94 protein-coding genes, 1 pseudogene and 2 riboswitches (1 of these 97 running past the window's edge) are annotated in these 115,343 nt (G+C 41.5%); of the genes and pseudogenes, 46 read left to right on the top strand and 49 right to left on the bottom strand.

Going from position 1 to position 115,343, the window contains the following annotated elements; genetic code table 11:
- The 4 genes from G3R48_RS11215 to G3R48_RS11200 form a co-directional block, all read right to left on the bottom strand.
- Positions 1-1,638, bottom strand: the 5' portion of a protein-coding gene (locus G3R48_RS11215; RefSeq protein WP_153664119.1) for a hypothetical protein. It extends 1,845 nt beyond the left edge of the window; only the first 1,638 of its 3,483 coding nucleotides appear in the window; its start codon is at positions 1,636-1,638; the stop codon falls past the left edge of the window.
- A 524-nt stretch (positions 1,639-2,162) separates the two neighbouring features.
- Entirely contained in the window at positions 2,163-3,617 is a 1,455-nt protein-coding gene (locus G3R48_RS11210) for a DEAD/DEAH box helicase (RefSeq protein WP_153664117.1), read from the bottom strand.
- A gap of 304 nt (positions 3,618-3,921) precedes the next feature.
- Complete coding sequence (locus tag G3R48_RS11205; protein ID WP_153664115.1) at positions 3,922-4,869, bottom strand: DUF4339 domain-containing protein; 948 nt, start codon at positions 4,867-4,869, stop codon at positions 3,922-3,924.
- Between the two features lie 67 nt (positions 4,870-4,936).
- On the bottom strand, positions 4,937-5,362 hold the full coding sequence (locus G3R48_RS11200; protein ID WP_153664113.1) for a DUF4339 domain-containing protein: 426 nt from the start codon (positions 5,360-5,362) through the stop codon (positions 4,937-4,939).
- 662 nt (positions 5,363-6,024) lie between these two features.
- Here G3R48_RS11200 and G3R48_RS11195 point away from each other — a divergent pair.
- The gene (locus G3R48_RS11195) at positions 6,025-7,143 is read left to right on the top strand and encodes an efflux RND transporter periplasmic adaptor subunit (protein ID WP_153664111.1); all 1,119 of its coding nucleotides are present in this window, start codon (positions 6,025-6,027) and stop codon (positions 7,141-7,143) included.
- Positions 7,143-10,259 (top strand): multidrug efflux RND transporter permease subunit, encoded by a 3,117-nt coding sequence (locus G3R48_RS11190; protein WP_153664109.1) that lies wholly within the window; start codon positions 7,143-7,145, stop codon positions 10,257-10,259. Before G3R48_RS11195 ends, G3R48_RS11190 begins: the two co-directional genes overlap by 1 nt.
- Before the next feature lie 202 nt (positions 10,260-10,461).
- On the opposite strand, the gene G3R48_RS11185 is transcribed toward G3R48_RS11190, so the two are convergent.
- Positions 10,462-12,318 carry a monovalent cation:proton antiporter-2 (CPA2) family protein gene (locus G3R48_RS11185; protein WP_153664107.1) on the bottom strand — a complete coding sequence of 619 codons (1,857 nt, stop codon included), beginning with the start codon at positions 12,316-12,318 and terminating at the stop codon, positions 10,462-10,464.
- A gap of 403 nt (positions 12,319-12,721) precedes the next feature.
- Here G3R48_RS11185 and G3R48_RS11180 point away from each other — a divergent pair, with 403 nt between their 5' ends.
- Entirely contained in the window at positions 12,722-13,108 is a 387-nt protein-coding gene (locus G3R48_RS11180; RefSeq protein WP_212593316.1) for a hypothetical protein, read from the top strand.
- 264 nt (positions 13,109-13,372) lie between these two features.
- Here the strand turns inward: G3R48_RS11180 and G3R48_RS11175 are convergent, their stop codons facing one another.
- Together G3R48_RS11175 and G3R48_RS11170 are read right to left on the bottom strand one after the other, a co-directional pair.
- Complete coding sequence (locus tag G3R48_RS11175; protein WP_153664105.1) at positions 13,373-14,170, bottom strand: DUF2057 family protein; 798 nt, start codon at positions 14,168-14,170, stop codon at positions 13,373-13,375.
- Positions 14,171-14,306: 136 nt separating this feature from the next.
- Positions 14,307-15,146, bottom strand: coding sequence for a pseudouridine synthase family protein (locus G3R48_RS11170; protein ID WP_153664103.1), 840 nt, complete (start codon positions 15,144-15,146; stop codon positions 14,307-14,309).
- Positions 15,147-15,372: 226 nt separating this feature from the next.
- Here G3R48_RS11170 and lgt point away from each other — a divergent pair, with 226 nt between their 5' ends.
- Complete coding sequence (lgt, locus tag G3R48_RS11165; RefSeq protein ID WP_153664101.1) at positions 15,373-16,158, top strand: prolipoprotein diacylglyceryl transferase; 786 nt, start codon at positions 15,373-15,375, stop codon at positions 16,156-16,158.
- A 159-nt stretch (positions 16,159-16,317) separates the two neighbouring features.
- On the opposite strand, the gene G3R48_RS11160 is transcribed toward lgt, so the two are convergent.
- The 6 genes from G3R48_RS11160 to G3R48_RS11135 all read right to left on the bottom strand — a co-directional run bounded on the left by G3R48_RS11160 (position 16,318) and on the right by G3R48_RS11135 (position 22,183).
- Complete coding sequence (locus G3R48_RS11160) at positions 16,318-17,091, bottom strand: SIMPL domain-containing protein (RefSeq protein ID WP_153664099.1); 774 nt, start codon at positions 17,089-17,091, stop codon at positions 16,318-16,320.
- Positions 17,092-17,283: 192 nt separating this feature from the next.
- Positions 17,284-19,011, bottom strand: a complete 1,728-nt coding sequence (locus G3R48_RS11155; protein WP_194823878.1) for a tetratricopeptide repeat-containing diguanylate cyclase — start codon at positions 19,009-19,011, stop codon at positions 17,284-17,286.
- A 21-nt stretch (positions 19,012-19,032) separates the two neighbouring features.
- Entirely contained in the window at positions 19,033-19,302 is a 270-nt protein-coding gene (locus G3R48_RS11150; protein ID WP_153664095.1) for a hypothetical protein, read from the bottom strand.
- A gap of 62 nt (positions 19,303-19,364) precedes the next feature.
- Positions 19,365-20,162, bottom strand: a complete 798-nt coding sequence (locus G3R48_RS11145) for an SAM-dependent methyltransferase (protein WP_153664093.1) — start codon at positions 20,160-20,162, stop codon at positions 19,365-19,367.
- A gap of 45 nt (positions 20,163-20,207) precedes the next feature.
- Entirely contained in the window at positions 20,208-20,765 is a 558-nt protein-coding gene (locus G3R48_RS11140) for a GNAT family N-acetyltransferase (protein WP_153664091.1), read from the bottom strand.
- Positions 20,762-22,183 (bottom strand): pepsin-like aspartic protease, encoded by a 1,422-nt coding sequence (locus tag G3R48_RS11135; protein WP_194823877.1) that lies wholly within the window; start codon positions 22,181-22,183, stop codon positions 20,762-20,764. Before G3R48_RS11135 ends, G3R48_RS11140 begins: the two co-directional genes overlap by 4 nt.
- 329 nt (positions 22,184-22,512) lie before the next feature.
- Between G3R48_RS11135 and G3R48_RS11130 the strand changes: the two genes are divergently transcribed.
- From G3R48_RS11130 to G3R48_RS11105, 6 genes are all read left to right on the top strand, one after another.
- The gene (locus tag G3R48_RS11130) at positions 22,513-23,073 is read left to right on the top strand and encodes a phosphoribosyltransferase (RefSeq protein ID WP_153664087.1); all 561 of its coding nucleotides are present in this window, start codon (positions 22,513-22,515) and stop codon (positions 23,071-23,073) included.
- A gap of 108 nt (positions 23,074-23,181) precedes the next feature.
- The gene (locus tag G3R48_RS11125) at positions 23,182-25,095 is read left to right on the top strand and encodes a peptidase U32 family protein (protein WP_153664085.1); all 1,914 of its coding nucleotides are present in this window, start codon (positions 23,182-23,184) and stop codon (positions 25,093-25,095) included.
- A gap of 116 nt (positions 25,096-25,211) precedes the next feature.
- Positions 25,212-25,508: a DUF3622 domain-containing protein gene (locus G3R48_RS11120; protein WP_153664083.1), complete on the top strand. Its 297-nt coding sequence runs from the start codon at positions 25,212-25,214 to the stop codon at positions 25,506-25,508.
- A 133-nt stretch (positions 25,509-25,641) separates the two neighbouring features.
- A complete protein-coding gene (locus G3R48_RS11115) occupies positions 25,642-26,310 on the top strand; it encodes a hypothetical protein (protein WP_153664081.1) in 669 nt (222 codons plus the stop codon).
- A 129-nt stretch (positions 26,311-26,439) separates the two neighbouring features.
- Positions 26,440-26,631: riboswitch (cobalamin riboswitch) on the top strand.
- Positions 26,632-26,753: 122 nt separating this feature from the next.
- Positions 26,754-28,718: a TonB-dependent receptor gene (locus tag G3R48_RS11110; protein WP_153664079.1), complete on the top strand. Its 1,965-nt coding sequence runs from the start codon at positions 26,754-26,756 to the stop codon at positions 28,716-28,718.
- Positions 28,719-28,861: 143 nt separating this feature from the next.
- The gene (locus G3R48_RS11105) at positions 28,862-29,602 is read left to right on the top strand and encodes an HDOD domain-containing protein (RefSeq protein ID WP_153664077.1); all 741 of its coding nucleotides are present in this window, start codon (positions 28,862-28,864) and stop codon (positions 29,600-29,602) included.
- Here the strand turns inward: G3R48_RS11105 and G3R48_RS11100 are convergent.
- Positions 29,585-30,487 (bottom strand): LysR family transcriptional regulator, encoded by a 903-nt coding sequence (locus G3R48_RS11100; RefSeq protein ID WP_153664075.1) that lies wholly within the window; start codon positions 30,485-30,487, stop codon positions 29,585-29,587. The two genes, G3R48_RS11105 and G3R48_RS11100, sit on opposite strands and share 18 nt — an antisense overlap.
- Positions 30,488-31,092: 605 nt before the next feature.
- Between G3R48_RS11100 and G3R48_RS17420 the strand changes: the two genes are divergently transcribed.
- From G3R48_RS17420 to G3R48_RS11090, 3 genes are all read left to right on the top strand, one after another.
- Positions 31,093-31,170 (top strand): hypothetical protein, encoded by a 78-nt coding sequence (locus G3R48_RS17420; RefSeq protein WP_380713777.1) that lies wholly within the window; start codon positions 31,093-31,095, stop codon positions 31,168-31,170.
- Positions 31,170-31,424 (top strand): hypothetical protein, encoded by a 255-nt coding sequence (locus G3R48_RS11095; RefSeq protein ID WP_153664073.1) that lies wholly within the window; start codon positions 31,170-31,172, stop codon positions 31,422-31,424. The genes G3R48_RS17420 and G3R48_RS11095 overlap by 1 nt, the downstream gene beginning before the upstream one ends.
- A 362-nt stretch (positions 31,425-31,786) precedes the next feature.
- On the top strand, positions 31,787-32,086 hold the full coding sequence (locus tag G3R48_RS11090; RefSeq protein ID WP_153664071.1) for a hypothetical protein: 300 nt from the start codon (positions 31,787-31,789) through the stop codon (positions 32,084-32,086).
- Between the two features lie 217 nt (positions 32,087-32,303).
- Here the strand turns inward: G3R48_RS11090 and queG are convergent, their stop codons facing one another.
- Together queG and G3R48_RS11080 are read right to left on the bottom strand one after the other, a co-directional pair.
- The gene (queG, locus tag G3R48_RS11085) at positions 32,304-33,503 is read right to left on the bottom strand and encodes a tRNA epoxyqueuosine(34) reductase QueG (protein WP_153664069.1); all 1,200 of its coding nucleotides are present in this window, start codon (positions 33,501-33,503) and stop codon (positions 32,304-32,306) included.
- A 123-nt stretch (positions 33,504-33,626) separates the two neighbouring features.
- Entirely contained in the window at positions 33,627-35,543 is a 1,917-nt protein-coding gene (locus tag G3R48_RS11080) for a tetratricopeptide repeat-containing diguanylate cyclase (protein ID WP_153664067.1), read from the bottom strand.
- A gap of 405 nt (positions 35,544-35,948) precedes the next feature.
- Between G3R48_RS11080 and G3R48_RS11075 the strand changes: the two genes are divergently transcribed.
- Positions 35,949-36,437, top strand: a complete 489-nt coding sequence (locus G3R48_RS11075; protein WP_228497447.1) for a phosphatase PAP2 family protein — start codon at positions 35,949-35,951, stop codon at positions 36,435-36,437.
- 15 nt (positions 36,438-36,452) lie between these two features.
- Complete coding sequence (locus tag G3R48_RS11070) at positions 36,453-36,884, top strand: DUF3069 domain-containing protein (protein ID WP_153664065.1); 432 nt, start codon at positions 36,453-36,455, stop codon at positions 36,882-36,884.
- A 99-nt stretch (positions 36,885-36,983) separates the two neighbouring features.
- On the opposite strand, the gene G3R48_RS11065 is transcribed toward G3R48_RS11070, so the two are convergent.
- Positions 36,984-38,672 carry an NAD-dependent malic enzyme gene (locus tag G3R48_RS11065; protein WP_153664064.1) on the bottom strand — a complete coding sequence of 563 codons (1,689 nt, stop codon included), beginning with the start codon at positions 38,670-38,672 and terminating at the stop codon, positions 36,984-36,986.
- A gap of 226 nt (positions 38,673-38,898) precedes the next feature.
- A complete protein-coding gene (locus G3R48_RS11060) occupies positions 38,899-39,363 on the bottom strand; it encodes a YehS family protein (protein ID WP_153664062.1) in 465 nt (154 codons plus the stop codon).
- Positions 39,364-39,868: 505 nt separating this feature from the next.
- Here G3R48_RS11060 and G3R48_RS11055 point away from each other — a divergent pair.
- Entirely contained in the window at positions 39,869-40,513 is a 645-nt protein-coding gene (locus G3R48_RS11055) for a glutathione S-transferase family protein (protein ID WP_153664060.1), read from the top strand.
- Positions 40,514-40,665: 152 nt separating this feature from the next.
- Here the strand turns inward: G3R48_RS11055 and G3R48_RS11050 are convergent, their stop codons facing one another.
- The 4 genes from G3R48_RS11050 to G3R48_RS11035 all read right to left on the bottom strand — a co-directional run bounded on the left by G3R48_RS11050 (position 40,666) and on the right by G3R48_RS11035 (position 44,779).
- Positions 40,666-41,166, bottom strand: a complete 501-nt coding sequence (locus tag G3R48_RS11050) for a DUF4447 family protein (protein ID WP_153664058.1) — start codon at positions 41,164-41,166, stop codon at positions 40,666-40,668.
- Between the two features lie 44 nt (positions 41,167-41,210).
- Positions 41,211-41,612 carry an SMI1/KNR4 family protein gene (locus tag G3R48_RS11045; protein WP_153664056.1) on the bottom strand — a complete coding sequence of 134 codons (402 nt, stop codon included), beginning with the start codon at positions 41,610-41,612 and terminating at the stop codon, positions 41,211-41,213.
- A 125-nt stretch (positions 41,613-41,737) separates the two neighbouring features.
- Positions 41,738-42,523: a nucleotidyltransferase family protein gene (locus tag G3R48_RS11040; RefSeq protein WP_153664054.1), complete on the bottom strand. Its 786-nt coding sequence runs from the start codon at positions 42,521-42,523 to the stop codon at positions 41,738-41,740.
- A gap of 165 nt (positions 42,524-42,688) precedes the next feature.
- Positions 42,689-44,779 (bottom strand): M13 family metallopeptidase, encoded by a 2,091-nt coding sequence (locus G3R48_RS11035; RefSeq protein ID WP_153664052.1) that lies wholly within the window; start codon positions 44,777-44,779, stop codon positions 42,689-42,691.
- Positions 44,780-45,066: 287 nt separating this feature from the next.
- On the opposite strand from G3R48_RS11035, the gene rsuA reads away from it, so the two are divergent.
- Positions 45,067-45,762, top strand: a complete 696-nt coding sequence (rsuA, locus tag G3R48_RS11030; RefSeq protein ID WP_212593315.1) for a 16S rRNA pseudouridine(516) synthase RsuA — start codon at positions 45,067-45,069, stop codon at positions 45,760-45,762.
- Positions 45,763-45,987: 225 nt separating this feature from the next.
- On the opposite strand, the gene G3R48_RS11025 is transcribed toward rsuA, so the two are convergent.
- From G3R48_RS11025 to G3R48_RS11015, 3 genes are read right to left on the bottom strand one after another with little or no spacing between them, the layout of a single operon-like run.
- Positions 45,988-46,956 carry a DUF4097 family beta strand repeat-containing protein gene (locus tag G3R48_RS11025; RefSeq protein WP_153664048.1) on the bottom strand — a complete coding sequence of 323 codons (969 nt, stop codon included), beginning with the start codon at positions 46,954-46,956 and terminating at the stop codon, positions 45,988-45,990.
- The gene (locus G3R48_RS11020; RefSeq protein WP_153664046.1) at positions 46,953-47,531 is read right to left on the bottom strand and encodes an anti-sigma factor; all 579 of its coding nucleotides are present in this window, start codon (positions 47,529-47,531) and stop codon (positions 46,953-46,955) included. Before G3R48_RS11020 ends, G3R48_RS11025 begins: the two co-directional genes overlap by 4 nt.
- Positions 47,528-48,085, bottom strand: coding sequence for an RNA polymerase sigma factor (locus tag G3R48_RS11015; protein ID WP_153664044.1), 558 nt, complete (start codon positions 48,083-48,085; stop codon positions 47,528-47,530). Before G3R48_RS11015 ends, G3R48_RS11020 begins: the two co-directional genes overlap by 4 nt.
- Positions 48,086-48,368: 283 nt before the next feature.
- On the opposite strand from G3R48_RS11015, the gene G3R48_RS11010 reads away from it, so the two are divergent.
- Positions 48,369-50,231: a methyl-accepting chemotaxis protein gene (locus G3R48_RS11010; protein ID WP_153664042.1), complete on the top strand. Its 1,863-nt coding sequence runs from the start codon at positions 48,369-48,371 to the stop codon at positions 50,229-50,231.
- 87 nt (positions 50,232-50,318) lie between these two features.
- Here G3R48_RS11010 and rpiA read toward each other — a convergent pair whose 3' ends face one another.
- Positions 50,319-50,981 (bottom strand): ribose-5-phosphate isomerase RpiA, encoded by a 663-nt coding sequence (gene rpiA, locus G3R48_RS11005; protein ID WP_153664040.1) that lies wholly within the window; start codon positions 50,979-50,981, stop codon positions 50,319-50,321.
- A gap of 268 nt (positions 50,982-51,249) precedes the next feature.
- Here rpiA and pbpG point away from each other — a divergent pair, with 268 nt between their 5' ends.
- Positions 51,250-52,113 carry a D-alanyl-D-alanine endopeptidase gene (gene pbpG, locus G3R48_RS11000; RefSeq protein WP_246504629.1) on the top strand — a complete coding sequence of 288 codons (864 nt, stop codon included), beginning with the start codon at positions 51,250-51,252 and terminating at the stop codon, positions 52,111-52,113.
- Between the two features lie 133 nt (positions 52,114-52,246).
- Here the strand turns inward: pbpG and G3R48_RS10995 are convergent, their stop codons facing one another.
- Entirely contained in the window at positions 52,247-52,912 is a 666-nt protein-coding gene (locus G3R48_RS10995; protein WP_153664036.1) for a cold-shock protein, read from the bottom strand.
- Between the two features lie 598 nt (positions 52,913-53,510).
- Between G3R48_RS10995 and G3R48_RS10990 the strand changes: the two genes are divergently transcribed.
- Positions 53,511-54,524 carry a cytochrome-c peroxidase gene (locus tag G3R48_RS10990; protein ID WP_153664034.1) on the top strand — a complete coding sequence of 338 codons (1,014 nt, stop codon included), beginning with the start codon at positions 53,511-53,513 and terminating at the stop codon, positions 54,522-54,524.
- Between the two features lie 202 nt (positions 54,525-54,726).
- Here the strand turns inward: G3R48_RS10990 and G3R48_RS10985 are convergent, their stop codons facing one another.
- From G3R48_RS10985 to metH, 4 genes are all read right to left on the bottom strand, one after another.
- On the bottom strand, positions 54,727-55,314 hold the full coding sequence (locus tag G3R48_RS10985) for a NapC/NirT family cytochrome c (RefSeq protein ID WP_153664032.1): 588 nt from the start codon (positions 55,312-55,314) through the stop codon (positions 54,727-54,729).
- 462 nt (positions 55,315-55,776) lie between these two features.
- Positions 55,777-56,664, bottom strand: a complete 888-nt coding sequence (locus G3R48_RS10980; RefSeq protein ID WP_153664030.1) for a TolB family protein — start codon at positions 56,662-56,664, stop codon at positions 55,777-55,779.
- 512 nt (positions 56,665-57,176) lie between these two features.
- Positions 57,177-57,488: a hypothetical protein gene (locus G3R48_RS10975; protein ID WP_153664028.1), complete on the bottom strand. Its 312-nt coding sequence runs from the start codon at positions 57,486-57,488 to the stop codon at positions 57,177-57,179.
- A 369-nt stretch (positions 57,489-57,857) separates the two neighbouring features.
- Complete coding sequence (gene metH, locus G3R48_RS10970) at positions 57,858-61,574, bottom strand: methionine synthase (protein WP_153664026.1); 3,717 nt, start codon at positions 61,572-61,574, stop codon at positions 57,858-57,860.
- Positions 61,575-61,885: 311 nt separating this feature from the next.
- Here metH and G3R48_RS10965 point away from each other — a divergent pair, with 311 nt between their 5' ends.
- The 8 genes from G3R48_RS10965 (at position 61,886) to G3R48_RS10930 (ending at position 70,212) form a co-directional block, all read left to right on the top strand.
- Positions 61,886-62,707: a histidine phosphatase family protein gene (locus G3R48_RS10965; protein WP_153664024.1), complete on the top strand. Its 822-nt coding sequence runs from the start codon at positions 61,886-61,888 to the stop codon at positions 62,705-62,707.
- A gap of 22 nt (positions 62,708-62,729) precedes the next feature.
- Positions 62,730-62,868: riboswitch (cobalamin riboswitch) on the top strand.
- Positions 62,869-62,903: 35 nt separating this feature from the next.
- On the top strand, positions 62,904-63,854 hold the full coding sequence (locus tag G3R48_RS10960) for an ABC transporter ATP-binding protein (RefSeq protein WP_153664022.1): 951 nt from the start codon (positions 62,904-62,906) through the stop codon (positions 63,852-63,854).
- Positions 63,855-64,913, top strand: a complete 1,059-nt coding sequence (locus G3R48_RS10955; protein WP_153664019.1) for a FecCD family ABC transporter permease — start codon at positions 63,855-63,857, stop codon at positions 64,911-64,913. It abuts the gene before it with no gap.
- 57 nt (positions 64,914-64,970) lie between these two features.
- Positions 64,971-66,020, top strand: a complete 1,050-nt coding sequence (cobT, locus tag G3R48_RS10950; protein WP_153664017.1) for a nicotinate-nucleotide--dimethylbenzimidazole phosphoribosyltransferase — start codon at positions 64,971-64,973, stop codon at positions 66,018-66,020.
- Positions 66,021-66,111: 91 nt separating this feature from the next.
- A complete protein-coding gene (locus tag G3R48_RS10945; RefSeq protein ID WP_228497421.1) occupies positions 66,112-66,897 on the top strand; it encodes an adenosylcobinamide-GDP ribazoletransferase in 786 nt (261 codons plus the stop codon).
- Complete coding sequence (cobU, locus tag G3R48_RS10940; RefSeq protein ID WP_153664015.1) at positions 66,897-67,535, top strand: bifunctional adenosylcobinamide kinase/adenosylcobinamide-phosphate guanylyltransferase; 639 nt, start codon at positions 66,897-66,899, stop codon at positions 67,533-67,535. The genes G3R48_RS10945 and cobU overlap by 1 nt, the downstream gene beginning before the upstream one ends.
- A 128-nt stretch (positions 67,536-67,663) precedes the next feature.
- Positions 67,664-68,326 (top strand): cob(I)yrinic acid a,c-diamide adenosyltransferase, encoded by a 663-nt coding sequence (gene cobO / locus G3R48_RS10935; RefSeq protein WP_153664013.1) that lies wholly within the window; start codon positions 67,664-67,666, stop codon positions 68,324-68,326.
- Between the two features lie 596 nt (positions 68,327-68,922).
- The gene (locus G3R48_RS10930) at positions 68,923-70,212 is read left to right on the top strand and encodes an NAD(P)/FAD-dependent oxidoreductase (RefSeq protein ID WP_153664011.1); all 1,290 of its coding nucleotides are present in this window, start codon (positions 68,923-68,925) and stop codon (positions 70,210-70,212) included.
- A 144-nt stretch (positions 70,213-70,356) separates the two neighbouring features.
- Here the strand turns inward: G3R48_RS10930 and G3R48_RS10925 are convergent, their stop codons facing one another.
- Together G3R48_RS10925 and G3R48_RS10920 are read right to left on the bottom strand one after the other, a co-directional pair.
- Complete coding sequence (locus G3R48_RS10925) at positions 70,357-71,940, bottom strand: DHA2 family efflux MFS transporter permease subunit (RefSeq protein WP_153664009.1); 1,584 nt, start codon at positions 71,938-71,940, stop codon at positions 70,357-70,359.
- A complete protein-coding gene (locus G3R48_RS10920; RefSeq protein ID WP_153664007.1) occupies positions 71,940-73,004 on the bottom strand; it encodes an HlyD family secretion protein in 1,065 nt (354 codons plus the stop codon). The genes G3R48_RS10925 and G3R48_RS10920 overlap by 1 nt, the downstream gene beginning before the upstream one ends.
- A 111-nt stretch (positions 73,005-73,115) precedes the next feature.
- Here G3R48_RS10920 and G3R48_RS10915 point away from each other — a divergent pair, with 111 nt between their 5' ends.
- From G3R48_RS10915 to ybaK, 3 genes are all read left to right on the top strand, one after another.
- Complete coding sequence (locus G3R48_RS10915; protein ID WP_153664005.1) at positions 73,116-74,063, top strand: LysR family transcriptional regulator; 948 nt, start codon at positions 73,116-73,118, stop codon at positions 74,061-74,063.
- Positions 74,064-74,084: 21 nt separating this feature from the next.
- Positions 74,085-74,597 carry a GNAT family N-acetyltransferase gene (locus G3R48_RS10910; protein WP_153664003.1) on the top strand — a complete coding sequence of 171 codons (513 nt, stop codon included), beginning with the start codon at positions 74,085-74,087 and terminating at the stop codon, positions 74,595-74,597.
- Between the two features lie 81 nt (positions 74,598-74,678).
- Positions 74,679-75,149: a Cys-tRNA(Pro) deacylase gene (gene ybaK, locus G3R48_RS10905; RefSeq protein WP_153664002.1), complete on the top strand. Its 471-nt coding sequence runs from the start codon at positions 74,679-74,681 to the stop codon at positions 75,147-75,149.
- Between the two features lie 15 nt (positions 75,150-75,164).
- Here the strand turns inward: ybaK and G3R48_RS10900 are convergent, their stop codons facing one another.
- Positions 75,165-76,856, bottom strand: a complete 1,692-nt coding sequence (locus G3R48_RS10900) for an RluA family pseudouridine synthase (RefSeq protein WP_153664000.1) — start codon at positions 76,854-76,856, stop codon at positions 75,165-75,167.
- A 306-nt stretch (positions 76,857-77,162) separates the two neighbouring features.
- On the opposite strand from G3R48_RS10900, the gene G3R48_RS10895 reads away from it, so the two are divergent.
- On the top strand, positions 77,163-77,882 hold the full coding sequence (locus tag G3R48_RS10895; protein ID WP_153663998.1) for an SDR family oxidoreductase: 720 nt from the start codon (positions 77,163-77,165) through the stop codon (positions 77,880-77,882).
- A 222-nt stretch (positions 77,883-78,104) separates the two neighbouring features.
- Here G3R48_RS10895 and G3R48_RS10890 read toward each other — a convergent pair whose 3' ends face one another.
- The 4 genes from G3R48_RS10890 to G3R48_RS10875 form a co-directional block, all read right to left on the bottom strand.
- The gene (locus G3R48_RS10890) at positions 78,105-79,013 is read right to left on the bottom strand and encodes a LysR family transcriptional regulator (RefSeq protein ID WP_153663996.1); all 909 of its coding nucleotides are present in this window, start codon (positions 79,011-79,013) and stop codon (positions 78,105-78,107) included.
- A gap of 46 nt (positions 79,014-79,059) precedes the next feature.
- On the bottom strand, positions 79,060-79,446 hold the full coding sequence (locus G3R48_RS10885; RefSeq protein ID WP_153663994.1) for a VOC family protein: 387 nt from the start codon (positions 79,444-79,446) through the stop codon (positions 79,060-79,062).
- 107 nt (positions 79,447-79,553) lie between these two features.
- On the bottom strand, positions 79,554-80,903 hold the full coding sequence (locus G3R48_RS10880; RefSeq protein ID WP_153663992.1) for an ABC1 kinase family protein: 1,350 nt from the start codon (positions 80,901-80,903) through the stop codon (positions 79,554-79,556).
- A gap of 63 nt (positions 80,904-80,966) precedes the next feature.
- The gene (locus G3R48_RS10875; RefSeq protein WP_153663990.1) at positions 80,967-81,509 is read right to left on the bottom strand and encodes an isochorismatase family protein; all 543 of its coding nucleotides are present in this window, start codon (positions 81,507-81,509) and stop codon (positions 80,967-80,969) included.
- Between the two features lie 187 nt (positions 81,510-81,696).
- Between G3R48_RS10875 and G3R48_RS10870 the strand changes: the two genes are divergently transcribed.
- Together G3R48_RS10870 and G3R48_RS10865 are read left to right on the top strand one after the other, a co-directional pair.
- Positions 81,697-82,734 (top strand): DUF2235 domain-containing protein, encoded by a 1,038-nt coding sequence (locus G3R48_RS10870; protein ID WP_153663988.1) that lies wholly within the window; start codon positions 81,697-81,699, stop codon positions 82,732-82,734.
- A gap of 153 nt (positions 82,735-82,887) precedes the next feature.
- Positions 82,888-83,682, top strand: a complete 795-nt coding sequence (locus G3R48_RS10865; RefSeq protein WP_153664427.1) for a cobalamin-binding protein — start codon at positions 82,888-82,890, stop codon at positions 83,680-83,682.
- Positions 83,683-83,761: 79 nt separating this feature from the next.
- Here the strand turns inward: G3R48_RS10865 and G3R48_RS10860 are convergent, their stop codons facing one another.
- Positions 83,762-85,210 carry a hypothetical protein gene (locus G3R48_RS10860; RefSeq protein ID WP_153663986.1) on the bottom strand — a complete coding sequence of 483 codons (1,449 nt, stop codon included), beginning with the start codon at positions 85,208-85,210 and terminating at the stop codon, positions 83,762-83,764.
- 604 nt (positions 85,211-85,814) lie between these two features.
- A complete protein-coding gene (locus G3R48_RS10855; RefSeq protein WP_153663984.1) occupies positions 85,815-86,714 on the bottom strand; it encodes an MbnB/TglH/ChrH family RiPP precursor modification enzyme in 900 nt (299 codons plus the stop codon).
- A 510-nt stretch (positions 86,715-87,224) separates the two neighbouring features.
- Here G3R48_RS10855 and G3R48_RS10850 point away from each other — a divergent pair.
- Entirely contained in the window at positions 87,225-87,608 is a 384-nt protein-coding gene (locus G3R48_RS10850) for an MAPEG family protein (protein WP_153663982.1), read from the top strand.
- Between the two features lie 95 nt (positions 87,609-87,703).
- Here the strand turns inward: G3R48_RS10850 and G3R48_RS17385 are convergent, their stop codons facing one another.
- Together G3R48_RS17385 and glnD are read right to left on the bottom strand one after the other, a co-directional pair.
- On the bottom strand, positions 87,704-88,207 hold the full coding sequence (locus G3R48_RS17385; RefSeq protein WP_212593314.1) for a YcxB family protein: 504 nt from the start codon (positions 88,205-88,207) through the stop codon (positions 87,704-87,706).
- Positions 88,208-88,581: 374 nt separating this feature from the next.
- The gene (glnD, locus tag G3R48_RS10840; protein ID WP_153663980.1) at positions 88,582-91,245 is read right to left on the bottom strand and encodes a [protein-PII] uridylyltransferase; all 2,664 of its coding nucleotides are present in this window, start codon (positions 91,243-91,245) and stop codon (positions 88,582-88,584) included.
- 172 nt (positions 91,246-91,417) lie between these two features.
- On the opposite strand from glnD, the gene G3R48_RS10835 reads away from it, so the two are divergent.
- Together G3R48_RS10835 and G3R48_RS10830 are read left to right on the top strand one after the other, a co-directional pair.
- Complete coding sequence (locus G3R48_RS10835) at positions 91,418-92,134, top strand: 16S rRNA pseudouridine(516) synthase (protein WP_212593318.1); 717 nt, start codon at positions 91,418-91,420, stop codon at positions 92,132-92,134.
- A 121-nt stretch (positions 92,135-92,255) separates the two neighbouring features.
- Complete coding sequence (locus tag G3R48_RS10830) at positions 92,256-95,525, top strand: S41 family peptidase (RefSeq protein WP_153663976.1); 3,270 nt, start codon at positions 92,256-92,258, stop codon at positions 95,523-95,525.
- A 97-nt stretch (positions 95,526-95,622) separates the two neighbouring features.
- On the opposite strand, the gene G3R48_RS10825 is transcribed toward G3R48_RS10830, so the two are convergent.
- The gene (locus G3R48_RS10825; RefSeq protein ID WP_153663974.1) at positions 95,623-96,060 is read right to left on the bottom strand and encodes an OsmC family protein; all 438 of its coding nucleotides are present in this window, start codon (positions 96,058-96,060) and stop codon (positions 95,623-95,625) included.
- A gap of 417 nt (positions 96,061-96,477) precedes the next feature.
- Here G3R48_RS10825 and G3R48_RS10820 point away from each other — a divergent pair, with 417 nt between their 5' ends.
- The 3 genes from G3R48_RS10820 (at position 96,478) to hpf (ending at position 104,705) form a co-directional block, all read left to right on the top strand.
- Complete coding sequence (locus G3R48_RS10820; protein WP_153663972.1) at positions 96,478-99,444, top strand: TonB-dependent receptor; 2,967 nt, start codon at positions 96,478-96,480, stop codon at positions 99,442-99,444.
- Between the two features lie 83 nt (positions 99,445-99,527).
- Positions 99,528-103,892 (top strand): pullulanase-type alpha-1,6-glucosidase, encoded by a 4,365-nt coding sequence (gene pulA / locus G3R48_RS10815; protein WP_153663970.1) that lies wholly within the window; start codon positions 99,528-99,530, stop codon positions 103,890-103,892.
- Positions 103,893-104,345: 453 nt separating this feature from the next.
- Positions 104,346-104,705: a ribosome hibernation-promoting factor, HPF/YfiA family gene (gene hpf / locus G3R48_RS10810; protein ID WP_153663968.1), complete on the top strand. Its 360-nt coding sequence runs from the start codon at positions 104,346-104,348 to the stop codon at positions 104,703-104,705.
- Positions 104,706-104,804: 99 nt separating this feature from the next.
- Here hpf and G3R48_RS10805 read toward each other — a convergent pair whose 3' ends face one another.
- Positions 104,805-105,527 carry a YebC/PmpR family DNA-binding transcriptional regulator gene (locus tag G3R48_RS10805; protein WP_153663966.1) on the bottom strand — a complete coding sequence of 241 codons (723 nt, stop codon included), beginning with the start codon at positions 105,525-105,527 and terminating at the stop codon, positions 104,805-104,807.
- Between the two features lie 633 nt (positions 105,528-106,160).
- Here G3R48_RS10805 and G3R48_RS10800 point away from each other — a divergent pair.
- Positions 106,161-106,424: a TIGR02922 family protein gene (locus tag G3R48_RS10800; RefSeq protein ID WP_153663964.1), complete on the top strand. Its 264-nt coding sequence runs from the start codon at positions 106,161-106,163 to the stop codon at positions 106,422-106,424.
- Between the two features lie 210 nt (positions 106,425-106,634).
- Here G3R48_RS10800 and G3R48_RS10795 read toward each other — a convergent pair whose 3' ends face one another.
- Positions 106,635-107,216, bottom strand: a complete 582-nt coding sequence (locus G3R48_RS10795) for a TetR/AcrR family transcriptional regulator (protein WP_153663962.1) — start codon at positions 107,214-107,216, stop codon at positions 106,635-106,637.
- Between the two features lie 148 nt (positions 107,217-107,364).
- Between G3R48_RS10795 and G3R48_RS10790 the strand changes: the two genes are divergently transcribed.
- The gene (locus tag G3R48_RS10790; protein WP_153663960.1) at positions 107,365-108,405 is read left to right on the top strand and encodes an alkene reductase; all 1,041 of its coding nucleotides are present in this window, start codon (positions 107,365-107,367) and stop codon (positions 108,403-108,405) included.
- 265 nt (positions 108,406-108,670) lie between these two features.
- The gene (locus G3R48_RS10785) at positions 108,671-109,012 is read left to right on the top strand and encodes a zinc ribbon domain-containing protein YjdM (RefSeq protein WP_153663958.1); all 342 of its coding nucleotides are present in this window, start codon (positions 108,671-108,673) and stop codon (positions 109,010-109,012) included.
- A gap of 332 nt (positions 109,013-109,344) precedes the next feature.
- Here the strand turns inward: G3R48_RS10785 and G3R48_RS10780 are convergent, their stop codons facing one another.
- Both G3R48_RS10780 and G3R48_RS10775 read right to left on the bottom strand, forming a co-directional pair.
- Positions 109,345-110,013: an NAD(P)H-dependent oxidoreductase gene (locus tag G3R48_RS10780; protein ID WP_153663956.1), complete on the bottom strand. Its 669-nt coding sequence runs from the start codon at positions 110,011-110,013 to the stop codon at positions 109,345-109,347.
- Entirely contained in the window at positions 110,013-110,960 is a 948-nt protein-coding gene (locus G3R48_RS10775; protein WP_153663954.1) for an ankyrin repeat domain-containing protein, read from the bottom strand. Before G3R48_RS10775 ends, G3R48_RS10780 begins: the two co-directional genes overlap by 1 nt.
- A gap of 102 nt (positions 110,961-111,062) precedes the next feature.
- Here G3R48_RS10775 and G3R48_RS10770 point away from each other — a divergent pair, with 102 nt between their 5' ends.
- Positions 111,063-111,965: a LysR family transcriptional regulator gene (locus tag G3R48_RS10770; protein ID WP_153663952.1), complete on the top strand. Its 903-nt coding sequence runs from the start codon at positions 111,063-111,065 to the stop codon at positions 111,963-111,965.
- Between the two features lie 356 nt (positions 111,966-112,321).
- Here the strand turns inward: G3R48_RS10770 and G3R48_RS10765 are convergent, their stop codons facing one another.
- Entirely contained in the window at positions 112,322-112,615 is a 294-nt protein-coding gene (locus G3R48_RS10765; protein ID WP_153663950.1) for a hypothetical protein, read from the bottom strand.
- 212 nt (positions 112,616-112,827) lie between these two features.
- On the opposite strand from G3R48_RS10765, the gene G3R48_RS10760 reads away from it, so the two are divergent.
- Positions 112,828-113,142: an NIPSNAP family protein gene (locus G3R48_RS10760; RefSeq protein WP_153663948.1), complete on the top strand. Its 315-nt coding sequence runs from the start codon at positions 112,828-112,830 to the stop codon at positions 113,140-113,142.
- 95 nt (positions 113,143-113,237) lie between these two features.
- Here G3R48_RS10760 and G3R48_RS10755 read toward each other — a convergent pair whose 3' ends face one another.
- Entirely contained in the window at positions 113,238-114,236 is a 999-nt protein-coding gene (locus G3R48_RS10755; RefSeq protein WP_153663946.1) for an acyltransferase family protein, read from the bottom strand.
- Between the two features lie 909 nt (positions 114,237-115,145).
- On the opposite strand from G3R48_RS10755, the pseudogene G3R48_RS10750 reads away from it, so the two are divergent.
- Positions 115,146-115,343, top strand: a pseudogene (locus tag G3R48_RS10750) (IS110 family transposase); the annotation flags it as partial.

Here is a 115,343-nt window from a genome sequence, read left to right as displayed (position 1 = left end):
ATCTGTTAGCTCTGTTAGTGCCGTTAGCTCAGTTGTTTCGGTCGTAATGGGTGCTTGAGAATCGGCTAAATCGAGCGTTGCTGCAGGTTGTACTTCATTGAGGCCTGAAGTGTTGTCAGCAAGGTTATCGGCCGTCTCGATTAGTTTAATAGCTGTTTTTGTTTGTTCGTTAAGCGCTGTTGTTACCACTTTTGTTGTGTTGTCGGGGGCTGTATTGATCCATTGATTGAATGAAGCCACTAATTGATCAAATAGGCTGGGCTCGGAGGTTAGCGTATTATCAATGCGTTTTTGATCGTTTACTTGCTGCTTATTGGCAATTTGATCATCCTCAGCGGTTTGAGGTGTATTTTTTGCTAAAAACACCCTGTTATCCATATTGTTAATGGTATTAACATCTGTATTCGCGTCCACAGCAATATGCGCTTCTGAAGAATCAGCGGCCAGTTGCAGTGTCGATTCTGTTGCCGATATGTCGGTTTCGGTGGTTAATTCGTTTGCCTTGTCAGTGAGAACCTCTAAAGAGGCATCAGTTGTATTTTCAACTGTATTTTCAGCGGCTATTTGCGCACTATTATTTGCTGTGACTTTGGTTTTGTCAGTATTAACTGAAGTGTCGACATTGTTTGAGTTATCTGCATTAACAGCCAAATCGTCGCGATGAATATTTGATAAATTTTCCACATTGTTTTCAATTTTGCTTATTGCTTCAGGCTCAATATTTTTAGCAATAATGCTGTTGGTCGTTGCTTGTTGTAACTGATTGTCGGTCACGATTATTGCTGGTGTATCAGCCGGATTTGCTGCAATAGTGACTGATTCGACTGAATTTTCTACTAGAGTCGTTGCTATATTAGCCATCGGTAATTCTTGTGTCTGGTCATCAAATTTAACCACATCACGAGCGTTGTTACTTGCCATATCACTGGCTTTAACTTGGTTTACGGTTGAATTTAACGCGAATGTGTCTGGATTGATTTTGGCGACATCAGAATCTAGTCGACTGCCTGTTTGTGAGGAGGTCATAAGTTCATTGGCATTGTTTGGCTGTGCAATCTCAAGATTGTGGGCAAGTGTTGGTTCATGATTGTTGGTGTTAGTTGCTGGTGGCGTGTTTGAGATATTTGCTGCAGTAGATGAAATGACTGCAGTCGCTTGATTTGAGGGCGTCGACGTCGCTATTAATTCTGATATGTAACTTACCGCTCCATTTAAGTGGCCAGTTGCAGTATCAAGCATACCTGAGTAGTCAACTTTAGCGATACGAGTGAATAAAGACGGCTGTTTTTGATCGCTTGCTTGTTCATCAGATAAAAAGACGACTTTGATAAAAACACTGATGACTAATACGGCTGAAATATTAATTAGCCATTCATTGATACCGCGCTCTTTGGATTTTTGTTTTTTCTTTACCGTCGGTCTGACAATGTTTTTGTGTTTAGCGATAACATTGCGAGCGATTTCTTCAATTTCTTGTCGATCAATACTGGTGATTTCGTCGAGCGCTTCAACGTAATCTAATGGGAGATCAATATTTTCGGGGTGTTTATTACCATGACGCAACGCATCAATTTCTAATACTTTATTTTTAATTTCTTCAACAATGTTGTTTTGTTGATTTGAACTGGTGGCATTCATTGCGGTTCTTCCTGCAAATGTTGTCGACTGCTGAGGCGATGAACTAACTTTTCGGGTTTATCGTCTTAGGAAACAGCACTGCAAAGACTGAACAGGGTTATCATTTTATTCTTCCTTAAATAATCATTGTTTGATGACTGCTCATTATATGACTACGCCATGTTGCATCGAGTTACATAGGCGCGAAACATCATTATTTGTGATGGTTTTTATGAACGCATACTGGGCAAATGTCAGTTCACTCATAACCTATTTTTTGCAGAAATTTCATCAATAAAACAAATGATTTTAGTGTCTTTTTTCCCTACTACTGGTCACAAGATACCTTATGTTCACGCTGTTTATCAAACATTTTTTAACATTTTGTTATCATTTGTTTCGATGGGCGCTTTTGCAAATAAGTAAAGTCTAATTTAAACGCAAACGACTGATGTTTTGATGGCGGTTAGCGATGATGTTGGCGGGAGGGAATCGCAACCACTACCCAAATTATTATGTGTTGTGGTTGCTTTAGGGGGGGAGAGTTAGTTGTTACTTTTGTCCCATGGATTAAAGCTACCACTGCCATTAGGGACAGTTTGCGTAGCGGTATTATTTTTAGCGTTGGATTCAGTATGGTTTTTATTTGAATGTGTTTTTGTTGATTTATTTATGTAAGAGTCTGTTTTGAAAGAATTATTAGTGAATTTTTCTGGTAAACCTTTTTTGTTATTATTAATTTTATTAACCTTGTGGTCTTTAGCTCCACGGCTTTTGGCTAATTCGGTAGGTCGTTGTTGAGATGATTTTCTACTGGTTGCTGGTTTGCTTTTAGGTACAAAGTTTAAGTCTGAAACCGGCAGGGCTTTTTTAGGCTCAAACCCTTCAACTATACGGCGCTCAATAATTTGTTTTAAACGACGTTCAATTGCGCAGAAGTTTTTAAAGTCATCTTTTGATAGCAATGAAACTGCTTGCCCTGTTGCACCTGCTCGACCAGTACGCCCAATACGGTGAATATATTCATCTGCAGGGTACGGTAAATCGTAATTTATCACTAGGGGTAAGTCGTCAATATCAATACCACGAGCAACAACGCCTGTGCCGACAATAAATTGTATTTTGTCGGCTTTAAAGTCGGCTAAAACCTGCTCTCGTACTTCTTGGCTGCGACCGCTATGGAAGCTTTGCGCAATAATGCCGCGTTTTTCTAATTGGGTAACTAATTTGGCTGCCCCATGTTTAGTTTCAATAAAAATTAGCGCTTTTTGCCACTGATGTTGCTGAATTAATTGGCTTAATAATGCTGATTTTTTGTCTTTATCGACAGGAATTGCCCATTGTTCAATTTGCGGTTTCGCATTCTCATCATGAACTAATGAAATTTGCACTGGCTTATGAATGGTGGTTTTAGCAAGTGCGCGAACTGGATTTGACAACGTTGCTGAGAACAACATGTTTTGGCGCTGTTCAGGCAGACGTTCAATAATGCGGTTAATGTCATCAACAAACCCCATGTCGAGCATGCGATCCGCTTCATCTAGTACTAATACTTCAAGCTCATCAAATCTGACTGCGCGCTGAGTATACATGTCTAATAAACGCCCTGGTGTTGCAACCAAGACATGTATACCATCTAACATTTTTTGCTTTTGTTGTTTGCTATCAACGCCACCATACATAGCCAGTGTATTAATCTGGAGATGTTGGCTGTAGGCAATAATATTCTTTTCTACCTGCAATACTAACTCGCGAGTGGGCGCAATAATTAAGGCTTTAACTCGCTTTGGTCTCACGGGCTGTTGTTCAATAACGCGCTCTAGTATTGGCAAAACAAAGCTGGCTGTTTTACCGGTACCCGTTTGTGCTGCTGCAATTAGGTTTTTCCCCGCTAATGCCACTGGGATTGCTTTAGTTTGAATAGGCGTGGGCGCTTGGTAGCCTAAGTCGGTTAATGCTTGAGTGATAGGGGCACTTAACCCTAAATGTGCAAATGGCATGGAGGTGTCTCAGATTGTGTTGATGACAAAGCATGAGTTTATGTTAATAAATGTATGCTAAAAATGTGTGTAATCAAGTTGCTGTTAGTAAAAGGGGAGCGTGTATTAACGCTTCACCTTTAAAGCGTGGCGCAATAATAACATTAAATGATATTGCTTGCTTGTTGGGGCTGGCGTTATCTGTTGTTGGTGACAGACGATATCTGAGCAGGTTAAGTGGTTAACTGTGCTTGATGCTAATCGCTGAGCAATAAAAAAGGTTAATCAAATGATTAACCTTTAGATTGTCACTCAGTGATTAAGATTAACGTCTTCTTCTACTGCGACGTCTCATGCGGTTTTCTTTTTCAGCTTCAGTTTCTTCTTCACCGATTAACTGAGGTTCTTCAACATCAGCAGTATGAGTTTTGTCTTTGCCAGTCGTCAACGTGGTGACATTGCTTGCGACTTGGCTATCCGACTTTTTTGCATCACCTTTAAATACTGACTTGAGGATCCCTGTCATACCTGTTTTGGTTTCTGTGGGCTGTTGCTTTTGCGTTAATTCTTCAGTGAATTCAATTTTATCGACGCTAGGCTTCGTCTCTTTTTTAGGCGACTGTGCTACGGGGTCTAAACTGGCCGTTGCATCCTTAGGTTTTACTCGCACGGCAACATTATCAACCGCAGCTGTTCGCGGTTTTATCTCTGCAACATTGTCATGTAAGTCGGCAATATTAGCCGCTGCAGGTGAAATTGATTGGCTTGCGAGTGTTTCCGCTTCACGTTGTGCGACACGTTTTTCAAACTCATTAACCACGTCATGTACTTCAGCCTTGGCAATGCTAAGTGCATTCACTAATTCGTCAAACGTCACATGGTAACTATCATGTTTTTGTTCAAAAGGACGAATATTACCTTTGACTTCATCGGTTAAGTTGTTGGTGAGGCGTTTGTATATATTAATCTCTTGCTCAAGTTCGTAAAGATAGGTTTTGGTGAACTTAACCACATCTTCCATCGCTTCCATCTTGGTGAACAACTCTTGTTTCTTAGTGGCAAAGCCGTCAATCATTGATTGTGGTATTTGAGCCGGTGGCGTAATTGCTGGGACAAGTGCTGAAAATTCAGCAATTGAACCAACAGGCTTCCAGTGCGTAAAAGAAGGATTCCAGCCATAGCAATCAGGTGCAGTTTGCACTAATGCCATTGCTTCTGTTTCTGAAATGGGACCGGTGACATCGCCATTTTGTGATATAAACCATTTAGTCATAATTATGATTCTTTATTTGGGGTTAATCAGTATGTGTTAAGCCTTACAGGGTAAATTGCATCATCGGCTAGTTATCAGAAACACCAGCTAGATTCTTTTGCAATGCGGCATACTGCTCATTAACACTTCGAAGCGTAGTTTTAACTTGTTCGTTCAAATTCTGAGTTGTGGTTTTACAGCGACTTGAGTCTCTATCAAGGTCATTAAGCGAACCATGTATAACCTGTAATGTGCTTTCGATTCTATTTAATGCAGAATTGAGTTCTTGTTCTTTAGCCAGCATGCTCTCGATCAGTTCTTGAGGAACTTCAATTGGTGGTGGCGGTGGGGATGCAATCATGTCGAATTCTTCAACATCGCAAATTGGGATCCAGTGTGCATAAGATGGGTGCCATGCGTAGGTATCTGGATTCGCTTTGATAAACTTATTTGACGCTGCTAGTCCTAGCGGCCCAGTTACCTCACCATTATTTGAGAAATACCACTCTTTCATAGTTTCACTCTTATCCTTAATAGTGTTAACAAGAATTATTTATACAATTCATAATGTTATGGTGCAGCCAATTTGGATAAACAGGGTACATAAAAGGCTGTTTTGATAGGTAATCTAATAGCACCGAAACATTTTTGTTACATTAACTTAATTTTGTTCACATCGCTACCATTGAACGGCATTCAATTGAATTTATTTTAGTGGTGATTCATGTCCCTGACTGCAGAGGTTGATCTCGTCACGATCGCAGCGATCTGTTTTTGAAATTTAAGGACTAAAAACAGTATTTTGATATTGGCGCTAATCATACAAATAATTCTTGAGGCTATTCACTTTAATGCATTTATTGTTAGCGCTGTTATTACCAATACTTAGTGTATGTATGGGAAAATATGAGTGTTAATTACGGTGATCGTTATGAGTCTTAACACAGTTTTTTCATCGCTGGCGGCGGGCTAAAAAACGGGGTTGTGATCATTTTTTTACGCGGGTTTATTTTGTATTGATACAAGGTGAAGTTTTGTGGGGGAGATGTTGACTGCTTGGTGTGATTTTTACTTGTTCAAATGATATTTCACTTGCTTTACTTAGCTTTACTTATTAAAGCCATTTAAATCATTAAAATGAATAATATTACCGTTTCAGGCGATTGGATAGGATTTATGAAAAAGTGGCATGTTATTTTTATCTCATTAAGTATGGTCAGTTTCACTTTATTTGTCGGCAATGCTGTTGCTCGTGATCCTCACGCCCCTACTGGCTCAACAACAAGCGCTGTTCCTGTTGTTACGAGTGTGGTGCAAGAAGAAGAGTTGGCTCAATCCATTTCTCTAATTGGCAATTTACAAGCGGAACGCTCAGTTTACATATCTTCACAAGTTGCAGGGAAAATCAGCCAAATAGATATTGGTGAGAATCATCAAGTCGCTGCAGGCGACACGCTAGTGGTGTTAGAGCACGGTAAATCTAAAGCTGCTGTAGCGGAAGCGAAAGCTTATCTTGCTGATCAAAAACGTATTTTAAATGAGTATCTTAAGCTCAGTAATCAAAATGCAATTACCCAAACTGAAATTGCCGCCCAACAAGCCAGTGTTGATATGGGCAAAGCACGTTTAGCTGCTGCGCAGTCAGAACTTGATTATCACACGTTAAAAGCGCCTTTTAGTGGCACTGCAGGCTTAATTGATTTTAGCCTAGGTAAAATGATTACTGCTGGAAGTGATTTATTAGCGTTTGATGATTTATCGTCAATGCGTTTGGATTTGCAAGTACCTGAAAAATATTTGTCGCAATTATCAACTGGGATGACCGTTTCTGCTCAAACTCATGCTTGGTCAAACACGACTTTCATAGGAAAAATTATTGCCATTGATACTCGTATTAATCAAGACACGTTAAATTTACGCGTCAGAGTGCAATTTGATAACCCTAAGCAACACTTGAAACCGGGAATGATGATGTCAGCTAAGTTGACCTTTCCAGCTACTTCCCAGGCGGTTATTCCTGTGCAAGCGATTGAGTATTCAGGTACTAAACGTTTTGTGTATCTTGTTGATGACCGTCATGTAGTAAAGCGTACCCAAGTGACACTTGGTGCACGAGTTGATAATGAAGTGCTGATTACTCAGGGGGTCAACGCTGGCGATCTTGTTGTTGTGCAAGGCTTAGTTAATATGCGTGATGGCTTAAATGTCAACGTTGTCCCAAGTGATGACCAACCAAGTGTGGATGTAGCCAGTAAAGGTAATGTGTCTGAAAATATGCCTGTGGAGAAAAGCTAATGTGGCTGTCTGATGTCTCGGTTAAACGCCCTGTTGTCGCCATTGTTTTAAGTTTATTACTGACTGTTTTTGGCTTAGTGTCATTATCTAAATTGTCTATTCGTGAAATGCCAGATGTTGAAAGTCCCGTGGTGACGGTTATGACAACCTATCCAGGTGCTTCGGCTTCGATTATGGAAAGCCAAGTTACCACGACTTTAGAAGACCAATTGACTGGCATTAGTGGCATTGACGATATTACTTCGGTAACACGTAATGGTATGTCTCGGGTAACGATAACTTTCTTATTGGGTTGGAATTTAACCGAGGGAGTCAGTGATGTGCGCGATGCGGTTTCAAGGGCGCAGCGCAGATTACCTGATGAAGCCAATGACCCTATTGTATCTAAAGATAACGGGTCAGGTTCTCCATCAATTTATGTCAATTTGAGTTCATCTGAAATGGATAGAACTCAGCTAACCGACTATTCAAAAAGGGTACTTGAAGATAAGTTTAACCTGATTTCTGGTGTCAGCTCTGTATCTATCATGGGCGGCTTAAATAAAGTGATGTATGTGCAGCTTAAACCTGAGCTGATGGCCGGTAGAAACGTCACGGCCAATGACATTGTAGCGGCATTAAAAAAAGAAAACCTTGAAACACCCGGTGGCGAAGTACGTAACGACACGACGGTGATGGCGGTACGAACTGCGCGTTTATATAATCACCCTGAAGATTTTGACTACCTTGTTGTGCGCACCACTGATGATGGCAAACCGGTATATTTAAAAGATGTCGCGAAAGTGTTTATTGGCGCGAAAAATGAAAACTCTACCTTTAAAAGTGATGGTGTTGTTAACCTTAGTTTAGGCATTGTAGCGCAGTCTGATGCCAACCCGCTTGATGTGGCAAAATTGATTCATCAACAAGTTGATAATATGCAGCAGTTCTTGCCAAAAGGAACGGCCTTAGTCGTTGATTATGACTCAACAGTTTTCATTTCTCATTCTATTAAAGAGGTTTATAACACCTTATTAATTACTGCGGCGTTAGTGATTTTAGTGCTGTATATTTTTATTGGACAGGTGCGAGCCACACTGATCCCTGCGGTAACGGTGCCGGTGTCGCTTATTGCTGCATTCATTGCAGCCAATAGTCTTGGCTTTTCAGTGAATTTATTAACATTAATGGCATTAATTTTAGCTATTGGCTTAGTGGTCGATGATGCCATTGTGGTCGTTGAGAATATTTTCCATCATATTGAAAAAGGTGAACCACCTATTTTGGCGGCTTATAAAGGCACCAGAGAGGTAGGCTTTGCGGTAATGGCAACGACTGCTGTGTTAGTCATGGTGTTTTTACCTATTTCATTTATGGATGGAATGGTCGGATTATTATTTACTGAATTCTCTGTCATGTTAGCGGTTTCGGTATTATTTTCCTCACTGGTGGCGCTGACCTTAACACCTGTTCTTGGCAGTAAGATATTAAAAAACAATGTTAAACCGAATCGATTTAATCGCTTTATTGACACGGTGTTTAATCGATTGGAGGTGTATTATCGTCGTGGTGTTGCCCGAGCGTTAAGGTTTAAATATGTGGCACCATTGGTGATATTAGCTTGTATTGTTGGCAGTGGTTGGTTGTTAAAACAGGTGCCGTCACAATTAGCGCCGCAAGAAGATCGTGGGGTTATTTTTGCCTTTGTAAAAGGCGCTGAAGGCACCAGTTACAATCGCATGAGCAAAAATATGGATCTTGTTCAAGCGCGCTTGATGCCGTTACTTGGTAATGGGGTTATTCGCTCATTTAGCACTCAAGCCCCCGCTTTTGGTGGTAGAGCAGGCGATCAAACTGGTTTTGTTATTATTCAATTAGAGAATTGGAAGTCACGTGATAAAAATGCCCAGCAAGCATTGAATATGGTGGCTAAGGCGTTACATGGTTTACCTGATGTTAAAGTCCGTCCTATGCTCCCAGGTTTTAGAGGCCATTCAAGTGAGCCCGTGCAATTTGTGCTAGGCGGCTCTAATTACAAAGAATTATTTAAATGGGCGCAAGTGCTTCAACAAGCCGCTGATGCCAGCCCTATTTTAGATGGTGCAGATTTGAACTATGCCGAAACAACACCTGAATTGCTGGTAACGGTTGATAGGCAAAGGGCGGCAGAGCTTGGTGTGAGCGTAGCAGATGTGTCTGACACCCTAGAGATTATGCTGGGAGGTCGCACTGAAACCACTTACATTGACCGTGGCAAAGAATATGATGTTTACCTTCGCGGCAATGAAGACAGCTTTAATAGTGTTAGTGATTTAAGCCAAATTTATTTGCGTACAAGCAAAGGAAAATTGATCACCCTAGACAGTATTACCCATGTTGAAGAAGTTGCTTCGGCGCATCGATTAAGCCATGTTGATAAACAAAAATCGATCACTTTGAGTGCCAATTTAGGTGAAGGTTATACCTTAGGTGAGGCGCTCGATTTTCTTGACCAGCAAGCTATCGACAAACTCCCTAAAGATATCAATATTGCCTATACAGGTGAATCGAAGCAATTTAAAGAAAACCAAAGCAGTGTATTTATGGTATTTGGTTTAGCGCTATTGATTGCTTATTTAGTGTTAGCGGCTCAATTTGAAAGTTTTATTAATCCGTTGGTGGTGATGTTTACTGTTCCAATGGGAGTTTTTGGTGGCTTCTTCGGTTTATATTTAACTGGGCAAGGTTTCAATATTTATAGCCAAATTGGCACCATTATGTTGATAGGTATGGTGACTAAAAATGGTATTTTGATTGTCGAATTTGCTAACCAATTACGAGATAAAGGGGTGGCGTTAGAGCAGGCGATTGTCGATGCGTCAGCAAGACGTTTACGGCCTATTTTAATGACTACATTTACGACGTTATTTGGGGCGATGCCACTTATTTTATCTACAGGGGCAGGTTCAGAAAGTCGGATTGCGGTGGGAACGGTCGTGTTTTTCGGTATGGCATTTGCCACGGTTGTCACCTTATTTGTTATCCCTGCAATGTATCGCTTGTTATCGGCGGCAACGCATTCGCCAGGTTATGTTGAGAAGCAATTAACTCAAGCAATAGAAGCGCAGCAACGCCAACTGGATGAGGCGAAAACATAAACGCGTTTTCACAAAATGGCTTTTAAAAGGGCAAGTGAACACAGTTCACTTGCCCTTTTTTAGGTGTTTTTATAACACTAAATTGAAGTTAGCTTTGAAACCATTTGTAGCTAATGGGTTAACTCTTTGACTATCGTCTTCAGTCTTTATGGTTAATTGTGAGCAAATGTTTCTTAATAATAATAGATGAGTGCTCGTTTGATTAACCATGATAATGGCTGGCATCTTGGCAATCTTCACCGTTGCAGGTATTAAGTTTATTTTGTTCTTTATTGTCTTGATCAAGTACCTGTTTTAAATCTTCAAGGCGTTGTTTAATTGCCACACCATAACTGTGATCATCTCCCCATACATCTGCCAAAATAGCCAAAGACTCATTGTCATGTTCAGCAAATAACTTACCTGCACGTTCAGCTTGCTCACTGGTGTTGCCCAGTAACGTCAGCGCTTGGATACCAAGGCTTAATGCGGAGTCGAATGTTTCACGTTTAAATGCTGTTACTCCAAGATTGATGAGCTTATAGGCGTGACGACGGTCAACGGCACGGGCTACGATGGTCAGGTTAGGGTAGTACTTTTGGGCAATATGAATGATATCTAGAATTTTATCTGGATCGTCAATGGCAATGACCAACATTTGGGCTTGGCTTGCACCTGCCGCTTCAAGTAGATCATGACGAGCGGCATCGCCATAAAATACCGGATTACCAAAACGACGTAATAATTCAATTTGGCTTGGGCTGTGGTCCAAAATAGAAAGGTGATAACCTTGTGATTGCATAAAGCGGCCGATGATTTGTCCGAATCGTCCATAGCCTGCCACAATGACATTTTTAGTCGCTTCTATTTCATGCGGGCTATCAAATTCGGCTTTTGTTTCAGTTTTGCGGTCGATGACTTTTTCGTAGGCCGTTAACAAGATAGGGGCAAGTAACATAGAAATGGCCACAACTAAGGTCATTAAGCTATTTTGTTCTGGCGATAGGATATGCATTGCAGAGGTCAATGATAATAAAACAAAAGCGAACTCCCCCCCTTGCGCAAGTGCGAGAGTAAATAACCATTTTTGACGAGCGCGCATGTTAAATAGCTGAGCTAAACTAAACAGTACCAAGGCTTTAATGATAATTAAGCCAAGCACTAAGCCAAGCACTAATAACAATTTATCCATTAATAATGGGAAGTCGACCGACGCCCCCACTGTCATAAAAAACAACCCTAACAATAAACCTTTAAAAGGTTCAATATCAGCTTCTAGTTCATGTCTAAATTCGCTTTCTGCCAAGACAACACCTGCGAGGAATGTACCTAAAGCGGGAGATAACCCTACCTTTTGCATTACCACTGCAATGGCAATGACTAAGAATAACGCCACAACGGTGAAGAGCTCACGCAATTGAGTTTCAGCAATAAAACGAAATAATGGCGCACTGATGTATTTACCGACAAAGTAAATACCTGAAATGGCTGTTAACGAAATAATGGCTTGTATGTAAGCGGGGAAGTGGGCAACCAAACTGGCACTGTGGTTATGGCTTGAGGCCGATATATCAACAAAAGCCAGTAACGGCATTAGCGCTAAAATAGGGATGACGGCGATATCTTGAAATAACAACACCGAAAAACTATTTTGTCCGGCTTCTTGTTTTATCCAGCCTTTTTCAGTGAGTGTTTGCAACACGATTGCTGTGGATGACAGCGATAACATTAAGCCAATAGCAAGTGCAGTTTGCCATTTTAGTTCGAATAAAAATAACCCAATAGCGAAGCATATTATGCTGGTTAATGCGACTTGTAATCCACCTAATCCAATAATGGAATGACGTAGTTTCCATAACCGTGAGGGTTGCAATTCTAGTCCCACCAAAAATAGCATCATGACCACGCCAAACTCGGCAAAATGCATGATGTCAGTTTGATCGCCGACTAGGCCAAGTAAAAAAGGGCCGATGAGTATACCTGCTAATAAATAACCTAATACTGAACCTAGGCCTAATCGCTTTGCTAATGGCACGGCAATTAACGCCGCTGCGAGGTAAATGACCGCCATTTCTAACATAATGTTCCCTTATTTAAGTGCGTACATGTGAGGTGAATGGAGGTAAATGCCACAAAGAGTCAACCTGTAACAGGACGTTACCTTTTTCAGGCATTGATTTTCAAGTTAATTTTGGCTTAATGACTCACTTGTTAAATAATAATCTAAGACAGGTTTTTTGCATGGTTGGATTGAAAAGTATTAGCTGGGTTAGACGTTGCTATTTTCATCGCTCAGGAACACTCACTGAGTGCTGCTTTTTAATTACTGAAAAAGTTAACGAGACCCACTCAAAAGTGCAGATAAACAGGCGTCAAACACTGCCATGCAAATTGAATTGTTTAACGACACAAGTTTGTGATGGATAACAGTATTTAACTGCAATTCAGGTTACACTGTTTTTTTGTCTTTTTAGGGTATCACTGTGCTGACCAAACTTTTAATTACGATATTGGTGATAGTTGGAGCGATGACGTATTTACGTCATGGGCGTAAAAAACAGCAACAGGTAACAACCAAGTATGAATTAGCTAATGAAGGTCGCTTTTCTGGGGCTAAATTGAGCATTTACTGTTTAATTTTATTGTCGTTATCGGCGACGGTGGCTTATTGGGGCTGGGGTTGGTATCAAGACAATATTATCGTTAATGTTACAATAACCTCGCCACTTGAACAAAAGACCCAAACTTATCAAGTTCGAAAAAAAGACATTGAGATGCAGCGTATTACAACGGTTGATGGTGTCCAAATTAGATTATCGAATCAAGAGCGAATTACGATTACACCGCTGGCAGAAATTGACAACAAATAAGCGTTCAGTTTCTTTACTATAGGCCGTTTATCCAATCATTAACGGCCTTTAAAAGCAGGCTTACTGCTTCATTTTAATCCTTGTGCTTGGTTTTTGTCGCTACTTTTAAACCGCTGTCTAACGACAATAGGTTTCCAATAAAGCCGCTATCAAAGTAAACCTATCTATTGTCTGCTACAGCGTTTGAAATCCGGTTAGTTATTACCTAGCAATGATGCGTTAACCCAATATTTGCTGTTGTATTGCCTGCATGAAAAATATTAGCTAGTTAATTTGTTGTTTAAATGTCGCCTTGGTTTCTCGGTTTGCCTGATTGTACCAATAATTGAGCATGTGAAGAATTTCAGCCTGATCTTGAGCGGTGGTTTTAATGTTAGGTGTCGGCGTAGGCTGTTTCCCTGGTGGAGTGATAACTGACATCCCAACGACAGGCGAGATGAGTCTTGATGATGTGGCTGCTCCTGCTACGTTAGCATTGGTTGTCCCTGTGTGTGTTTGAGGCATAGCTTGATTGGTTGGCATGTTGTTCATCGCCATACTCGCAAAATCAAGTACGGCTGCGGCATGATTACTGCGGTTAAATGTTGCTATTTCAGCATCAAAATCACGGCCTATTTGAAAACCGTTTTTACTTAATTGATGACTCTTGAGGGCAAGGTTATTACCTTGATCATCTTTTAGGGTTATTTGGGGCGCTTGATTAAATTGTTTTTGGGTTTTGGACGAGCGCACGTGAGCAACGCTTAATTGATATTGGCCGGCATGAGCTGGCGTAAAAGTCGCGATCAGTAAATTAGAGGTAAATTGCGATCGATTGCCGCGCTCGTTATAAGAGGTATTCAGTCGAAAGGCGAGCTGTATCGGTTTAAGTGTGTTGGCACTAAAGCGCACTGAAACCGATTGCGGTTCATCAGTTAATTTGCCATTTACGGCAATCATTTCAATATTATTAGGGTAATTCACGGTCACGTTTTCAGCAGCCGATGCCAATGACGACAATAGTGTTAGTGGTAACAATAAATAAGTTAACGCATCAATCAATGACTGTTTAACGTTTGGCATAATCAATCTCTCAGGTAAATGTTTTAAAAATCATTGCTATGACAAAATATAACAGCAAAGCGGAGTAATTTATTTATTATTTAGCTTCTGCTGATTGATATTCGTTACCGCCATCTTAGTTAAGCCTCAGGTGGCATTATTCAAAACTGGGTTGTAAATGTTGGGGTAACTCAAATACTTTTACGCTGTGAGTTAATGGGCAAGTAAATTCAAAATAACAACTAGTGAGTTTTAAGTTGGGGCTTTGCTCATCGGCTTTGCCATGTAATCTATCTCCCACCACACTGTAGCCTAAACTTGCCATATGGATACGTATTTGATGTTTACGGCCGCTTTCTATTTTTACTGAAACTAATGATTGATTTAACTGGGCTTGATACTCAATAAGTGTGGCATGTGACAACGCGGGTTTGTTATCGACATCAGTATTTATGCTCACGGTACCTGTTGGAAACTTGCCGTGAACGATCACTTGGTAATACTTAGTTAAGTTTCGCGTTTCAAACATATTGGCGATAGCGCGAGTGGCATTTTTGGTATGGCCAATCAACATCAATCCCGTTGCCGCTCTATCAAGACGATGAATTAAATAAGCGCTGCGCTGAGGTTGACAATTAAGTGCGACATAGCGGTCGATGGTCGTGTGGTCACTCCATTTTGATCCTTGGCTTCGCATGCCATAAGGTTTGTACCACAAGCTGTATTCACCTTCGTCAAATAACATTTCAGCAGGTGTTACGGCTTCATCTAAGACTTGTTGGTTGTAGTACAGGTCAAGTTCATTGCCTATTTTTAAGGCTTTTTTTGCACGACGTAAACGTAAGGTTTGCTTACCTTGTGTGAGCCAAACCGCGCCTTTTTGCATGGCTATTTTGATTTTTTGTTTTGATAAACCCGTTTCTTGCGCCAATAAGGTTACGGCATCAACGTCGATGCTAGTCACTTTAATGTGGCATTGTATTTTTTCAAAGCTCATGGGTATTTGTTTTTAATCCACTGAATTAGGTTTGGCAGGTGTAGGGTCATCTTAATTGCTTTGCCCGCAGGCAATAATTTTACGCTATTTCCTGGCTAATGGGGGCGTCATTATGGCTTTTTTGTCGTTAAATGATGATTGTGGAAGCGTTTCAAATAATGTTAACTCGAATTATGGCGCATAACTGGATATGATTGCTGCGATTACGTTTTTTGGAGATACCCTTTTGGAACATTTTGTGTGGAATTTTGACCCGATCTTATTCAGTTTAGGTCCGGTTATGGTGCATTGGTACGGTGTGCTTTTTGCCACAGCCATTAGCTGTGGTTTTTTAGTGATGAAGCATATTTATAAGCGTGAAGGTTTACCGGTTGAATCGTTAGATGATTTATTAATGTATTGTGTGGTTGGCATTATAGTTGGTGCACGGTTAGCGCATTGCTTTTTCTATGATCCTGAGTTTTACCTCAGTCATCCGCTTAAAATTCTATACATATGGGAGGGGGGATTAGCCAGTCATGGCGGTGGTTTAGGTGCGATTTTAGCGCTGTTTTATTACCACACAAAGACCAAATTAGCATTTTTATTCTTGTTGGATAGATTAGCAATAGCTACAGCCATTTTTGGCTTTTTTGTGCGGATTGCTAACTTTGCTAACTCAGAAATTCTGGGGAATCCGACGGATAAACCATGGGGGATTGTGTTTGCGCGTGTCGATAATATTGCCCGTCATCCCGCACAGCTTTATGAAGCGATGGCTTACCTGATTAGCTTTGTGGTCTTGTATGCGATTTATCGCAATACACAATTAAAACAAAAACATGGTGGTATATTTGGTTTATTCTTATTGTTTATCTTTAGTGCGCGTTGGGCTATTGAGTCAGTTAAGGTGAGTCAAACAGCCTACCATGAGCAGTTTATTACGACCGGTCAGGCATTGAGTATTCCGTTTTTGATTGTTGGCGTGATACTGTTTATTAAAGCGCTATTACCTACTAAAACCGCTAAATAGTTTGCTTTTAGTAAAACGTCGCTATTGCGAGCAGATGCTTTATTTTTATGAATAGATACGACTAAAAGTAGAAAGTAGAAAGTAGAAAGCCACGGTAAAGTGGCTTTTTTATTGCCGTAAAAGCTGTGCTTATTTAGGCATTAGTCAATGTGGCTAGGTTTATTTCAGACGAAAAGTCACATCAACGTTGTCAGTTATTGTGACATCATGCTGTTGATAACTTTGACTAATACTATCTTCTAATGCCATGGCTCTCATTTGTTGGCGTACAGGGTGTACTTGATGGTCTTGGTAGCGAATTCTCCACACACCTTGTATTTCTGTGTTAAAACCTTCGGCTAAATCTTTGGCTTTTTGCTGCGCATCTTTAATGGCACGTTGACGAGCTTGCTGCTTAATTTTTACAGCCTGGCTGGTTTGATATTCAATATAGTTAATGCGATTGATACCGTTGATAATGGCATTATCAAGGATGTCATTGAGTTGCGATAATTGACGAACAGTGACACTGACTTGACGAGTAGCTTGGTATCCGACAAGGGTTCTAGGCTGATTTTTTTGCCTGTCATACTGTGGTTGCAGGGTTAAATTAGCCGTATGAATGTCGGCCATATTTATTTTTGCTTGGGTATTTTTTGCTTGAGGTGACTTGGGGGCAGAGCGTTTATCTGCTGAGGTTTTGGCCTGAGTCAGTTTGTTGATTAAACTTGCTACCGCGTTATCGGATAACGTTTTTGCTTGTTGCGCAGTCTTTGCATCACTGATAACGGCTACGTTGATGATAGCCATATCCGCATGGGTAACAATTTTACTGTAACCACGGGTCTCAAGATGTGCAAAACTAGGCACGACAGCATGGACTGGATTAAGCATTAATGCGCACAATAAACACAAGTTAACGCTAAAACTGAAATAACCAATAGTACGTGACATATATTCTCCTACATAAAATTAAGGTGTTTACATAATGGCATTGCTGCCTTGCCCTTGTGACTGACGATGACCTGACTCATTTATGCATCAACATGATGTATTGCAAAGTAAGTTCAGCCTTTTGCCAAATGGGATAAATTATCTAAACAAGTTAACTAACGCAGGTATAAACGGCATGTATTTGAAAAGGAGTTATTTAAATAAACACACCCTATTGCGACCTGAGGTTTTTGCGTCATACATCGCACTGTCTGCATCGGCAATGAGTTTTTCTAAAGAGTGCCCTGAGGTGGTAAAGTCACTGACACCAAAACTGCCACTAATGGTAAATTCAAATCCTGTATCTGCAGTATTAATTTGATTTAATTGGTGTCGATATTCTTCTGCAATAACCAATGCATCTGCTTTACTGCAATTAGGCAAAAATACGCAAAACTCCTCTCCCCCAATACGTGCAAGAATATCCACGGTTCTGACTATTGGTTTACAGGTATTGGCCACATTTTTGAGAACCCAATCACCGGTTTTATGACCATAGGTGTCGTTAATGGATTTGAATTTGTCTAAATCAAATAAAATACAGCTGCCAGGATGCTGACTTTTAATGCATTTATTGATGGCGCGATTGGCTTCTTGAGTAAAATGACGACGGTTAAATAACCCTGTTAATCCATCATTTTGCGCAAGGTGACGTAATTTAGTTTGGGTGGTTTTACTGCGGTAAATAAATGCGGATAGTAAGGTAATACATACAATCAATAAGGTGATAAACAGCTGATTATTTTCAGCTTCAACTTTATCGAATTTTTGTTTTAACAGCAGGAGATTATTTTGTTGGCTTAACCATTCAATATGGCTACGTTGTTCAGAAGCACGGTGCTGGGCTAACTGGAAAGCTAAATGCTTGGCTTTTATGCCATTTAAATAGGCTTTGTCTGCTTCGGCATATTGCTTGAAATACGATAGTGCCGCGCTCATGTCATTATTTTTTTCTGCAATCAGGTATAACACTTTGTTTGCTATGACCGAGGGTTCAGAACTCCCAAGCGATTGGGTAAATTTAATGGCATTTAAGGCGTAGTTTTGGGCTTGCTGAGTTTGATTTAAGCTAAAATGGGCTTGGGCGAGTAAACTATAAAAGTAAGCAATATAAGGAGGATATTTAGTGGCTTCGACCAAGGATTGCTGTGAAGACAGTAAGGTTATTGCATCAGCGTAATGCGTATTATTAATGAATATGTTCGCTTTCGTGGTGTAAACCCCAGCAAGGACGACGGATTCATTCATTTCTTTACATAGGGCAATGGCGTTATCAAATATTGCATCTGATATCGTGAGTTCATTTAGGCGAAATTTAGCTTCAATTTCTAAATATTTCCCCATACATTGCTCACGACTTTTAGACACATCGGCCTGTAATTTTTTTGCATAGTTCAGTCCTAATGTGTATTGGCCAATTTGATTATAAAACACGGCTGAAATTAGCATACTCATGTGCTTAAATTCAGTTTGATTTATCTGTGGTAATAATTGCTGGCTAATTAATAAGTGTTTTAAGCCCTCATTCCAATTTTTGGCAATAGCAAAAATGTTCACCAGTGAAAGGTGGGTTCGAAATCTGATGCTGGCGGAGTGCTGCTGATTAGCGAGAATGGCATTATATACGTCAACGGCTTGTTTAAAATCACCAATAAATGACAATTTATAAGCATAAAGGTATTGGTAATAAGCCTTTTGCTCTAGGGTTAGTTCGGTTTTTTTTTGCGCTAATTTAGTCAATAAATTGTGAAATTCTGATGGATCGCTACTGCGAATATTGTCAGCTTGAGTCAGTAACTTATCGATATAATCGGCATTTAAATTGAAAGGTAAAAAAGCGGTAAAGATAAAAATAGATATCATTGATATGAGTTTTTTCATTTTTATCTTTACCCTTATCATTTATGCACTAAGTTGTATTTGTGGTGTCTCTGACTCAGGCGTTTTGTCTTGATTTTCATCCGGCTTGTCGTCTTCTGCAGGCACCATAATGCATACCACATCAGGGCAAATATCGAGTTGTTTTTCTAAGGCGTGCACATCTTGCTGCAGAAGTGCCGCTTTTAGTTCGGTTGTAATCTGCGCTTGATTGACCGCGGTTGTGAGTTCAGCTTGGTTTTGCAGCTGTGAATCTTGCCCCATACGGGCAAGTAATTGAATGATATTTGACATATTTTCTCCTTAAATATAATTGCAAATCCAACATATAATTTGCAAATGTCGTTAAGCTATAATTAGCTTGTGTGGTTGAGTAAACTTTTTTCTAATGAGGCTAACCGTTCCAGCATGAGCGTGTTCTTTTGCATGCTTTGACAAGGCGGGACGACGAGGGTTGTGTGTTGGAACATGTCGGTTTCAGCCAATGCGTCTAAGGCAACATACTGTTGGCGGACACGGTCAATCGGCAGTACCGCAGCTTCATATAAAATAACCTGGTGAGTGGCTGGGTAGGTTTCAAGTAACAGTTCTACTAACAGTTGCCTGTGAGCTTGAGTGGTTTCAAAACGCGCTAAGGATTTGTCTCCTGCAATGCCAACTTGCCATAAGATTAAATAAGCTGAAGGGTCTATAACGCGTTGATAAAACATAAATTGACTGGCTTCATAATGCTGACAGCCAACTTTACCTGGGTCGATACCTAAATCAGCAAACAGGCAATCTTCGGCGGATATCCCTGGTAGCATTTGTGCACTAAAGCCTTCTTTTTTCGCTGTTTCAATTGCCACATGTGGTGCCTTAGCAAAGACGCCAGGATGGCCATAAAACGCGCCGACGACTTTTTTTCCTAATCTCACTTGTTCCAACATGGCATCGACCATTTGTTGGTAAGTTGTATTGCGTGATTTACCTTGTTGATAAAAGGGCTGTAAGCTACGAACGTCTGGGTGCATTTCTTCTAACCACACTCCAACGATAGCATTGGATACGCCACTAAATACCACATCAGCATTTTCAATGTAACTTTGACTGATGGGGCTTATATGAGCGCCTAATGTCATCCCAAGCCCTACGCAAACTAAACTTCCCTTCATTACGTGATACCTGTGTAAATGATTGTTATTGTTTTTTACGTTAATTTAACAGTTGTTGTTGGTTTTGGGCAGCGGAAATTGCCAATTTTCAGCTTCAACATAACAAGTGGTCGTTTTTTGTACTTTTGGGGCGTGTTTATCCTGAGTTTCGTTAGATTCAATAATAAAATTGAGCCGCTTAGTGATGCGCTTGGTTGCGAGATTGGTTGAGTCAAAATCGGCATAAATACGCGAAAATCCAAGAAGCTTAAATCCGACTGACATTAACGCGACGGTGGCATTGATGGCATGGCTTTTTCCATTAGCATGTTGTAATAACATTAAGCCAATATCGGCGAACTGAGCGTGTGGTTTTCTCATGCCTAAACTTTGTAACCCTATGGCGTCGCCATTGTGTTTTATTACCCACATCCAATAGGGGGTCGCTTGATCGACCGTTTTGTTAAGCGCAAGGTTAAATGCCGCATTTATTTGCTGCTTTGAAAAGGGCTGACAAATTTTTCGCATGGTTTTTGGGTTGCTGTAAAGCATGCTAAATAGCTCAAACTCCCCCTGGCTGATTAAATGCATCGATAAGGTTTCGCTGGTAAAATTGACGTTCATATTGGCGTGGTCGAATTGTGTTGTGGTGGTTTTTGTTCTGCAAAGCGAATCACCCCAGAACCGTGCTCTTCTCGGTCAAAAATCACATAATAATTATTCAATAAAGGTAAGCCGACTAAGGTTTGATTAGCCCAGTTAGCCAGCTTCCCAATGATTTTAAAGCAGGCTTTTCCTTTAATGGGGCTATTAAGTTGCCAGTAATCATGTGGTTTACAGATGAGCGTCATCGGCTGTGGGTCGTGAGGGTCATGATGATGACCGTCAAGATGATCATTGTGTGGGGTGCCATCACACTCGGCATGTCCTGCAAATACAAATTCAATATCTGGCCATAAACTTAAGTCGAGCTTATCCATGTCAATGCCAACGTCTTGAGCGTCGAGATCGCTAAATGGGTCAATAAGTGCGATAAAATCTTGGGGTGGCGTGATAGAAGCGGAAGATTGGCTTAGTTGCTTTTGGGCTAATTGCGCCAGGTTTTGTTTGAGACCATTAAATAATACGTCGGTTAACATAATGCCGCTGACACCGGTATCAACAATGCCATTGGTTAAAAAATGCTGATATTCAGGCTTTAGAGGGGCCGCTTGTATGAGTTCAAAGCCTGCGACTTTAATTCCTAACAATGTGACATTGTAATGAACCTCATGTTCGACCTTTATATGTTGAAACTCGCCTTGATATAAATGCGTTTGTTCTTTACCCCCCCCTAAGATTAACCAACCTTGGTTTAATGGATCAGCGGCTAATACTGCTTTGGTTGGTTGCTCAGTTGCCATATGAATGCTGCTTCGTTGCGAATAAAATGCAAATTTATTAGCACATAAACCTTGGGTTTCTAGTTCGGTAAAGTAAGGCAAGATGTCTTGCTCTGGATGGTCTTTTAAAAAAGCTTTGAAGCGGGCAAGATCGTGGCTGCTAAAGGGTGTTTGTCCATCGCCATGGTGAACACTACCAGCATCAGAAAAAGGCCAAGGGAATGTTTTTGCTGGGGTAATACGGTGTTCAATAAGGTATTTTTCAAGATCATAACTGGGATTGAGTTGATGGTAAGCCAGCCCTAAAATGCCATTTGCGCCGCCAAACGTTTCACGTTGTTCAAGTGATGACACGACAGCGACAGGGCATTGTTCTAAAGTGATGGCAAAAGCCGTGTTACCGATGGTGACATCGGTATGGACGACTGGACCATCCCAACCACCAATGCCATAGCGAATTTCTTGAGCAAAGGTCGTGGCGGTGAGAGATTGATCTTGCTCGGGGTGATAAGCTAATTGTCCTACAACTAAGGTACTGCTGCCGCTGTCTACGATTAAATTGACTTTTGCCTTCTCACTGCCAATTTCCAATGTGACCGTATAACCCCCTTTGGCATGTATATTAAGAAGCGGGAGTGCTAACGGGTGAGCTTGTGCCATGATATCCATTCCATGTTGTTATTATTATTGAGTGCAGACTCGTTATTATCATTAAAAAGTTGTAGTGATTAATCGCTACTTTAGTCATCGCTAACGTTCAAAGCTAATCTACACTAAGAGAGTGATAAAGGGTGAGCTTTTACCTCAATTCACCGGAAAGTATTAATTACTCAGGCTAAGTCAGCGTAAAACAAATTAATTAGGCCATTAGAGGTATAAGATAAAATGATAATAACGTCTAATTTTTTATTGTTTTTTTGACCTATATCTGCAGTAAACCACAACATTTTAATATAGAATCTGCCGCACAAAATTTAGGGGGTATACCAATGTCAGAGAAACACTATATTAGCGCTCAAGAGTTACTTGAAGATTCATTCAGGTTAGCCTCTCAGGTTTACGAAAGTGGATTTAGACCACAGTTTATTGTTGGTATCTGGCGTGGTGGTGCTCCAATTGGTATTGCAGTACAAGAATTTTTTGATTTTAAAAAAGTTGAAACTGACCATATAGCTGTTCGAACATCTTCTTACTATGGCATTGATCAGCAAGATAAAAACATCAAAGTTCACGGCCTTCATTACATTATTGAAAATGCCAATGCCAATGACGGACTGTTAATCGTAGATGACGTGTTTGATTCAGGTCGTAGTGTTGACGCGCTTATTGCTAAACTGACTAAATTTATGCGCTTAAACGTACCCACCGATATACGTATCGCTTGCCCTTATTACAAACCGAACAATACCAAGGTGACATTGAAGCCTGACTATTACATTCATGAGTCAGATGATTGGTTAGTGTTCCCACATGAAGTGTCGGGTTTGAACCCTGAAGAGATTGCTAACGGAAAGTCTGACTTTAAGAATATTCAAGAATTATTCATCTAATCGAGTATTTTTAACTCAACTTTGTTAAAATTACCTTATCGGTTGAAGTGCGCCAACAATATACTGTTGGCGCACTTTTTTATCTTATTGAATAAATGAAACTACTCTATGGCTGCTGTCGATATTTTTAACCCCGTTGCATCTAAAAAGCGTCAATTAGAATTATTAGCGCCTGCTAAAAATGCTGACTTTGGCATTGAAGCTATTCGCCATGGTGCTGATGCTGTCTATATTGGCGGCCCTGCTTTTGGGGCGCGTCATAATGCAGGCAACAGTGTCGAAGATATTGCCCGCTTAGCAAGCTTTGCCCATACCTACCATGCACAAGTATTCGTGGCGTTAAACACCATTTTAATGGACCACGAAATTGAAGCTGCACAAGCCTTAATTTGGGATTTATATCATGGCGGTGTTGATGCGTTAATTATTCAAGACATGGGTATCTTGCAACTGGATTTACCGCCTATTGCGTTACATGCCAGCACCCAAATGGATAACCGCACGCCTGAAAAGTCTGTGTTTTTAGAACAAGTGGGTTTTTCTCAGGTAGTATTGGCGCGTGAATTAAACTTACCGCAAATTAAAGATATCGCCCAAAGCACACAAATGAAGCTGGAATATTTTATTCATGGTGCCTTGTGTGTCAGTTACAGCGGCTTGTGTAACTTAAGCCATGCGTTTTCTAATCGTAGCGCTAATCGTGGTGAGTGTTCACAAATGTGCCGTTTACCTTGTAATCTCTCGACTCGAGAAGGCGAGGTCTTAGCCCAGAACCAGCATTTGTTATCCCTTAAAGATAATAACCAAACCAATAATTTAGAAGCATTAATTGATGCTGGTGTGAGCTCCTTTAAGATAGAAGGGCGCTTAAAAGACATTAGTTACGTGAAGAATGTGACTGCGCATTATCGCCAGCAACTTGATGCTATTATCGATAGCAGAGAAGACCTAGAGTCTATGTCGCATGGGCGTTGTGAATTTAATTTCACTCCCGATCCTGACAAGAGCTTTAACCGTGGTAAAACTGATTATTTTGTTACTGAGCGTACCCAAACCATTGAGCATTTTAGTTCGCCAAAGTTTATTGGTGAAAAAATTGGCCGAATTAAACGTATGGGTAAAGATTTTATTGAAATAGACACGCGTGAAAGTGGCAAAGATATCGTATTCAATAACGGTGACGGTTTATGTTATTTCGTTGAGCATTTCGAGTCGCAGCGGCTATCGGATGACAAAATTTCAGGTTTACGTATCAACCGTGCTGATGGCAATGTGTTGTACTTTACCGAATTGCCCAAAGACTTAACCGTTGGGGTGATGATGTTCCGTAACTTTGACCATAAGTTTGAACTTACCCTTAATAAGCCTTCTGCAAAGCGCAACGTGCTGGTGGATATTGAACTGGCTGACTCAAGCGCGGGCTTGATGTTAACCGTAAAAGATTGCCATGGTTTTGCTGCAAGCGTTGAACTAGAGTGCGATAAGGTTGCTGCAAACGATCAAGCTAAAGCCGCTGCTAATTTAAAGAAACAATTAGCTAAATTAGGCACAACAGATTACGTGGCGAATAACGTCAATATTCAAACCGAGCAAGTGTGGTTTTTACCCGCATCACAAGTGAATGAATTGCGTCGTGATGCTATTGAAAAATTATCACTAATTCGATTTGAAGGCTATCAACGGCCTGCGCGTTGGGCACACGATAGCGAAGCACGTTTTCCACAAAAATCATTGAGCTTTTTATCAAACGTGGCTAATGAACAAGCACGTGATTTTTATCAGCAACATGGGGTGATTCAAATAGAAGACACCTATGAAAAAAACAACGTGTTGCATGATGCTCCATTAATGGTAACTAAGCACTGCCTGCGTTATAGCTTTAATTTGTGCCCTAAAGAAGTGGAAGGTATTAAAGCTGAACCTATGCATTTAGACATTGGCAAAGACAAACTGAAGTTAGTTTTTGACTGCCAAAAGTGCGAAATGATGATCGTAGGTTCAAATCAATTAGTTAAGTCTTAATATTTATTTAAAGCGTTAAGACCCGTTATTTAGCTTATCAATGGTGTTGATAAGCTTTATTTTTTGTGTGAATACACAACTCAGTATGCCTGTTGGCAAGTAGTAGGAAAGATCAAATGAGCAAAAGTAAAAAATATGATTTTCGTGTTGTGAAACTAGAATCAACATGGAAAACAGAAATTACCCGTAAAATGACAGCGACCAAAACCGTAGTATCTAAAAGTCATGATGGTTTTGCCACTGAAGCAGAAGCAAAAGCATGGGGCGAAGAAGCATTATCTGGCTTTTTAGCAAAACAAGTTGAACGTAATCAACGTAAAACGGCTAAGCATTTAAAAGCGAAATCGTTAGCAGATGCGATTGCGGCTGAAGCGATGACGGACGAGCTTGATGAAGACGATTTAGCAGGCTAACGTTAATATTACGCTATATTACATTAGCGCTAGATTTAAAGATTTGTTTATTTGTAATATTTTCAGTAGGGTATATTGATTAAATCATCTTCAACGGTGGTTAAGTTACAAATCGCACACAGGGACGCAGCAAATGAAAACATGGGTAGCTTATGCCGTTATCGGGGGACTTATGACATTAAGTACTTCTTTTTGTGTGAGCGCCAATGATAAAAAACCTGCGTATTCCCTGCCTGATGTCAACGACGTTGATGGTATTCAACAAGTTGAAATGCCTAAAAATGTTCAACAACTTACCCGGTTTGCAAAACAGTTTGGTTTCCTTCCTCCGCCAAGCTGGCGTCTGGCCTTTCATGAAATTCTAGGTGATATGTTCATGGCTGAATTTATTCCCGGCAACGAATCTTTAAATGATTGGAGCGGCATGGTGTGCATGCAAGGTTTTAAAGGCTTAGCAAATGACATTAATCCTGAACGGTTTCTCGATACCATGGCCGATAAGTACCGTGAGCATTGTGAAGGTGAAATTATTTATCAAAAACTGGGATCGTCTAAATTAGATGACTTAAATGCAGTGCATGGCATTCTAGGCTGTACTGTAATGCCAAATATTCATCATGCCACCCCTTTTGCAAATGAAGCGTTTACCAGCAAGCTTAAAGGCGAAATTGGTTACTTCACCGTAGTGAGTGGATCTGAAGATATGTATCTTATTCATAAATCACAACGTACGGACACATTCTCAATTGAAAATGCGCCATTAACGGCTGAAAATTATCAACAATTTATGCTGCAAGATTAACTCTGACATCCCTTCTGTCATCCTTAAATCGCCTTTGTTACCGCGATGTTTTTATTGTTAAATTAGTGCTTCCTAAATATCCATCTCTGTATATAATATCGCCTGTTATATTTCTCTGGATAGAGAAATAATAAGTCAATCTTTTGTGGTGCTGATAACTGATAAGTTATTGGATAATCGGGAAAATAGTGCAAAGCTGTTACTGCCCCCGCAACGGTGAATGGTAAAAGTTTAAGGCGTGCATATGACGTTAATCTTAAACTTGTTTGAGCATGCTCATGTAACCTAAGTCCGGAGACCGGCCCTAAAGATGATTTCGATGATTTCGATGATTTCGGTGGGCAGATCTCGAAGTGTAATATGCCTAAATAGACTTAAATTAGTTATTTTTGTGTATATTACGGCGCTCCTGCCCCATTTTTCCTTTTAGGAGTTAAAGGTAAATGGGTACTAAATTAACGTTAACAGCAGTTGCCATTACTGCTGTGTTCAGTTTCACCTCCGCTCATGTGGGCGCACAAACACCTGTCACTCAATCGGCAACGGATGAGACCATGGAAAATATAGTGGTCATTGGCCGTAGCGAAACCACACCAATGAACATGGCCGCTAATGTCACCGTAATTGATTCAGCTGAAATTCAATTAAGCGGGGCGACAAACGTCACTAACTTATTGCGTAATCGCAGCGGGATTCAAGTGGCTGACAATGGCTCGGGGGCAACCTTTTCAATGCGTGGTTTTAGTGCTTCTGGTGCGAGTAATAACACCTTGATCATGGTTGATGGGCGTCGATTAAATAACATTGATATCGCCGCGCCCAGTATCGACTCTGTACCGTTAAATCAAGTTGAACGAATTGAAATCCTCTCTGGGTCTGCAGGGGTGATATATGGCGATCAAGCGGTAGGCGGGGTGATTAATATCATCACCAAAGCGCCTAACGGTAGCGGCGGTGGGTTACAGCTGTCAGGTGGCAGCTTTAATACTTATGAAGTTAAAGGTGATATTGCAGGAGAGATCTCAGCTAATTGGCGTTACTTTTTAGCTGGTAGTCATCTTAAGTCAGATAATTATCGTCAAAATAATGAAAATAAAACTGGCTCAATTTTAGGGCGTATTCAATACAAAGATGACGCACAAGACTTTTTTGTTGAGTCGAACTATTTTGATGATTATCGCCAAGTGCCAGGGGCATTAACACAAAGCGAATATCAGCTTGATCCTCGTTTGTCTAACAACACCTCAATTAATGACTCGCATCAGATGACGACATCTGTGCGCTCAGGTTATCAAAGACAACTTAGTCAGCAATGGGCTGTAAATGTCGAAGCAAGTTATACCGACACGCTTAGTACTGCCAATATTTTTGGTCCGAGTACCAATGAACGCAGTCAGTTTAGCTTTTTACCGAAAGCCATTGGTAAATATGTTCTAGACCATGGTGAGATGACATTGATCGGCGGCGTTGACTTGCTAATCGGAAAAGCAGATTTTGATTCAGCTTATACCGTTAGAAACAACACTCAAACAATGACAAGTGCATTTGTGCAAGCAACTGTGCCACTTACAGCGCAATTATCTTATGTCGTCGGTGGTCGCTATAGCGATGTGAGCGATGATTTAACCGACAGAACCTTATATCCAACAGGAGTAACGCTAGACAATGACGCTCATGCATTTGAATTAGGGCTAAATTTTAGACCTAACCGGCATCAGCGTTTTTATATCCGCGCAGATGATAATTTTCGATTCGCTAAAATCGATGAGCAAGCCTTTACCCCAATAACTACGTTTGGCTTAGACCCACAGACCGGGCGCTCTTATGAAGCAGGATGGGACTGGACAACTAGCGCTCAAACCTTAAGCCTTAATGTGTATCGTTTAGACTTAGAAGATGAAATTGTTTATGACGGTAGCCGCACCGACGGCCCAACAGGTAGCGGTGCCAACATTAATGCCGATGCTTCAAAACGTTATGGAGTGAGTGGGCAATATAAGCTTAATTTTGCTAAAGACTGGTTGCTTGGCGTTGAATATAACTACATTGATGCTGAGTTTACTGAAGGTGAAAATCAAGGCAATGCGTTGTCATGGGTAGCAGAGCACTCAGGGCGTAGTTTTCTCAGTTATGATTTGAATGATAATTGGCAATTTTTTGCTGAAGGAGTCTATACCGCGGAGCGTTATATGGAAGGCGATAATGGCAATGTGGGTGAAAAACTATCAAGTTATCTATTAACTCATCTTTCGATAAATTTTCAACAACATAATTGGCAAGCAAGTTTACGTGTCGACAATCTTACCGATAAAAAATATGTTGCAGCAGGTTATTTTTCTGTTTGGGGCAGTGGCTTTTATGCTGGGACAGGGCGTGAGGTTCGGTTAACTGCAGGATATCGTTTCTAAGTTATACTATTTGTTGTTCATCGATTACCAAGCCAACATAAATTTGTTGGCTTTTTTATTTTCTTTGTACAGAATGCTTGACCTAGTATCAGGTTAGTCGCTAAATTCGGTTGCAATATAAAGTTACAAGGTGCTCAGCAAATATGACGACACTCGAGCAAGATGTTTATGATCAAGTCCGCGCAATTATTTCTAATGAAGAACAGGTGCTTGGTCGCAGAGATATACTCACACCATTAAAAAAAGCCCTAATTAATGAAGCTGATATTCGTATTGTTATTGATACGGTTTCAGCAGATCCTGCGCTAGCAGCGCACTTGTTAATTAGAGCCAATACCGCGCAAGCAGCTGGTGTTGTGCAATCAAAAAACCGCAGTGTTAAAGATGCGCTAATTCGCTTAGGGCAAGTGAATATCTATCGTTATGCATTTGCATTTTATTTAAAAGAACGCCTTGACTCACTTGATGAGCCTTACCGTAAATTAGTGCACGGTTACTGGCAGTTAACTGAAGATATTGCCGTATCATCGTTAGAGGTGTTAAGGCAGGAAGAAGATGCAGGCAACAAATTAGCGATCGATGCTGATGAAGTTCAAACATTAGCGTTATTTAGTGTGTTTGGTCAGGTCATTACCTTAACGGCATTTGCTTACTTAAACGCAGACGCAGAACCCCCATTGTCACTACGAATTGTGAAAGCCATTATCGATAAACAACAGCAAATTTTATCTGTTGAGGCATTTGAATCATTAGGTCTAGATGAAGAGTTGCGTAGTGAATTTATGATTGCTCATAACCTTGCGCAAACACAAAACCCCAATTCGGCTGGGCTAGTGTTACGCAAAGTATTGTCTAAACGTGGTTTATTAATTAACCCGTTGTAATTTAATACCTTCTTGGGCAACGAGTTCAAACCATTTATTAATAAGGTTGGTATTTGTGGCATTACGTCGGTAAGCACCAAATAGCGGCCTTGTGAGTCCTTCATTACCTAATTTCAATGCTTTTAGGCTCATGCCTTGTCCTTCATTAATCGACCAATTCGGCAATGTTGTCACTCCGTCATTACAAGCAACCCGTTGCAATAACATTGGCGTTAACTCACATTGTTTTTGCACCCCATGCTCTACCCCCGCAGGTTCAAGAAAGTGCTTATACAAATCTAATTTAGTGATGGCAACGGGATAACTGATAATCGGTTGTTGGGCTAATTGAGCTGGGTAAACGACAGACTGAGAAGCTAACTCATGTTCAGTAGATACCAATAGTTTCACTTCAAAGTCGAATAAGTGTTGATATGCGATGGTGTGCCCTGGAACAGGATCTGAGCTCAACACAATGTCTAACTCACCTGTTTCTAATGCGTTTAAAGAGTCAAATGCATAACGGCTTGAAATATCAATCTGTGCTTGTGGTTCAATTAATTTGAATTTTTCAATAACAGGCATTAACCATTTAAAGCAACTATGGCATTCAATGCCGAGCTTAAACTGTTGGGTTTCACCTTCTAAGCCACGTTTTAAATCAGACTCAGTCTCAATGACTTTTGGTAAAATTTCTTCAGCGAGGTTCAGTAGCCGAGCACCTTCATGCGTGAACGCCAGTGGTTTACTCTTACGCACGAAAATAGCTGAGTTTATTCGGGTTTCAAGTTCTTTAATTTGATGCGACAAAGCTGATTGTGTCACGAAACGTTTCTTTGCCGCTCCAGCTAAACTGCCGCTCTCTTTTAGCGCCATTAAAGTACGAAGGTGTCTTAGCTCTATCATATTATCTCCACATGAATTTTGTTCACGTCACCATTGAAATCAAGTCGATTGATGAGGTTAAGACTATCACAACAAACTTCTAGACGTCCAGACGCCTGCGTTGCTTTTTTACATAAAAGTAACATGTAATAATTGTTAAGGGCGTATTTAGTATGAAAGTTACAACATTAGGCTCTCTATGAATGGGTCATCAACGGGAATTAACACTTGCTTTAGAGCAATATTGGCGTGGTGAAATTAATCAAAACTAATGTCAATAAGTGGCTTTAGCATTAAAACCCTCATTGGCCATGGGAAGTTGGTGCAGCAATTGACTCAGTTGCAGTGGATGACTTTGCTTATTACGATGACGTGCTAACAAAAGTAAGTGAGCTTAGCTGAGCGTGACTTTACGCGTTCACAAACATTTGAGCTAAGATAACTCACGCAGCAACAAGCGTTAAACTTGCCGCCATGACCAATAATCAGTGATTTTTGCAAATGCCATCCATTAGATGGGGACATAATCGTTGGCGCAAGGGGGAAATTGAACAAGCGCAATACCAAACCCAATTAAAAAGGTGATTAAAAATACCATTGAACGACAGTCGCGATAGGGGATAGATGTGTTAGTTCATGGTGAGGCTAAGCATGATGATATGGTTGCGTATTTTGAACAATGGCTTAATGACTTAATGGCTTAATGGGTTGGCCTTTACCGAAAATATTTGGAAGCAACATTATTGTTCATGCGGCGTTAAACCGCCATTGCTCCATGTTGATATCGAGTTTGCAGGCGATGACCTTTGAATGGAGAACTTACGCCCCAAGCTTAATGAATAAACCTTTAAAAGGCATCTTGACTGGGTTGGTGATCATTTTATATTGGTTATTCGCTCGTGAAGATATTTATTCACCAAATATCTCTCAAGTTGTTGATATTATTAACCGTATTTAAAAAACTATTGATAAGAACCTGCTTGAATGATTGTAAGGTAATCCAAATTGCACTTTAAAAACAGAGTGTTAGATTAAGTTTGAGCCAGCACATTGTTAATGTTGTTAGTACAACAAAAACATTCATAAGTGAATATTGTTAACAATTCACACACAGATTTAAAGAGAGAACCTGTGATTTGGATTCACTTTTTGTATAAAATTGATCGAAGATCAATAAAATAAAAAATTAGTAAAATTAGCACTTTATCTAGATGAACTTTCCATATTACTTTAGAGTCATATTGATACAAGCAATCGCTAGCGCACATTAAACGCGATGAGTGATGCATGCCTTTAGTGATTAAATTTTGGGGAGGAAATATGTTTTTGAAGCGATTAACAGCAATGCTTATACTGTGTTTATTATGTTTGCCTATTTCCGCTTTTGCTCAGGCAACATTTTCTTATGATTTAGTGACAGCGGCATCACAAGGATATGCATTAACGGATGTTCAGGTACTTGATCATCGATGCGTTTACCAATCTCTTCCGATCTGTAGTGGTAAATCACTCTTTTATCCGTTGGCATTTTGGGGCATTTTATTGTCACTCTTACCTTTTTTAGTACGCTTAGTTTATATTGGCCTTGAGCTGCCTAAATTACCTCGTCCAAAACGCTAAAAAACGTAAGCCTACATTGTTGATGATGTAGGCAATAACTCGTCTTGTTAATAAATCCGTATTTAGTTTACTTATTATAAATATCCGTTCAGCGGCAAATAGTCGTCTGTGTTACCTGAGTTTATCGCGCCGCAACTTATCCTTTCGCTTTATTTCGGTTATTTACTTATTTAGCCCTTTGCTTTACAGGTACGGCATCAACGCTACCTAACATGCATTAAGCATCTCGGGGCATACCGCGCTGAACGGTTCTTATCACTCGTTGAGTTTTTCGGTTTATGCTTGCTTGTTGTTGACGCTGCTTTGTAAGTGCCCAGTCGATATGCTCGATGACCATTTCATCAACTTCTTGGCTGTTTTTTTTGTGCTCTAATGCCGATACGATTGCATCGTTAAAAGGGGCATTTCCTAGTGCAACTGCAATGTTGCGTAGCCAACGTCTATGGCCAATACGCCGAATTGCACTCCCTTGAGTGAGTGACAAAAAAGTGGTTTCATCCCAAGAAAATAAATTGAGTAAATCGGGTTGAATTAGCTTTTCACGGGTATGGAAATCATTTTCTTGAGTTAATGGTGTCTGACCATTAAAAGGGCAAACAAGTTGGCAGTCATCGCAACCATATATGCGGTTACCTATTGCTTCTCTAAACTCCAGCGGAATGGCGTCTTGTAATTCAATCGTTAGGTAAGATATGCAGCGCCTGCCATCAACAACGCCATCTTCAACAATGGCATTGGTTGGGCATGACTTAATGCATGCCACGCATTGATTGCATTGCGGCGTTATCGCTTTATCAGTTGGCAGCGCAATATCGACCAACAGCTCACCTAAAAAGAACCAACTACCAGCTTGTGGGTCGATTAATAATGAATGTTTGCCAGTCCAACCTAAACCTGCATTATCACCTAGTTGGCGTTCTAAAATTGGGGCGGAATCAACAAAGGGACGAAAGTTATGATGGCTTGAATGAAGCTGTTCGCAATGGGATGAGATCCGCTCTCCAAGCTTTTTAAGACGTTGGCGCATGAGTTTATGATAATCACGCCCACCGGCATACCGCGAGATATAACCTAAATTGGGATCGGCTAAATTAACGGCAAAGCCTGCATTAGGCGGTAAGTAGTCCATACGGGCACTGATCACTCTAATTGTTCCTGGGTGTAATTCAGCAGGCCGTGCGCGCATCATGCCGTGATTGGCCATATAAGCCATTTCACCGTGATATTGGTTATCTAGCCAGCTTTGCAGTTTGGGTTCGTGTGCCGATAAATCAATATCGGTAATGCCAATATTTGCAAACCCAAGTTCTTGCCCCCAGCGTTTAATCTGCTGCGCAAGCTCAATTAACTGGGCGTCAGTTAATTGTGGTTTCGGTTCTATATTGATTGGATGGCTATCTGCGGGTGTGTGGGTCATGACTTAGGGCCTGTTAAGAACTCAGGCAAATTATAGCGGTTACAAGGTATTTTTTACGACTATTTATCGTCAAAATTGGCTTGAACCGCGCAATGATAGCTACCAAGGCCACGAAATGCTGTATTATTCTGCAACGACACAGTTGCGTCCAGATGCTTTGGCTGAGTAAAGGGCTTTATCCGCTTTTAATAATAATGGGGTTAAAGTGGTTTCGTTTTCTAAGGTGCTCACCCCCGCGCTGACGGTTTGGCTTAACCCCGGAGCAACTTGATTCCAGTCATATTTCTCAATAGTCAAAATTAATCGTTTGGCAATTTCAACGGCGGTATTTTTATTGATATTAGGCAATAGAATGAGAAATTCTTCACCGCCAACTCGGCCAACAATATCACTGTCACGCATCATGGTCGCGGTAAGCTCGGCCAGCTTCATTAATACCTTATCTCCAGTGTCATGACCTAATGCGTCATTCACTGCTTTAAAATGATCAGCATCAAATGAAATAATCGACAATGGCTTATTTTGACTAATAGCTTGTTTTAAAAATCGATGCCCATGGCTATAGGTGTCACGGCGATTGGATAACCCTGTTAGTTCATCAGTTAATGCAAGTTGGCGGAAGGTACGTTGTTTAATTAATGATTTATAAGCAAAAATAGATAAGAAAACCAAAATAATCGAACTTAAAATTATCACAATAATTTGCAATACATCGTTACGTTCCATCATCATTAAACGTTGCTCTTTAGCCTCAGCAGCTTTGAGCAATAATTGATTTTCTCGTTTAATTTTTGACGTGTCAAAACGCGCCTGCATTTCTGCGTTACGTTCATCTAGTAGCTTTTGGTCAAGTTTTTTGTGAGTCACTAAATATTGCTGCAATGCTATGTATGCTTGGTGCCACTGTTCATTACTGGCATGAACTTGACTGGTGAGCATTTCAACATCGCTAATGCCACGTTGATTGTTATTTTTTACAAACGCTTCAAGCGAACGGTTTAATAGTTTAAGGGCTTTTGTTGGCTGATTTTCATGGTGTGCTAATTGCGCTTGGGTATAGGTTAAATAACTGTATGGGGCGCTGAAATCACTCGGAATATTATCTTTTTCTTGCTCAATTAATAACTTAGCTTGGCTGAACTTACCTTGTTTTATATATTCACTAGCGATGCTGATTGCCATGTCGGCTGCCAGTATTGGGTCTTCATTATCGATGGCAAATTGACGTGATTTTTTAAAGCGTTTAATTGCCTCATCGTAACGCTTTAATGTACTTAATGAATAACCAATTTGAATACTAAGTTCATTGGCATCAAATATTTTATCATCGTCAATATAGCGTTGCTCTAGTTGTTTTTGATATTTCAATGCCGTAGTGGCATCACCAAAGCGACGATAGGTAGCGGCTAGCTCACCTAAGTTATATGTTGCCCAATAAGGCATATTGATTGATTCATACAGTTGCTGTGCGGTGATTAAATCTTCTAAAGCCGCGCTGTAATTACCTTGATAAGAATACATTGAACCGCGAATACTGCGCCCGTCAGCAATGAGGCGAGGGTTTTCTATTTGGTAGGCACTGTTGATGGCAAAGTTAAGGTCTTTATGAGCACTTTGCGTGTAAGAGTTTAATTGTTTATACCAACCTCGACACAAATGTAAGTCAGTTAATATGGTTGATGGATAGGGCTTAGCGTAAACCAATATTTGTGTATCAGCGTAAGCAATGGCTTGATCAACTTCTTGAGTGGTATTGCTAGGTTGATACCAACAAACATTACGGACATAACGTTTTTTACGTTGAATATCATCAGGTTGCAGCAGGGTTTCTAATTCATTAAAAAGAGGTTGGTATTCCTCTTGGTCGGTAATGCCATTTTCTAACGCAAGTAAAATAACGTCAGCGCGTTGCTGTTTATCATTTCTGGATTCAAAGTGAGTTTGTTCGAATTGATCAGCACTTGCCTGAGCACACAATGCAATGATGGTACTTAAATAAACAAGTATGAGTACTTTATTTAGGATAGATAAATGCAACAATGTTTATGCTCTTAATAAAAAATGTGATGGTTTTATATGGTTGTAGAATTTAATCAACGGTGATTGTTTTTGCCGCGTAGTAAACATACCTAACCATGACTTTTGCTTGCAACGAGACACCTTTGTGTTGTTGATGAATCAGGGTGTCTTAACTCGATTATTGTGCTGGCGGCTATGTTAATCAGTGTGATAAATAACACTTTGATTGTTATAAATTTATAGCGTTAAATGTATTATAGCGTGAAACATTCTCGGCGGTGAAGTCTTTCTATGATGGTTTATCAATGTGTAACATGTATTGCTTTGTACTGGTGTTTAGCGTTAGCATCCGCAGCAATTTTAACGGTGAAGTGAATGATGATGCTTAAAAAAACGAGTGCAATATTAACGCTTACTCTGTCGTTGATGACCCCAGTCGTCAGTGCGGGTAACCTTGAGCAATCTGGTGATGTGCTTCATCTTGCTTTGCCATTAACGGCATTGTCAGCAACGTTATTGATTGAAGATGATTATCAAGGTATGTGGCAATTAGCTGCAACGCTTGCATCTAGTCGTGTTGGCGTTGAAGCATTAAAATATACCGTTGATAAAGACCGTCCCGACGGAAGTGGTAATGATTCTTTTCCATCAGGACACAGCGCCGACAGCTTTGCTGCTGCGACCTTTATTTATCGTCGTTATGGCTGGGAATATGGCGTACCTGCATATGTGGCTTCAAGTTATGTGGCTTATAGCAGAGTGGCCAGTGACAAGCATGAAACCAGCGATGTGTTGGCGGGGGCGGCAATTGGCGCATTAGCCGGTTGGTATTTTACTCAGCCGTTTAAGGGCGTAAATATCACGCCGATTGCGTATAATGGCACTTATGGCGTTTATGTCAGCGGCCAATTTTAAAATAGAGAGAATACAATGAGTGAACAACAGCAGTATGCTGATACCGTAAAGCAAGTGTCATATAACGTATCAAATAAAGTGTTACCAATGACTAAAATGCCTGCGACTTTACTTGAAGCTTATGAGGGCTTATTGGCTGAATTATTGGCAGATAAAGCGGGTGAATTTCAACAATCTTGGGACGCACTGCCTGCCAGTGCACAAAAATTATTCTCCCAAGCGCAATTTCATGGTTTTTATATTGCCAATGCGTGGATGCAACTTAGCCGCGTAGCCCAAGAAATTGCTGATTCTGCTGAGTCAGAAGAAGAAATGAATGATAAAGAATATGACGGCGTTTTTGGGCGTTTAGCGCAAGCGTCATTAAAAGAAAGTTTACGTAAGCTTAAAAAAGCGCGCACCGATCGTTCTTTATTCAATAGCATTAAATTGGTGATGGCTGAGTAATTTAGCTGGCTAAAATGGTAAATTAAAACAGATTGAACAAATAAAAAATCCCAGCATAGATGCTGGGATTTTTTATTTTTCATTCCTGAACGCTGGCGCTTAAAACGAGGTTCGTTTATAGCGGCGATATTCAGGTTTCCAAAAGTTATCTTCAATAGATTGTTGCAATAACTCATCAGAACACGGTAAAGCATAACCTTGTTTAATGGCTGCTTTTGCCACCGCAAAGGCAATAAATTTACTCACAGATTGAATGTGTTCAAGATCCGGTAATAATGAACCTGTACCGTGTTGACCAAGTGGTGAGCACTCAGCTAATGCACGGCTTGAAGCCATCAGCATTTCATCAGACACACGGCTTGCACCGCAAGACAATACCCCAAGGCCTATACCCGGGAAAATAAATGAGTTGTTACATTGGGCAATTTGATAGGTGATGTCATTGACGACAACTGGCTCAAAAGGACTGCCTGTTGCAACTAAAGCTTCGCCATTAGTCCAATGCAGAATGTTTTTTGGGGTGGCTTCAACGCGGCTGGTCGGGTTAGATAGCGGAAACACAATTGGACGCGGACAATGTTGATGCATGGCACGTATGATTTCTTCGGTAAATAATCCTGGAGCACCAGATACACCAATTAATACCGTAGGCTTGGCATTGTTGACCACATCTAATAATGAAATATTCTCATCTGCTTTTTGCCAATGGGCTAATGCTTGTGCGCTTTGAGTGAGTTTTTGCTGGAAAGGTAATAAGTTAGGCATGCTATCTTGCAATAACCCCCAACGATCTACCATAAATACTTGCGCACGAGCTTGTGCCTCAGTAATGCCTTCTGAGACCATTTGAGCAATAATCGCTTCAGCTATACCGCAACCGGCACTGCCTGCACCAAGGAAGGTGATACGTTGCTCACATAATTGGGTTTTTGCGGCTTTGCAGGCAGCGAGCAACGACCCCACCGTCACAGCTGCTGTGCCTTGAATGTCATCATTAAAGGTACAGTATTGATCTTTGTAGCGCTCAAGCAATGGCATGGCATTTTTTTGCGCAAAATCTTCAAACTGAATTAAAGCTTCAGGCCAGCGACGATGAACTGCCTGCATAAATTCTTCAACAAAGTCATTATATTCTTGGCCTGCGATACGCTGATGTCGCCATCCCATGTACATTGGGTCTTCAAGAAGATGTGGGTTATCGGTACCAACATCTAAGGTAATTGGTAAACAATAAGCCGGACTGATACCACCACAGCTGGTATATAGTGACAATTTACCAATTGGAATTCCCATGCCGCCAATGCCTTGATCTCCTAAGCCTAAAATGCGCTCACCGTCTGTGAGCACAATGACTTTTACTTTTTGACGTGTCGCATTGTTAAGCATTTCTTCAATGCGATCTTTATTGGGGTAAGAAATAAATAAGCCCCGATTTCTGCGATAATCTTTTGAAAAACGCTCACACGCCAATCCGACTGTCGGGGTGTAGATAATAGGCATCATTTCACTTATGTGATTGTGCACGAGTCGGTAAAACAGCGTTTCGTTAGTGTCTTGAATATTTCGCAGATAAATGTGCTTGTCGAGGTCGTTATTGAAGTTGGTATATTGCTGATATGCGCGTTCAACTTGTTCTTCAATTGTCTCTATTTCCCAAGGGATGAGCCCTTCAAGGTTAAAGAAAATACGCTCTTCTTCACTAAATCCCGTTCCTTTATTAAGTAAAGGAGATTCAAGAATGGCAGGGCCTGCAAAAGGAAGATAGAGAGGGCGTTTGTTATCGTCCATGGGGAAACCTTACTGTTTAATTTTATTCGTTTTTGGCTTTAATTTGATTGGGCGTAGATTACCACGTCTCATTATCTTTGTGGTCTGTTTAGTGATCTATTTCACGTTTTTTATTGATGCCATTGTGCAATAAAAGTGTTTATAGCAAAAAAAGCGCAGTTTGCACTGCGCGTTAATTCAACTAAAGGTGAGTGATTCACTCATCACACCTTTTATAAAAGCGGCATTACATGCCACGATGTTTAATTGACAAGCCTTTAAGGAAGTTACGGAGCATTTGGTCGCCGCAAGCCTTAAAGTTTTTATGACTGGGATTTCTAAACAACGCGCCAAGTTCTGACTTTGAAGTCGTGAAGTCGGCTAATGCTAAAATGGCAGTAATATCTTCTTCGCGTAATTCCAAAGCAATACGCAACTTTTTGAAAATAAGGTTGTTATTAAGTTGCTTAACCGGCGCAGGTAGTTCAGCACCCTCTTTTAATCCGCGGTTTGTAATAATCAGCCCATCTAAAAACTGACACATTACTGTGTCATTGCAGGGCTGGTAGCCTTCATCTTGTTCTTTTTTCAATAGGGCAATGACTTGTTCTGTTGTCAATGCTTTATCGGCTTTTGCAAAAATATCAATGACTTTGCTATTAGAAAAGTCGAATACAAAACGGATACGACGAAGAATATCGTTGTTTAACATAGGTCTCTTTACGCGGCTGCGCTGTGGTGGAATAAGGCGGTATTATAGCCTTTATCGCTTGTAGAAACAGTATTTTTGACGTTGTTTCTCGCATCCATATTCACTTGCGGTAATTCATGGCTTAATCTCGATGATAGCGCGGTTTACGGCGGTGCTTTTAAGGCATGAATACATGTTATTTATTGATATGTTTAGGCTTAGGTAAACTGTTTACAGCCCGGCTGGCATTAGTGGCAAATTTACGCGCCATGGTTGGTCATTGAACGTGAAGGCGAAAAGTGCACCGTTATCGTTACTGTTAAGGGCAAAATAACTGTTAAAGATGAACTAAGCCTAATGACGACAAGGTTCAGTTAGTGGCAAGATGGCTTATCGTTGATGATAACGCGGTTACTTGTGATATAAACGACTAAGTTAACGGCAACCATCAATCTGTAAGCCCGCCTGTTTTTAGGTGGCGTTAAGTGGCAAAGCCATTTTTTCGTCTATTTTTTAAGGAATTGCAATGATCACTCTTTATGGTACACCACGTAGCCGAGTACTGCGGGTGTCATGGTTATTAGAAGAGTTAGGCTTGAATTGGGAGTTTTGTTTTTTAAATTTTGCTGAAGGTGATAATCGCAGTGAGTCCTACTTAGCGATGAACCCTAGCGGTAAAATGCCCGTACTAAAAGACGGTGATATTGTGTTGACCGAATCTGCGGCTATTATGCAGTATTTGTCTGAGCGTTACGGTGAAGGGGCATTTTTGCCAGCGCCAGGAACGGCCTTAGCTGCGCAGCATCACCGCTGGGTGAGTTTTATTATTACGGAGTTAGAACAGCCACTTTGGAGTATGGGTAAACATAAATTTGCTTTACCAGAAAACCTACGTTTGGTTGAGATGCTTGCGGTCGCGAAATATGAGTTTGATAAAGCGGCTGAAATTGCCGAGCAATGGATCCCTGAAAGAGGTTTTTTATTGGGTGATACGATTACCAATTGCGATATTTTATTAGCGCAAACCTTAATGTGGGCGACGTTGTTTGAGCAAGATATTCCGCCAAAGATGGCGGCGTTTAGAGACCGTTTGCAACATCGCCCAGCCTTAGCCAGTGCATTGCAAAAAACGCAAGCCATAGCTAAAGCGGCTAAAGAGAAGATTAGTTAATTCTAACGTAAACTCAGCCAAGTCCCTTCTGTGAAATAAAGCGTTAACGCAATTTAGTCGCAATGTATTAACCGCAGAAATATAAAAAGGAAGCCACTGGCTTCCTTTTTAGTTATTAGGGTGTGTTGACCTTTAAGCGTTAAACATGCTTATTACAGCTGGGTTGCAGCCCATTTAGCACGGCTTTCACGGCTTTCGCTCATGTTATTGTCGGCGCGATAAGCTTTATAAGCTTCAGCATCAAGCGCAATTAACGTGACTTCAACTTCTAACACGATTTTACATTCTTTTTTGATCCGCCAAGCAGCAGTGTTATATAACTCGGTTAGGGGTAATGAACTTAAAAATTCAGGATTATATTGGGTGTATAGTGCTTGAGTTGGATAAACCACAAATGCCAGATGACGTTTAGGTTCTTTTTTAAATAATTCTTCAATACCGTCAGTGGTATTTAACACCTGCATTTCGATGATATCATCGATATCTAATAATGCTTTTTGTGCCTGCATTGGTGCGGTGTCTTGCGCGCTTTCCCAAGCAATGACTTGTTCTTTAGTGCATTTAGTTAACGTGGCAACTTGCTCCACACTAAGCCCAAATGATTGACGTAAACATTGCATTTCAATGGCGTTTAATGGGGTGATTTTTGACATGGTAATTCTCAATAATTAGTAACAGTAAAATGAACCCAATTAGGTTATTGTGCAAGCCAAACCGCTTCAACCCAATCCCAGAATGACTCCCAAACATCTTCAGAAAAGTCATCGTCTTGCCAAAAAGACACTTGGCCATCTTGGTCGATACAATAAAAACCTTCACCTTGCTGGCAAATCGCCACCACATCTCTTGGCATGCCTAAAGACCATGCATAACTGGTAACTTCAGGTAAATAAGTGTGTGAATAAGGATCTGAGGCGGTAACGGGTTCAAGTGCCCCATAAATTACGTCGCTACCAAAGAGTAAATATTCCTTTAAATCGTTTGGTAGCGAGATAAGGATTTGCTCTTCAACGTCAACAATTTGTTCAAATGTCGGCAAGGTAAGCGGCACTGGAACGGTTTCGCTTAATTCGCGAAGTTGTTCAATAATTTCGTTCATGGGTGACCTTAAGCGGTTCAATAAATTCAATGGGCGCGATTATAGCAGAAGCGAAATCGCTTGGTGAATGAGAATAAAAAAAGCGCTCACAATATGTGAGCGCAAACTAGAGAAGCGGGTAAATCCTAAGCGGCTTGGGTAATGCTATGTTTGGCGCTGTGTTGTCTTTTATAGCTTAACCATGCTTTATGGTAGAGCTTGTGCGAGTCTTGTCTTAACTTGGTGATACGGTGTAATTCATAATCAGTTAATGGGCGATGTTCTCGGTTGGCTTGTAACTCTATGGCTTGAATTTGCACGTAAGTGTCATGTTCTGGACCGCTTTTTATATCGGCAATATTATTAAGATGAAATTGCACCTCAACAATCATGCCGCTATGTGGCAACCTCACTAATGCATTTAAATCCCGATAGCCTGAGGCTTTAGGCTGTGCAAAACGGTTTTTAAGTTGTACTACGTCAGCTTGCTTAGTTAACGCTTCATAAGCGCTAATGAGTGAACTCACGTCGTCAGCAACAATGCTTGCGCGAACTAAGTCAGTGAGTTGATCCGCTTGTCCGGCAAATTTGGTGTCAATTTTAATTTGTGCGCGCTGTTTATCTTTATTGGGCGCAAGCACCGCTTGAGTGTGAGAGGCCATTGAAACTTGGTTGATGAGATAGCCTAGCTCGTCTTGTGCTGTAATTGACAGACTCATCAGTAATTCAAAGTCATTACTTGGTTGCAACGGGAAACCGTGTTGAAAGTCTTCTAGTTCGTTGAGCTCGTCTAATTCACTGCGAGTCGTTTGAGAAAAGTTATAGCTACCGTTATTTAATAGGTTAACTTTAACTTGTTGAGGTTGAGCGACAGCGCCACGGGTGGTCAGTAAAATTAAAAAAATAAATAGAGTACGAAAAATACGATTCATTAATTCAGTCCTTTACTTTAGGTGCGTTAACTGTACCTTTAGCATACTGAATCAGAACTGAACAACAAGCGTGTTTAGAATAAAGTTGCTTTGCGATCACAAATAAAAAAAGCGCCATAAGTAGGCGCTTTTTTAGGGGAACTTATTCTATGGGTAATGCCGTGATTACCAAATTTTCACGCGTTTTTCTGGTGCAACATACATTTTGTCGCCCGGTTTCACGTCAAAGGTTTTATAGAACTCAGGTACATTAGACAGTGCGCCTAATGCGCGAAAGTGACCCGGTGAATGCGGATCCGTTGCTACGCGGTTACGCATTGCTTCTTCTTTCATTTTTACACGCCAAATTTGGCTAAAGCCCATAAAGAAACGTTCATCTCCGGTTAAGCCGTCAATGATAGGGGCTTCTTTACCTTTTAACGACATTTTGTAGGCTTTATAAGCAATGGTGACACCAGATAAGTCACCGATGTTTTCGCCAAGAGTCAGCTCACCGTTAACGTGTAGGTCATCAAATACTTGGAAACCGTTAAATTGGTTAACCAAGGCTTTAGTTTTTACATGGAATGCTTTTAAATCAGCATCTGTCCACCAGTTACGCATATTGCCGTCACCGTCAAATTTAGCTCCTTGATCATCAAAACCGTGTCCCATTTCATGGCCAATTACGGCACCAATACCGCCGTAATTAACTGCATCGTCAGCTTTAAGGTTGAAAAACGGTGGTTGTAAAATGGCGGCAGGGAACACAATTTCATTCATGGTCGGGTTGTAATAAGCGTTGACCGTTTGTGGGGTCATATGCCATTCACCTTTATCGATAGGTTGACCTAGTTTCGCGATGTCTTTGTTATGTGATACAACGGCAGCGCGTTTTAGATTGCCGATAAGATCGTCAGACTGAATAGTTAATTTACTGTAATCAGCCCATTTGTCTGGGTAGCCAATTTTTGAGGTGAATTTAGACAGCTTTTGTTTTGTTGCCACTTTCGTTTCTGCGCTCATCCAGTCAAGCGAGTCAACACTGGAGGCGTAAGCATGACTTAAATTAGCCACAAGCTGAGTCATACGGCTTTTGGCTTCGGGTGCAAAGTGGCGTTTAACGTACACTTTACCGACCACTTCACCCAATGTGCCACTAACGGTGCTTACACCGCGTTTCCAACGAGGTTGTTGCTCTTGTTGGCCGTTAAGTGTTTTAGAGTAAAAATCAAAGTTTTCTGCATCTAGCGCTTGGGTTAAATCGCTCGCGCTTTGCGACAATGTTTGCCAAGTTAGGTAGGTTTTCCACGTTGCAAGATCGGTATTTTTAACCAGCTGATCGAAGCCTTTAATAAAGCTAGGTTGATTAATAATGATATCGCTTTGCTTGTCAGCGCCAAGTGCTGCTAAATAACCTTGCCAGTTAATGTCTGGTGCCAGTGTTGCGAGATCCTTGGTTTGGTATTTGTTGTAGGTTTTGGTGCTGTCACGATTTTGAACGACATCCCAATGTTGTTTTGCTATCGCCGTTTCAAGTGCAAGAATTTTTTGTGCTGCAACTTTACCGTTTGCAAGACCGGCTAAATCAAACATTTTTTCAATGTGTAGCGCAAACTTATTACGGATATTCACAAAGCGTTCTGCTTGGTTAAAGTAATAGTCTTTTTCTGGCAAGCTTAAACCATATTGATAAAGGTGAGTGGCATAACGGCTTGAGTCTTTTGCATCAATATCAACATAAAAAGCAATGGGTGTTGGGCCGCCATTAGCTTGGCTTTCACCAAAATAAGCGGTTAGCTCACTTTTATTTTTTAGGGCATCAATTTTGGTTAAGTCTGCTTGAATTGGAGTAATACCTAATTTGTTCAAGGTATCTACATCCATAAATGAGCGATAAAGGTCAGCTACTTTTTGTTCGTCAGTGCCCGCAACTAAATGAGTGTTAGCACTGAGATCTTCAATAATTTCTCTTACGTCATTTCGAGCGTTTTCACGTAAGTCATAAAATGCCCCAATAGTCGTACGATCACCTGGAATTTCAGCGCTTTTCATCCAGGCGCCATTCATATACAAGTAAAAGTCATCTTGTGGACGAACCGTTTTGTCCATATTAGAAAAATCGATACCTGAGCTCAGTGCTTGGCTAACAGCGGTAGCGGCTTGTGTTTTTACGGCATCTGCTGGTGCTTGATTGGTTGGAACATTGTCAGTGTTACATGCGCTTAAGCTAACAATGAGTGAGGCACATAGGCCACTAATGACGCGTTTTTTCATATTAATTCCCTTAGTAAAGAAGTCATTTTTATAAAGCTGGTTTATTATTTTATTTGTATATTGATGCCTTGATGCTAGCAACAGTATTAATTTGCTGAGCGTTGACATTTTTTTTGTATTGGTATGGTAAGACCCACGATTGGGATTAACAAGAGTTTAGCTTACTTTTGGGTTTGTTTGTAACGAGGTGTAACTGGGCGCATAAATAGCATGTTGCGGCTCAATTTACTTTATGTCTGCTGTGCTATCGCGCATAATACCGTGGTTTGAATCATGTGGGTAGTATTGTGAGATTAGATAAGTTCATTTGTGAAAGTACTGAGTTAACCCGTTCGTTAGCCAAGCGCTTATTAAAATCAGGCGAGGTCACTTGTGATGGTGAGGTCATTAAAGACCCAAGCTTTAAAGTGACAGATACAATGTTAATTGAAGTCGACGGTAATGAGCTGCAATTAATTGGTGAGCGTTACATTATGCTCAATAAACCCGTTGATACTATTTGTTCAAATGTTGATGAAGAAGAATACCAATCAGTTTTATCGTTATTAGATATTGAAAAAATTGACAACTTACATATTGCTGGGCGATTAGATGTTGATACCACAGGGTTAGTCATTATCACCAGTGATGGACAATGGTCACACAAAATTACTTCGCCGAAAAAAGACTGCGGCAAACGTTATTGGGTTGAGTTAGCTGACCCGGTTGCTGATGAAATGACCGACATTTTTAAGCAAGGTATCGCATTAAAAAGTGAAGATGGATTAACCAAACCCGCCGTGCTCGATATTATTGACTCACACCATGTCAGGCTGACCATTAGTGAAGGTAAATATCATCAAGTGAAACGTATGTTTGGTGCGGTTGGAAATAAAGTGGTGAATTTACACCGTGAGGCCATTGGCGCGATTGAACTTGATAATGATTTAGAGCCGTGTGAATGGCGTTACTTAACGAAAGAAGAAGTCAGCTCAGTTAAATAACTGTATTAGGCTTAATATACTGCGATAGTACAGATAGTGTTAACCACGTTAATTGGTTCGGTTTAAATGATGCGTTATATGCCGTGGTTATTTGGCCGTAACCGTTACTTTTATCCAGTTTATTTATCGCGGTAAATAAGCTCGTCACTAACTTAAAAAACCAAACTCATTCAATGAGTTTGGTTTTTGTTATCACAATATTGTGTTTGTGGAATGCAGCGACTTTTACTTAATGGTTAAGTGTCCACTGATGGTATTTATTGATAATTTTCCAGCGCCATTACCTACTCTAAATTGCAATGTGCTGCTTGGCTGATATTTACCTTTAATAACATTGTGGTCGGTAAGTTGGTTGGTTATTTTCCCCGCTGGGCCGCCATTGATGTTGACATCAACAGAGGGGATATTGCTAAATGCTGTGGTGATGTCGCCACTGACAGACTCTAATTTTGCGCGAGACAGCGAATCGGATAATTTAAGGCTTATATCGCCACTCACGGCGACCACTTTAATATGCTTAGCTGGCTTGAAGTTGCCATCAATCTTGCCTGATACTTGGTCTACCTTAATTTTAGTCGCTTGGCTGCTAGCGGTTAAGTCACCGCTTACTAGGCGATAAGACACTTCGCCTTGACTATGATTATCGTTAATGTTGCCTGAGACGGTTTCTAATTCAATGTCACCACTGAGTTGTGAAGCTTGAATGTTTCCCGACACGGCGCTGAGCTCTATGTCTCCATCTAGGTCGCTCGCATTAATGTTACCGCTGACCACTTCAAGTTCAATTTCGCCCACAAGCTGACTAATATTGTAATCAGAAGAGATACCTTCTATTTCGATATCGGTTTTATTCGGAACATTAATAACGAGATTAGAACCTTGACCACGTTTACCTGAATAGCTGCGTGGGAGCTTATCTTCGATGGTGAATTCGTCACCGTCTTTTTTGAAAACAAGTCCTTTAGAAAGTGCATCTAATGTGCCTTCAACCTGAATGAGGTTTTTATCCCACCCTATAATTTTTACGTTACCACGCTGCACCTTGATATCAATATTGGCATGACTCGGCGCGGTTAATTGTTGCGACACTTCCTCTGCACTGAAGGCACTAGCACTGGCTAAAGATAACGTGATGACTAACGTTGTGACAAATTTCGTGAGCGCTTTTTGGGGGAAGTTAAGTTGCATCATCATATTGAAGTTCCTTGTGTATATTGGTTAGCATTAAAATCGAATCGTTTATTTTGCTGTTTGAGTAAATGTATTTGACGCTGTTGTAGCCATAACCACAATTGCCATAATTGTTGATTTTGCGGCGCAGACTCTAAAGCTTGTTGGGCTTTATTAGCGGCAACGGTTAATTCTTGTATTCCCTGGGTTAATGGGTCGCCTTGCCAATTAGCTTGCATTACACCAATCTGAAGTTGTTGAACTTGTTGAGCGTGGCGCAGTGCAATTTGGTCAATGTCGTTGATCAGTTGTAGATCGAGCGATGACGCTTGTGTTGGTAAGGTTTCGGGGGCTTTGTCCCATTGCCATGTCACCAGTACCGCTAAGGTTATGCAAGCGGCCATTGCGACGTTTCGCCAACGATTATCGTTAACACTAGGGGCATTTTTTTTGTGCAGCCTCGCTTCTATTGCCGGCCACAAGTCGTGCCTAGGTGTTATTTCATGTGGCGCGCTGGCAATTAACTTATCAAGGTGATTAAGCGGCTCTGCTGAATGAGAGGCGGCCGATAAATGAGGTTCAGAGGATGACTTTTTCATGACAACATCTCCTGTAAAAGCTGTTTAGCTTTAAAGTAGTGGTTTTTACTGGTGCCTTGAGCAATACCAAGTAGTTGTGCAACGTCATTGTGCTGATAACCTTCAATGGCGATTAGTACAAACACGATGCGCATTTGTTTAGGTAATCGACAGATATACTTATCTAATTGATGGTATTCAGCGGCTTGTTCACACGGTTCAATCAAAGAATCGTTGTCTTGAAAAGGTAAGAATCGCTGCCAAAATGTGTGTTGCACTTTCATGGTGTTAATTGCTTGGCGCACACATAGTCGATGCAACCAAGTGGTAAATTGACTGCTTTGATTAAACTGATCAATTTTATTCCATAATCTAATAAAACATTCTTGAGTAACTTCCTCGGCTAATGCATGTTGGCCAGCAAAACGAAAGCTGATGGCATAAACCCGTTGATGATGGCGAAGATAAAGCTGATGAAATGCGCTTTTATCTCCATTGGCCGCTAACGTGGCTAATTGTGAATCACTCGTGAGATTATCGAGTGTATTGATGTCGATATCCTCGCTCCTTTTCATTAAGTTGAAACCTAAAATAGTTAATTTAATTATTAGACAGCCTAAGTGGCAAAATGGTTTATGTTGATTCTCCACACTATGAGTAGGTGTACATCATAAATGATAAGTAGGCATATGGTTTGGGTTGTATCGTAAATGTTGTGGGTGATGTTAATTAAATTTACATGTTGGTTATTATCTTGATGTTAATGATTTAAATGTTCGATTTTGAATCAAGTTTATCTTTAGTTAGCCGTTATAATTAATGTAGTAAATGTAATTAATCGTTGTTAAAGGAGCTGATATGCTTATCAGATCAAAATTAATCGTTAATGCCGTTGTGTCAATGACCGCGGTGTTAGCTATGTTTAGCTTACAAAACATATCAACTTCAAAATTGAGTGACTTATCTACGGCGACAGAAAATATTGTGCGCATTGAGAAGGAAGTGTCATTATTACGCATTCAAGAAAAAGATTTCCTTGCCCGTTTTGATCTTAAATATGTGGTCAATCATTCGAAAAACGCGGCCAATGTTGACAAGCATGTCGAAAGTGTTGAAAAAATTCTTACCGAGAACGGCATTTCTGTTACTGACCTTAAAACATTAGAGCAAAGCCTTGATCGTTATAATCAAAGTTTTAATAAGCTTGTAGAGTTAAAACAACAAATTGGTTTAACTCACTCAGACGGTTTATATGGTTCTTTACGTCAAGCTGTTCACGCCGTTGAAACCGCTCTTGTCGAGCAAAATCAAGATTCGTTAACTAATTATATGTTGCAATTAAGACGGATTGAAAAAGATTTTATCATGCGCCGTGACCTCAATTATTTAACCAAATTTAATGACACCATTAATGATTTTGACCAGGCATTAAGCAACAGTGACTTGCCTTATCAAACGAAGATGGACATTAAAACTAAAATGGCGAGTTATAAAGTCGATTTTAATAATGTCGTTGCGAAAGAGAAGGTCTTTGGTCTAACAGAAAATGAGGGTGAGATGGCGCAGTTGCGTGATGTTATCCATTCCACTGATATGGCGATTAAATCTCTACATAAAGAAACCTTTAAAGCAATTGATGAGGCACAATCTTCAGCTACAACAATGAGCATTGTTGGGTTTGTTATTATTGCCTTACTGCTTGCAATTATTGCTTACTTTATTATTAGAAGCATTATTACGCCGGTAAATAACATTACTCAAATTATTACCAAGATTGAGAATAATAAAGATTTGTCATTACGCTGTGATGAAAGCGGTAATGATGAATTAGCTAAAATTGCTCAGCACTTTAATGAAATGGTGGCGTCGTTCCAAGTCTTGATTGAGCACGTTAACAGCTCTGTTGGCGCAATGAATGACTCATGCCATGAGTTGTCACTTAATGCCAATGTTGCTTCAGAAGGTGTAGCGAAACAATTAAATGAAACCGATATGGTGGCAACGGCCATCACCGAAATGGTAGCAACCATTGATGAAATTGCTAAAAACACTGAGTTAGCCGCTTTAAAAGCCAGTCAAACATTTGAGAATGCGCAAAATGGTCAAGACGGTGTAAGACAAACTATTGATAAAATTGAAGCGTTAGCGAAACAATTGAATGATTCTTCCTCAGTTGTTGCTGAGCTTGAAAATGACAGTGTGACAATTGGTAGTGTGTTAGATGTTATCCGCGGTATTGCAGAGCAAACCAACTTATTAGCACTTAACGCGGCAATTGAAGCGGCGCGTGCTGGTGAACAAGGTCGCGGCTTTGCTGTTGTTGCTGATGAGGTGCGTAATTTAGCGATGCGTACCCAAGAGTCAACTGAAGAGATTTCAGGGATCATTGGTAAGTTACAAAACCGTACCCAAGATATTGTGAAATTAATGGAACATAGCCAAGCCCAAAGTGCTGAAAGCGCTATTGAAGCTGCTAACTCTGGTGAACTATTGCTACAAATCAATGATGATGTCACCAATATCATGGACATGAGTACTCAAATTGCAACGGCAATTGAAGAACAGTCAATGGTGGCGGCTGAGGTGAATAAAAACGTCGTGGTAATACGTGACATTGCAGAAGAGTCTTCTATTGCTGCTGAAGGTAATGCAACATCTTCAAATGATGTAAGAGAGCAAGCAGCAGGTTTACAAGAAGCGGTGAGCCAATTTAAGGTTTAATTTCTTTATCAATTAACCTCGGTGCTATCTGCATAAAAAGCCTAACAATGAATTGTTGGGCTTTTTTATACGCAGACTTTCGCCTAATTATTTCGCGTTAAGGGTGTGAACGCCGTTGGCGCTACCAACGAGTAAAACATCTGCGCCGCGGTTAGCAAATAACCCGTTTGTTACAACCCCTACAATGGCATTAATTTTAACTTCTAACGCTTTAGGGTCGACAATTTTCATATTGTGAACATCTAAAATCACATTGCCGTTATCGGTCACGACACCTTCACGATAAACCGGTGTGCCACCGAGTTTAACGAGTTCTCTGGCAACGTAAGAACGTGCCATTGGGATCACTTCTACAGGAAGTGGAAAGCCACCTAAAACAGAAACTTGCTTGGTGTCATCAACAATACAAACAAACTTTTTAGCCACTGCGGCGACAATTTTTTCACGAGTTAATGCTGCGCCACCACCTTTGATCATGTCCATGTGGTCGTTAATTTCATCCGCGCCGTCTACATAGACGTCAAAGTTAGCTACGCTGTTAAGGTCAAAAACCTCAATACCTAAGGCTTTCATCTTTTGAGTAGAAGCTTCAGAGCTCGATACAGCACCGTCGATTTCGTGCTTGATGGTCGCAAGTGCGTCAATGAAGTGGTTAACAGTTGAGCCCGTACCTACACCCACAATTGCTCCCGATTCAACATACTTTAATGCTTCCCATCCCGCTGCTTTTTTCATTTCGTCTTGAGTCATGACTTGTGTTCCACTTGGTAATGTAATTGGCGAAAGTATACCGCAAGTTAGCGGTTATCTGTGGGACAATTTACACCCTTTGCTAAGCAATTAAGCAGATTATTTAGTCGATAAGCCTATGGCAAAGTAAAGAAATCACACCGTGGGTTTAAAATTAATCATGGCATAGGAATTGAGTCGGCAACAAAAAACTTTTACCGTATAATCATCGCCCTAATCCATTATGTTTTTTTATATGTTACGTATTGCGTGTGTTTTAAGACTCTTAATGAGTTGCTTGCCTCTTTGTTGCATTTCATTGTCTGCAAGTGCACAAATTGATGTGATATCTCAGCAACCGCTAGCCGCAAAAAATATTATGATTGTAGATTTGCAGTCTAATAAGGTGTTGCAAGCTGAAAATGCAGAACAAGTTAGGCCGATTGCCTCTGTGAGTAAACTGATGACTGCATTGGTAGTATTAGATGCCAAACAGTCTTTAAAAGAGAAAATATCCGTAGACGTGTCGCAGTCAAAAATTATGCGTAATGTGCATTCTCGTATTCGTATTGGGAGTAAGGTTACTCGTGAAAACATGATGTTCATGACCTTAATCGCATCAGAGAATCGCGCCGCGACTTCATTAGCTCACCATTATCCTGGTGGTTTTACTGCTTTTGTTAAGGCGATGAATGCCAAAGCAAAAAGCTTAGGCATGATCCACACACACTTTGAAGAGCCAAGCGGTTTATCGCCTGATAACGTGTCTAGTGCCCATGATTTAATTTTATTATTAAAAGCATCACGACAGTATCCGGACCTGTTACGTATAAGTTCTATGCCTAAGCGTCACGTTATTTTTAGTAAACCGCGATATAAACTTGATTTTCATAACACGAATAAGTTGGTTGCTAAAGGCGATTGGGATATTTCGCTGACTAAAACCGGTTATACAAGTAAAGCGGGGCACTGTTTGGTGATGATAGCGAACATGAATCATCGCCAAGTGGCATTTGTGGTGTTAGGCGCTTTTGGTAAATATACCCATTTAGCCGATGCCAATAGATTCAAGCGCTGGTTAGAAACCAATAAAGTATCAACTGTTCCTGCAGATGCGCTGAAGCATAAATACCTTGAACAGGATGACGATTAAACCTTGTTAAACACACCGATATGCAAGATGGACAAGGAAGCGACGTAAGTTAAGTTGACCGGCAATCAATAAAAAATGGCTCAAATTGATATCAATTTGAGCCATTTTTTATTATCTAGGTTCGCGGTTTGGACTAAGACACCATTGCTGCCACAAGTCCTACCGCGGCAAGTGCCACAATCACTTTCACTAAGCCTGGACCGCGTTTAAGTTGGTTTTCGCGAGTGTCATTTTCAGTCTCAAGCAACTTGGGAATCGTAGCGTTAGCGTGGTTGATTTTTTTATCTACCTCGTTAAACGATTCCTGTTCATTTTGTTTGCTTTGACAAGGGAACAGTTCCGTCACAATGGCGAGATCCGCTTTGTAAGCATGCACCGTGTAACGGTAGTTACCTTTGGCGAAGGTTTGCTTTTCATAACGCAGATTAAGCACGGCATTACAGTCGGCTTTTTCAGCAAGTTGCTTTATGTAATTACGACCTTCGTTTGGACATTTAAAGAAGCGAGTGACAACCGGATGGCTCACTTCAATAGTACCTAGCTTTGGCGTTTTATGTTTGGTAATAATAAAGTCTGATAATGTTTTGATAAAATAAGACTGATATAAACTCACCTGTTTTGCTGCTATTCCTTTTGGTGTTGGAGTTGGTTCAAATTCAACAAACACCCCTTTAACAAGCTGGGGCTCTAGTGATGGGTCGATAAGACTGGAAATATGTAAAAAATAGCTTTCGTTATCATCGCCTCTGACAAAGCCGTATTTTTTACTCGACATATACGAGATTATTTCACCTTTCACATTGATTCCTTACTCATGTGCAATTCAATTTAGCTAATTGCTTTAGATGATAGTAGCTAGTGCATAATCAAACCTTAATTCGTCGTTAAATTAACGCGATGAATTTCATTTTTCGCCGATAAAAGTAAAAAAATTATCGCGACAGCTTATTTATGACTATTGACTCTTGCTTTTTGATTCAAATTAACATTCAAGCAACTTATTTGGCTAAGAACGTATAAACAAAAAACTCAGTAACATTCTGATTTAAAATATGATAATTGCTTGAAATGTTAGTGGTAAAGGTAAACTGTTTTTCAATTTGTATCTTTGTGAGTTTGGTTTGTATTTTTAGTGAGATGAAAATGTAATTGAAATGCGTTGACTTTGTGGCTGAGAATTAAGCGTTTTCATCTGGTTCAGTCATGCGATTATGTTATGAATAATGAGTTTGATTGTTTAATGTGCATTTCTATCATGTTGTGAATATATTTCAGTGACTTACATCTTGTTTTGAGCATCTAGATTACCGATGGACTGTATCTAAAAAACGCCATTTACCATTAACAAAACTCCCTATATGCTTCACATAAATCCACAAAATATATAAGGTTTTATAATGAGTAATCCACTGGCATGGGCATCTGTTCCCGTTGCATTAAGTCTATTTGTTTCGTTAACAGCATGCGCTCAACCTCAAGAGCCTATCAGCATCATAAAGCCGGCTGTTATCACTGCACCTGAAAAGGTTGAGTTAGGCAAGATGTTGTATTTTGAACCACGTTTATCAATGTCTGGTTATATTTCATGTAACTCGTGTCATAACCTGTCGATGGGCGGCGTTGATGCATTACCTACTTCAATTGGTCATCACTGGCAAGAAGGTCCAATTAACTCGCCAACCGTGTTAAATGCTGATCTTATGCTTGCTCAATTTTGGGATGGACGTGCAAAAGACTTGAAAGAACAAGCTGCTGGCCCAATTGCAAACCCTGTAGAAATGGGCTATACCCATGAGTTAGCCATTGACACCGTTGCATCTATGCCTGCTTATGTGGCACGTTTTGAAAAAGTATATGGGTCAAGCGATGTAAACATTGACCGTATTACTGATGCGATAGCGACATTTGAAAAAACCTTAGTTACGCCAAACAGTACCTTTGACCAATATTTACTAGGCGATAAGAATGCTATTTCTGCTGATGTAAAAGCAGGTTACCAATTATTTAAAGATAAAGGTTGCGTCAGCTGTCATAACGGCCCAGCAGTGGGTGGCACCATGTATATGAAAATGGGGGTAATCAAACCATTCCATACAAATAACCCTGCTGAAGGCCGTAAAGCTGTTACGGGGCGTAATAGTGACAAGTTTGTCTTTAAAGTACCTACATTACGCAATATCGAGCTAACCTATCCGTACTTCCACGACGGTAGTGTCTGGACATTAGAAGAAGCGATTCACACCATGGCTGATATCCAATTAGCGCAGCAGTTTAACGAAAAAGAAACGGCGCAAATGGTGGAATTCTTAAAGAGCTTAACCGGTGATCAACCTCAAGTAACGTTACCTCTTTTACCACCTTCGAATGCCAACACACCACGTCCAGTTCCGTTTAGCTCACACAATAAGTAATTGCTGTTGAGATAAACAAGTTGTGATAAATTTATGCAAAAACGCTAAGCTTCCCATGCTTAGCGTTTTTTTTACATAAAAAAGCCCACTAAATTTAGTGGGCTTTATGTGTTAGTTTTGCTGGTAACCCCATTTAATAATGACACGATTAAAGGGTGACGCTATGCAGTGTTTAGCGGATAACCCGTCAATAACGAGTGGCTTAAAATCCTTCTACACTGGCCATATCTGGCAATTTATGAGCAATACCTTTATGGCAATCAATACAGGTTTTTTCATCTGACTCTAAATATATTTTATGCATATTGGCACCGCGTAAAGACTGTCTGGTGAAGTCCATAGAGCCATATTCATGACAATTTCGACACTCTAATGAGTCATTGGCTTTTAGTCTACGCCACTCATGTGCTGCGAGTGTTCCTCGTCTTGCTTCAAATTTTTCAGGAGTATCGATCGTGCCAACTAGGTGCGCCCAAATTTCTTTCGATGCTTGCATTTTTCGGGCAATTTTATCTGTCCATCTATGCGGAACATGACAATCGTGACACGTTGCCCTTACGCCACTGCGATTAGTGTAATGAATGGTTGATTGTAATTCGCTGTAGACATTTTGGTGACAACTACTGCAAAATTCTTCAGTACTGGACATGTCTAATGCGGTATTAAACGCTCCCCAAAATATCACTCCACCAGCAAACCCACCAATGACTAAAAACCCTAAACTGAAATGCACACTTGGTTTCTTTATGACTTGCCATACGGTGATGACTACTTGTTTTATTTTTTCCATATTCTACTCGCCAATATAAAGTGGATAGGGTTACTCATAACAACAGCGGGTTGGCATGGGTAATAGCGAAACAATAAAAGGTAATGTTATTGATATGTTGTGTTTATAGTATAACAAGGTTACAGCGAGAGTCTAAACAAACCCGTGATTAAAATATCCACGCTGACATATTGATTATAAAAGAGTATCCATTTGCTGTTGATTTGTTTTGTTGACCTTAAATAAGCCGTTTACTGTTTGTGCCGGTGCGTTTGTTAAGCAGGCTACTTTATTGTTGTGAGTCAGTATGACACGGAGCTTTATGGCTTATTCATGCGCGATTGAGCATTAAAGATGACTGGTAAGGCAAGGGTAAACGGATCTTTTTATGACTAAGCTCAAGGAAGTGAACAGAACGAGGAAAACAATCATTTTGCCGTTATTAAGCTCGGGCTGAAACGGCGTTTTAACCCGAGTGGCGTATTAGTTTAGCGATAAACTACTGAGCTTTATTTGATATAAATTGCCTTTGCCATTCTCAATTCGAGTAAAAAATAAATATTGACCATCAGGCGATAATATAGGGGTAAATTCATGATCGTTGCTATTGACTTTTTTACCTAACGATTTTGCCACTGTCCACTTGTTGTTAACCAATGTTGAAACATACAAATCGCCTTTACCTAGAGAGTCGGCTCTACCTGAAATACTGAAAATGATTTGCTTACCATCTCTTGATACTGCTGAATCGCCAATCTTTGCATCTTTGCCATAAATATATGCGGGTAATGCTTGGGGCGTGTCAAAACCGCTTTCACTCGCTTTGGCGACATACATGGTTCGGTCGTTATTTCTAAATGATGGGAAGTAAAGGTCGCCATTGTCGGTTAATGATGGATATAAATCTGCTGCAGGTGAGCTTAGTTCGGCTAGATATTCTGGTGCTTGCCATTGGCCGTGTAACCAGTTTGAACGCCACAAATTAACTTCTTTGGTTGGCGGTTGACCTGTTTTTAGCGGGCGTTTAGACACAAAGTACATTTGTGAATGGTCGGCGGTTAAATAAGGGTCTGCATCAAGATATTGGCCTGAAATCGCTAACGCTGAAGGTGCTTGCCATTGACCTTTTACAAACTGAGATTGCATTAACGTGCATTGACTAAAGTCGTCCTGACAACGTGCAAAATAGACGGTATCGCCTTGGTTATTAAACACGGTGTTAATTTCAAAATGCGCTCTAGTTGAAATGATGCCCGGCGCAAATTCTACAATGTGATTTGCAGCCGCTTCATTGTAGTACGGCTTTTGCTGGGCATGAGCACTGAGTGGGGTAAGGGTTAACACGGTCATTGTTATTATTGATTTTATCATAGCGAACCTTCTACTTTATTTCTGCATTAATGCTATTTTTCATGCGGTTAACTAAAGCTGATTAAGTGTTGCATGAATAACGACATGATTTTCAGGCGCAACAATACAAGAGTCTGAATGAAATATCTACACGTTTGTGAATTCATATTTACATTTTGGTTTGAGACGATAAAAGGATGGTGGCTTGTCGCAGACAATTAGCCATAGCGTTAATCTAAATATAATTTGAGTGTATTAAGGCGTGTCTGGCGTCTTTGGTTATCTTCCTTTGCATGGGAATTAGTTGCTCAGCACGCTATAGGTTTATGCCATTGAGCGATGCGTGTAATGGAGTGCAGTAAATGATGGAGTCCAGCAAAATTTAAGTTATTATTTGTGGGGTAATTAAGCCGTTATAACTTGTTATCAGGTGCGATAGTGGTGGGATTGACACTTTTGTATTGCGGCGTTTTTCATTTAAAAAAAATCGCACTTTACCAATACGGAAAGCGCGATTTATTGCAAGATGCCGCTTAGTTAATCGGGGCTCTTAACTGTGTTTTTCGATGCGCGAATTTTTGATTAATATTGATGACTTCAGACAGGCTTGATTCGATCTTTTGATGCGACCCTTGTTCGAAAATACGATATTTATCAATAGTGCGATGGACAAAATCCACCACAAAGACATCACCTGCCGGCTGGTTTTTAATCGTGTTGACATGTTGTTCGTCACTGCAGTCGTTACACTCAATAATTGTTGCTGATGTACTGGCTGTCATCAATAAACTTACTGCAAGTACAGATGAGCTAAGTATTCGATTTTTAATCTTTTTATACGTCATAGTTCGCTCCAGTCATTTATTTTTTAATCATTATTTAAATCAATAAAAGGTGATATTGATCACGTTTTTATGTTATTCGATTAACTAAATATTGTCTACAGATAACAAAAATTCCACCTGTGTCTCGATGAGGTAATCTGAGCAAGGCGACATGGCATCGATTTGCCACTGTTTACCTAAATTAACTTTTTTACTGCACATAACTGCCGCTGTTATTTTTCTGATGTATCTGGTTTTCTGATGCTTCTGGTTTTGTTTGGGGTGAAAAAAGACCTGCTTTATGTCTAAAGCAGGTCTTGTGAAATAACCATGGTTATAGGGGGCGAAGTGGTAAAACACGACGCATTAGTAAAGCCGTGTAGACACCAGTTATTGTGGGTCGTAATCTAACACTGGCGCTAACCAGCGCTCAGTTTCTGCTAAAGTCATTCCCTTACGTTTGGCGTAATCTTCAACCTGATCTTTACCGATATTCGTTACCCCAAAGTAGCGCGATTTAGGGTGAGCAAAGTACCAACCTGACACTGCAGCGGTTGGGTACATGGCATAGCTTTCGGTAATATTTAAACCAATGGTTTCATCTGGCTTAAGTAATTCCCACAATAAGCCTTTTTCGGTGTGATCTGGGCAAGCTGGGTAGCCGGGTGCAGGGCGAATGCCTTTGTATTTTTCACGAATAAGCGCTTCGTTATCAAGGGTTTCATCTGCTGCATATCCCCAAAACTCTTTCCTTACCCGTTCATGCATACGCTCGGCAAATGCTTCAGCTAAACGGTCGGCAAGACATTTAAGCATAATGGCATTGTAGTCATCGTGGTTGGCTTCAAAACGGGCAACATGTTCATCAATACCATGTCCCGCTGTTACCGCAAACCCCCCCATGTAATCAGCGACACCAGTGTCTTTAGGGGCAACAAAGTCGGCTAGGCAGAAGTTGTCATTGCCGACACGCTCTAATTGCATGCGTAAGTGATGAGTGGTCATTTCTACAGTGGTGCGCGACTCATCGGTGTATAGCTCTATGTCATCATGATTGACGGTATTGGCAGGGAAAAGCCCCATTACCGCTTTGGCAGTTAGCCATTTTTCACTAATGATGGTAGCTAGCATTTCTTTGCCATCTTTATAGAGCTTGCGCGCTTCTTCGCCGACGACGTTGTCATCTAAGATATCTGGAAAACGCCCATGTAATTCCCAGCTTCTAAAGAAAGGCGTCCAGTCTATGCGCTCAACAAGTTCTGCTAATGGATAATCATCAAACACTTGGCGGCCTAACACCTTAGGCTTAAATGGGCTGTGGTTAGCCCAATCTTGTTGGCAGCGGTTTTCTCTGGCTGTGGCGATAGGAACAATATTTTTACGTTTAGTTTGCGATAAGCGTTTTTCACGCATGACGTCGTATTGTTGATAAGTGTCGTCAATAACTTGCTGGCGCGTCTGGTCATTAATGAGTTTTGACACCATGGGCACCGCGCGTGATGCATCGGCAATGTATATTGCTCCATGTGGGTAATGCGGGGCTATTTTCACCGCGGTATGAATTTTAGAGCAGGTTGCACCGCCAATAATTGCTGGCAATGTTAAGCCTTCACGGTCAAATGTTTTAACGTTATGAACCATTTCATCAAGGCTAGGAGTAATCAGCCCTGACATGCCAATGATGTCGACGTTTTCAGCTTTAGCAACGTCAATGATTTTTTCTACAGGTACCATTACCCCTAAATCAATCACTTCATAACCGTTACAGGCTAAAACCACCCCGACAATATTTTTACCGATATCGTGCACATCACCTTTTACCGTAACCATTAACACTTTACCGTTAGACTGCCCAGCCACTTTTTCAGCTTCAATATAGGGGTTGAGATAAGCCACTGCTTTTTTCATCACACGGGCTGACTTAACCACTTGCGGTAAGAACATTTTACCTGCGCCAAATAAGTCTCCAACCACATTCATGCCATCCATTAATGGCCCTTCAATTACATCGAGTGGCCTTGTGGCTGCTAAACGGGCCTCCTCGGTGTCTTGGTCAATAAACTCAGTAATCCCTTTTACTAACGCATGCGACAAGCGATCATTTACGGGGCGTTTTCGCCAAGCAAGGTCTTCTTTCTTACCGACTTGTTTACCGTCACCACGGAATTTTTCAGCGACTTCTAATAGCAGCTCAGTATTATTGGTGCCTTGAACTGGGCAAGGGCGGTTGAGTACAACGTTCTCAACGTGTAATTTCAGTTCTGGGTCAATATCATCATAGATGGCTAATTGGCCAGCATTCACAATCCCCATGTCCATGCCGACTTTAATGGCATGGTATAAAAACACGGCATGAATGGCTTCACGTACAGGGTTGTTACCCCTAAACGAAAACGACACGTTAGACACACCGCCTGAGATCATGGCATGTGGCAAGGTGGATTTGATGTCTTTAATGGCTTCAATAAAATCCACTGCGTAATTGTCGTGCTCATCAATACCGGTTGCAATGGCAAAAATATTCGGGTCAAAAATAATGTCTTCAGGTGGGAAGCCCACTTGGTCGACGAGTATCCGATATGCTCGGGTACAAATTTGGGTTTTACGTTCGCGAGTATCGGCTTGACCCTCTTCGTCAAATGCCATCACAATGGCGGCTGCGCCGTAACGTTTAACTAATGTGGCATGTTTAATAAAGGCGGCTTCACCTTCTTTCATCGAAATAGAGTTAACGATGGATTTACCTTGAACACATTTTAATCCCGCTTCAATGACGTCCCACTTCGAGGAGTCGATCATAATCGGCACTCGGGAAATATCGGGTTCAGAGGCTATTAAGTTTAAAAATTTCTCCATGGAGGCTGCGCCATCAAGCATGCCTTCGTCCATGTTGACGTCAATAATTTGAGCGCCATTTTCAACTTGTTCGCGTACTACATCTAATGCTTCTTCAAACTTTTCTTCTTTAATTAAGCGTAAAAACTTGGCTGAACCGGTGACGTTAGCGCGCTCACCCACGTTTACAAATAATGAGTCACTGTCGATGGTTAACGGCTCAAGCCCTGATAGTCGACAAGCAACGGCTATTTCAGGAAGCTGACGAGGAGGGTGCTGTGATACGGCGTCGCGGATAGCTTTAATGTGATCAGGAGTGCTGCCACAACAACCACCAACGACGTTAAGCATGCCAGAGCTAGCCCACTGTTCAATCACTTGCGCCATTTCTGCTGGCGTTTCATCATAGCCACCAAATTCGTTTGGTAAGCCTGCATTTGGGTGAGCAGAAACATAACACTGTGCAATACGTGACAACTCTTCGACATATGGGCGCAGTTCTTTTGGCCCTAAAGCACAGTTTAGGCCAATGGTAAGCGGCTTAATATGGCGCAGCGAATTATAAAAACCTTCCGTTGTTTGTCCGGTTAAGGTGCGCCCAGATGCATCGGTGATAGTGCCGGAAATCATGACAGGTAAACGAGCATCAAGGGTGTCGAACACGCTTTCAATAGCAAATAATGCCGCTTTAGCGTTGAGGGTATCGAAGATGGTTTCAACCATAATAATATCAGCGCCGCCTTCAATTAACGCGCTGGTGGACTCAATATAAGCTGCAACTAAGTCGTCAAAATGAATATTTCGATATCCAGGGTCATTCACGTCAGGGCTAATGGAGCAAGTACGATTAGTTGGCCCTAACACGCCAGCAACGTAGCATTGACGACCAGTTTCATTATGTATTTCATCGGCTGCTTGGCGGGCAACGCGCGCGCCCTCAAGATTTATTTGCGCCGAATAATCTTGCATATCATAATCAGCCATCGCTATCGGGGTGGCATTAAAGGTATTGGTTTCAATAATGTCACTGCCCGCGAGCAAGTATTGGCGATGAATGTTTTTAATTATCTGTGGCTGAGTAAGCACTAACATATCGTTATTGCCTTTGACATCTAAATGCCAGTCTTTAAACCTATCACCACGAAAGTCGGCTTCTTCGAGTTTGTAATCTTGGATCATGGTGCCCATCGCGCCGTCTAAAATAACGGTGCGTTGGTTAAGCAGTTCGGTTAACTGCTTTAATGTTTGGCTCGGGACAGATGTGTTAACCATGAGACATTACCTCTAAAGAAATGGCTTGTTGGGTATCTACTTTAAACAGTCTGCCGATTATTATTGTTATAGTCTATTGGCATTAATCAGCGGAAGACAATGGCAGTAAGTTTAACTAACACTTTGATAGTAAAGACATGCTATGCATCAATATGATGGCTAAGCGCTTTAAAATAACTCAGTGATAAAATTGAGATAAAAAACACCCTAATTATTAGTTTTATGAGTTTAATTGGCTAAAATTTTAGCCTTTTAAACGTATAGACGTCTATACTACGCGAACTAAGCTCAATAGAGCAAGGCAGTTGTTGATGAAAAAAATGAAGTTGTGGCTGCTTAGACATGGGAAGTGTGAAGGCGGCAATATATTACGTGGTCAAGTCAATGTGCCGTTGGCTGATGAAGGCATAGAGCAAATGAATCGCGGGTTTAATAAAATAGGCGGTTTGCCTGGTGTGATTGTGTCGTCATCATTACAACGCTGTGCTAATTGGAGTCAAACGTTGGCAAACAAACATGGCTTAACCATCAAATTGAGCCAAGCGTTAACTGAAATCAGTTTTGGTGATTGGGACGGGCAAACATTTGACCAACTCTATGCCGATTTTCCTGAGCAAATGGACGCTTATTGGCATGCACCTTGGGATAAAAAAAATACTGCCGCAAATGGTGAGCATTTAGTTGATTTTCAGCAGCGGGTGTTGTGTGAGTTAGCAAGTCAGCTTGATGATTTTTGTCAATCATCAGCAATGGCAGACAATCAACACTGGGCAAGCACTGACGCATCAATGTTGATTGTCACTCACGGTGGAGTGATTAAAGCCATATTGGCGCACATATTAAATAGCGGACAAAGCGCCGGTTTATTTAGCCAATTTAGCTTACCTTACGGCGCATTACTCGGGGTAGATGTGTATGTGGATAGTCGATTAAGATTAAATCCCCCGCCATTAACTGATGCTAAGCCCGCCGCTGACAAGTTTAACGATTGTCAGAGCAAAGATGCTCAAGCGAAAGAACATGTTGCCCAAGATATTCTTTACCAAAAAACTATTCACAAAGATACTGTGCAGCAAAATAATGAAAATAACCTGATAGGCTACCAATTTAGTTTGAATTGGCCTGAATCATAAGGAAATTTTCCGCAATGCTTGGTGGTATCGACAAGTTAAGCGATACTGATAAGTTCAATGATAAAACAATTGGGAATCGGGCAATCCCGAACTGTCCCCGCAACTGTGATTGATGCTTAGCGTGTCATAAGTCAGATACCGTTGTTTTATGTTATCCCTTTTTTAAAAGCCAAGCGGGCCACTTGGTGGAGTTAAAATGATGTCAGTTCCATCGACAGCCATTTCTGTTAGTCATCTTGACTGGGAAATCGCACAACAAGCCATTTTAAGTGACGTGAGTTTTCAATTACCGCGCGGTGCCATGCTAGGTGTTATTGGGCCTAATGGGGCTGGGAAATCAAGCTTATTGCGATGCCTGTATCGGTATATCATCCCCACGCGTGGGGATGTCACGCTATTAGAGCAGCCGCTGCATTTATATTCAGCTCAAGGTTTAGCGTTGAAAGTGGCGGTGGTACAACAAGACACACCAGCAAATATTGAATTAACCGCAATTGAGCTAGTGGCGATGGGGTTAACGCCTCATAAAGGGTTACTGTCGCGACAAACCGCAGCAGATAACCATATTCTAGAAGATGCATTAATCAAAGTAGGCTTAATCGACAAAGCTCATCAACGCTTTAATGCTTTATCAGGTGGTGAGAAACAACGGGTATTAATTGCCCGTGCGATTGTGCAGCAGCCACAAATTCTAGTGTTAGACGAACCAACCAATCATTTAGATATTCGTTATCAAATTCAAATTTTAGAATTAGTGAAAACCCTTGGCATTACCGTGGTGGCGTCAATTCATGATCTTAACCTTGCCAGCGCGATGTGCGACCAACTTATTTTACTTAATCAGGGGCGTTTAGTGGCGCAAGGTACGCCGTCACAGGTTTTAACGGTTAAGCAAATATCGCATGTCTTTGGCGTGTGCTGTGAAATAAGTCAACACCCGCAACATGGTAATCCATTGATCACTTATTATTATGGATACCATGAAAAAAAAGGGGGCAATGGAGCGCAAACAGCAAATGTAGCCTCCCTTCAACCCCCTGCCAACAGTCTTGAACAAGCCCTAACCAAAGCTCAAGATAGCGTTCAAGCTGCTGGGTATCACCAGCAAGTTCAAGGTGACTCATCTCAGCGTGGGGGGCGGTCATAAATGGTCCAAATTGTGTCGAATAATCAACGTTACTATTTTGCTTGTGTGGTGATTGTTTTTTTACTGCTTATTACGCCTTTTTTCTCAGCCGGTTTCGGCGCAGCTAATATCAGTTTTAGTGATTTAGTTAACCTGATTCAGTTTCATTGGTTTGGTAGCGGTGAAGCATCGCCTTTGGTAGAGCGAATTGTCATCGATTTACGTTTACCACGTATTTTATTAGCCTTTATGGCAGGCGCTGGTTTGTCAATTGCCGGTAGCGTGCTGCAAACGGTTACCCGTAACCCGCTTGCCGATCCGTATCTTTTTGGTATTAGCTCTGGTGCCGCCTTTGGCGCCGTAGTGGTCTTTAGCTTATTTGGTCATTGGCTCGATTTTGATTTATTAGCACAGTGGCAAGATCATCCATTAGTGCAATTAAGCTTACCGCTGGGGGCTTTTATTGGGGCGAGTTTGTCAGTACTGATTGTTCTGGCGTTGTCAGGCACCGGTATTAATAGTCAAATAGAGCGCATGTTATTGTCAGGGGTTGCCACCTCATTCATGTTTGGGGCGTTAAGCAGTTTAGTGCTGTATTTTTCAGACCCACAAGCGGCAGCGTCAGTGCTCTTTTGGACATTAGGCAGTTTTGCTAGAGCCAGTTGGGAAGGGCTCATTTTACCAACGGTGGTTGTGATTGGCAGTTTGTTAACCATACTGGCATTTAAGCGTCAAATTATGGCGCTACAAGCAGGGGATGAAACCGCACATACCTTAGGGGTAAATGTGGTCAAATTAAGGATTGCCATGCTGTTGTTATGTTCGCTAATTACTGCGGTATTAGTGGCAAGTTGTGGCGGCATTGGCTTTGTGGGGTTAATGATCCCACACACCATTCGTATTTTGTTACCGGGTAAATCACCACTATTGCTAACCGCAATGCTTGGGGGATTATTTTTAGTGTGGGTTGATGTTATCGCAAGATGTGCATTAACCAATCAAGAACTACCTGTTGGGATTATTACCTCGGCCATCGGTAGTGTATTTTTCTTATTTATTTTACGACACCGTCGCAGTTAAGCGTTGGTGAGAACACTTTGTTGATGTGTTTTATTTTTTGAATTTTTCGGAGTTAATATGTTTGCGGTAGATACAGTTAGTCATGCTTTTGATGAGAAAATAGCTAAAAAAATCAATCAAAAAACCAAGCCTGTTGGTGCATTAGGGCAACTTGAAACCTTAGCTGAGCAAATTGCGCGAGTGCAGTTAACGCTCAACCCTAAAGCCAAACAGCTCAATATTAATGAACCTGGCATGTTGGTATTTGCCGCCGATCATGGCATTGCAAAATACGGTGTATCGATTGCACCAAGTGAAGTAACACGCCAAATGGTGCTGAATTTTGCCAATGGCGGTGCGGCCATTAATATTTTTAGTCGTCAAATGGGCTTTAACCTTGAAGTGATAGATTGCGGCATATTAACCCCAATTACCAATGTGCGCGGCATTACTCAAAATCGTTTAGGTGCTGGAACTGCGGCTATTCACCAAGCGCCTGCAATGTCGTTAGAGCAAGTTAAACAAGGTTTTAGTTTTGCTGAAGAGGTTGTTGAACGTCATCATTTATCAGGTAGTAATTTGATTGCTTTGGGTGAAATGGGCATTGGTAATACATCGGCTGCGGCCGCAATGATGGCAGCATTTTTAGACCTAGATGCAAACAAATGTGTTGGACGCGGCACTGGGGTTGACGACAAAACCTTTGAACGCAAAACCGCATTGATTAACGAAGCACTAAAATTACACCGCAGCAAACTTGTGTCGCCTGTGCATATCTTGGCTCATTTAGGCGGCTTTGAAATTGTGCAAATGACTGGGGCGATTATGGCCGCAGCAGAACGTAAAATGATGGTGATGATTGATGGTTTTATTGCCACGGCAGCGGCATTAGCCGCCGTTAAATTGCATCCAGCTGCGCGCGATTATTTAATCTTTAGCCATGAGTCTAATGAGCAAGGGCATAAACTCATGCTAGCGCACTTAAACGCGAAACCATTGTTAGCATTAGATTTACGTTTAGGTGAAGGCACTGGGTCTGCGTTGGCGTTGCCGTTAGTTCACGCCGCGGTGAATTTTTATAACGACATGGCAAGCTTTGAATCAGCAGGTGTCAGTAACGTAAGCTAAATTCACGCGTATTATTGTTAGTTTGGCGTATTTATAAAATTCAGTAAAATCTAAACTAGCCCCTTAAGCAACACAATCAAACAGGATAAACATGGCTTTTTCGCTAATGAGGTCAAAACAACTTAACTTATTTTTGGTCGCATTAAGTTTCTTTACCCGTATTCCCGTGCCCAGTTGGGTTGATTATGGTGAAGGTAACCTCAATCGTGCCAGTCGTTATTTTGGTGTGGTGGGGTTAGTCATTGGCTTATTAAGCGCAAGTGTGTTTTATATTAGTCAGTTTTTACTGCCAATTGGCGCGGCCATTATTATCTCGATGATCGTGAGCGTGCTCCTAACAGGCGGTTTTCATGAAGATGGCTTAGCGGATACCGCCGACGGCTTTGGTGGCGGTTGGACGGTGGAAGATAAGCTGCGAATAATGAAAGATTCACGTATCGGCACTTATGGCGCACTGGCGCTTGTATTGGTCTTGGGACTTAAATGGCAGTTATTGGCGGGGCTGGGACAGCTCAGCCCTGAGTTAGTATGTAGCAGTATTATTATTGCCCACACATTAAGCCGTGTGGTGGCATCGAGTATGATTTTTAGCGATCAATATGTACAAGATATTGATGTCAGTAAAGTGAAACCATTGGCAAATGAGCAGCAAAAAAATGATCTGTTGATCCTATTATTAAGTGGGCTGTTAGTGCTATTTTGGTTATCACCTTGGGTGATTATCACTTTGTTGGTTAGCTTGATAAGCGTGCGCTTTTGGTTGTCGTTTGTGTTCAAACGTCAAATTGGCGGTTATACCGGCGACACATTAGGCGCAACCCAGCAAATCAGTGAAATTACTTGTTATATTATTCTGTTAGCAATGGGGTTAAGTTAATGATCCAGTTGATAATTGGCGGTGCTCGTAGCGGTAAAAGTCGTTTTGGTGAAACTGAAATGGCGCGTTTTTCAAACCTAGGTCAATCATGTGTGTATTTAGCTACAGCGACTGCAAACGATGATGAAATGCGCCAGCGCATTTTGCGCCATCAACAAGACCGCGACAACATTTGCGACCCGCAGTTGAAAATTGACTGGCAATTAGTTGAAGAGCCCTTATTTGTTGCTGAAACCTTAGCGGCGATTGATAAACCTAATCAAACCATTTTTGTTGACTGCTTAACCTTGTATCTGACACAACATTTAATGCGTGACACCCCGTCCCCTCAAGATGTTATGACAGACAATTGTATGCTGCAATCGTTGAGTAATTTGTCTTTTCCATCAGCGCATTACTTTGAACCAAGTATTAATTGGGCGCAACAAAAGCAGCGTTTATTACAGGTATTAGTGCAACTAAAAGGTAATGTGGTGTTAGTGAGTAACGAGGTTGGCTCGGGCATTGTGCCTATGGGCGAGCTAAGCCGCCAGTTTGTTGATGAAGCAGGGTGGTTAAACCAAGCCATTGCGCAGATTGCTGATGATGTCACCCTAGTGGTGGCTGGACTACCAATGCAGTTAAAAGGTAATCGATAAAAGCTTATTACTCATCAACACATTAATTCAACTATTTTTGCCCGCGTTTATAAGGCAGACCTTGGCAAAAGTAGCGCTAATGAAAGCCAAACAGATTAACAATAATACTGAATCATAGGGATAATGACATGACCAGCAAACAAGACGCTAATACGCCTGCTGTAGAAGCAGAACATGACGATGAACAAAGCCGCGAACAGCAAAAAGCCCAGCGCCATAAAGCCCGCCAACAAAAACTCAAACAAAGTGTCGATGCCAGAATTGAAGCCGCCCAAAAAGAACAAGGCGTATTTATGGTCATTACTGGTAATGGTAAAGGTAAATCAACTGCTGGTTTTGGCTCGGTCACTCGCGCTGTCGGACACAACAAGACCGCCGCCGTTGTGCAGTTTATTAAAGGCGGTTGGGAATGCGGCGAACGCAATGTATTACAAAAGTTAGGGGTGAAATTTCATGTGATGGGCTCAGGCTTTACTTGGGAAACCCAAAACCGTGAACAAGACATTGCCGCGGCAGAATCAGCATGGAAAGAAGCCGAAGTGCTGTTAAGCGACCCGTCTATTGATATGGTGCTATTGGACGAGCTAACTTATATGGTGACTTACAAGTACATTGATTTAGCTCGGGTTGTCGATGCACTTAAGCAGCGCCCCAAAATGCAGCATGTGATTATCACTGGCCGCGCCTGTCACCGCGAGTTGATTGAACTAGCCGATACCGTCAGTGAAGTACAGCCACTAAAGCACGCCTTTAATGATGGGGTTAAAGCACAGATTGGCTTTGATTATTAGCTGATTTTTTGTTGCGCAAAGTATACATTGACATAAGATAACCATAGTTTGCTTGCAGCGACAATGTGTGTGGGAACCGTTGTTTGAGGCTTGTTACATTGCCGCATCCTTAGTATATGATCACGAACAAGATTTAAATCGACATAAGCCCTACAGGCCAGCACAGTCGTTTCATCGAATAAGGCTTGGGATTATCTCCCAAAACGATCTGTGCTTTATGGGGCATTGTGACAATGGGCTCATTAAGTGGGTCCATAAACCAACAGATACCAATTAACCGATACTGAGTCATGTCTTCATTGACGCTCGTTAATCAAGACATTAACTCTTTGCCTTACTAAAAGGCCTAAAAAATTGCGCACTGCAGTGGCGTATTGAACTACAATATGCGTTTTCCATTTGTCTGGCGTCAACGTCCTTAGGTAAACCGTCAGGACATCAAGCTAAAATTTCACGCCAAGATAGTCATCGCCAATTGTAGTTTGATGCTCTTTCCATTGGTGAACGGCTAGAAACAATAACTTTCAAGCAAGTGAGCAGACGATCATATTTGAATCGAATAGGCATCATCGCAGTCTCTAAATCGGAGCTAAATTATGAATAAGATTGTTGTCGTCGGCGGCGGTGCCGGCGGTATGGAGTTAATTACCAAAATTGGCAAACGCCTTGGTAAAGCCGGTAAAGCAGAAATCACGTTGGTAGATATCTGTAATCACCATATTTGGAAACCCCTGTTACATGAGCTGGCAACGGGGAGTTTAGACGAAGGCACTAATGCCGTCGCTTATCAAGTGCATGGCTCTAACAATGGCTACATTTACCAACGAGGCGCGTTAACGGGTATCGATCGCGAAAACCGGCAAATTATACTGGCACCACTGCACAGTGCCGATGGCCGCCTCGTGCTAGAAGAGCGCCGTATCGATTACGATTATCTGGTGATTGGAATTGGTGGCATTAGTAATGACTTTGGTATTCCAGGCGTAAAAGAGCATGCCTTCACCTTGGATCTAACCGAACAAGCAATGATCCTGCGCGAACGCATTCAACATCAATTTATGCAGCACGCCAATGGCCAGCAACAAGGCAAGATGAAAGTGGCGGTCGTCGGTGCGGGTGCAACCGGTGTTGAAATGGCGGCAGAGTTGCATCAAATGGCGCAAATGTTGCGAAAATACGGCTATCAATTGGAACAAGATCTGTTGGATTTAACCCTTGTTGAAGCGTCAGATTCGGTGATGCCTGCATTACCACAATCGGAATTGAGAAAGGCCGTATACGACAAATTAGTGGATATTGGCATTAATGTCTCGACCAATACCCTGGTGACCGAAGTCACTAAGCAAGGTTTAACCACCAAAAGTGATCAGTTTATCGAAGCGGATCTGGTGATTTGGGCTGCAGGAGTTAAAGCGCCAGAAGTATTATCGACATTTGGCTTAGCGGTAAACCGAGCCAATCAATTGATGGCTGCTGATACGGGGAGAACGTTGTCAGATGAGCGGATATTTACCTTTGGTGATTGTGCCTGCATTCCGCAGCAAGATGGCAGTTTTTTACCTGCAAGAGGTCAAACCGCTCGCCAAGTGGCGCTGATGATTGGCACTAACTTAATTCGCTTACTCGAAGACCCAAATGCAAAGCTGGAGAGGTATGTTTATAAAGATTTAGGCAGTTTTGTTAACCTTGCGCACTTTAACACTATCGGTAACATGTTCTCATTCTTCCATGGTGGTTTGCAGTTAGCAGGTTCACCTGCACGCTTTGTGTATGCCTCTTTGTATCGTCGGCATATTTTGGCGCTTCATGGCCCATTTAAAGGAACAATGATTTTACTAATCCATGGTCTAAACCGCTTGTTGCGTCCACAGTTAAAATTGTGGTAACAGTATAAAAGTGGGTCAGAGTAGCCATAAAAAAAGCGACGATTCGGTCGCTTTTTTTATGGCTCAATTAAGCCTTCATTAATCTAAACATTGGCAGCCGTTTTTATGGTTGCTAGCAATAGACTCGCTTGAACGCTGCTTTCGTTACGCTTTCGTTGGCGCTTTTACTTCTGGCTTGCGGATCATTAATACCGACAAAACCGCCACCATTAACAGTGCAGACATAATTAAAAACACATCATTATAAGCTTGAATATACGCTTGTTTAGCCATCATGTTGCCTAACAACGTCGATGCTTGATTATGCGCTGTAACCGCGTCTGAACCCGCCATTTGCAGTACGCCAGCCGTGTCAGACAAATACTGGGTCGCCATGGCATTCACCGCCGGAATGGATTCTTTAATATGTGCTAAATGGGTGCGACTAAGGTTGTCAGATAAGGTTGCCACCAATGCAATGCCAAATGCACCGCCTAAATTACGGATAACATTTAATACGGTAGAGGCAGAGGCATTTTCGTCTTTACGTAAATGCGCTGTTGCCAACATACCAATGGGCACCATAATAAACGGTTGTCCAATCGCCCTAACAACCATTGATGCAATGAGTTGCGGCCCGGCAAAATCAGCGGTCATGTGGCTATTCATGTAATAGCTCACACCCAGCATGAAAAAACCAAAACCTGCAAGGTAGCGATTATCAAAGCGCTGCATGAGTTTAGGCATAAATGGCAATATTAATAGCTGCGGAAATCCAAGCCACATTAATACCTCGCCTATTTCCATCGCACTATATAATTGAATTTGTGACAAATACAAAGGCACGATATAAATCGATGAAAACAAGGCTAACCCTAATAGAAAGTAGGCCAGTGTTGATAAGGCAAAATCGCGGTTTTTAAGTAATCTTAAATTAACCAAAGGGTTGGATTTATTGAGCTGTAAATAGATAAAGATAACAATATTTACCGCTGAAACAATCGCCAAGTTGCGAATGAGATCTGAGCCAAACCAATCTTTACGGTTACCTTCTTCAAGTACCACTTCTAAACAACCCATGCCCAAAGCCATGGTGACCACACTGGCGATACTGACATTTTTAAGTTCAGCCCAATCTATCGGCTTTTTAATTAATCCATAAGACAGCATGAGCATAACTATCACGCCTGGTACGACATTAATATAAAACAGATAATGCCAACTAAACTCTTGAGTTAACCATCCACCTAATGTGGGGCCAATGGAGGGCGCAAAGGTTACGGTTACACCAAATAAAGCCATACCCACAGGGCGTTTTGCTTCAGGTAAGTATTCCAGAATTAACCGAAACGCCATCGGGATTAATGCCCCGCCAAAGAACCCTTGCATAGCCCGAAAGACAATCATTGACTCTAGGTTCCATGAGATAGAGCACAGTAAAGACGCTAGAATAAAAATAGCACTGTTCCACAACAGGTAGCGGCGCATATCGAGCCCTTTACTGAGCCAGCCAGAAAGTGGAATTGCTATCATTTCTGCGACTAAATAAGCCGTAGCAATCCACGAGCCTTCTTCTAATGTTGCCCCTAATCCACCTTGAATTTCCTTCATTGACGCATTCGTGATTTGAATATCTAAAATCGCCATAAATGCACCAATTAAGCCACCAATAACCGCAATCCATGCTCGGCGACTACCTGGAATGACAACTTCGGCGTTACCTGAAGTGTCGTTAACCGCAGCCGTCATTATGGATTAGCCTTTGCAGAGTCATTGATTACACCACTTGAAACATCCACTTTAACAAGTGCACTTAATCCAGGAAGCAGTCTGATGTTGGTCGATGTTGTGTCATGCAGGTGATTGAACTTAATCCGAACCGGAATACGCTGAACAATTTTAGTGAAGTTACCCGTCGCATTTTCAGCGGGTAATAAACTGAATTTAGCGCCAGAAGCAGGAGATAAGCTATCAACGACACCAGTGAATGATTCATTTGAATAAGCATCTAATTCAATGGTGACAGGTTGACCTACTTGCATATCAGCAATTTGAGTTTCTTTAAAATTGGCGGTTATCCAAATGGCATGATCTGGCACTAGGCTATAAATAGCTTGGCCTGGCTGCACATATTGCCCTTCATGGGCGCCGCGTTTGCCAATGATACCGCTAAATGGCGCGACAATTTTTGTGTCATTTAACTGAATTTTAGCTAAGGCTAAGCCTGCTTTTGCTTGCTCAACACTGGCATCTGCTTCAGCCAATTGAGCGTTATACACAGTGAGCTCACGTTGTTTGGCTACCAATGCTGCTTTCGCTTCATCAACATGTGCCATTGCTGACTGAAAGCCAGTTTGCGCTTCATCTACCGCATCTTGTGAACTGTAGTTTTTCTTTTTCAACTGACTTGCCCTTGCCAGCTGCTGTTTAGCGCGCAAACTGCCTGCTTGAGCAGCTGAAACACTGGCGTTAGCTTGGGTAATCACCGCGCGCTGTAAGTCTACTTTAGCCACTAATGTACTGAGCTGAGCTTGGGCACTGGTTAATGCTGCTTGGCTTTGGGCTACTTTGGCTTGATATTGATTATCTTCAAGCTGGGCAAGCAACTCACCTTTGCTGACGTGTTGGTTGTCACTGACAAACGTCTTGGTGACATAACCGGGGACTTTAATACTGATATTAGAAATATCAGCTTCAATATAAGCATTATCCGTGGATTCAAAATTACGTACATGGGTCCACCAGTAGTAACCGCTAGCCAACACGGCTAACACGATTAATGGGATACCGACAAACATTTTACTTTTAGACATTAAAGGCTCTCCAATAAACTGCCTCTTGATTATAGATGTATATTTTACTACTGTTTCAATAAGTTGATTAGATAGTTAAAATGTGACCCACTGTTTTTCTGGTGTAACAATATGGATTTGAATCGAGTACAAATGTTTGCTCAAGTGGTTCAACAAGGTAGCTTTACTAAAGCTGCTCACGTGTTAGGACTGACAAAGGCAACAGTAAGTAGAAAGATAGCAGAATTAGAAGCCGACGCTGGCGTGCAATTGTTGTATCGCACTACCCGGGCATTAAAGCTGACCGAAGCGGGGGCAAATTATTATCATCGGGTTAAGCGGATTTTGTTAGATCTTCAAAATGCCCAAGACCAACTCAGTGCCAGTCAACACAATGTGTCGGGGCATTTAAAGATTATATGCCCCATTGAATTAGGCCAGCTGTATTTTGCGCCGGTTTTTGCACGCTTTTTAAATGAATACCCGCAAATTACCATTGATGCTGAATTAACGAATCGTAAGATTGATGTTATTGGCGAAGGGGTCGATATGCTGATCCAAATCTCCGAGAAAAAAGACGAGAGTTTACAATGTTATGCGTTGCTTAATACACCAAAACTATTGATGGCCAGCCCAGCTTATTTAGCCTTGCATGGTACGCCTACAACGCCAGAGGAGTTGAATCAACATCAAGCTATTCGACATTCAGCGCCAAGTACCGACGCAAACTGGACGTTATTTGACGGTAAACGCTGGGTGACGATTGCCCCAAAATCACAACTGACAACCAATAATATTACGTTATTGCGTGAAGCTGCGATTGAAGGGTTAGGGATTGCAGCACTGTCAGAAGTGATTGCCGATGATGCTATTAGCGACGGACGATTAGTGACGGTGTTATCTGACTTCCCCATGAAACAGCATTTATTAACCTTAAGCATGCCGCAACGAGAGTATATTCCGCGAAAATACCGTGTGTTTACCGAGTTTCTCTACCAATCATTATTTGAAGATCTGCAAGGTAAGGTACTTGAGTACCCAGACTATATAACGCGCCCTGAGAAAAGTGATAATAAATAAACTAGCTTTAAAGGATGTTAAATGGAATTAATTATCCCAAACATGGATTTTCAAGCAAGTTATCAGCGCTATATTGAAGAATTAGGCGATGAAGAAGGGTATCCGTTTCCACTCGATTTTGATTGTAGTGACTTTGAAAAACTATTGGCTAAGTTAGCTGATTTTCATCATGGTAAGAATTTACCTCAAGGTTATGTACCAAGTTCGACATTATGGCTAGTAGACAATGGCGAAATTATTGGTGTAACCAACTTGCGCCACACACTTAATGCACAAATTCGCCGTTGTGGAGGACATATTGGTTTGGGTATTCGCCCAAGCTATCGTCATCAAGGGCTAGGGAAGCAGTTAATAGGGTTATCCATTGCCGAGTTAGTCAAAATGGGCATTAATGAGATCCACATTCATTGTTATCAACATAATCTTGCGTCATCAAAAGCAATTATTGCTAATGGTGGAAAATTAGAGTCGCAGCTCAGTTTAGAAAATAAGGTTGTTTTAAGGTATAAAGTCAATCACACATTGCTTGATTAGCTCATGCGACTATTGAACTAAAATGAATGTGGTTGTCTTGATTTTCATTATGTTGTTACTTATCAGGTTAAATTATTCATTATGACTCCAGCAATAATCGCGGCAAAACGCAGTAAAATCGCCTTTACCATTCATGAATATCAACATGACACGCAAGCGCAATCTTATGGACTGGAAGCGGCTGAAAAACTTGGGGTTAATCCTCAACAAGTATTTAAAACCTTAGTGGTGAAAACCGATACCCAGCAATTAGTTGTCGCCATTGTGCCAGTGTCGTCGTCATTAAATTTAAAGCGCATTGCTAAAGCGGTTGGCGTAAAAAAAGTACAAATGGCTGAACCGGCACAAGTGGAACGTACCACCGGATATGTCTTAGGCGGTGTTAGCCCACTAGGACAAAAAAAGCGCTTAACAACGGTGATTGATGATAGTGCTGAGCCGTTTGCGACGATGCACGTGAGCGCAGGTCGCCGCGGCCTAGAGATTGAATTAGCCCCACAAGATTTAGCTACCTTAACCCAAGCCAAATTTGCGCCTATTCAAGCCGATTAATTTACGCTTAGCGCGCTATTCAAAATCAGCTGGTACGTCAAAATGCAGCGGTTTATTACTGCTTGGGTGATGAAAACTTAATTGCTGGGCATGTAAGTGTAATCGCGTGGCTTGAGTACCGTATAAATCATCCCCAACTATGGGTAATCCCAGCCCGTCATGGTGAGCACAATGCATTCGCAGTTGGTGAGTGCGCCCGGTTTTAGGGTATAGATGCAGCAAGGCTTTATCGTCAATAACCTTATGTAACTGCCAATGAGTTTGCGCGGTTTTACCATGTTCATAACACACCACTTGCTTTGGTCTGTCGTCTAAATCTACTCTCAGTGGCAACGAAATATCGCCAGCTGTTGCAGTGGGTACACCTTCAATTAACGCCACATAACGCTTAGTGACAGTGCGATTAATAAATTGTTGTACCAAGGCTTTATTGGCTTGGCTTGTGAGCGCAATGACCATCAATCCCGAGGTAGACATATCCAGTCGATGTACAATAAGCGGCCCAGTGGCATGTGCAAAGCGCTGCTTCATTCTTGTTTGCACTGAATCTGATATCTTTTTGCCTGCTACCGACAATAGCTCCGCAGGTTTGTTAATGACCACAATATCGTCATCTTGATAGACTATTTCAATGTCTTTATCCGCCGCAGTGTTAATGAGCAATGGGTCTGGGTCAACGGCAAGCCCTGCTAACATGTGGGTTAAAATAGGTCGGCACTTGCTGTGGCAAGACGGATAAAAGTTTTTATGCTTTTTCACTTCAGACTTAGGTGCTTTTCCCCACCAAAATTCAGCCATAGCGATAGGTTGATATTGGTTGTTATAGGCATAATTAAGCAGCTTAGGGGCGGCGCATTCACCCGCACCAGCGGGTGGAATATGATTAGCTGTTTCAGCAAAAATACTGTTTAAGTCGCGTATTTCACCATGGGCGTTAGCAAATTGATATTGGGCAAAAAGCTGATGTTGCAAGCGATTGGATAAGTGTTTACGTTGCTGTTTAAGGGCGCTAATTTGCTCAGTGAGTTGGCTTAACTGGGTTTGGGCTTGGCTGATATCGAGCTGACATTGGGCTTTTAGTGTTGCTAAGGCGTGTTTTTGCTGCACGCTTTGGCGGCTCATTTCAATCGACAAGGTTTTAAATTCAAGCGCCGTTAAATTGGCTTCTCCCGCTGTACGTTGGGCTTTTCGTTGTTTTCTTGCTTCAACAATTTCTTGTTGTTTTGCCTTAATTTTTAGTTCACTTTGCTGATTGATATCGGTGAGTTGCTGAGTCAGTTGGGTTAATTGTTCACTGCTTTCTAGCTGTTGTATCTGTTGGTTAATGGCGTTAATTGGCTGAGATTGCGTGGTGTAAAAGCTGCCTTGTGTCAGCATATCAAAAACCGGTGGTACAAAAGGTTTTAGCACATTTTGCTCTGCCAATTTACCTGAAAATGCCGCTAAAAAACCGAGTTGTCCTTGGGCGTTACGTACCACTAACACGCCAAACATTTTACTTATGGCTTGTTGGTTTGCATCGTGTTCATCTAGACCAAAGTTATGTCGCCAGGTATTAGGGGTTAACCATTGTTGCTGCAACTGCTCAGCCGCCATTTGACATAATGGGTGCGCTTGGTAATAAAACGGAAAGGTAAATTTGTCAGGTGGTGAAAGTTCACCAATGTCTTGGCTAAAAAGATTAAAACAAGGATCGGAGCGGGACATGACACAACCTAAAACAGAAAAACCAACAAAGGCGCATTTTACACCTTTGTTTTACGACAAGCACCAAGTTCGCGCGTATTGCACCACATTCAACTAAAATCGAATCATGGTCATTCACAACGAGTGAGTGCTGCACAATGGCTAAGTTTATTGTTGCTATACAGCAACAGTTTGTGAACTTAGCGGGTATATATCAACAAAGTGGTTTTTACTATCATAATGACATTGGCAATAGGTCGCGGCACTTACCTCGGTCATTATTGCATTTTCGATTAACGCCTTCGGGGCAAATTAAGAGAGTCAAACATGAAAAAGTTAGTTGTGATTACAGGTGCAAGTTCAGGTATTGGTGAAAGTATTGCGCGTCGTTTAAGCTCTGAAGGTCATCCGTTATTATTATTAGCGCGTCGTGTTGAGCGTTTAACCGCACTTAATTTACCTAATACCTTGTGTGAAGCGGTAGATGTTACTGACAAAGCGAGTTTTGAATCTGCCATTGCAAAAGCTGAAGCGCAATTTGGCGCTGTTGATTGTTTAATCAATAACGCAGGGGTAATGCTATTAGGCCAAATTGATACCCAAGATAGCAGCGAATTCCAACGTATGTTTGACGTGAATGTCATGGGATTATTGAATGGTATTCAAGCGGTATTAGCATCAATGAAAGCACGTCAAACAGGAACGGTTATTAATATTAGCTCTATTGCTGGTTTTAAAACGTTTGCTAATCATGCTGCTTATTGTGGTTCAAAATACGCAGTACATGCGATTACTGAAACAGTACGTGAAGAAGTTGCCGCAAGCGATGTGCGTATGATAACCATCGCCCCGGGTGCGGTTGAAACTGAATTGTTATCACACACGACTTCTGATGAAATTAAAGCAGGATACGATGGCTGGAAACAACAAATGGGTGGCGTATTAGCCCCTGATGATGTTGCCCGTGCGGTTAGCTTTGCTTATGCGCAGCCACAAAATGTGTGTATTCGTGAAATTGCTTTAGCGCCGACGCGTCAAGAACCATAAAAATGGTTGCTCTTTGACAAACTAAAGCGAACAGTAAAATAAAATTAACAAGGGAAGTCATTGGCTTCCCTTGTTATTTATTGGCATTTTAGTATCGCCAAGGTAGCTGGTTAAATTTACTCGCTTCATTACAGGAGTGGGTTTTATGTTGATACTTGACCGGGCATAGTGCTGTTTAATGGGGGAAGTTGAAGCTGATTTTAGTTGTTTTTTTAGGCTGTTTTAGCTCGATTTTAACGGCGAATTAAATGCGTTTACGCAAAAGTCGATAAAAGCGCGCAGCCTTTTAGGCTGGTATTTATCTTGATGAAATATGGCGTAAAACGGCACACTGCTAATTTGCCATTGGGGCAGTAATGTCACTAACTCACCTTTGGCCACTTCATGGGGGCAATACATTAATGGCACCCTAATAATACCATTGCCTTTGAGTGCGCCATTTATCAAGGTGCGACCATTACGACAGGTTAACTGTCCTTTGACTTGCACATCTTGCGTTATTTGAGGTTGAGTGCAATGTTGATAATGCCAATGGGTCACGGAGCCGGTAATGCAGCGGTGGTTAACTAATTCTTTGGGCTCAGTTGGGGTTGAATGTAAGCGCAAGTATTCAGGGCTGGCAAGGGTAACCATTTCAATATCAAGTAGCTTACGGCCAATAAAGCCTGCATCAGCCAGTGTGCCCATTCTAAAGGCTAAATCAAAGTCATCATTGAATAAGTCAATTCGCTCACTGCTGAAATCTAAGTCAATGCTGATATGAGGGTGTTGCAACATAAAGTCATTCACTATGGTGCTAATGACATCTTCCCCAATTGGGCCACCGACACAATTTATCGATAAATGACCGCGCATGTTGTCGTTATTGTCGATAGTACTTAATAGCGCTTGGTCAATTTGACTCAGCGCTTGCTGGCTTTGTTCAAGCAGTTGCTCACCTGCTTGAGTGAGCTTAATGCTGCGAGTAGTACGAATAACTAAGGTGACCCCAAGGTATTTTTCTAACGCGCTTAATTGCCGAGACACGTGCGAGCGAGACACATTGAGTGCCTGCGCAGCTTTGGTTAAATTGCCCAATTGTGCAATCAACACAAATGCGCGAATATCTGCCAAATTAGCGTTATTTATCATAATTTTTCTTAACTGTTGGGGTTTTACTATTGGTGTATTAGGTAATTTACTTGTGCATGGTGCGTTTTAGGGCACAGATCTTATTACCGTCTGGATCTCGTAAGTATGCAAGATATAAGTCAAAACCATTATTTTTACGTATTCCTGGTGGGTTTTCGCAACTTGTTCCGCCGTTGGCAATTCCAGCCGCATGCCATTTGTCGCCTTGCTCAGCAGAGGTCACGTTAAAGCCGATAGTTGAACCATTACCGGCAGTGGCAGCTTCACCGTTAATCGGTTTGGTTAATGAAAAAATGCCAGTGTCAGTAATATAAAAACAGCGACCTTTTTCATCAATAACACCTTCTTTAATTCCTAGTTCGGCAAAGGTTGCATCGTAAAATTTTTTCGAACGGGCGATGTCATTAGTGCCTAACATGATGTGACTGAACATGTAACTTCTCCTGTGAAAATACCATAAAGGCTAAGGATAACATTGCTTAGCCTTTACTGAAGCATGATGATTTTTTCATTTTGCTCGCCTGGTTTTGTTTGCTTAAATTATTGCGAGACCGTGGTCGCTTGCGCTGTTTGCAAATGGTCTAAAAAACATTGCTTCACGTCAATGGTGGCTTTTATTTTTGAGGCGAGTAAATAAATACCAGCCAACTTTCGATGAATAAAAATTGCGTCCATTGGCGGTGTATGCCATTGCTCTTGTTCCATACTCATCGCTTTTGCCGCCTGAGTTATTCGTTTGGCAAGGTCGCTTTGGGCAAAGTCGTAACCCCCTTCTACCCGAAGTGGCTCACATGCTTGATGAAACATATCGACGACGGTGCGCTGTTGCTGCGCGGTAATTTGTTGTTGAAAAAAACCAATTTGCTCGGCAGCGGTTGTCATTAATGCTTTATCGCTGGTCATTGCGCCTTGCATGAGTTGGGCATATCCATCACTAAGACGTTTATCAATGGCGCGTGTGGCACCAAAATCCAATAACACAATGGTGTCAGTGTCCGCTTGGTATTGAAAGTTAGCAAAGTTAGGGTCGGTTTGAACCAACTGAAAAGTGAATAGCTCGTCTAAAAACAAAGACAATAACCGTGTGGCGACATTGTCACGTACTGCTTGAGGGAAGCTGGCAACATTTTCTATCGGGATACCGTCAATAAACTCCATCACCAATACGCTGTCGGTACAAAGCTGCTGATACACGTTGGGAATAACAAATTGAGGGTTGTCGCCTAACCATTGTTGATATTGCAGCAGTAGTTTGGCTTCATGTAAATAGTCAGCTTCATGGTGCAGTTGGCGTTTGGCTTCTGTTAGTAGCGCATCTAGCTTTATTTGATCAGGGATCATGTGCGCGACTTTAAGCAAAGTCGCCACGTTATCTATGTCACTATCAATACTGTCTTTTATGCCTGGGTACTGTATTTTTACTGCCAATTTGTCGCCATTTTCAAGGTAGGCAAGGTGCACCTGACCAATGGAAGCCGCGGCAAAGGGACGTAACTCAAATTGTGCAAATGGCGTTATCCACTGCGCGCCCCATTGTTGCTTTAATACGCTAACGAGTTGTTTATGGGGCATGACTTTGGCGTCAGAACGTAACCTTGCCAAAATGTTGCTCAGTTCAGCAGGCAGCAATTCACCCGCGTCCATAGATAGCATTTGACCTACTTTCATGGCCGCGCCGCGTAATTGCGCCAGTTTGTCGGCCACATGGCCGATATTGGTTGGAGTGATAAGTAGTTGTTGCAACTGCGGCTTTTGGCCTTTGGAGAGCTGTTTAGCACCTTCTTTTAATACATTGCCTGCCACGCGTGAAGCTAAGCCGCCAAATGATGCAAGTCTTGATAATCGTCCTAAAGGCACATTGGCACTGTCTTTGATTGTTTTATTGTTCATATTCATAAAAACCTAATCAGATTGCGATGCTAATTGTACGTTGGAGTAGGAGATTGGCGATCATCATTTTATAAGCTTTAATAACGCCTTAAATCGATCTCCTTGGGCAATATGTTGCATTTCAAATAGCAATGACTCTACGTTAGTGAGTAATGCGCCTTGATTTATCATCATTTGAATCCCTAATACTTTGTTGTCGACACTGCGTGAAGACACGGCATCGGCCACCACATGCACGCAATATCCTTGTGATAATAAGTCCTGACACGTTTGATAAACGCACACGTGAGACTCAATACCTGCCAAAATAATATGCTGAGGGTTATAGGCTTGCAGTTGTTGCTGCACTTGTTCACATGACCAGCCGCTAAAATGGCTTTTACTAATCGGTTGGGTGGTTTTTTCAAGTAACTGACATAAAGATGGGCTAGTTGAACCTAATTTTTCGGGTAATTGTTCTAACCAGATTATCGGTATTTCAAACAATTGTGCACCTTGAATTAAGGTGGCAAGTTGTTGGTGAAGCACGCCGGTTTGCTGCATGACTTCAGCCAGTTTGCCTTGTACATCAACAATCATTAATACGGTCTCTTGTGGCGGGATCATAATACGTACCTCGATAAAGATTGGCATTGATTATCACTGTATCAGTTTATCGATGTCTTGCATCATTTATGTGTTCGATACCATTACCTAAGTCGACTATTCTCTGCATTGAACAAAGTTGCTCAATTAGTCTTGGCTAATGTAATGTTGGGTATACTAATACGATGCAAGCTTGATAGGGAATGTCATGAAAAAGCGGATAGTTATTTGTGCTGATGGCACTTGGAATCGACCCGAAAAAGATCTCTCAACTGACCAAGCCAGTAATGTGTTACGTATGGCGCGCGCCATTGCCCCGTTAGATACTAATAACGTTGCGCAACAAGTGTTTTATGACTGGGGTGTTGGCTCGTATTATGACACGATGCTAGGCGGCATGACCGGGCGAGGGCTCCATAAAAATATTGTCGATTGTTATCGTTATATTGTGCAAAATTATCAGCCCGGTGATGACATTTATTTGTTTGGTTTTAGCCGCGGGGCTTATACCGTGCGCAGTTTGTGTGGCTTAATTAATAATTGCGGCATTGTAAAACGTGCACAAGCGCAATTAATTCATCAAGCGTTTGAACATTATAAAAAGCCATCGTCGCCGTATGCGCCTAAAGGAGCAAAATCAGTGGCATTTAAGCAGCAATACTCACATCCGAGTCATCGCATTGCTTTTGTTGGCGTGTGGGATACCGTCGGTGCAATGGGGATCCCCAACTCCTTTTTAGGCTTATTTGATGATAGTGATGAGTTTTACGACACCAAAATTGGCAGTAATGTGGCGATTGCGCGCCATGCATTGGCCATTGATGAGCATCGACAAGACTTTAAGCCCACATTATGGCAACCCCGTGACAATCTCGATATGCAGCAGGTGTGGTTTGCCGGCGCACACAGCAATGTTGGGGGCAGTTATCTGGCAGATAAAAATGGCCAAATGTTGTCAGACAATGCGCTGCAATGGATGGTAACTGAAGCGCAACAGGCACAATTATACCTCGAAGCGCATTTAGTCTCGGCGCTCTCACCAACACCAATGGCCAAGCTTCATCAATCGCGGCGCAGTTTTTATCGTATAAAAGCAAAGCATTATCGTCCATTAGACCCTAATATTGCCCCAGTGCTTATTCATTCCTCGGTGAAACAACGTTGGGACAATGACCCCAAATACCGCCCTCAAAATTTAAAGGAGTATATTGAAAAATTTGGTTGGCCTAAAAATTTGATACCATAAGCCATGACTCATCTAGCAAGTCATTACATTGCAACAAACACTTACCATGAACAAGGATCTCACGTGCGTCGATTTTTATACTTAGCCACTAGCGCGATTAACCAAGGATTGATAAAACGTAACACTAGAAAGTTGTTGGTGTTACTGGGTTCTATGGGGGTGTTAATGTCAATGCCGGTTGCAGCAAAGACACCCCCAACGCGGATTGTCGCTTTATCACCCCATGCGGTTGAAATGCTTTATGCCATTGGCGCTGGCGATAACATTGTCGCTACCACTGAGTATGCTGATTACCCAGAGGCAGCAAAAAACATTCCGACAATAGGGGGGTATCACGGCATTCAAATTGAAAAAGTCATTGAGTATGACCCAGATTTAGTTGTGGTATGGCAAGCAGGCAATAAGTTAACTGACCTTAATCAGTTAAAAGCATTGGGCTACAATATTTATAACTCAAGCCCTAAAACGTTAGCCGATGTAGCGAGCGATTTACGCGATTTAGGTAAGCTAACTGGACACCAACAACAGGCAGAAAAAGTCGCTGAACGATATGAGCAACAACTGACGAGTATCAAGCAAGTAAACTTAGCTAAAAAGCCTGTAAAAGTGTTTTATCAATTGTGGTCTACGCCACTAAGAACAGTCGCCAAAGGCAGTTGGATTCAAAATATTATTGATGTTTGCCATGGTGATAATGTGTTTTATGAGGCGTCAAACGAATACCCGATAGTGAGCATTGAAAATGTATTAATTAGCGGTGCACAAGTGATATTACAAAGTAAAGATAAGGGCAATATCCTTGGGGTTAATTGGCAAGAATGGCCTGAGTTACCAGCGGTAAAACAACAGCATATTTATCAGTTAGATGCCGACTTATTACACCGCGCGTCACCGCGTGCGATAGCTGGCGTGAAACTCGTGTGTGATGCCTTAGATAAAGCGCGTTAAATCGCTGACTTTTAGAGGCTACGCGTTTGCAAACAATAAAAAACCTCAACATGATGTTGAGGTTTTTTTATGTTGTGGCTTATAAGTACTCTACTTCAAGTGAAATTAACATAGCATCATCGTCTTCTGAGGTGAACTCAGCACGTATCTGATAATCATCTTTAGAGACTTCAACATTTTCGGCCCAAACATCGGCATCACTTTTATAGTGCGCGGTCATTTCGCCCTTAGTGACGGGAATATTGGCCAATTTCAAAAAGCGCATAAACTCTTCATCGGTTTCAACGGGATAATTAATACTCTCAGAAAGCTTCACTTTAGTGATGGCATTATCTTTATGTTTTACTTGAATATATTTTGACAACACTTCCCAACTACCATCTTCTGAGTAATTAATAATATTAGGTACATAATTGGTGACTAAATCTTGCAGTTTGTACGACGGTGTTGATGGCGTTGGTAGTAGTATTTGGGTGAGTAAATCATCATTTAGTTGCGAGTATATTATTTGATTTTCATCTTTTGCGTATTGGCGCGAATGGAAAGTAAAGCCGCTCAGTAATAGCTCGGGTTCGCGTGAGTTGTATGATGAAAACTCTGAAAAGTCTAATTTGAGTAAGTTGCGTTGATTGGACACGGTATATTCAGCATCCGACTGTTTTTTTAAGTAGTTAAGTTTACGACGAACATTATCTACGTCGTCTCGATAACCGGCTTTATCGTCAATGAGCCAGTTATTATCAAAGTCTTCATCGTAAAGGATAAAGTTACGTCCGGTGTAATTGAGTAATGCACGCTCTTTGTAACTGATTTTTTGTACTTTATCGTTTTCAATATAAAACCATAAGTCTCGACCATATAACCATGCGGTGGTGTCTGGGCTTAAAGTGAAGATCGCGCTTGCTGGGCCAAGTACATTCAATAAAAACTCACTTGAGTTATTAATGTTTATCCCATAGGCCCCAGAAAGGGTGACATTAGCGCTGGGTTGTCCGACTTTCGCGGCCAGTTTTGCCAACTGGATATCAGACATAAGCTTTGAAGTGAAATTACGATTACTTGGAGCAACCACACGTTTAGGCGCTGGTGTTGGTACAGGTTTCGGCGCGGCTTTAACGGCGGCCACGCGAGTTTCAATACGTGGTGGGGTAACCGGTGCCGGTTTGGGTTTTGTAACCGCAGGTTCAGCAAGTCTGCTGGATTGATTATACGCAGTAGGTGTTGACGATAAGCTGTCGTCTTCACTGCAAAAGTCAATAAGATCTGCAGTAACAATTAACTTATTTGTTTGAATTAAGTTGGTAATAATAGCGGCATCAACCCGTTTGTCTTTGGCTTTTAATCGCACTTGATGAAAACTACTTTCAACAAGTTTGTCGTTGGAAATATTAGCTAGCTTTTTTTCAACATAAATGCTGTCAACCACAACAGGTGCACAAGCTGGTAAGTAATCAAGAATTGGTGGCAGTGATTTGGCTGACACAGGGAGGCCGAAAAAAGGGAGAGTTAACACAAGCAATTTTTTCATCTTCAGGCGCATCCTTATTCTTTATGAGTGATGGTTGATAAAAATTCTCAAATGCAAAGAACGCTGACACACATTCAAGCATTTCTACAGAGTCACTTCGTATCGTTATCCATACTTTAGTACTGTTTCACTAATACAATCCGAGTTGTAACTCTAACTTAACAAGTGTTTAACATTTGTGTCAAAGGTTGCAAGGGGATATTTAGTAAAAAAAGACTAAAATGCGTTTTAAACTAACAGTTAAGTTAAATTTTTATAGAAATTGACGCAGGAATTGATGTTAAATTAATAACGGTAAATGGCCGTAGGGATGGCTGTTGGTACATATTGGGGATAAGGCTAAGGTTGTATTTGAGCATTACAACAACCTAGACTGATTTAGATAAAATCAGACTAAAGTTTGGTAAGCGTTTGATATCTAAGTATTGCTTTATTAAAACGGCAACATACACGCTGTTTGAATCGCTTAACGACAACAAGGCGCACTTTTTGTCCGTGCCCTCAGAGACTGTTATGCACAATAATGGTGAGGTTGCACCAAGCTTGTGCGAGCAGCTTGGCCTTAGGCAATAACTTACCACGACGTGATTACGCTCGCCTTTGTTCAACCTTGCAGTGACAGTTTATTGCTGTACAGGTTGTCCTGTTTTACCACTGAACTTGTTAACGATGGGTGATTTGGTAAGGTAATGTCGGCAATGTACTTTGCTTGGCACAATTCACCATATAGGTGGTCAAAGGTTTGAGTGTTATCACTGCGTTCAATCATGGTACTCACTGGACCAAAGCGTTCTAGTGCGGCTTGGTACAATGTCCATACACTTGGCGGGACATTTTTATGATGGGTGTCGATAGCTTGTTCGCCAAAGTCAGAATGGCCTTCAAGGTGAAATTGTTTCACGCGTTTAGCGTCAAGCCTATCAAGGTAATCGAGAGGATTAAAATTATGGTTGCGGGCGCTGATATAAATATTATTGATGTCGACTAACAATAAGCAATCGGCTTCTTGGGCGAGTGTCGATAAAAAGATCCACTCATCCATGCTGGCTTGTTGATACGACAAATGACTAGACACATTTTCAAGCAAAATTTGTTGGCCTAATACATCCTGAATGACCTTTATACGTTCAACCACTTGTTTAATTGCATCATCATTATAGGGAAGGGGCTGGCCGTGTTGGCTTTGATTACCGTGCAGTTGGGGGCAACTGATGTGCTCTGATATCCACTTGGGATTCAATTCATGGCTGAGTTGTTTTAATTTAAGAAGGTAGTTCATATCTAATGGTTCACGACTGGCAATTGACAGCGATTCACCATGACACACTAATGGATATTGCTCAGCAATCGCGTCGAGAACATGACGTTTTTCAGGTTGAGTTTGCAGCACGTCTTCGGTGATAACTTCAAACCAATCAACGCTAGGGGTCTGTTGTAACATCTGCTTAAAGTGAATACTTTGCAGGCCAATACCGAACCCCATAAAGTCATCTGCTGTTGTCATTAAATTACCTCAGTAAAGCACCTGCATTATTCTTTTGGGTACTTTTTGGTTGTGATTGGCGTTTTAGAACCCATAGTTGTTTATGTTAAACAACGTCCGAAAACGATTTAACCTCCTAGTCCGTCAGGAATTAACTTATCAATTAAATATTGCCGTTTTACTGCAGTTAATATTTTTATTATTAATTTAGGTGTGTATTTGAACTCCGTTCCACCAATTGTTAGATTATTGTTACTTATATCATTATGCAAGTCTGACCATTAAGGATCACTTTTAAATTGAATTAAAATGTTAGCGTTTAAGTTGTCGTTTTCGCAGCGCTAACATGGGGCAAAACCATGAGCGTTGCGCAGTTGTAACATCACTGAGCCAAACGAATAAACTTGACCGTATTGAGAGTAAAACTATTTCACTTGATGGTAGGTTTTAAGTGCATTGAGTGGCAATTAAAAATTTTAATGTCGTTTTTTGAGCATTTAACTGCGTTTGAATTACTAACAAAGGATACCGATGAACACACTTTTAATTTGTTTACTCATTACCATGTTATTGCCCTATATTGCGAAGGCACCATTAGCGCTAGCGATGGCTAAGTTAGGTGGTTATGACAATGAAGCTCCGCGAGCACAACAAGCCAAATTAACGGGGTTTGGCGCCAGAGCCCTAGCTGGACACCAAAATGCCTTTGAGTCGTTAATTGTGTTTGGCATCAGTTGTGCGGTGGTGTTGGCGACCGACAATGTCAATTCAATTGTGTCAGCATTGGCGATTACCCACGTGGTCGCAAGAGGCGTTTATCACTGCATGTATTTGTTAGGTTGGGGGGTGTTGCGATCTTTATCTTGGTTTGTGGCGATGGGGGCATCCATTGGTATTTTTTGCCAAGCATTGTAACGATTAACCACACAAGATAACGTGTGACAACTGATGGTTGCCATACGTTATCTTGTTGTTGTTTATGTGTTTTTATATGCCAAAGAGTTATTTGGCTATGGGTTCATATGAGCACGCACGTAAGCACAAGCAGCATCATCGAGTGTGCGTTTAGATAAATAATTTTTTTGCTGATTAACCGTTAAGGTAAACCCAACATCAGTTTCAATTATTTCGCTAATATCTTGCCACTTAAGTTGCTGGTTCACAAAGTCAGACTTAGTCGTAATCCCAGTCTCATCAATTGTTAAGTTGACTGGGTTACCCGCAGCTTTACTCATCATTTGTCGCCATAACCACCAAGTGCGCTTGAATTTTATGCTCAATATTTCAATGACCGCTAATCCTATAAAAAAGTAACCAAGATAATACGTTTCTGCTGTTGCCTCAGGGGTGATGTTGCTGGCATCTAAGGTAATGAGGATTAACCCAATAACAGCAAATGTTGCCGCTTTTACTAATAACCTTGGGGTGAATCCTTGATCTGCGGTTTGGTCAAAGCATTCTGCGAAATAGGTTTTATCTAAAACAAAGCGGATGTGGTAAAGGGGAGCGGACACGGTGTTTTTCTCTTAATATTGGTTGTGGGTATTGTCGCATAGCTACCGAGTTCGGCAAAATCTTGCGTGATGATAATTGATAAATTTAACCATGCTTCGTTGGTGTTTTTAAACAACATAAAACGCTGTCTATTTATGTAAGCTTAGGCTGACATTACCTTGCATTAAATACGCAGGATAATGTCCGCGTATTGAGTTGTTGTATTAGATAAAAACGCTGCTAAAGCCGTTGATAACGCAAACAACTCATGTCATAAATCTTGCCTCTTTAGCCTAGGTTTATCAAACTCACGTCATAAATCCGGCTTCATAAATCTTTAGCCTCAACGTTAAGCCTTAAGGGTAAAACCTTATGATATATAATCTGGCTGAATTTAAGCTGAGCAGGCGGTGTCAGTGTCATTAATTGTGGTGATTAATAATCGACTGAGCTGCTGTTGTTCGGCTTCGGTTAGTTGCTGGCCTTCACTGTTAGACACTAAAAAGACATTGTCGGCGCGCTCGCCAACGCTGCTGATCGTTGCCGAATGAATGTTAAGTTCGAGCGCGCGAAATGCACTGGCAATTTGCTCCATAAACTCATGGGTATCTAATGCTGATACGCTTAATAAGCTACGGGTAGAGTGGCGCGAATATAAAAATTCCACATTAGGTTGATTATCAAAGCTTTGATGTTGGCGCGACAGGCGCATTTTAGGCGGTTTAGCATTGTTGTCTAATACGCTTTTTAACTTGTTGATAATGTGCTGGCGGCGCTGTTGGGTGCCAATTGGTTTTTCGTCAAAATCGAGAATTTTAAATGACTCGACGACATAGCCGTCTTTTGTGCGTGATATTTGGGCTTGCTTGACTGAAATTTGCAGTGCTGACAAGGTGTTAAATAACTTCACAAATAAACCTGCTCGATCTTTTGTGTATACAAACACATCACTACAACCTTTAACGACCGCATCATCAATACTAATTAAGGTATCAAACGGATTTTTGCTATCTGGTAAGGTCGCTTTATGGGCGATTAAGGCTTGTGAATAACGGGCGATGTCATCGGCTTCTGCGTGGCTAAAAAACGAAATCGGTAACTTTTGCCACAGGGCTTTAATGTGCTGTTCACCCGTGTCATCAAGGGCCATTAATGTCAGCGCTTCTTGTTTATGTTCACGCACCACCGTGCGCAGTTGCAATACGTTTTCGCCGCCATTACGCAACGCTTTGCGGGTGGCAAAATATAAATCGCGAATTAACGAGGCTTTCCAGTCATTCCACAAGTCATCATTAGTGGCTTGAATATCTGCAATAGTTAAACAATACAGTGCATCTAGGCGTGCTTGAGTGCCAACGGTTTTGGCAAAGCGCCAAACCACATCTGGGTCGTAAATATCCATTCGCTGCGAGGTAATCGACATTAATAAATGTTGTTTAACTAGCCAAGCAATTAATTGCTGCTGCGACTGTTTGATGCCGTGAAACTTGGCAAAATGTAGCACATCTACCGCACCAAGTTCGCTGTGATCACCGCCGCGGCCTTTTGCTAAATCGTGAAATAAAGCGCCTAACAATAACGATGACTTATTGGTCATCTTTTGGTAAATCTCACTGGCAAGTTTAGTGGCCACATCGTTGCCTTGGCTGTTGGCATAACGGGCAATATTTTTCAGCACTTTATGGGTGTGTTCATCAACGGTGTAGGCATGGAATAAATCAAATTGCATTTGCCCAACAATTTCACGCCATTGGGGTAAATAGGCCGATAATATACCGTATTGGTGCATTAAGGTAATGGCCAGTCCCATGCCTTGATGGTGCTGGAATAATGACAGAAACTGTTGTCTACAAGCGTGAAAGTCTTGTAAGTCGCCCATTAATCGACGACGAACTTGACGTAATAATCGTAATGTTTCTGGAGTGATCCCAACAATCTCATCATGATGAATGGCGATGAGTTCAAATAGCGCCATAATTTGGGTGCGGTCGATAAATACATCTTCATGGCGCACATGGATGTGGTTATCAATAATTTCAAATTGCTCATTAAGTGGTGTAGGAGTCAGGCGTTTTTTAGGCAAGATAGCGCGTTCAAAATAGGCCATGAGCAATTGGTTTAGCTCACGAATACGTTTCATGGCTCTAAACAACTGGCGCATCATTTTTTCAATGGCAATATTACCGCTTTCTTCTAGTTGGCTGTCTTCACCAAAGCCCATAATTTTGGCTACGTCAGCCTGGTATTGCAGTAATAAGCGGTTCTCTGGGCGACTGGCCACCTGATGCAAGGCAAAGCGCACTCGAAACAACACGTTTTGACACTCAATTAATTCTGCGTATTCGTCGTGGCTAAAAAAGCCTTGGCTGCGGACTGCGTGCATGTCTTGGGCGTTAAAATGTTTACGAGACACCCAAGCCAACGTTTGAATGTCACGAATTCCGCCTGGGCTATTTTTTAAATTAGGTTCAATGCTATAAGCTGTGCCGCCAGCTTTTAAATGACGCTGTTGTTGTTCGTCTTTTTTGGCTGAAAAGAAGCGTTGACTTGTCCATAACGCATTACCATAAAGTGCGTCTAACACTTGTTGCTGATGTTGTTCATTGCCAACAAGATGCCTAATTTCTAATAAGCTGGTGGCAATAGTGACATCGTCTTTACACGCATCAAGGGTGTCATCTAAGGTGCGAACGCCATGGCCAAGGTCGAGGTTTAAGTCCCATAATTGAGTTAAAAAGGCACTGACTTTATCGCCATCGACTTTGTTTAACGGCTGGCTGTGAATGATGCAAATATCGATATCTGAAAACGGATGCAGTGCTTGGCGACCATAGCCACCAACGGCGTTGAGTGAAATAGTCTCTGGAGCAAGTTGTTGTTCTTGCCATAGCTGAGTTAACAGCTGGTCGAAAAAAATGGCGCGCTTACTCAAGGTTTCATTGATTGAGTAATCTAAAATATGAACTTGCAAAAAAGCATCGACAGCTTGTATCGCTGCTTTTAATTCGACAATGGACATATGGGGGCGCAATTGCGCTTCTTCTGGCAGCGAGAACATGAGACTCCTTGAGGATCGGTTTTGCGTCAGAGCGGTTCAATCTTGCCCTGTGTCACCAATAAGCGGTGAAGTACGTCGTAACGCACACTAAATAGGTACAAAATGAGCACAAACGGTTAACAGGTTAATGTATTCTGCTGTGCAACTCAAACTCAGCCATTGAAAGGTTTTCATCATGTCTAAACGGGGTCGCCTTGATCAATTTATTGCCAAACGATTACAGGTTTCTAAAAAAGCAGTTCGCCAATGGGTGATTAATCATGCGGTGCAAGTGGATGGAAAGGATGCCTACGGAGTCGATCAACAAATTGACGAGTTTAGCCACATTGTGTGCAATGGTGAGGTGCTGCAGCAGTTTGTCCGCCAGTATTATTTATTGCATAAACCTAAAGGTGTAGTCAGTGCCACCAAAGATGATATTCATGCCACCGCATTGTCATTACTGGGGTTATCCACTGAGCAACAAGCCATGATGCATATTGCTGGGCGTTTGGACCTGCAATCTAGTGGATTATTGCTTATTACCAATGATGCTAAATGGTCTGCCGCGCTGATGTCGCCGCAACATAAGGTCGCTAAGCAATATCTTGTTACTGTTGCCAACCCGCTTGATGACAACTATGCGCCCGCGTTTGCTAAAGGAATGTACTTTGATTATGAAGGGGTAACTACATTACCTGCACAGTTAACCGTGGTGTCTGATTATCAAGCGATCGTGAGCTTACATGAGGGTAAATATCATCAAATTAAACGGATGTTTGGCCGCTTTCGCAACCCAGTTATTGAGCTGCATCGTTTTGCCATTGGAGACATCACTCTTGGGGCGTTAAAGCAAGGTGAATATCGGGCGTTAACCACAGCTGAAATTGCCATAGTGAGCGGATATTAGCCAGTCAGTTCTGCCACCGAAATAGGATATTTACGTATTGAAACAACTTGGCGGAGACAGTACCGCAAATCTTTGATAACGTGAGTGATATTTCTTGTCACTCACTCATAGGCTTAATCAAATGAAACTTCGCCATTCGGTCATTAGTTGCTTACTGGCACTCGGAGCTGTATCGAGTTCTGCTTACGCGCTAGATGCCAGTCACCAAGGTTATTATCGCGCCCCTGCTTTACACAATAGTACGGTTATTTTTACCGCTGAAGGCGACTTGTGGAAAGCCAGCTTAAATAATAACGAAGCAACTCGTCTTACCACTCAACCTGCGCAAGAAATTGACGCGAGTATTTCAAAAGATGGCAAATGGGTGGCTTATACCGCCAATTATGAAGGCGCGAGCGAAGTGTATGTGATGGGCGTTGATGGCGGTGTTGCCAAGCGTGTGACTTTTGAAAATAGCCGCGTGAGTTTACAAGGTTGGACCGCATCTGGCGAGTTGCTTTATGCCAGCAATAATGGGGCGACACCAGCGAACTCTTGGGTGCTAAAAACCGTTAACCCACAAACCTTAGCTGTGACCAATTTACCTTTAGCTGACGCCATTGAGGGGGCTATTGATGATAAAGGTGAATACGTTTACTTCATTCAATTTGGCCTGCAAGCCAGTGGTGATAACGCCAAAGTGTATCGCGGCGGTGCTAAAGGCGAGTTATGGCGCTTTAAACTCTCTGGTAAGCAAGAAGCACAAAAGCTGACAGCCAACCATGACGGCTCTGTTAGACAACCTATGTATTGGAATGAGCGTATATATTTTGTGTCAGACCAATCAGGAAATGACAATATTTGGTCAATGAATGCAGCAGGTGGCGATTTACAACAATTAACCACCTTTACTGACTGGCAAGTACGTGACGCGAAGCTCGACAATGGCCGCATTGTATTCCAGCAAGGCGCAGATATTAAGTACATTGATATTGCGACGAAAAAGCTTACAACCGTTGATGTTAATCTAACATCTGACTTTGCACATAAGCGTGAAAAGTGGGTCAATAACCCAATGGATTACGCCACTTCAATTAACCTTGCTCACTCTGAAGATAAAGTGGTCGTGACCGCCCGCAGCCATATTGCTGTTGCCAGTCAAAACGGCAGTCGCTTAGTAGAAATTCAAGCGCCCGCTAACAGCCGTTTACGCCACGGGGTAATGAGTGACGATGGCAAATATGTGTATGCCATTAGTGACGCTTCCGGTGAACAAGAAATTTGGCGTTTTGCCGCCGACGGTAGTAATGAAGCCAAACAGCTAACTCATGACGGTAAAACCTTACGTACAGGGTTGCATTTGTCGCCAAATGGTAATTACATCGCACATGATGATTATCATGGTAACGTGTGGTTATTAAACTTAAAAAACAACAAAAATATTAAGATTATTCAAGATGGTGAAGGCTTAGCGGAATACCAAGATGTCATTTGGTCTCATGACAGCCGCTACCTTGCATTAACCAAACAACAATTGGGTAAACAGCGGCCTCAAGTGGTGCTTTACTCTATTTCGCAAGAAAAAGAACTACCGCTGACTACCGACAAATATGAGTCATTCTCGCCAAGCTTTAGTCAAGACGGCAATTGGTTATATTTCTTATCTAACCGTGCATTTAATGCCATACCAGGTTCGCCATGGGGCGACAGAAACATGGGAGCGATATTTGACAAGCGCACGGAAGTTTATGCGTTTGCTTTAAATCCTGACGCGCGTTTCCCATTTACTAAACCAACAGAGTTAACCCCTAAAGCACCTGCAGCAGATAACGCAGACGATGCTGCAAAAGTAAACCTTGATTGGGATGGGTTAACAAAACGTTTATGGCAAGTACCTGTTGCTTCAGGTAACTACTCGTCATTAACGGCAGCCAAAGATAGATTGTACTTATTGGACGCTCAAGCTACAGGGGCAAACTTACTGACGATTAAATTTAGTCATCAAGATGCTAAAACTGAAGTGTTTGCCGAAGACGTTGGCGGTTATCAATTAGCTAAAAATGCTGACAAATTAATGCTGACTCGCGCATCTAAACCAGACGATATTTTAATTGTACCAACCGCTGATAAACTGCCGACAGACCTAACTCAAGCAAGTGTGTCAATGGCGCAGTGGCAGTTAAGCATCACCCCGCAAATGGAATGGCAACAAATGTTTGAAGATGCATGGTTAATGCACCGTGACTCATTCTACGACGTTGATATGCGCGGCCTTGACTGGCAACAAACCAAAGCTAAATACCAACCGTTGGTAGACCGCTTAACCGACCGTGATGAGTTAAACGACATCTTTAAGCAAATGATGGGCGAACTAAGCTCGTTGCACTCACAAGTGCGTGGCGGCGATGTAGCTGTTGACCCCAACAAACCAACAGCAGCACTACTCGGTGCTAAGCTGAGTCAAGATGACAATGGGGTTAAAATTGAGCACATTTATCAAACCGACCCAGAGCTACCAAGTCAGGCTTCACCGCTTGCTAAAATGACCGTTGATGCTAAAAATGGCGATGTCATTGTCGCCATTAACGGCAAAAAAATTACCACCATTGGTGAGCTTACTCAAGCATTGCGCAATGAAGCGGGCAAGCAAACGTTATTAACCCTTAAGCGTGGCCGTAAGCTGCATCAAACCGTGGTAACACCGTATACCAGTCGTGATGACCTTAATATGCGTTATACCGACTGGGTTTACCAAAACATGGCCAAAGTCGACACCGCATCAAAAGGGGATATTGGTTATCTGCACATGTATTCAATGGTACAAAGCGACATTAATAGTTTTGCCCGTGAATACTACGCAAACTACGACAAACAAGGATTAATTATTGATGTGCGCCGTAACCGTGGTGGCAACATTGATAGCTTAATTATTGAAAAGCTATTGCGCCGCGCATGGGCGTTTTGGAAACCAACTTACGGTACGGCTAATGCCAATATGCAGCAAACCTTCAGAGGTCACTTAGTGGTGTTAACCGACCAAATGACTTATTCAGACGGTGAGACATTCGCAGCTGGGATTAAAGCCTTAGGCATTGCCCCATTAATTGGTAAGCAAACCGCCGGAGCAGGCGTGTGGTTGTCGGGGCGTAATGCGGTGACAGACTTTGGTATGGCGCGGGTGGCAGAATACCCGCAATATTCACTGGATGGTCACTGGATTGTTGAAGGGCACGGTATTAAACCCGACATTGAAGTTGATAACTTACCGTATGCAACTTATCAAGGTAAAGATGCGCAATTAGAAGCGGCGATTAAATACCTTAAAGATGAAATGAAGCACAAGCCAATTAAACCGTTAACGGCGTTGCCATTACCGAAAACCGGCCATGCTGGTAGTGTGAAACCTGAATAAGTTAAGCTGCGGTTAATACACATTAACCGCGCTTATCGAAGCAGAGACAAAACAGCCTATGCAATGTGCATAGGCTGTTTTATTTTCCCCTAAGGGCTTAGTAATTTATTTTAACATCACAGGCTAACGAGTTAGCAATAAAACAGTTAGCGTGAGCTTTTTGATGAATTTTATCAATGACGGCTTCGCTTACTTCAACCCCTTCGCCAAACACTACTTCAGGGAACAAGTTCATTTTAGTGACAGCCACTTTTCCGTCTTCATTCTTACCAAGTTCAGCCGTGGCATGATCGACATAACTGACAACCGGTAAACGTTTTAAATGGGCGATAGCGAGAAATGTCAGCATATGGCATGACGACAACGCACCCAGTAACCCTTCTTCAGGATTAACCTTTTCAGCATTGCCTTTGTATTCAACCGCAGATGATGCATTAACTACTTGGCCGCTGCCGTAAGTGATCTGATGATCGCGATTAAATTCGCCTTCCTCACTTGAGGAGGTTTGCCAGTTTACTGTTAATTTAAATCCCATTGAGTACTCCAATTGCCTTTCTCGGCTCAGGGCGGAATAAAAAAGATCACAGAGTTTACTAGAAAGAACCCCTTAAATGTAAGCCCTAATCTGCATCTATTTATGAATATTTGACCTAAGTAATATTGTGACATTTTGCTGATGACATACTAATGGGTTAGGACTTTTAGGTCGAAAAAATTAATTGAAGGATATTGGTTTAAAGCTTTGATTTATTGGGGTTTATTTTTAAAGTGACGCATTTCCTTGAAGCGATCATTGTTAATGAATTGTTATGAATACGTATGCAATAACTTGTTCCGAAATCGTCCTGCTGCCTACTATATCTGAAAAAATGACCCAAACAGTTCTTTTAAGATAAGTGGTGTGACTGAGCATTGGGTGACGATAACAGCCTAAAAAGGTGAGGGGAAATCAATGCTTAACTGTAAACCCAGTTTGTTGACTGTGGCAATTGCAGCTGCCGGTATGAGTGTGATGTTCATGCCACAAGATGTTAATGCAGCCGATAACAGCTCAGAGCAACAAGCGTCTATTGAACGGACGCAACTTGCATCAACTGTCGACAAGAGTGCTACTACCGATGGCAATAATAATGTAGCCAGTGACGATGCTGACATCGAACAGATTGAACGTATCAAAGTAACAGGTTATAGCCGTAGTTTAATTGACTCTATTAACACCAAACGTTATGGCGACACAGTGTCAGAGCAATTATCTGCTGATGATTTAGGCGCGTTGCCTGATGTTTCAATGGCCGATGCGTTAACGCGTTTACCGGGTATTTCAGCGGTGCGCACTGGTGGTCAAGCGGCTGAAATTAACATTCGTGGTATGTCTGGTGGGTTTGTTTTTTCCACATTAAATGGCCGCGAACAAGTGTCAACCAGCGGTTCTCGCAGTATCGAATTTGACCAATACCCCTCTGAACTTATTAGTTCTGCAGCAGTATATAAAAGCCCTAAAGCGTCATTAATTGAAGGCGGTGTAGCTGGGACGGTAGAGCTAGCTACTGTTAGCCCGTTAAGTAAAGACAATCAACACAACTTTGTGGTTAATGCCCGTGCTATGTATAACGACCGCGCCAGTGAAGTCTATGGTGCAAAAGAGCATGGCGACAGGTTTAGCTTTTCTTATCAGGGTAAATATCTTGAAGACACCTTAGGGGTTGCCGTTGGTTATGCTCGCTTGAATCAACCTAGCGTGGCAACGCAGTTTATTGGTTTAGCCTACAACGATGTCAAGGATGTTGATGGGGTAAGTGGTGACATTAACGGTTCAGTCGATTGCCCAGAATGTGAATACATTAGCGAAGGGTTTGAACTACAACACCTTGGCGGTGTGGAAACGCGTAACGGTTATATGGGCGCGATTGAATGGGCACCTGTTGATAATTTTGTGCTAAAAGCAGACACCTTTATTTCCCGTTTTGACAGCGAATCTTTTGCCCGTGGTTTTCGAGTTAAGTTAGGCGGTGCTAATGCTTCTGTTGCCAACCCAGTTTTAGATGGTAACGCTGTTATTGGCGGCACTTTTAATCGCTCATCAAGCAGTTATACCCGCGTTGAACTGGTTAATGACGACAACCAAGACTTTGATGAAGTAGATAATTATGGCGTTAACGCCGACTGGCAAGTGACCGACAATTTAAATGTGAATGTAGACGTGTCGTTGTCGTCGGCTAAAAGTGATTTTCGTAACGGATTGTTATGGTCAAATGTCGCCGTAGACGCCAATGCTGACACCCCTATTTTTGATGAAAATGTCTCAATCAGCTATCTACTTAATGGCTTAGACTTGCCCAATATTGGGTTTAATCAAGCCGATGCATTTTCTGACATCGACCGCGTGATGGTCAGTAAATACGGTATTTATCCATTTGAAAACGAAGATGAATTAAAAGCGTATCGTATTGATTTTGAGTACACCTTAGACAACGATTACATTGCCAGCATTGAGTTTGGCGCACGTTACTCTGACCGCACTTACTCAAATGATCGCTCGGTATTTGAATACGGCAACGACGGCGCGTTTTCAGGTTCTGAGCCGCCATTACAACTGACCAATGACATGGCCACCGTGGTGAACTGGGACGGTGACTTTGGTTATTTCCCATCTTATTTAGCCATTGATCTTGATAGCGCATTAAATGCGTGGTTTCCAAATGGCACACCGCAACCGGTGCAAACATGGGGTAATGCCGGCGGCGTGATTGATGCTCAAGGTTATACCACTAACTATTCTTGGTCGGTATTGCAAAGTGGGGAAGTGTACGAAGAAGTCACCTCAGGCTACATCATGGCCAATATCGACATGGAAATTGGCGACTTACCCGTTACGGGTAACCTTGGTGTGCGGGTCGTTAACACCGACCAATCCGCCACCATGCTGCAAAATGTAGATGGTGATGCCACCTTAGGCGCGCAAAATATTACCGATAGCATTGGCATTATTAACCAAAACTATGCCCCAACAGTGCAAGGTGACAGTTATACCGATGTTCTGCCTTCTATTAACTTGAATTTTAAAATTACTAACGACTCACAAATCCGTTTTGCGGCGGCAAAAGTGATGTCGCGACCACCAATAAACCGCCTTGCTGGTGACATTAGTGCCAGCGTTAATGATGACGGTGAGATCAACGGTTCAAGTACCAATAATCCATTTTTAAAACCATTTTATGCTGATCAATATGACCTGTCATTTGAGCATTATTTTGACGAAGGCGCTGTTGTTGCCGCCGTTTTTTATAAAAATATCGATTCGTTTATTGACACCTTTGCCATTGAAAATTACGACTTTAAGGGGAACGGCTTTAATGTCCCCGACTACATAACAGACGATGTCAGTGGCGAACAAATTGAAACCACTAACGGCACGTACACCACCGCCGTTAATAATGCTGAAGGTGGTTATATACGCGGGCTTGAGCTTGCTTACACCCATGTGTTTACTTCGCTACCATCGCCTTTTTCTGGGCTTGGATTTAGCGGCAGTTATTCGTTTACCCAGTCAGAAGTGGAGTCCATTACCGACTTAGGCGGTGACAGCGTGACCCAAGCACTGCCAGGACTTTCTGAAAACGTTGCCAATGCCACGCTGTTTTATTCCTATGAAGGCTTTGAAACTCGCATTAGTGCGCGTTTTAGGGATGAGTTTGTGTCAGAGCAGGTCGCGATTAACGAGCAAGTCGTGAACTTTGACGGCGAAACGGTCATTGATTACCAAGCGTCTTACCAAGTAACAGATGGGCTTGGGGTGTTATTTCAAATTAATAACCTCACTGACGAGCCAACCAAAAGTTACTTCGGTAGCACCAGTAAAACCGGCACCATCCAATATTTTGGGCGTGAATTTTACTTGGGGCTGAATTATGCAATGTAAATATCAAATAATTCATAAGCTTAAATTAAATACCGTTAATAGCCTTGCGCTATTAAAACAGAATAATAACGGGAGAAACGCACATGAAACGCGTTAACTACTCAATTAAACTTTCAGCGATTGCGCTGGGTCTTGCTGCGTTGTCAGGTTGTGGTGACACTGCAGAGTCAGGGCAAGTCTTATTAACTTGTGATGTGCCCAATATTCCTAATGCCGCTGGCACCGAATGTGTGCCACCGCCGCCGCTAAGTTGCCCTGCACCTAAGTTCCCTGATGCAAAAAATGAATCGTGTATTGTTGGCTTTAATCCAGAATTGCCTGAGCCTGTCGCCTTTGCTGGACCTAATCAAGCAGTGCTTTATTACAATCGTACTAAAGACAAAGACAACAGCGCGAATAACCCTAATTACCCAGGTTATAAATTACATACTTGGAATAACGACACCTGTGATGCATTTGCTGAACCCCACGACACGACAGACTGGGCTAATGGCCATTCATTTGACGGTATCGACCCTAATTACGGCGCGTATTGGATATTAAATTTAAAAGAAGGTCACAGTGAATGTGCCAATTTTATTGTCCACATTGGCACCGAAGGTTCGGGTAAAGCGCTAGGCGATGGTGACTTGGTGATGAACCTTAAACCGTTTGAAGACCCAAGTGCCCCAGAAGCGCAATACGATAGAGCGAACTTTACCATTCATGCCCAAAGCGATGTGTATGACTTTCCGATTTTAGACAGTGGGTTTTCAATCAGTGATGCCAGTGCGCACTGGATAGATAAAAATATTTTTGTGTGGAATGAAAGCACAGATGGGGTGGCGCAGTTTATGTTGCATCACTCAAATACAGCAGAAGTCGCAGTTAGTGATGAGGGCGATATTAGCGGCGAACAACTTGAGCTTATCGCGACCGAATTAAGCGATGAAGTTAAAGCGAGGATCCCGCATTTACAAGATTGGCCTGCTTATGAACTCGTGCTTGATGATGAACAAATTAAAGCGGTTGCCAAAAATCAATTAGTGATAGCAGCGTATGACAGCGATAACAAAGCATTAGCTGCCACCAATGTGCAAGTGGCGAAAGTGTTAGATGCGTTATATACCGCTGGTGAAAATGACGCCGATGAAGCCACACTGGGTGTTGTTTACGACAATGGCAATATCAGCTCAGCACTTTGGGCACCAACGGCGCAAAGCGTGACGTTAAAAGTGTACGACAGTGCTAAAAATGAAGTCGCCTCACATGCCATGACCGAAGATACCGCCACCGGCATTTGGTCATACAGTGGTGGCAGTGAACTCGACCGCATGTATTATCGTTTTGAGTTACATGTTTATCACCCTGTTAGTGGGCAAATGGAAACCATATTAGCGACCGACCCATACTCGCTTAATGTGTCTACTAATGGCCGTTATAGTCAGTTTATTAATTTAGATGACGCCGACTTAAAACCCGATGGTTGGGATGACCATGATGTGCCAACCGTGCAAAACCCAGAAGATATTATTATCTACGAAGGCCATGTACGTGACTTTAGCGCCCGTGATGTCAGCACTTCAGCTGCTAACCGAGGTAAATACTTAGCCTTTACCGAAGAGGGAAGCGCCCCTGTTGAGCACTTGCGTAAGTTAGCTGAAAATGGCTTAACACATTTTCACTTACTGCCATTAAACGACATTGCGACCATTAATGAAGACAACGCTGAGCGTATTGATATGACCGATACGTTAGCTATGTTGTGCGATAAAATTGATGGCAACCTTGATGCATGTAACACCCAAGAGCATTCTCAAACCATTGAAAGCGTATTGAATAACTTTTTTGCAGGCTCTGATGATGCCTTTAAATTAATTGACGCTATGCGCGGTTTTGACAGCTTTAACTGGGGTTACGACCCGCAGCACTTTATTGCGCCAGAAGGCAGTTATGCAAGCAATGCCGATGACACCTCAAGAGTGAAAGAGCTGCGCGCAATGGTGCAAGCACTGCATCAATTAGGCTTACGAGTGGTACTTGATGTTGTCTATAACCACACGAGCTCCTCAGGGCTGTGGGATAACTCAGTGTTAGATAAAGTCGTGCCAGGTTATTACCATCGATATAGTGAAATTAGCGGCGATATTGAAAACTCAACGTGTTGTGAAAACACCGCCACTGAACACAAAATGATGGATAAGTTTGTCGCCGATTCGATGGTGATTTTAGCCCAGCAATACGGTTTTGATAGCTTCCGATTTGATGTCATGGGACACATGCCAAAAAGCAGTATTTTAGCCGCCCGTGACGCAGTACAAGCGGTTGACCCAGACAATTACTTTTACGGTGAAGGCTGGAACTTTGGTGAAGTAGCCGATAATCGCTTATTTGAACAAGCGACCCAAGCCAATATGGCGGGTAGCGAAGTCGGCACCTTTAACGACCGTATTCGTGAGGCTGTACGAGGCGGTGCGTTATTTGCTACTGAGCAAAAAGATGACTATCTGCGCGACCAAGATACATTACGGTTATCAATGGCTGGTAACATTGCCAGTTATGTACTTAAAGACTTCAATGGCAATACCGCGACAGGGAACAGCTTTAGCTGGAACTCACAGCCAACGGCTTATGCATTAGACCCTGCCGACAGTATTAACTATGTGTCAAAGCATGATAACGAAACACTGTGGGATATTTTGCAGTATTCAAATGATGTCAGCATGAGTATTGATACTCGAGTGCGCGTACAAAATATTGCGGCAACACTGCCATTAATGAGCCAAGGTATTCCGTTTTTACAAATGGGTGGCGACATGCTGCGCTCGAAATCATTAGACCGCAATACCTATGATTCTGGTGATTGGTTTAACTGGGTCGATTTCAGCATGCAAACCAATAATTGGAATGTGGGCTTACCATTAGCAAAAATTGCTGAGCAAGACAAAGACGACCAACCAGAGGCTTATGCCAAAATGGAACAAATGATTGCCATTGCTGGTAATCCTAATTCTGCTGCGTCAATGTCTGACATTCAGTTTGCCTCGAGTGTCTTTAACGAGTTTCTATCCATTCGTCGTGACAGCCCATTGTTAAGATTAACCACTGCGCAAGACATTATTGACCGCGTCGGTTTCCATAATATCGGCAGCAACCAAACCCAAGGTGTCATTGTCATGAGCGTGGATGACGGCGCAGGGCTAACAGATATTGATAGCGCAGTTGATGCCATGGTCGTGATGGTCAATGGGAGTAACCAAATACAATCGCATACGGTATCAACGGCTACAGGCTTTAGCTTGCACCCAAGCTTAATGATGTCAGTTGACTCGCAAGTGCAGTTAGCCAGCTTTAGCGATGATGGCAGCGACGGTACCTTTACGGTGCCAGCTTATACCACAGCCGTATTTGTTAAGCATCAAGGCGACACCCAAGGCGCAGGGCTAAGTGCTGATGCTACCGCTGGAGCACCAGATGTGGTTCCTTATGGCAGCACAGAGGTGTTTGTGCGTGGCGGCATGAATGGTTGGGGCGAAGTTGATGCCTTTACTTACGTTGGCGGCGGTGAATACCGCGTTGCTATTGCTTTAGATGCACAGTCGTATGAATTTAAAGTGGCTTCTGCTGATTGGTCTAGTGTTGATTTTGGTGCGTTAAGTAGCGATGTTGCAGGCGTGGATGAAGATGTGGCAGAAGCGCTAGCACGCTCTGGGGCTAATATGACCTTTACCCCAATGGTTGCAGGAACTTATGTGTTCTCATTAAACGCAGCTGATAAAGATAACCCAATGTTGACGGTATATAACGAGCAGCCATTTATTGGCACTAACGTGTATATACGTGGCGGCATGAACGGTTGGGGCGAAACCAATGAGCTGGTGTATTTAGGTGGCAGTATCTACCAAGCAGAAATACTGGTTTCAGCAGCAACTCACGAGTTCAAAGTGGCATCTAGCGACTGGTCGACTGTCGACTATGGCAGCGCTGACACTGACCCTAGCATGCAACTAGGTGTCGACAAAGCGTTAGCGGTATCAGGTAGCAACATGAGCCTTAATTTTGCTAGCGAAGAAATGTACACCTTTACACTTGATATGAGTAATCGCAACGAGCCGTTGTTAACCGTAAATAAAACCGATATGTTTGCTGGCAATACGGTGTATATCCGTGGCGGCATGAACGGTTGGGGGGAAGTTGATGCGCTTAACTATCAAGGTTCGTCAGTATATAGCGTTGATATTGCACTTGATGCCGGAAGCACCGAGTTTAAAGTGGCCACTGCCGATTGGTCTACCGTTGACTTTGGTGCGATAGCAGGTGAAGAAGCGGTGATCGTTGGTGACATGAAAATGCTTGCGAAAAAGGGCGCGAATATGCTGATTGACGTTGCAACATCAGGGACGTATCGATTTACCATTACTGGGCCGTCAACAGATAGCCCAACATTAATGGTCGAGGAAGCTAACTAACGAGTATTGCACTATATACTCTGCCAACGCCCAGCACTTGCTGGGCGTTTTTTATCATTGAATGAAAAGCTGTTAACTAAGGCAAGATTATGACTTATCTTCTATGTTATGTATAAAGGGCGCGATAAAACTGAGCCATATTCATTGGTAAATACTTTTTAAGCAAACAAACCAAAAGTTGCAACATAAGCTTAATCTTTGGGGCTATACTGAAATTGACGGTAACGCCATGCTAACAAAAGTGTGTTGCTTACTGGCTTTTATCGGTATTTGTGTTTCATAAAAGCAATTGATACGTATAAGGTAATGTTAATAACTGTGATATGTATAGCAATGCAATAACGACTTTTATATTAACCTCTTGATATTATGATTCATGCCCCAATGTCTATTAATGAGAGCATACAAAATTACGAATTAAAACAATAGGCAAGTTAAATCTAAGGACACTTTATGAAAATAAATCTTTCTGGACATCATGTCGAAGTTACTGAAACAGTAAAACTACACGTAGAAGAGAAATTTGCCAAAATAGCGAGTCATTTCCCAAGTCTTATCTCTTTAGATGTCACCGTCACCAAAGAACGTGGTGAATATGAAGTGGAAGTTAGAACCAATTATGAAGGCGTAAGTGTTGCAGCTAAAGGCGCTGATCCAGTGATGTGGCCTGCCATTGCAGCAGCTAAGAAAAAGCTAGATGCGGCATTAAAGCACCGTAAAGGCCAATTAAAAGCAGACTTGCACTCAAAACCAGATGTCACCGCACCAGAAATTGCATATGAAAAAGTGCAAGAAATGAACCTAGAAAAATAACCTACCGTAGCTGACCTTGTGTCACCTAGATTATTAACACCAAAAAAACGCAGCCGAGGCTGCGTTTTTTGTTGCGGTTAGCGGGGCTAACGCATCATATTAATCAATGATTTCTGCGTTGTGATAGACGTTTTGTACATCATCACAATCTTCTAGTGCGGCAATAAACTTATCGAACATTTCGATATCTTCGCCAGTCACTTCGGTCATCGTTTGCGGAACAAATGACAAATGCTCAACTTTAAAGTCAATGTTTGCGTTGTCATCAGTTAATGCCGTTTTCGCTTTGTTAAACTCAGATACCGGCGTAAAGACACTGATCATGCCATCTTCAAGTTCAACATCAGTGACATCAACATCTGCCATCATTAGCATTTCAAGTACAGCTTCATCGTCGTCGCCTTCAAATACAAATACCGCTTGATGATCAAACATATGTGCTGCAGTACCTGGACCACCTAACTTTGCATCGTTTTTAACGAAGGCTTGGCGAACTTCTGTAAAGGTACGCTTGTTGTTGTCGGTTAAGCAGTCAACAATGACCATACAGCCGCCTGGGCCAAAACCTTCATAACGTGCAGTATCATAATCTTCGCCACCACCGCCGCGCGCCTTTTCAACTGCACGTTCAATAACGTGTGCAGGTACTTGGTCTTTTTTAGCGCGAGAAATAAGGCTGCGTAACGAAAGGTTACCGTCCGGGTCTACACCGCCTTGTTTTGCACAAACGTAAATTTCTTTACCGTAGCGCGAATATAAACGGGTTTTCTGACCGGCTGTTTTAGCCATTGATTCTTTGCGGTTTTGATATGCTCTGCCCATCTTAATCTCGTATGTTTCGTAAGTGGAATACAATATTTGCAATCGATTCTAGCAGGATTCAATACTTGTGTTTAGCACCACCTATAAAATAATCTTAAAAAGAGCGGCTACAGCGCGGCTAGTGAGCTGATTCGGTTACTTATTTGTAATAAAGGTTGCATGAGATACGCTGAATTTAAGGCGATAGGATGTTATAGCGTAACGGCCTAAAAAGAGTGAAGCTGGCAATAGACCGGTACTCATTGACATTATAAACGCGATATAATGTAACAACAATGATTAGCCTTTAGGCGGTTATCCTTGTATATAAACCAACTGACTATCGGCTTTTTTAATTATTTGTTTGAATTTAATAAATTAAATTTTTTGTCGTTTAATTGTTTTTGTATTTTAGCTGTACGGGTAAAGCATGACGATTAGCTACATATTGATAACCCCGTTAAGTTATTATTGTGATTGCAAATCGAAACATCTATTAAAAATGCATGTTAATGGTTGGTGAAATGTAAAAAATATGAGTGCTTATTGGCCAAGGTATAAAAAATTACGTTAACTATTAAAATGAGTAGCTATACTCATCATTAAATAATGGTCTGCACACTTGCTGTAAACCAACAGGAGAGAACGAGCTAAATGAACCCTGGTAAACAACAAGTTTTATCTTCAACCAATGATACCGGTTTTGCGACGGTGACCGTGCTGTTCTATGATGCCCCAGTGGGTTTAGAAATGCATAATGCAGTACTACGTGGCCTGAAGATTAGTGATTCAGGGCGAGTGATGATCCCTGACGACTTCAGGGATGGAAAGTCAATTATTGCTGTATTAGATGGCGAATGCCGGATCCTTAACTCATTGGGTGAACGTGTTTATTCACAAAAATTGGTTGCTGAATAAACTGGCAGTGTACTGGACGTTAACTGATGAGATAAAAGCACCTAAGGGTGCTTTTTTTGTGGGTAACGGAAAAATACATCGTTTGGGAGTCAAAGCCTGACAATACCGTGCCATTATCATCGCACTGGGCTCGCCACCCCGGTAAATGGCGATAGCATTTTTGCCGCAAAGAAGGTTATTGATAACCTTCATTGCTGGCCAATTATCGCCTTATTGTTGTAACCCCTTTAATAACCGTTTTGCTAACGGTTGCAGCTTTTCAACTTGGGGCTGAGTATAGGCAAAAGTGCGCAGGCCAAATATGCCCATAATTAAATACTGCGCTAATTGTTCATTCGTGTCAGTTGAGGTGATTTCATTTGCTTGCTTGGCATCGGCAATTACCGTCTCTATATTGTGTTGCCAACAGGCAAAATGCGCATTAATTACCGCTAAAACATCGGCGTCATGCTCCCCTAATTCACTTAATGATTTACTGGCTAAACACGCTCTGGTGGGGTCGCAACTGGCGCATTCATTCACAATGTAATCTAAATAATGTTCAAGGTTAGTCAGTGGTGAATCTTGGGTGGTAAAAAACTGCTTAAACTTATCCGATTTATCTTGTTGATATTGCTCAATAGCCGCCATTAATAAGCCTTTTTTATTGTTAAAAGCACAATAAATAGACCCCGGGTGTAATCCTGTTGCCTTGGTTAAATCTTGCATACTGGTTTTTGAGAACCCTTTATTGGTAAAGGCGGTCATCGCAGCTCGTAATACAGACTCCCTGTTAAATTCGGCATTTCGCATCAATCGCTCCGGTAATGGTGAAGATAAAATGTGGCAACATAAGTGGTATCAAACCAGTCTAACCATTTTTGAATGAACATTCAAAAACAACTTGAAACACGATTCATTTAGGAATATCTTGAATGCCTATTCAAAAAAGGAGTAAGGCATGAACGCGAGTTTATTTTCCCCATACAAATTAAATGACACATTAACCCTGAATAATAAAATTCTAATGGCTCCTTTAACTCGTTGTATGGCTGACGATGATTTAGTTCCCACTCAAACTATGGCCGATTATTATGCTCGTCGCGCAGACGCGGGCTTGATTATTAGTGAGGCTGTGATTATTCGACCTGACGGCCAAGGTTATCCCAATACCCCTGGGCTTTTTACCCCAGCGCAAATTACGGGGTGGCAAAATGTCACCCGTGCAGTGCACGACCAAGGCGGTAAAATATTTGCTCAGCTATGGCATACTGGCCGCGTGGCACACTCACATTTTTTTGGTGGCCAAGTGTTATCGGCGTCAAACGTTGCAATTGAAGGCACATTGCCGCGTATGCGTGAGCTGAGCTATGAAACGCCAAAAGCGGTGTCTATTGCTGAAATTGAACAGCTAGTTAAGGATTATGCTCAAGCAGCGGCAAATGCAATTCAAGCGGGCTTTGATGGTGTAGAAATTCATGGCGCAAATGGTTATTTAATTGACCAATTTTTGCATTTTGACACTAATCGCCGTGATGATGATTATGGCCAACATCCTGAAAACATGTCGCGATTTGCTTTAGAAGTGGTTGATGCTATTAGCCAACGTATTGGGGCTGACCGCACCGCGTTACGAATTTCACCCGCGGCCTATGTTAATATTCAAGCCGACAAACGCGATAAAGATGTTTTTGATTACTTATTAGATCAATTAGCTATGCGCCGCTTAGCTTATTTGCATATTGGTATTTTCGATGACAACTTAGAATTTGATTACCTCGGCGGTAAAGTGTCAGATTACGTGCGGGGTCAATATCCGCATACTTTAGTCGGTGTGGGCGGTTTTAGTGCAGAAACAGGGAGCCAGGCCATTGAAGATAAACGCTTTGACCTACTTGCCATAGGCCGACCTTTTATTGCCAATCCCGATTATGTGGCTAAAGTACGAGAAAACCAAACCGTGACCCCTTATGACGAAAGCATGTTGGCAGCGTTAGTGTAACGGCATTGCTATTGATGTCAGCCTTCAATGAAGGTGGTCGTTAAAGGTTTGTCAAAAGCGCACGCAGTGCGCTTTTTGTCTTTTGGTGAGCGTTAATTCACTGCTTTATTAATTTTAGCTTAATTAAATGTTGGTTCTGTGAACTGGCGCGATACAGGCTGCTGGTCGGTAAATCTTATTTTAGCGTATAATTGTCGCTATCTATTGCTGCTGATACGGTATGTGAGTTAGGCAGTAAAACACCAATATTGAAAGAGATGACACCATGAGCAATATCCCACCATGTCCAAAATGTGAGTCAGAATACGTATACGAAGACGGTTCACTGCTTATTTGCCCTGAATGCGCTCATGAATGGAACCCTAACGAAGTTATCGAAGATCCAGATGCCATTATTTTAAAAGATGCCGTAGGCAACTTACTTGCTGAAGAAGACAAAGTGACTTTGATTAAAGATCTTAAAGTAAAAGGTTCTTCCTTAGTGCTTAAAGTGGGTACTAAAGCCGTTATTAAACGCTTTGTCGACGCTGACCACGATATCGACTGTAAAGTTGATGGCCATGGCCAAATGATGCTGAAATCAAAGTTTGTTAAAAAACAAAACTAATTGATTGCTTAGCGCACGGTTATAAAATGAAAACACCCGCATTTTGCGGGTGTTTTTTTATGTGCAGGGGGAGCGATTATTTACGGTGCATGCGTTATAAAAAAAGAGTTTAGCCAAATTACGATTTATATTAATGATGATTATGTACAGGCAAAGAACCTCAATATAAATAGTCTAAGGACATTAACGCTTGAAACTTTTCTAGCTCCGAAACCGACTTTTGGACAAAAATATTTCAGGGATTTTGTTAAATTAGCGAAATACGGATTAGCTTATGTATGGTGAACCGCCAAGTGCATGACCAAATATTTTTGGCAATTATACTAACCTTGTTAATATTCACCGACCTGTATGGGCGCTTCATCAAAAATCGTAGCTAACCTTGCTGCATAATCATCTAGCTGAGTTTTTCGCTCTAATTGCGTCATACGAGCAGGCCCAAAAACCTTTTGTGGGGCCAAAACAGAGAATCCAGTGAATTCCAGCACTCCTCGATGAATCGGACGTAAAATTGCCTCAAGATCACCATTCCAGCCTCCTTTTACATACAAGTCTTTTGGGCCTCCTATGGTGGTACTGAGCATGGCACGCTTATCTTTAAAAACGCCATCATCATAAAAACGACCGCTGCCATACACTTTGCCCATAGCGAACACGCGGTCTACCCAGCCTTTCAACATCGCGGGTAGGCCGAACCACCATAAAGGAAACTGGAAGATAACTAAATCGCTCCACTGAAGCTTCTCAAGCTCTACTTCAATGTCAGCAGAAAATCCACCAACCTCAGTGGCATGCATCTCTTCAAGTTGCTGCTTGAAAAATAGGCCGTCATGTTCACTAGTAAAGTTATGGCGACCAGACACTGGGTTAAACATCATCTCATTTAAGTCAGAAGTTTTCACATTATGACCCGCCGCTTCAAGGCTTTCTATTGCACATCGAAACATCGCACCATTAAAGCTTTGTGGCTCTGGGTGCCAATAAACAACAAGTACATTCATTATTTTCTCTCTAAAAAATCGATAATATCTTGGTAGTGATATTCCTTGGCAAGGTCTAAAGGGGTTTGACCATCAAAGGCTTTTAGTTCAGTATCACAGCCCGCCTCTACTAATGCCTTGGCAGCTTCAACATGGCCGTGCCACACCGCATCATGCAATGGGGTGTAACCGTTATTCGGCCCTTGTGTGTTTAAGGTTTCTGAAAATCCCGGATAGTCAGCAAGTAAGCGAATAACATCTGTCCTACCGTTGTAGGCTGCTTTGTGAAGTGGAATCGCTTTCATGTAGTGATCTGGAGTGGTTTGGTTGCCGCCGTGCTCCATCAAGATCCTTAGTGAATGTGTTAGGTCATCTCGTGCTGCCACCATCACAGCCGTATGTTCATCATTGCCAGAAGCGGTGACGGGTGATGGGGTATTAAGAGAAGACCATTCAGACAGCGCCTTTAATTGAGCGGCTTTTTGCTCATCATCATTCTTTGATTCAGTGACAATTTGATAGGCCGTAAGTGAAGATTCGAGAGCTTCACGTTGATTGAAATATCTCGCAAATAGCTGCTGAAGCTCATTTGCTTGTGTTTGCCCAAATTCATCCTTTTGACTCGCGCCGAAATCAACCAAATCCAGAGCTTTAAGTCCGAACGTTGATATAACCTCAGTGTTAACTAACGGCTGTTCAAGAAGTAATTTCACTACTGATGGCTTACGATGCCATACGCCAACCATCAATGGGGTCACGCCATGCTTAGGTGTTTGAAGATTGATAAATGCACCAGCTGCAATCAAAACTAACGCCCACTTTTCAGAGCGCTGCTGGGCAGCGATGTGAAGTGGGGCATTACCCATCAATGCATCGAGTTGGTTTACATCATTATCTTGTTCAATAAGCTGAATAAATCGCTCATAGTCATTAGAGATAATCGCTTGATGAAGGGGAGGGAATCTCATATTGGTCTCATTATCACTCATTTAATTGTTGAGCTTAGTATTGACCATAATATTGTTAACTTGTAGGATTAAATAGTTCACCTCTATGATAACCATTAGTTAATGAAATCACTTCCAACCCAGTTACCGATATTTATTCAAGTAGCGAAAAGTGGCAGTTTTGCAGCCGCAGCGAGGTCATTAGGGATTTCGGCACCCGCAGTCAGTAAAGCCATCACAAAGTTAGAAAAAGAGTGGCAAGTTAAACTTTTCTTTCGCTCCTCCCACTCCCTTAGTTTGACGCAAACGGGTCAGCAATTAGCAGAGAGTCTCACACCGTCAATGGAATCGATACAAACAACCATTGAGCAACTGGCTGAGCATTCTAGTGCAGCCTCTGGCACCATAAAAATCAACTTACCCGCTAGTTCAATCGGACAGGAGTACATACTGCCGTTGGTCATTGAGTTTATGACTAAGTATCCGAAAATCTGTTGTGATTTACATTTTGATGATCGTAACGTAGATTTGGTTGAATACGGGTTTGATTTGGGGATTGGTGTCGCCATAAATCAAGATTCTCGACTCATCGCAAGGCCGCTATTAACCCAAGACATCGGTATTTATGCCGCTCCTAGCTATTTAGCGCAATATGGCGAACCAAAGACACTAGAGGATCTTGCTAATCACCATTGCATTCCTGTGCGTTCACTCACCAGTGGGCGTTTTCATTATTGGCGTATAAACGATGGTGTGCATGCCAAACTCTACGAGCCAAATGGCAGACTTGTTGTTAATAACTTCGCCGCCGCCAAACAAGCAACATTAGCGGGAGCCGGGATTGCTATGCTTGGTAACTGGTTATTTCGAGACGAACTGGTCTCAGGCGAGGTAAAACCCATTATGAAACAATTTTGGGGCGCACCGACTACCATTTGGGTGTACTACTCATCCAGAGAGTACTTGCCGACACGTATGCGGTTGTTGATTGATTATCTAGTAGAGAACATAAACAGGATGGCTTAGCGGGCGACTATGCAAACTAGATAAGTGGGGATTCGTCAGGGGCAGAGTAAACTTTCATAACTCTGCGATATTCTTTCGCTTACCTGACTTTGCAAATGGAACTTGCAGGTGCCTAGAAAACCCAGAATTAACCCTATTAGTGCCTCAACATAGTATTCAGCGTGGTAATAACTACCAAGCCCGTTTTACCTCAGAATAAGACTGCATTGCTTAGGCTGGCTAAAAAATTACGCCAAAAAGTGTCATGTCTTATTATTATTATTGCACTTGCTGGAAATGATAAAAATAGGATTAAGAAACTCCATTTCATGAATTATTCCGTTTAAACGACTTGTTATATATTTGATGTTTGTTCGCTATATCGAAGATAATTCCGGATCATTATTAATATACTCTTTGAACATCCGAGCTTTTTTGGCAACTTTCTTGTAACTAAAGAAATATAATAATACCGATGAAATTAATATTGGAAATCCAATGATAATTAAACAAAGGGGTAAACTTGTTATTCCCAATATAATTGACATCCACTTTATCATTTTGGATTGTTTCTCAATCTTTTCTGCATAAAAGTTAAGTGATTCTGCATCATCTGCACCTAATTGCGTTATTGCTAATTTTTTCATTGCTTTATATTCAACTATATTCATTTATAGATTTCCTTTAGTTTTAGAGTTACATCGTTTAAATTACACTGACACATAACGTTATGGTAACGGGTGAAAACGATTTGCATTAAAATTGGCTTTAAGCCAAAAATGCCAACCGTTTTATTCTTTTTTTAACATTTTGTTATGAGTTTGATATTACGATTGTTGTTCATTCTAATAATAAAAATTCACACTAGAATAGGTATGTTACATTGAAAATTGTTGAACTACGAAAATACCTTATAAAACCAAATAAAAAACACGAATGGCTAACATTTATGAACAACGAGGTTTTGCCCTATCAACGCTCAAAAGGTATGAGCATTATTCAAACATATACTCACACCGACAGTAACGGTAATGACTATTTTATTTGGCTTCGTGAATTTGAAAATGAACAAGCTCGCCAAGATGTTTATAAGAATACATACAATGACAGGTGGATTGAAAACATTCGTCCAAAAGTTTTTACTTTAATAGACAAAGATTCTATCGAAGTCACATTATTGAATCCAGTGCAACTTTAACTCATAACGTCTCGTTAAGAGACAATAAAATAGTCGCCTAAAATAAGCGAGGTTCGAGAAAAAAACAACTATTTTTTGTCCTTCTTAAATTTTTGTTAGCTTTTTATTAGCAATAACCTCTGAGCGGGTAGCAATAGAAACTTATTTGTAATGTTTGCTATATATGCACTAGACAATAGAGCGGTAATTAGGATTGCAGATATAAATAAAGTAAATAATGCTAAGGTGTTAGAAACATTACTTAGAAATTGCATTACGCCAAAATACATTCCGATCTTAACAAAAAAACCATGCCAAAGATAAACAAACAGTGAGTTTTGACCACGAGTTGCTAGTACAGACTCCCTATTTGGCACAAGCATCAATATCGCAATTGATGATATGACAGAAACAAAATATATTATTGAACGAACAGCAAAAGAAAACCACTCGATATCACCCATTCGATTATATGAAAAACTACCATATAGCCATTGATGCGGAAGATCATTGAAGGCCCAGAAGACCAAAATATTCGCCAACAAAACCGTAAAATATAATGTTCTAGGAATTTTTAGTAAAAAGTTATTTGATAATAAAGAAGAACCTAATTTGTAACCCAAAACAAAGAATGGAAAAAAGTAGAGTGTTCTAGATATGCCTAAAAAATACCCAACATCACTAATGTATCCTGCATATAACGAAATAAATATGCTGAGTGTTAATGGGAATTTAAATTGCATAATTATTGGTAGTGTAACCTTCCAAATAAACAGACTTAACAAAAACCACAGAATCCAATATGGCTGCCAATTCAATGTGTAATGGCTAATATTTCCTGTAGTTAATATGTTGAAGATTTCGTATAAAATGGTAAAAACAAAAAATGGTATAATTAGAGATTTTATATTTTTTAATATTATATTTTGAGATGGTTCTAGCTTTGTGAATGCCCCTGCTATAATAATAAAAACAGGCATGTGAACTGAGTATATAGATTTATATATAACTTTTATTACTTCACTTTGGCTGATAATTGGCTCGATAAAGTGCCCAAAAACAACAAGAAAGATCATTAATAACTTAGTATTATCAAATACATTATTTCGTAACACTCAAATCTCCAAGAAAAGCTAACACCGCATTAAGCGGAAAATTACAGTTGGCTAAAGTGTTTGATGAACAAAAAACATCAAACTGTTTTTTGTCCTTATTTATTAGCTTGATAATCATGGAGCCTCCTCCCTAGCTAGCCGCATCAGTGGTATGCATAAGGTGACGAAACCAACAGGAGAAAGCTCAATGAGATTTTATAATAACTCACATCTATACTACTGTGGTATTGATTTACATGCACGTTTACTTTACGTCTGCATCATTGATTCTAAAGGTATTAATAATGGGTGGCATGTTAGTTTATGTTCATGCCATCCTTGCCATTTAACACCCACATAAGGGGCAGTAACACGTGGGCTAAAATCCGAGCGAAGCGACAGAGCCCACGTGTTACTGTCCCAGCGAAGCGCTTTAATGTGTTTGTTAAGTGCCAAGGTCAGCCATTAGTAATAGTGCTATTGGCAAGTATATCGAAAATGTCAGAGTTACAAATGCGTAAAGTCTATGCTTTGCTAATCCTGACTTCGACTTATAGAAAACGTAAATAGGTTGTTCACCTGTGAGCTTAACGAACAATCTATAACATGAGACAGCCCATATAAATTGCAACAGAGGTGACGTCAAATAAATTAATTGATCTATTGAAATTAAGTCATGAAATTTTGCGATGTTTGCGCCCAAAGCAACTAGTGCAAGTAAAGGAAGTAATTTACTCATACCAAATTTTGAACTTAGGACGTTCACTCGATTTCTGAAGTGAAACCAAGGAATAATCGTAAAAGCTAAAATTGGCAAAAAATTTGTCATAGAATCGTACATGGCACTTAACGAATGATATGGACTCCCCTTACCAAATGGCCACTATGTGCCATATTGAAAGTGCAAACATTCAATCAAGGAGAGTCCATATGTCCTTAATTAAAGCCATTGGCATCGATTTAGCCAAATTAGTTTTTAGCATTCATGGTGTTGACGAATGCGGTAAAACTAAACTAAAGCAAACAGTTAAAAGAAACAAGCTGTTAGAGACAATCACTAACATTCCACCTTGTATTATCGGGATGGAAGCATGCTCTGGGGCGCACTACTGGGCAAGGGAATTTACA

Origin of the sequence: Shewanella intestini (assembly GCF_018221465.1) — a bacterium.
In the GTDB taxonomy this organism is placed as follows: Bacteria; Pseudomonadota; Gammaproteobacteria; order Enterobacterales; family Shewanellaceae; genus Shewanella; species Shewanella intestini.
This window is presented reverse-complemented; position numbering and strand designations above follow the sequence as displayed.

Bases quoted from the DNA above. Each gene is read 5' to 3' on its own strand.
- G3R48_RS11210 (WP_153664117.1), bottom strand. From the start codon at position 3,617: ATGCCATTTGCACATTTAGGGTTAAGTGCCCCTATCACTCAAGCATTA.
- G3R48_RS11205 (WP_153664115.1), bottom strand. From the start codon at position 4,869: ATGACTAAATGGTTTATATCACAAAATGGCGATGTCACCGGTCCCATT.
- G3R48_RS11200 (WP_153664113.1), bottom strand. From the start codon at position 5,362: ATGAAAGAGTGGTATTTCTCAAATAATGGTGAGGTAACTGGGCCGCTA.
- G3R48_RS11195 (WP_153664111.1), top strand. From the start codon at position 6,025: ATGAAAAAGTGGCATGTTATTTTTATCTCATTAAGTATGGTCAGTTTC.
- G3R48_RS11190 (WP_153664109.1), top strand. From the start codon at position 7,143: ATGTGGCTGTCTGATGTCTCGGTTAAACGCCCTGTTGTCGCCATTGTT.
- G3R48_RS11185 (WP_153664107.1), bottom strand. From the start codon at position 12,318: ATGTTAGAAATGGCGGTCATTTACCTCGCAGCGGCGTTAATTGCCGTG.
- G3R48_RS11175 (WP_153664105.1), bottom strand. From the start codon at position 14,170: ATGCCAAACGTTAAACAGTCATTGATTGATGCGTTAACTTATTTATTG.
- G3R48_RS11170 (WP_153664103.1), bottom strand. From the start codon at position 15,146: ATGAGCTTTGAAAAAATACAATGCCACATTAAAGTGACTAGCATCGAC.
- G3R48_RS11160 (WP_153664099.1), bottom strand. From the start codon at position 17,091: ATGTCACGTACTATTGGTTATTTCAGTTTTAGCGTTAACTTGTGTTTA.
- G3R48_RS11155 (WP_194823878.1), bottom strand. From the start codon at position 19,011: ATGAAAAAACTCATATCAATGATATCTATTTTTATCTTTACCGCTTTT.
- G3R48_RS11150 (WP_153664095.1), bottom strand. From the start codon at position 19,302: ATGTCAAATATCATTCAATTACTTGCCCGTATGGGGCAAGATTCACAG.
- G3R48_RS11145 (WP_153664093.1), bottom strand. From the start codon at position 20,162: ATGAAGGGAAGTTTAGTTTGCGTAGGGCTTGGGATGACATTAGGCGCT.
- G3R48_RS11140 (WP_153664091.1), bottom strand. From the start codon at position 20,765: ATGAACGTCAATTTTACCAGCGAAACCTTATCGATGCATTTAATCAGC.
- G3R48_RS11135 (WP_194823877.1), bottom strand. From the start codon at position 22,183: ATGGCACAAGCTCACCCGTTAGCACTCCCGCTTCTTAATATACATGCC.
- G3R48_RS11130 (WP_153664087.1), top strand. From the start codon at position 22,513: ATGTCAGAGAAACACTATATTAGCGCTCAAGAGTTACTTGAAGATTCA.
- G3R48_RS11125 (WP_153664085.1), top strand. From the start codon at position 23,182: ATGGCTGCTGTCGATATTTTTAACCCCGTTGCATCTAAAAAGCGTCAA.
- G3R48_RS11120 (WP_153664083.1), top strand. From the start codon at position 25,212: ATGAGCAAAAGTAAAAAATATGATTTTCGTGTTGTGAAACTAGAATCA.
- G3R48_RS11115 (WP_153664081.1), top strand. From the start codon at position 25,642: ATGAAAACATGGGTAGCTTATGCCGTTATCGGGGGACTTATGACATTA.
- G3R48_RS11110 (WP_153664079.1), top strand. From the start codon at position 26,754: ATGGGTACTAAATTAACGTTAACAGCAGTTGCCATTACTGCTGTGTTC.
- G3R48_RS11105 (WP_153664077.1), top strand. From the start codon at position 28,862: ATGACGACACTCGAGCAAGATGTTTATGATCAAGTCCGCGCAATTATT.
- G3R48_RS11100 (WP_153664075.1), bottom strand. From the start codon at position 30,487: ATGATAGAGCTAAGACACCTTCGTACTTTAATGGCGCTAAAAGAGAGC.
- G3R48_RS11095 (WP_153664073.1), top strand. From the start codon at position 31,170: ATGGGTTGGCCTTTACCGAAAATATTTGGAAGCAACATTATTGTTCAT.
- G3R48_RS11090 (WP_153664071.1), top strand. From the start codon at position 31,787: ATGTTTTTGAAGCGATTAACAGCAATGCTTATACTGTGTTTATTATGT.
- queG (WP_153664069.1), bottom strand. From the start codon at position 33,503: ATGACCCACACACCCGCAGATAGCCATCCAATCAATATAGAACCGAAA.
- G3R48_RS11075 (WP_228497447.1), top strand. From the start codon at position 35,949: ATGACCCCAGTCGTCAGTGCGGGTAACCTTGAGCAATCTGGTGATGTG.
- G3R48_RS11070 (WP_153664065.1), top strand. From the start codon at position 36,453: ATGAGTGAACAACAGCAGTATGCTGATACCGTAAAGCAAGTGTCATAT.
- G3R48_RS11065 (WP_153664064.1), bottom strand. From the start codon at position 38,672: ATGGACGATAACAAACGCCCTCTCTATCTTCCTTTTGCAGGCCCTGCC.
- G3R48_RS11060 (WP_153664062.1), bottom strand. From the start codon at position 39,363: ATGTTAAACAACGATATTCTTCGTCGTATCCGTTTTGTATTCGACTTT.
- G3R48_RS11055 (WP_153664060.1), top strand. From the start codon at position 39,869: ATGATCACTCTTTATGGTACACCACGTAGCCGAGTACTGCGGGTGTCA.
- G3R48_RS11050 (WP_153664058.1), bottom strand. From the start codon at position 41,166: ATGTCAAAAATCACCCCATTAAACGCCATTGAAATGCAATGTTTACGT.
- G3R48_RS11045 (WP_153664056.1), bottom strand. From the start codon at position 41,612: ATGAACGAAATTATTGAACAACTTCGCGAATTAAGCGAAACCGTTCCA.
- G3R48_RS11040 (WP_153664054.1), bottom strand. From the start codon at position 42,523: ATGAATCGTATTTTTCGTACTCTATTTATTTTTTTAATTTTACTGACC.
- G3R48_RS11035 (WP_153664052.1), bottom strand. From the start codon at position 44,779: ATGAAAAAACGCGTCATTAGTGGCCTATGTGCCTCACTCATTGTTAGC.
- G3R48_RS11025 (WP_153664048.1), bottom strand. From the start codon at position 46,956: ATGATGATGCAACTTAACTTCCCCCAAAAAGCGCTCACGAAATTTGTC.
- G3R48_RS11020 (WP_153664046.1), bottom strand. From the start codon at position 47,531: ATGAAAAAGTCATCCTCTGAACCTCATTTATCGGCCGCCTCTCATTCA.
- G3R48_RS11015 (WP_153664044.1), bottom strand. From the start codon at position 48,085: ATGAAAAGGAGCGAGGATATCGACATCAATACACTCGATAATCTCACG.
- G3R48_RS11010 (WP_153664042.1), top strand. From the start codon at position 48,369: ATGCTTATCAGATCAAAATTAATCGTTAATGCCGTTGTGTCAATGACC.
- rpiA (WP_153664040.1), bottom strand. From the start codon at position 50,981: ATGACTCAAGACGAAATGAAAAAAGCAGCGGGATGGGAAGCATTAAAG.
- pbpG (WP_246504629.1), top strand. From the start codon at position 51,250: ATGAGTTGCTTGCCTCTTTGTTGCATTTCATTGTCTGCAAGTGCACAA.
- G3R48_RS10990 (WP_153664034.1), top strand. From the start codon at position 53,511: ATGAGTAATCCACTGGCATGGGCATCTGTTCCCGTTGCATTAAGTCTA.
- G3R48_RS10985 (WP_153664032.1), bottom strand. From the start codon at position 55,314: ATGGAAAAAATAAAACAAGTAGTCATCACCGTATGGCAAGTCATAAAG.
- G3R48_RS10980 (WP_153664030.1), bottom strand. From the start codon at position 56,664: ATGATAAAATCAATAATAACAATGACCGTGTTAACCCTTACCCCACTC.
- G3R48_RS10975 (WP_153664028.1), bottom strand. From the start codon at position 57,488: ATGACGTATAAAAAGATTAAAAATCGAATACTTAGCTCATCTGTACTT.
- metH (WP_153664026.1), bottom strand. From the start codon at position 61,574: ATGGTTAACACATCTGTCCCGAGCCAAACATTAAAGCAGTTAACCGAA.
- G3R48_RS10965 (WP_153664024.1), top strand. From the start codon at position 61,886: ATGAAAAAAATGAAGTTGTGGCTGCTTAGACATGGGAAGTGTGAAGGC.
- G3R48_RS10960 (WP_153664022.1), top strand. From the start codon at position 62,904: ATGATGTCAGTTCCATCGACAGCCATTTCTGTTAGTCATCTTGACTGG.
- G3R48_RS10955 (WP_153664019.1), top strand. From the start codon at position 63,855: ATGGTCCAAATTGTGTCGAATAATCAACGTTACTATTTTGCTTGTGTG.
- cobT (WP_153664017.1), top strand. From the start codon at position 64,971: ATGTTTGCGGTAGATACAGTTAGTCATGCTTTTGATGAGAAAATAGCT.
- G3R48_RS10945 (WP_228497421.1), top strand. From the start codon at position 66,112: ATGGCTTTTTCGCTAATGAGGTCAAAACAACTTAACTTATTTTTGGTC.
- cobU (WP_153664015.1), top strand. From the start codon at position 66,897: ATGATCCAGTTGATAATTGGCGGTGCTCGTAGCGGTAAAAGTCGTTTT.
- cobO (WP_153664013.1), top strand. From the start codon at position 67,664: ATGACCAGCAAACAAGACGCTAATACGCCTGCTGTAGAAGCAGAACAT.
- G3R48_RS10930 (WP_153664011.1), top strand. From the start codon at position 68,923: ATGAATAAGATTGTTGTCGTCGGCGGCGGTGCCGGCGGTATGGAGTTA.
- G3R48_RS10925 (WP_153664009.1), bottom strand. From the start codon at position 71,940: ATGACGGCTGCGGTTAACGACACTTCAGGTAACGCCGAAGTTGTCATT.
- G3R48_RS10920 (WP_153664007.1), bottom strand. From the start codon at position 73,004: ATGTCTAAAAGTAAAATGTTTGTCGGTATCCCATTAATCGTGTTAGCC.
- G3R48_RS10915 (WP_153664005.1), top strand. From the start codon at position 73,116: ATGGATTTGAATCGAGTACAAATGTTTGCTCAAGTGGTTCAACAAGGT.
- G3R48_RS10910 (WP_153664003.1), top strand. From the start codon at position 74,085: ATGGAATTAATTATCCCAAACATGGATTTTCAAGCAAGTTATCAGCGC.
- ybaK (WP_153664002.1), top strand. From the start codon at position 74,679: ATGACTCCAGCAATAATCGCGGCAAAACGCAGTAAAATCGCCTTTACC.
- G3R48_RS10900 (WP_153664000.1), bottom strand. From the start codon at position 76,856: ATGTCCCGCTCCGATCCTTGTTTTAATCTTTTTAGCCAAGACATTGGT.
- G3R48_RS10895 (WP_153663998.1), top strand. From the start codon at position 77,163: ATGAAAAAGTTAGTTGTGATTACAGGTGCAAGTTCAGGTATTGGTGAA.
- G3R48_RS10890 (WP_153663996.1), bottom strand. From the start codon at position 79,013: ATGATAAATAACGCTAATTTGGCAGATATTCGCGCATTTGTGTTGATT.
- G3R48_RS10885 (WP_153663994.1), bottom strand. From the start codon at position 79,446: ATGTTCAGTCACATCATGTTAGGCACTAATGACATCGCCCGTTCGAAA.
- G3R48_RS10880 (WP_153663992.1), bottom strand. From the start codon at position 80,903: ATGAACAATAAAACAATCAAAGACAGTGCCAATGTGCCTTTAGGACGA.
- G3R48_RS10875 (WP_153663990.1), bottom strand. From the start codon at position 81,509: ATGATCCCGCCACAAGAGACCGTATTAATGATTGTTGATGTACAAGGC.
- G3R48_RS10870 (WP_153663988.1), top strand. From the start codon at position 81,697: ATGAAAAAGCGGATAGTTATTTGTGCTGATGGCACTTGGAATCGACCC.
- G3R48_RS10865 (WP_153664427.1), top strand. From the start codon at position 82,888: ATGGGGGTGTTAATGTCAATGCCGGTTGCAGCAAAGACACCCCCAACG.
- G3R48_RS10860 (WP_153663986.1), bottom strand. From the start codon at position 85,210: ATGAAAAAATTGCTTGTGTTAACTCTCCCTTTTTTCGGCCTCCCTGTG.
- G3R48_RS10855 (WP_153663984.1), bottom strand. From the start codon at position 86,714: ATGACAACAGCAGATGACTTTATGGGGTTCGGTATTGGCCTGCAAAGT.
- G3R48_RS10850 (WP_153663982.1), top strand. From the start codon at position 87,225: ATGAACACACTTTTAATTTGTTTACTCATTACCATGTTATTGCCCTAT.
- glnD (WP_153663980.1), bottom strand. From the start codon at position 91,245: ATGTTCTCGCTGCCAGAAGAAGCGCAATTGCGCCCCCATATGTCCATT.
- G3R48_RS10830 (WP_153663976.1), top strand. From the start codon at position 92,256: ATGAAACTTCGCCATTCGGTCATTAGTTGCTTACTGGCACTCGGAGCT.
- G3R48_RS10825 (WP_153663974.1), bottom strand. From the start codon at position 96,060: ATGGGATTTAAATTAACAGTAAACTGGCAAACCTCCTCAAGTGAGGAA.
- G3R48_RS10820 (WP_153663972.1), top strand. From the start codon at position 96,478: ATGCTTAACTGTAAACCCAGTTTGTTGACTGTGGCAATTGCAGCTGCC.
- pulA (WP_153663970.1), top strand. From the start codon at position 99,528: ATGAAACGCGTTAACTACTCAATTAAACTTTCAGCGATTGCGCTGGGT.
- hpf (WP_153663968.1), top strand. From the start codon at position 104,346: ATGAAAATAAATCTTTCTGGACATCATGTCGAAGTTACTGAAACAGTA.
- G3R48_RS10805 (WP_153663966.1), bottom strand. From the start codon at position 105,527: ATGGGCAGAGCATATCAAAACCGCAAAGAATCAATGGCTAAAACAGCC.
- G3R48_RS10800 (WP_153663964.1), top strand. From the start codon at position 106,161: ATGAACCCTGGTAAACAACAAGTTTTATCTTCAACCAATGATACCGGT.
- G3R48_RS10795 (WP_153663962.1), bottom strand. From the start codon at position 107,216: ATGCGAAATGCCGAATTTAACAGGGAGTCTGTATTACGAGCTGCGATG.
- G3R48_RS10790 (WP_153663960.1), top strand. From the start codon at position 107,365: ATGAACGCGAGTTTATTTTCCCCATACAAATTAAATGACACATTAACC.
- G3R48_RS10785 (WP_153663958.1), top strand. From the start codon at position 108,671: ATGAGCAATATCCCACCATGTCCAAAATGTGAGTCAGAATACGTATAC.
- G3R48_RS10780 (WP_153663956.1), bottom strand. From the start codon at position 110,013: ATGAATGTACTTGTTGTTTATTGGCACCCAGAGCCACAAAGCTTTAAT.
- G3R48_RS10775 (WP_153663954.1), bottom strand. From the start codon at position 110,960: ATGAGATTCCCTCCCCTTCATCAAGCGATTATCTCTAATGACTATGAG.
- G3R48_RS10770 (WP_153663952.1), top strand. From the start codon at position 111,063: ATGAAATCACTTCCAACCCAGTTACCGATATTTATTCAAGTAGCGAAA.
- G3R48_RS10765 (WP_153663950.1), bottom strand. From the start codon at position 112,615: ATGAATATAGTTGAATATAAAGCAATGAAAAAATTAGCAATAACGCAA.